Annotated in this window: 104 protein-coding genes and 6 tRNA genes (2 of these 110 running past the window's edge); 53 read left to right on the forward strand and 57 right to left on the reverse strand. The window is 68.7% G+C overall.

What is annotated here, in order from left to right; genetic code table 11:
• The 8 genes from BXA03_RS00860 to BXA03_RS00895 form a co-directional block, all read right to left on the reverse strand.
• Positions 1–1,549 carry the 5' portion of a DUF3300 domain-containing protein gene (locus BXA03_RS00860; protein WP_076503305.1) on the reverse strand. Its footprint begins 518 nt before the window's first position, so 1,549 of the gene's 2,067 nt are visible here — the first part of the coding sequence; it begins with the start codon at positions 1,547–1,549; its stop codon lies off the left edge, out of view.
• A 207-nt stretch (positions 1,550–1,756) separates the two neighbouring features.
• Positions 1,757–2,362 (reverse strand): DUF3299 domain-containing protein, encoded by a 606-nt coding sequence (locus BXA03_RS00865; RefSeq protein ID WP_076503306.1) that lies wholly within the window; start codon positions 2,360–2,362, stop codon positions 1,757–1,759.
• A gap of 4 nt (positions 2,363–2,366) precedes the next feature.
• Positions 2,367–3,626, reverse strand: coding sequence for an ABC transporter permease (locus BXA03_RS00870; RefSeq protein WP_076503307.1), 1,260 nt, complete (start codon positions 3,624–3,626; stop codon positions 2,367–2,369).
• The gene (locus BXA03_RS27095) at positions 3,623–4,321 is read right to left on the reverse strand and encodes an ABC transporter ATP-binding protein (protein ID WP_234983553.1); all 699 of its coding nucleotides are present in this window, start codon (positions 4,319–4,321) and stop codon (positions 3,623–3,625) included. The genes BXA03_RS00870 and BXA03_RS27095 overlap by 4 nt, the downstream gene beginning before the upstream one ends.
• The gene (locus BXA03_RS27100; protein WP_234983554.1) at positions 4,318–4,929 is read right to left on the reverse strand and encodes a DUF2796 domain-containing protein; all 612 of its coding nucleotides are present in this window, start codon (positions 4,927–4,929) and stop codon (positions 4,318–4,320) included. The genes BXA03_RS27095 and BXA03_RS27100 overlap by 4 nt, the downstream gene beginning before the upstream one ends.
• 5 nt (positions 4,930–4,934) lie before the next feature.
• The gene (locus BXA03_RS00885) at positions 4,935–5,843 is read right to left on the reverse strand and encodes a sulfurtransferase (protein ID WP_076503308.1); all 909 of its coding nucleotides are present in this window, start codon (positions 5,841–5,843) and stop codon (positions 4,935–4,937) included.
• A gap of 70 nt (positions 5,844–5,913) precedes the next feature.
• On the reverse strand, positions 5,914–6,837 hold the full coding sequence (locus BXA03_RS00890) for a DMT family transporter (RefSeq protein WP_076503309.1): 924 nt from the start codon (positions 6,835–6,837) through the stop codon (positions 5,914–5,916).
• 50 nt (positions 6,838–6,887) lie between these two features.
• The gene (locus BXA03_RS00895) at positions 6,888–8,051 is read right to left on the reverse strand and encodes an aromatic ring-hydroxylating oxygenase subunit alpha (RefSeq protein WP_076503310.1); all 1,164 of its coding nucleotides are present in this window, start codon (positions 8,049–8,051) and stop codon (positions 6,888–6,890) included.
• Between the two features lie 268 nt (positions 8,052–8,319).
• Here BXA03_RS00895 and xseB point away from each other — a divergent pair, with 268 nt between their 5' ends.
• The 4 genes from xseB to BXA03_RS00915 all read left to right on the forward strand — a co-directional run bounded on the left by xseB (position 8,320) and on the right by BXA03_RS00915 (position 12,615).
• A complete protein-coding gene (gene xseB / locus BXA03_RS00900; RefSeq protein WP_076503311.1) occupies positions 8,320–8,574 on the forward strand; it encodes an exodeoxyribonuclease VII small subunit in 255 nt (84 codons plus the stop codon).
• Positions 8,559–9,509 (forward strand): polyprenyl synthetase family protein, encoded by a 951-nt coding sequence (locus BXA03_RS00905; RefSeq protein WP_234983555.1) that lies wholly within the window; start codon positions 8,559–8,561, stop codon positions 9,507–9,509. The genes xseB and BXA03_RS00905 overlap by 16 nt, the downstream gene beginning before the upstream one ends.
• 20 nt (positions 9,510–9,529) lie before the next feature.
• Positions 9,530–11,383, forward strand: a complete 1,854-nt coding sequence (dxs, locus tag BXA03_RS00910) for a 1-deoxy-D-xylulose-5-phosphate synthase (RefSeq protein WP_076503312.1) — start codon at positions 9,530–9,532, stop codon at positions 11,381–11,383.
• Positions 11,384–11,532: 149 nt separating this feature from the next.
• Complete coding sequence (locus BXA03_RS00915; protein ID WP_017762306.1) at positions 11,533–12,615, forward strand: TRAP transporter substrate-binding protein; 1,083 nt, start codon at positions 11,533–11,535, stop codon at positions 12,613–12,615.
• Between the two features lie 203 nt (positions 12,616–12,818).
• Here the strand turns inward: BXA03_RS00915 and BXA03_RS00920 are convergent, their stop codons facing one another.
• The 6 genes from BXA03_RS00920 to BXA03_RS00945 form a co-directional block, all read right to left on the reverse strand.
• A complete protein-coding gene (locus BXA03_RS00920) occupies positions 12,819–14,681 on the reverse strand; it encodes a TRAP transporter large permease (protein WP_076503313.1) in 1,863 nt (620 codons plus the stop codon).
• An 18-nt stretch (positions 14,682–14,699) separates the two neighbouring features.
• Positions 14,700–15,329: a TRAP transporter small permease subunit gene (locus BXA03_RS00925; RefSeq protein ID WP_076503314.1), complete on the reverse strand. Its 630-nt coding sequence runs from the start codon at positions 15,327–15,329 to the stop codon at positions 14,700–14,702.
• Between the two features lie 241 nt (positions 15,330–15,570).
• Positions 15,571–18,264, reverse strand: coding sequence for a hybrid sensor histidine kinase/response regulator (locus BXA03_RS00930; protein ID WP_076503315.1), 2,694 nt, complete (start codon positions 18,262–18,264; stop codon positions 15,571–15,573).
• A 177-nt stretch (positions 18,265–18,441) separates the two neighbouring features.
• The gene (locus tag BXA03_RS00935) at positions 18,442–18,975 is read right to left on the reverse strand and encodes a hypothetical protein (protein ID WP_076503316.1); all 534 of its coding nucleotides are present in this window, start codon (positions 18,973–18,975) and stop codon (positions 18,442–18,444) included.
• A 144-nt stretch (positions 18,976–19,119) separates the two neighbouring features.
• Positions 19,120–20,460, reverse strand: a complete 1,341-nt coding sequence (locus BXA03_RS00940) for a sulfatase family protein (protein WP_076503317.1) — start codon at positions 20,458–20,460, stop codon at positions 19,120–19,122.
• The gene (locus BXA03_RS00945) at positions 20,457–21,428 is read right to left on the reverse strand and encodes a Bug family tripartite tricarboxylate transporter substrate binding protein (RefSeq protein WP_076503318.1); all 972 of its coding nucleotides are present in this window, start codon (positions 21,426–21,428) and stop codon (positions 20,457–20,459) included. Before BXA03_RS00945 ends, BXA03_RS00940 begins: the two co-directional genes overlap by 4 nt.
• 92 nt (positions 21,429–21,520) lie before the next feature.
• Between BXA03_RS00945 and BXA03_RS00950 the strand changes: the two genes are divergently transcribed.
• Positions 21,521–22,030 carry a MarR family winged helix-turn-helix transcriptional regulator gene (locus BXA03_RS00950; RefSeq protein ID WP_076503319.1) on the forward strand — a complete coding sequence of 170 codons (510 nt, stop codon included), beginning with the start codon at positions 21,521–21,523 and terminating at the stop codon, positions 22,028–22,030.
• A gap of 64 nt (positions 22,031–22,094) precedes the next feature.
• On the opposite strand, the gene BXA03_RS00955 is transcribed toward BXA03_RS00950, so the two are convergent.
• Genes BXA03_RS00955 through BXA03_RS00965 form a run of 3 tightly spaced genes read right to left on the reverse strand, consistent with a single transcriptional unit; the run spans position 22,095 to position 26,572 of the window.
• A complete protein-coding gene (locus BXA03_RS00955) occupies positions 22,095–23,207 on the reverse strand; it encodes a mechanosensitive ion channel family protein (protein WP_076503320.1) in 1,113 nt (370 codons plus the stop codon).
• A gap of 57 nt (positions 23,208–23,264) precedes the next feature.
• A complete protein-coding gene (locus tag BXA03_RS00960) occupies positions 23,265–25,529 on the reverse strand; it encodes an FUSC family protein (protein WP_083715795.1) in 2,265 nt (754 codons plus the stop codon).
• Positions 25,526–26,572 carry an inositol monophosphatase family protein gene (locus tag BXA03_RS00965; RefSeq protein ID WP_076503321.1) on the reverse strand — a complete coding sequence of 349 codons (1,047 nt, stop codon included), beginning with the start codon at positions 26,570–26,572 and terminating at the stop codon, positions 25,526–25,528. The genes BXA03_RS00960 and BXA03_RS00965 overlap by 4 nt, the downstream gene beginning before the upstream one ends.
• Before the next feature lie 340 nt (positions 26,573–26,912).
• Here BXA03_RS00965 and BXA03_RS00970 point away from each other — a divergent pair, with 340 nt between their 5' ends.
• The 3 genes from BXA03_RS00970 to BXA03_RS00980 are packed head-to-tail and all read left to right on the forward strand — an operon-like array spanning position 26,913 to position 29,136.
• Positions 26,913–27,233: a DUF3649 domain-containing protein gene (locus BXA03_RS00970; RefSeq protein WP_076503322.1), complete on the forward strand. Its 321-nt coding sequence runs from the start codon at positions 26,913–26,915 to the stop codon at positions 27,231–27,233.
• A complete protein-coding gene (locus tag BXA03_RS00975) occupies positions 27,230–28,858 on the forward strand; it encodes a PepSY-associated TM helix domain-containing protein (RefSeq protein WP_076503323.1) in 1,629 nt (542 codons plus the stop codon). The genes BXA03_RS00970 and BXA03_RS00975 overlap by 4 nt, the downstream gene beginning before the upstream one ends.
• Positions 28,858–29,136, forward strand: coding sequence for a DUF3325 family protein (locus BXA03_RS00980; protein ID WP_076503324.1), 279 nt, complete (start codon positions 28,858–28,860; stop codon positions 29,134–29,136). Before BXA03_RS00975 ends, BXA03_RS00980 begins: the two co-directional genes overlap by 1 nt.
• A 12-nt stretch (positions 29,137–29,148) precedes the next feature.
• On the opposite strand, the gene BXA03_RS00985 is transcribed toward BXA03_RS00980, so the two are convergent.
• The gene (locus tag BXA03_RS00985; protein WP_076503325.1) at positions 29,149–29,436 is read right to left on the reverse strand and encodes a 2Fe-2S iron-sulfur cluster-binding protein; all 288 of its coding nucleotides are present in this window, start codon (positions 29,434–29,436) and stop codon (positions 29,149–29,151) included.
• A gap of 89 nt (positions 29,437–29,525) precedes the next feature.
• On the opposite strand from BXA03_RS00985, the gene BXA03_RS00990 reads away from it, so the two are divergent.
• Complete coding sequence (locus BXA03_RS00990; protein ID WP_017759938.1) at positions 29,526–30,053, forward strand: GNAT family N-acetyltransferase; 528 nt, start codon at positions 29,526–29,528, stop codon at positions 30,051–30,053.
• A gap of 89 nt (positions 30,054–30,142) precedes the next feature.
• Entirely contained in the window at positions 30,143–31,048 is a 906-nt protein-coding gene (locus BXA03_RS00995; protein ID WP_076503326.1) for a DUF808 domain-containing protein, read from the forward strand.
• Positions 31,049–31,082: 34 nt separating this feature from the next.
• Here BXA03_RS00995 and BXA03_RS01000 read toward each other — a convergent pair whose 3' ends face one another.
• Both BXA03_RS01000 and BXA03_RS26960 read right to left on the reverse strand, forming a co-directional pair.
• Positions 31,083–31,283 carry a hypothetical protein gene (locus BXA03_RS01000; protein ID WP_076503327.1) on the reverse strand — a complete coding sequence of 67 codons (201 nt, stop codon included), beginning with the start codon at positions 31,281–31,283 and terminating at the stop codon, positions 31,083–31,085.
• Between the two features lie 87 nt (positions 31,284–31,370).
• Entirely contained in the window at positions 31,371–31,529 is a 159-nt protein-coding gene (locus BXA03_RS26960; RefSeq protein WP_200803314.1) for a hypothetical protein, read from the reverse strand.
• 150 nt (positions 31,530–31,679) lie between these two features.
• Here BXA03_RS26960 and BXA03_RS01005 point away from each other — a divergent pair, with 150 nt between their 5' ends.
• The 4 genes from BXA03_RS01005 to BXA03_RS01020 all read left to right on the forward strand — a co-directional run bounded on the left by BXA03_RS01005 (position 31,680) and on the right by BXA03_RS01020 (position 36,727).
• The gene (locus BXA03_RS01005; protein WP_076503328.1) at positions 31,680–32,105 is read left to right on the forward strand and encodes a hypothetical protein; all 426 of its coding nucleotides are present in this window, start codon (positions 31,680–31,682) and stop codon (positions 32,103–32,105) included.
• Entirely contained in the window at positions 32,102–32,776 is a 675-nt protein-coding gene (locus tag BXA03_RS01010) for an alpha/beta hydrolase (protein WP_076503329.1), read from the forward strand. Before BXA03_RS01005 ends, BXA03_RS01010 begins: the two co-directional genes overlap by 4 nt.
• Positions 32,777–32,894: 118 nt before the next feature.
• Complete coding sequence (gene gshA, locus BXA03_RS01015; RefSeq protein WP_076503330.1) at positions 32,895–34,460, forward strand: glutamate--cysteine ligase; 1,566 nt, start codon at positions 32,895–32,897, stop codon at positions 34,458–34,460.
• Between the two features lie 143 nt (positions 34,461–34,603).
• Positions 34,604–36,727 (forward strand): esterase-like activity of phytase family protein, encoded by a 2,124-nt coding sequence (locus tag BXA03_RS01020; RefSeq protein ID WP_076503331.1) that lies wholly within the window; start codon positions 34,604–34,606, stop codon positions 36,725–36,727.
• 48 nt (positions 36,728–36,775) lie between these two features.
• Here the strand turns inward: BXA03_RS01020 and BXA03_RS01025 are convergent, their stop codons facing one another.
• The 3 genes from BXA03_RS01025 to BXA03_RS01035 are packed head-to-tail and all read right to left on the reverse strand — an operon-like array spanning position 36,776 to position 39,105.
• Positions 36,776–37,756: a Bug family tripartite tricarboxylate transporter substrate binding protein gene (locus BXA03_RS01025; protein ID WP_076503332.1), complete on the reverse strand. Its 981-nt coding sequence runs from the start codon at positions 37,754–37,756 to the stop codon at positions 36,776–36,778.
• Between the two features lie 32 nt (positions 37,757–37,788).
• A complete protein-coding gene (locus BXA03_RS01030; protein ID WP_200803315.1) occupies positions 37,789–38,772 on the reverse strand; it encodes an alpha/beta hydrolase in 984 nt (327 codons plus the stop codon).
• Positions 38,773–38,784: 12 nt separating this feature from the next.
• On the reverse strand, positions 38,785–39,105 hold the full coding sequence (locus BXA03_RS01035; protein WP_076503333.1) for a hypothetical protein: 321 nt from the start codon (positions 39,103–39,105) through the stop codon (positions 38,785–38,787).
• 89 nt (positions 39,106–39,194) lie between these two features.
• Here BXA03_RS01035 and BXA03_RS01040 point away from each other — a divergent pair, with 89 nt between their 5' ends.
• Complete coding sequence (locus tag BXA03_RS01040; protein WP_076503659.1) at positions 39,195–40,121, forward strand: LysR family transcriptional regulator; 927 nt, start codon at positions 39,195–39,197, stop codon at positions 40,119–40,121.
• Between the two features lie 69 nt (positions 40,122–40,190).
• Here the strand turns inward: BXA03_RS01040 and hemH are convergent, their stop codons facing one another.
• The gene (hemH, locus tag BXA03_RS01045; protein WP_076503334.1) at positions 40,191–41,201 is read right to left on the reverse strand and encodes a ferrochelatase; all 1,011 of its coding nucleotides are present in this window, start codon (positions 41,199–41,201) and stop codon (positions 40,191–40,193) included.
• Positions 41,202–41,216: 15 nt separating this feature from the next.
• Here hemH and BXA03_RS01050 point away from each other — a divergent pair, with 15 nt between their 5' ends.
• Both BXA03_RS01050 and BXA03_RS01055 read left to right on the forward strand, forming a co-directional pair.
• On the forward strand, positions 41,217–41,948 hold the full coding sequence (locus BXA03_RS01050; protein WP_076503335.1) for an HAD-IA family hydrolase: 732 nt from the start codon (positions 41,217–41,219) through the stop codon (positions 41,946–41,948).
• A gap of 140 nt (positions 41,949–42,088) precedes the next feature.
• A complete protein-coding gene (locus tag BXA03_RS01055; protein ID WP_076503336.1) occupies positions 42,089–42,556 on the forward strand; it encodes an SH3 domain-containing protein in 468 nt (155 codons plus the stop codon).
• On the opposite strand, the gene hpnE is transcribed toward BXA03_RS01055, so the two are convergent.
• The 3 genes from hpnE to hpnC all read right to left on the reverse strand — a co-directional run bounded on the left by hpnE (position 42,550) and on the right by hpnC (position 45,740).
• On the reverse strand, positions 42,550–43,800 hold the full coding sequence (gene hpnE / locus BXA03_RS01060) for a hydroxysqualene dehydroxylase HpnE (RefSeq protein ID WP_076503337.1): 1,251 nt from the start codon (positions 43,798–43,800) through the stop codon (positions 42,550–42,552). The two genes, BXA03_RS01055 and hpnE, sit on opposite strands and share 7 nt — an antisense overlap.
• Before the next feature lie 70 nt (positions 43,801–43,870).
• The gene (hpnD, locus tag BXA03_RS01065) at positions 43,871–44,713 is read right to left on the reverse strand and encodes a presqualene diphosphate synthase HpnD (RefSeq protein WP_076503338.1); all 843 of its coding nucleotides are present in this window, start codon (positions 44,711–44,713) and stop codon (positions 43,871–43,873) included.
• 133 nt (positions 44,714–44,846) lie between these two features.
• Positions 44,847–45,740 (reverse strand): squalene synthase HpnC, encoded by an 894-nt coding sequence (gene hpnC / locus BXA03_RS01070; RefSeq protein ID WP_076503339.1) that lies wholly within the window; start codon positions 45,738–45,740, stop codon positions 44,847–44,849.
• 185 nt (positions 45,741–45,925) lie between these two features.
• On the opposite strand from hpnC, the gene BXA03_RS01075 reads away from it, so the two are divergent.
• From BXA03_RS01075 to BXA03_RS01125, 11 genes are all read left to right on the forward strand, one after another.
• On the forward strand, positions 45,926–47,782 hold the full coding sequence (locus tag BXA03_RS01075) for a potassium transporter Kup (protein ID WP_076503340.1): 1,857 nt from the start codon (positions 45,926–45,928) through the stop codon (positions 47,780–47,782).
• Between the two features lie 202 nt (positions 47,783–47,984).
• A complete protein-coding gene (locus tag BXA03_RS01080) occupies positions 47,985–49,154 on the forward strand; it encodes an efflux RND transporter periplasmic adaptor subunit (RefSeq protein ID WP_083715798.1) in 1,170 nt (389 codons plus the stop codon).
• Positions 49,154–52,333: an efflux RND transporter permease subunit gene (locus BXA03_RS01085; RefSeq protein ID WP_076503342.1), complete on the forward strand. Its 3,180-nt coding sequence runs from the start codon at positions 49,154–49,156 to the stop codon at positions 52,331–52,333. Before BXA03_RS01080 ends, BXA03_RS01085 begins: the two co-directional genes overlap by 1 nt.
• 208 nt (positions 52,334–52,541) lie before the next feature.
• Positions 52,542–52,628 (forward strand) — tRNA-Leu (locus BXA03_RS01090).
• A 26-nt stretch (positions 52,629–52,654) separates the two neighbouring features.
• A complete protein-coding gene (gene tig, locus BXA03_RS01095; RefSeq protein WP_076503343.1) occupies positions 52,655–53,968 on the forward strand; it encodes a trigger factor in 1,314 nt (437 codons plus the stop codon).
• Positions 53,969–54,118: 150 nt separating this feature from the next.
• The gene (gene clpP, locus BXA03_RS01100; protein WP_076503344.1) at positions 54,119–54,727 is read left to right on the forward strand and encodes an ATP-dependent Clp endopeptidase proteolytic subunit ClpP; all 609 of its coding nucleotides are present in this window, start codon (positions 54,119–54,121) and stop codon (positions 54,725–54,727) included.
• 119 nt (positions 54,728–54,846) lie between these two features.
• Complete coding sequence (clpX, locus tag BXA03_RS01105; protein WP_076503345.1) at positions 54,847–56,115, forward strand: ATP-dependent Clp protease ATP-binding subunit ClpX; 1,269 nt, start codon at positions 54,847–54,849, stop codon at positions 56,113–56,115.
• A gap of 11 nt (positions 56,116–56,126) precedes the next feature.
• The gene (gene lon, locus BXA03_RS01110; protein WP_076503346.1) at positions 56,127–58,562 is read left to right on the forward strand and encodes an endopeptidase La; all 2,436 of its coding nucleotides are present in this window, start codon (positions 56,127–56,129) and stop codon (positions 58,560–58,562) included.
• Positions 58,563–58,625: 63 nt separating this feature from the next.
• A tRNA-Gly gene (locus BXA03_RS01115) sits at positions 58,626–58,701 on the forward strand.
• A gap of 49 nt (positions 58,702–58,750) precedes the next feature.
• Positions 58,751–58,826 (forward strand) — tRNA-Gly (locus tag BXA03_RS01120).
• Positions 58,827–58,869: 43 nt separating this feature from the next.
• Positions 58,870–58,945 (forward strand) — tRNA-Gly (locus tag BXA03_RS01125).
• A gap of 141 nt (positions 58,946–59,086) precedes the next feature.
• Here BXA03_RS01125 and BXA03_RS01130 read toward each other — a convergent pair.
• On the reverse strand, positions 59,087–61,642 hold the full coding sequence (locus BXA03_RS01130; RefSeq protein ID WP_083715835.1) for an FtsX-like permease family protein: 2,556 nt from the start codon (positions 61,640–61,642) through the stop codon (positions 59,087–59,089).
• 72 nt (positions 61,643–61,714) lie between these two features.
• Between BXA03_RS01130 and BXA03_RS01135 the strand changes: the two genes are divergently transcribed.
• The gene (locus tag BXA03_RS01135; RefSeq protein WP_076503661.1) at positions 61,715–62,494 is read left to right on the forward strand and encodes a GNAT family N-acetyltransferase; all 780 of its coding nucleotides are present in this window, start codon (positions 61,715–61,717) and stop codon (positions 62,492–62,494) included.
• Positions 62,495–62,521: 27 nt separating this feature from the next.
• On the opposite strand, the gene BXA03_RS01140 is transcribed toward BXA03_RS01135, so the two are convergent.
• The 4 genes from BXA03_RS01140 to mutL form a co-directional block, all read right to left on the reverse strand.
• Entirely contained in the window at positions 62,522–63,250 is a 729-nt protein-coding gene (locus tag BXA03_RS01140; RefSeq protein ID WP_083715800.1) for an ABC transporter ATP-binding protein, read from the reverse strand.
• Positions 63,247–64,233, reverse strand: coding sequence for a tRNA (adenosine(37)-N6)-dimethylallyltransferase MiaA (miaA, locus tag BXA03_RS01145; RefSeq protein ID WP_076503663.1), 987 nt, complete (start codon positions 64,231–64,233; stop codon positions 63,247–63,249). The genes BXA03_RS01140 and miaA overlap by 4 nt, the downstream gene beginning before the upstream one ends.
• Before the next feature lie 163 nt (positions 64,234–64,396).
• Positions 64,397–65,353: an alpha/beta hydrolase gene (locus BXA03_RS01150; RefSeq protein ID WP_083715801.1), complete on the reverse strand. Its 957-nt coding sequence runs from the start codon at positions 65,351–65,353 to the stop codon at positions 64,397–64,399.
• A gap of 221 nt (positions 65,354–65,574) precedes the next feature.
• Positions 65,575–67,518: a DNA mismatch repair endonuclease MutL gene (mutL, locus tag BXA03_RS01155; protein ID WP_076503347.1), complete on the reverse strand. Its 1,944-nt coding sequence runs from the start codon at positions 67,516–67,518 to the stop codon at positions 65,575–65,577.
• Positions 67,519–67,568: 50 nt separating this feature from the next.
• On the opposite strand from mutL, the gene BXA03_RS01160 reads away from it, so the two are divergent.
• Positions 67,569–68,231, forward strand: a complete 663-nt coding sequence (locus BXA03_RS01160) for a DedA family protein (protein WP_076503348.1) — start codon at positions 67,569–67,571, stop codon at positions 68,229–68,231.
• A 71-nt stretch (positions 68,232–68,302) separates the two neighbouring features.
• Here the strand turns inward: BXA03_RS01160 and BXA03_RS01165 are convergent, their stop codons facing one another.
• The 3 genes from BXA03_RS01165 to tsaE all read right to left on the reverse strand — a co-directional run bounded on the left by BXA03_RS01165 (position 68,303) and on the right by tsaE (position 70,795).
• Positions 68,303–68,569, reverse strand: a complete 267-nt coding sequence (locus BXA03_RS01165; protein WP_083715802.1) for a glycine zipper domain-containing protein — start codon at positions 68,567–68,569, stop codon at positions 68,303–68,305.
• A gap of 142 nt (positions 68,570–68,711) precedes the next feature.
• Positions 68,712–70,130, reverse strand: a complete 1,419-nt coding sequence (locus BXA03_RS01170) for an N-acetylmuramoyl-L-alanine amidase (protein ID WP_234983573.1) — start codon at positions 70,128–70,130, stop codon at positions 68,712–68,714.
• Positions 70,131–70,267: 137 nt separating this feature from the next.
• Positions 70,268–70,795 (reverse strand): tRNA (adenosine(37)-N6)-threonylcarbamoyltransferase complex ATPase subunit type 1 TsaE, encoded by a 528-nt coding sequence (gene tsaE, locus BXA03_RS01175; RefSeq protein WP_369822380.1) that lies wholly within the window; start codon positions 70,793–70,795, stop codon positions 70,268–70,270.
• A 12-nt stretch (positions 70,796–70,807) separates the two neighbouring features.
• On the opposite strand from tsaE, the gene queG reads away from it, so the two are divergent.
• Positions 70,808–71,860 carry a tRNA epoxyqueuosine(34) reductase QueG gene (gene queG, locus BXA03_RS01180; protein ID WP_076503667.1) on the forward strand — a complete coding sequence of 351 codons (1,053 nt, stop codon included), beginning with the start codon at positions 70,808–70,810 and terminating at the stop codon, positions 71,858–71,860.
• Positions 71,861–71,869: 9 nt separating this feature from the next.
• Here the strand turns inward: queG and BXA03_RS01185 are convergent, their stop codons facing one another.
• Positions 71,870–72,775 (reverse strand): AEC family transporter, encoded by a 906-nt coding sequence (locus BXA03_RS01185; protein ID WP_076503349.1) that lies wholly within the window; start codon positions 72,773–72,775, stop codon positions 71,870–71,872.
• A 125-nt stretch (positions 72,776–72,900) separates the two neighbouring features.
• Here BXA03_RS01185 and BXA03_RS01190 point away from each other — a divergent pair, with 125 nt between their 5' ends.
• From BXA03_RS01190 to BXA03_RS01200, 3 genes are all read left to right on the forward strand, one after another.
• The gene (locus tag BXA03_RS01190) at positions 72,901–73,878 is read left to right on the forward strand and encodes a tripartite tricarboxylate transporter substrate binding protein BugE (protein WP_076503350.1); all 978 of its coding nucleotides are present in this window, start codon (positions 72,901–72,903) and stop codon (positions 73,876–73,878) included.
• A 79-nt stretch (positions 73,879–73,957) separates the two neighbouring features.
• On the forward strand, positions 73,958–74,881 hold the full coding sequence (xerD, locus tag BXA03_RS01195; protein WP_076503351.1) for a site-specific tyrosine recombinase XerD: 924 nt from the start codon (positions 73,958–73,960) through the stop codon (positions 74,879–74,881).
• Between the two features lie 59 nt (positions 74,882–74,940).
• The gene (locus BXA03_RS01200) at positions 74,941–75,945 is read left to right on the forward strand and encodes a Bug family tripartite tricarboxylate transporter substrate binding protein (protein ID WP_076503352.1); all 1,005 of its coding nucleotides are present in this window, start codon (positions 74,941–74,943) and stop codon (positions 75,943–75,945) included.
• Between the two features lie 65 nt (positions 75,946–76,010).
• On the opposite strand, the gene BXA03_RS01205 is transcribed toward BXA03_RS01200, so the two are convergent.
• Positions 76,011–76,832, reverse strand: coding sequence for a ferritin-like domain-containing protein (locus BXA03_RS01205; RefSeq protein WP_076503353.1), 822 nt, complete (start codon positions 76,830–76,832; stop codon positions 76,011–76,013).
• Between the two features lie 68 nt (positions 76,833–76,900).
• On the opposite strand from BXA03_RS01205, the gene BXA03_RS01210 reads away from it, so the two are divergent.
• From BXA03_RS01210 to BXA03_RS01225, 4 genes are all read left to right on the forward strand, one after another.
• Positions 76,901–77,425: a gamma carbonic anhydrase family protein gene (locus tag BXA03_RS01210; protein ID WP_076503354.1), complete on the forward strand. Its 525-nt coding sequence runs from the start codon at positions 76,901–76,903 to the stop codon at positions 77,423–77,425.
• A 48-nt stretch (positions 77,426–77,473) separates the two neighbouring features.
• On the forward strand, positions 77,474–78,460 hold the full coding sequence (locus tag BXA03_RS01215; protein WP_076503355.1) for an Hsp33 family molecular chaperone HslO: 987 nt from the start codon (positions 77,474–77,476) through the stop codon (positions 78,458–78,460).
• Between the two features lie 254 nt (positions 78,461–78,714).
• Positions 78,715–79,005: a hypothetical protein gene (locus tag BXA03_RS01220; RefSeq protein WP_143476180.1), complete on the forward strand. Its 291-nt coding sequence runs from the start codon at positions 78,715–78,717 to the stop codon at positions 79,003–79,005.
• A 17-nt stretch (positions 79,006–79,022) separates the two neighbouring features.
• Entirely contained in the window at positions 79,023–80,654 is a 1,632-nt protein-coding gene (locus BXA03_RS01225; protein ID WP_159444690.1) for a phospholipase D family protein, read from the forward strand.
• Between the two features lie 15 nt (positions 80,655–80,669).
• On the opposite strand, the gene BXA03_RS01230 is transcribed toward BXA03_RS01225, so the two are convergent.
• The 9 genes from BXA03_RS01230 to BXA03_RS01270 all read right to left on the reverse strand — a co-directional run bounded on the left by BXA03_RS01230 (position 80,670) and on the right by BXA03_RS01270 (position 87,740).
• Positions 80,670–81,659 (reverse strand): hypothetical protein, encoded by a 990-nt coding sequence (locus tag BXA03_RS01230; RefSeq protein WP_234983556.1) that lies wholly within the window; start codon positions 81,657–81,659, stop codon positions 80,670–80,672.
• A 7-nt stretch (positions 81,660–81,666) separates the two neighbouring features.
• Positions 81,667–82,311 carry a hypothetical protein gene (locus tag BXA03_RS01235; RefSeq protein ID WP_076503358.1) on the reverse strand — a complete coding sequence of 215 codons (645 nt, stop codon included), beginning with the start codon at positions 82,309–82,311 and terminating at the stop codon, positions 81,667–81,669.
• 47 nt (positions 82,312–82,358) lie between these two features.
• Positions 82,359–82,637 (reverse strand): septum formation initiator family protein, encoded by a 279-nt coding sequence (locus BXA03_RS01240; protein ID WP_076503359.1) that lies wholly within the window; start codon positions 82,635–82,637, stop codon positions 82,359–82,361.
• Between the two features lie 65 nt (positions 82,638–82,702).
• Positions 82,703–83,989, reverse strand: a complete 1,287-nt coding sequence (gene eno / locus BXA03_RS01245) for a phosphopyruvate hydratase (RefSeq protein ID WP_076503360.1) — start codon at positions 83,987–83,989, stop codon at positions 82,703–82,705.
• A 53-nt stretch (positions 83,990–84,042) separates the two neighbouring features.
• On the reverse strand, positions 84,043–84,333 hold the full coding sequence (locus BXA03_RS01250) for a DUF1330 domain-containing protein (protein ID WP_076503361.1): 291 nt from the start codon (positions 84,331–84,333) through the stop codon (positions 84,043–84,045).
• Positions 84,334–84,347: 14 nt separating this feature from the next.
• Positions 84,348–84,776, reverse strand: coding sequence for a type VII toxin-antitoxin system HepT family RNase toxin (locus tag BXA03_RS01255; RefSeq protein WP_076503362.1), 429 nt, complete (start codon positions 84,774–84,776; stop codon positions 84,348–84,350).
• The gene (locus BXA03_RS01260) at positions 84,773–85,192 is read right to left on the reverse strand and encodes a type VII toxin-antitoxin system MntA family adenylyltransferase antitoxin (protein ID WP_076503363.1); all 420 of its coding nucleotides are present in this window, start codon (positions 85,190–85,192) and stop codon (positions 84,773–84,775) included. The genes BXA03_RS01255 and BXA03_RS01260 overlap by 4 nt, the downstream gene beginning before the upstream one ends.
• Positions 85,189–86,046, reverse strand: coding sequence for a 3-deoxy-8-phosphooctulonate synthase (gene kdsA, locus BXA03_RS01265; RefSeq protein ID WP_076503364.1), 858 nt, complete (start codon positions 86,044–86,046; stop codon positions 85,189–85,191). Before kdsA ends, BXA03_RS01260 begins: the two co-directional genes overlap by 4 nt.
• 23 nt (positions 86,047–86,069) lie before the next feature.
• Positions 86,070–87,740: a CTP synthase gene (locus tag BXA03_RS01270; protein ID WP_076503365.1), complete on the reverse strand. Its 1,671-nt coding sequence runs from the start codon at positions 87,738–87,740 to the stop codon at positions 86,070–86,072.
• A 133-nt stretch (positions 87,741–87,873) separates the two neighbouring features.
• Between BXA03_RS01270 and coaBC the strand changes: the two genes are divergently transcribed.
• From coaBC to BXA03_RS01290, 4 genes are all read left to right on the forward strand, one after another.
• On the forward strand, positions 87,874–89,100 hold the full coding sequence (gene coaBC / locus BXA03_RS01275; RefSeq protein WP_076503366.1) for a bifunctional phosphopantothenoylcysteine decarboxylase/phosphopantothenate--cysteine ligase CoaBC: 1,227 nt from the start codon (positions 87,874–87,876) through the stop codon (positions 89,098–89,100).
• 19 nt (positions 89,101–89,119) lie between these two features.
• Complete coding sequence (locus tag BXA03_RS01280; protein WP_076503367.1) at positions 89,120–89,572, forward strand: hypothetical protein; 453 nt, start codon at positions 89,120–89,122, stop codon at positions 89,570–89,572.
• Positions 89,569–90,018, forward strand: coding sequence for a dUTP diphosphatase (gene dut, locus BXA03_RS01285; protein WP_076503368.1), 450 nt, complete (start codon positions 89,569–89,571; stop codon positions 90,016–90,018). Before BXA03_RS01280 ends, dut begins: the two co-directional genes overlap by 4 nt.
• Before the next feature lie 166 nt (positions 90,019–90,184).
• The gene (locus BXA03_RS01290; protein WP_143476200.1) at positions 90,185–90,700 is read left to right on the forward strand and encodes a glycine zipper 2TM domain-containing protein; all 516 of its coding nucleotides are present in this window, start codon (positions 90,185–90,187) and stop codon (positions 90,698–90,700) included.
• 87 nt (positions 90,701–90,787) lie between these two features.
• Here the strand turns inward: BXA03_RS01290 and BXA03_RS01295 are convergent, their stop codons facing one another.
• On the reverse strand, positions 90,788–91,312 hold the full coding sequence (locus BXA03_RS01295) for an FKBP-type peptidyl-prolyl cis-trans isomerase (protein WP_076503370.1): 525 nt from the start codon (positions 91,310–91,312) through the stop codon (positions 90,788–90,790).
• Positions 91,313–91,329: 17 nt separating this feature from the next.
• Here BXA03_RS01295 and BXA03_RS01300 point away from each other — a divergent pair, with 17 nt between their 5' ends.
• The 3 genes from BXA03_RS01300 to BXA03_RS01310 all read left to right on the forward strand — a co-directional run bounded on the left by BXA03_RS01300 (position 91,330) and on the right by BXA03_RS01310 (position 94,639).
• Positions 91,330–92,457 carry a cupin domain-containing protein gene (locus tag BXA03_RS01300; RefSeq protein WP_076503371.1) on the forward strand — a complete coding sequence of 376 codons (1,128 nt, stop codon included), beginning with the start codon at positions 91,330–91,332 and terminating at the stop codon, positions 92,455–92,457.
• Complete coding sequence (locus BXA03_RS01305; RefSeq protein ID WP_076503372.1) at positions 92,447–92,941, forward strand: hypothetical protein; 495 nt, start codon at positions 92,447–92,449, stop codon at positions 92,939–92,941. The genes BXA03_RS01300 and BXA03_RS01305 overlap by 11 nt, the downstream gene beginning before the upstream one ends.
• A gap of 264 nt (positions 92,942–93,205) precedes the next feature.
• Positions 93,206–94,639: a putative bifunctional diguanylate cyclase/phosphodiesterase gene (locus BXA03_RS01310; RefSeq protein WP_159444691.1), complete on the forward strand. Its 1,434-nt coding sequence runs from the start codon at positions 93,206–93,208 to the stop codon at positions 94,637–94,639.
• A gap of 73 nt (positions 94,640–94,712) precedes the next feature.
• Here BXA03_RS01310 and BXA03_RS01315 read toward each other — a convergent pair whose 3' ends face one another.
• From BXA03_RS01315 to BXA03_RS01335, 6 genes are all read right to left on the reverse strand, one after another.
• The gene (locus tag BXA03_RS01315) at positions 94,713–95,492 is read right to left on the reverse strand and encodes an MBL fold metallo-hydrolase (RefSeq protein WP_234983557.1); all 780 of its coding nucleotides are present in this window, start codon (positions 95,490–95,492) and stop codon (positions 94,713–94,715) included.
• 2 nt (positions 95,493–95,494) lie between these two features.
• Positions 95,495–96,583, reverse strand: a complete 1,089-nt coding sequence (bamC, locus tag BXA03_RS01320) for an outer membrane protein assembly factor BamC (RefSeq protein WP_076503374.1) — start codon at positions 96,581–96,583, stop codon at positions 95,495–95,497.
• A gap of 115 nt (positions 96,584–96,698) precedes the next feature.
• The gene (gene dapA / locus BXA03_RS01325) at positions 96,699–97,625 is read right to left on the reverse strand and encodes a 4-hydroxy-tetrahydrodipicolinate synthase (protein WP_369822386.1); all 927 of its coding nucleotides are present in this window, start codon (positions 97,623–97,625) and stop codon (positions 96,699–96,701) included.
• 1 nt (position 97,626) lies between these two features.
• Positions 97,627–98,190 carry a class I SAM-dependent methyltransferase gene (locus BXA03_RS01330; RefSeq protein ID WP_076503376.1) on the reverse strand — a complete coding sequence of 188 codons (564 nt, stop codon included), beginning with the start codon at positions 98,188–98,190 and terminating at the stop codon, positions 97,627–97,629.
• Positions 98,187–98,336, reverse strand: a complete 150-nt coding sequence (locus BXA03_RS26965; protein WP_200803316.1) for a hypothetical protein — start codon at positions 98,334–98,336, stop codon at positions 98,187–98,189. Before BXA03_RS26965 ends, BXA03_RS01330 begins: the two co-directional genes overlap by 4 nt.
• Entirely contained in the window at positions 98,333–99,547 is a 1,215-nt protein-coding gene (locus BXA03_RS01335; protein WP_076503377.1) for an MFS transporter, read from the reverse strand. Before BXA03_RS01335 ends, BXA03_RS26965 begins: the two co-directional genes overlap by 4 nt.
• 161 nt (positions 99,548–99,708) lie before the next feature.
• Here BXA03_RS01335 and BXA03_RS01340 point away from each other — a divergent pair, with 161 nt between their 5' ends.
• From BXA03_RS01340 to parC, 4 genes are all read left to right on the forward strand, one after another.
• The gene (locus BXA03_RS01340) at positions 99,709–100,272 is read left to right on the forward strand and encodes a Uma2 family endonuclease (RefSeq protein ID WP_159444692.1); all 564 of its coding nucleotides are present in this window, start codon (positions 99,709–99,711) and stop codon (positions 100,270–100,272) included.
• Between the two features lie 67 nt (positions 100,273–100,339).
• Positions 100,340–102,316, forward strand: a complete 1,977-nt coding sequence (locus BXA03_RS01345) for a DNA topoisomerase IV subunit B (protein ID WP_076503379.1) — start codon at positions 100,340–100,342, stop codon at positions 102,314–102,316.
• A gap of 89 nt (positions 102,317–102,405) precedes the next feature.
• Positions 102,406–103,362, forward strand: coding sequence for a lytic transglycosylase domain-containing protein (locus BXA03_RS01355; protein ID WP_083715808.1), 957 nt, complete (start codon positions 102,406–102,408; stop codon positions 103,360–103,362).
• Between the two features lie 158 nt (positions 103,363–103,520).
• The gene (gene parC, locus BXA03_RS01360; RefSeq protein ID WP_076503380.1) at positions 103,521–105,902 is read left to right on the forward strand and encodes a DNA topoisomerase IV subunit A; all 2,382 of its coding nucleotides are present in this window, start codon (positions 103,521–103,523) and stop codon (positions 105,900–105,902) included.
• 81 nt (positions 105,903–105,983) lie between these two features.
• Here parC and BXA03_RS01365 read toward each other — a convergent pair whose 3' ends face one another.
• Genes BXA03_RS01365 through BXA03_RS01380 form a run of 4 tightly spaced genes read right to left on the reverse strand, consistent with a single transcriptional unit; the run spans position 105,984 to position 109,235 of the window.
• Positions 105,984–106,754 (reverse strand): glycosyltransferase family 2 protein, encoded by a 771-nt coding sequence (locus BXA03_RS01365; RefSeq protein ID WP_076503381.1) that lies wholly within the window; start codon positions 106,752–106,754, stop codon positions 105,984–105,986.
• Positions 106,751–107,389: an SAM-dependent methyltransferase gene (locus tag BXA03_RS01370; protein WP_076503382.1), complete on the reverse strand. Its 639-nt coding sequence runs from the start codon at positions 107,387–107,389 to the stop codon at positions 106,751–106,753. Before BXA03_RS01370 ends, BXA03_RS01365 begins: the two co-directional genes overlap by 4 nt.
• A 5-nt stretch (positions 107,390–107,394) precedes the next feature.
• On the reverse strand, positions 107,395–108,180 hold the full coding sequence (locus BXA03_RS01375) for a PIG-L deacetylase family protein (RefSeq protein WP_234983559.1): 786 nt from the start codon (positions 108,178–108,180) through the stop codon (positions 107,395–107,397).
• Positions 108,180–109,235 carry an acyl-CoA dehydrogenase family protein gene (locus BXA03_RS01380; protein WP_076503383.1) on the reverse strand — a complete coding sequence of 352 codons (1,056 nt, stop codon included), beginning with the start codon at positions 109,233–109,235 and terminating at the stop codon, positions 108,180–108,182. The genes BXA03_RS01375 and BXA03_RS01380 overlap by 1 nt, the downstream gene beginning before the upstream one ends.
• A gap of 199 nt (positions 109,236–109,434) precedes the next feature.
• Between BXA03_RS01380 and BXA03_RS01385 the strand changes: the two genes are divergently transcribed.
• The 4 genes from BXA03_RS01385 to BXA03_RS01400 form a co-directional block, all read left to right on the forward strand.
• A complete protein-coding gene (locus BXA03_RS01385) occupies positions 109,435–110,328 on the forward strand; it encodes an NAD(P)-dependent oxidoreductase (protein WP_076503384.1) in 894 nt (297 codons plus the stop codon).
• A 106-nt stretch (positions 110,329–110,434) separates the two neighbouring features.
• Positions 110,435–110,508 (forward strand) — tRNA-Cys (locus BXA03_RS01390).
• 43 nt (positions 110,509–110,551) lie between these two features.
• A tRNA-Leu gene (locus BXA03_RS01395) sits at positions 110,552–110,642 on the forward strand.
• A gap of 26 nt (positions 110,643–110,668) precedes the next feature.
• Positions 110,669–110,968: the 5' portion of a DUF6806 family protein gene (locus tag BXA03_RS01400; protein ID WP_076503385.1), read on the forward strand. 342 nt of this gene lie beyond the right edge of the window; 300 of the gene's 642 nt are visible here — the first part of the coding sequence; its start codon is at positions 110,669–110,671; its stop codon lies off the right edge, out of view.

The raw sequence follows: 110,968 nt of genomic DNA on the forward strand, positions 1-110,968 counted from the left end.
GCCGCTGCTGTTCCTCCGCGGCCTGCTGCTGGCGCCGCGCCTGGTCCTGCTGCTGCCGCTGCTGCATGTCCTGCTGGCGGCGCGCCATTTCGGCCTGCTGACGCTGGGCCTGCTGCTGCTGGCGCTGCTGGTCCTGCTGGGCTTGCTGCATCTGCCGCATGCGTTCCTGCTGTTCGCGGCCCTGCGCCTGGGCGGCCAATTGGGCTTGCTGCTGCGATTGCATCTCGCGCTGATGGTCGGCCAACTGGCGTTGCTGCTGCTGCGCCTGCTGGCGCTGCATGTCGGCCATGCGGCGCTGCTCATCGGCCTGGCGCTGGGCCATGTCGCGCATCTGCTGGTCGCGCTGCATCTGCTGCTGCATCTGCTGCAGCTGCATCTGGCGCTGCTGATCCTGAGATTGACGTGCCGCCTGTTCCGCCAGCTCGCGCTGCTGTCGTTGCTGTTCCTGCTGGACGGCCACGAGGCGCGGGTCCGGGCCACCCCAGGCGCGTGGGCCGGGCCCGAAGCCTGGGCCTGGCTGCGGCATGTAGATGTTGTTGTTGTAGACCACGGCCGGGCGCTGCCAACTGGGCGGCGGACGGTCACGGTCCCAGCCGCCGGGCGGCGGGGCAGGGGGCCGGCCGCCCCAGCGCAGGTCCCAGTTGCGCCAGCCCCAGTCGTGACGCTGCAGCGCCGAACTCACGATGACGCCCGCGCCAAATGCCAGCGCACCGACGACCACCGGTTGGACCGGTACCGGTTCGGCCACCTGCAGCGGGGGCGTGTAGCTGTAGCCGGCGTAGTAGGGCACGGGTGCGCCGTAGACGACCTGCGGGTCGTACCTCGGCACGTAGACCACGTCCGGCTGGGCCGGCTCGATGGTAATGTAAGTCGGTGGCGGCTCGACCACGACCGGCGTGGACTGAACGACGACCCCGGGCTGCGCCGCGACAGGCTGCGCGGGTGGCGCGCTGCCCTGCACCACTTTCAGCTGCGCGCTACTCTTGAGTTCGCCGGCACTGCGCGCGCGCTGGCGCATGACCTGGATGGCATTCATCACATCCGTGGGGTCGTTGTAGTAGGCCTGACCCAGGGCCGTCATCCAGCCGACGTTGCCGGCCAGCTGATCGAGCACGCGCCGGAAGGCGGTCAGGCCCTTCACGCTGGGATCCCACGGCTGTTGGTTGGCGGCGTCGGCCAGCGGGCCGGCGCGCAACTGCTGGTTCTGCGCCAGCCATTGATGTGCCGCGGTCACTTGGTCCGGAAAAGTGGAGGCCGCCAGGACCTGTGCCACCAGCTTGTCGGGATACAGCGCGATCGGCGCCACCAGCCGGTAGAGCTCGTTGGCGGCGGGCGGCGTGTAGGCAGCTGGCACGGGGGCAGGCGCAGGCATCGCAGGCGCGGCCTGGGGCGCGGGCGCCGCAGCGGAAGGATCGGAAACCGCCGGCGGCGCTGCCTGATTGCAGGCGCCCAGGGCGAGCGCCAGCGTCAGGGCCACCCACAAGGGGCGAGGGGCGGCTGCAAGGCGCGGCGATTGCAGCGCATCGGCAGTGGAAGGCAGAGCGGGCATGGTCGGGAGTCCCCATCGGTCGAAGGTGCAAGAAGCACCTTCGTTCCTGGTCAACGGCATGGCACCGACTGCGGTGCACCCGGAAGGCCCCGCCTGTGTGACCAGTGGTGTCGATGAGTGTCTTGCGCAGACACCGCCACGCTGCCAGTGCCGCCCGCGTGTGCCTGTAGGCCGGTACGGTCCGATCCCTGCGGGAAGCTGACCGGTCTACTTGCCGTTCTCGGTGTACTTGGTGACGGCTTCGGCCGTCATGCTGTAGCCGCTCGCGCCCATCATCGAATCGTTGCGTTCGGTGCGCAGTGGGCCGCTGACCCACACGGCGTCCATGGCGCGGAACTTGACCGGCGTACGTGGCCGCACGTGCAGGATCTGGTTGGCCGGCGGCGGCGGCGTATGGATGCAGGCCCCGAAGTAGGGCACCAGCAGGAACTCGCTCACCAGGCCCTTGCTCTCCTCCAGCGGCACCACGAAGCCCGGCAGCCGCACCTGCGTGCCGTTGAGCGCCGCATTGGTCGGCGCGTTGTTGAGCACGTCCTGCATCTTCGTCAGCAGCTCGGCGGCACGCGGGTCGTTGTCCTCCAGCTTGCCGAGGTCGATGTCCTTGAAGTCCTTGGACGGATCCCAGCCGGGCGGCACCAGTTCCATCCAGGTGATCTGCTTGGGGCCGGCCGCAGGCTTGGCCGGGGCGCTGCTCTTGCCGCCCAGCGGGTTGGTGGCCGTGGTGGCCTCGGGTGCGGGGCCGGCGGCCTGGGCAGCGGCCATCACGAAGGCGGCCGCGAGGCCGGCGAGCAGTGAGCGCGAAGAAGCGGTCATGTGATCAGATCCTTGGAGAGAGCCCGTCGGCCAGCGACAGGCGATAGGCCCGCCAGCCCGGCAGCAGACTGGCCAACCAGCCGGCGGCCAGCAGGGCGCCGAGCAAGGTCCATTCGTTCAGTGTAGGAGCCGAGATCGTCAGGGCGAGGCCGTAGGTCGATTGCAGCCACGGTCCCAGCAGGGCCAGCGCAACGGCGGCGGATAGGGCGCCAAGCAGCACGCCCAACGCCGTGACCAGCGCCCCTTCGAGCGCCAGCAGCGCCAGCACATGGCGTGCGCCCGCACCGACGGCGCGCAGCACGGCCAGCTCGCGTCGGCGCTCGTTCAGGCCGGCCAGTACCACCGACACCAAGCCAGCCAGGCTGACGATGCCCACCAGGCCCGACAGCACCAGCAGTGCCTTCTCGCCGACGCCGACCACCTGCCAGAGTTCGTCCAGCGCCACCCCGGGCAGTATGGCCATCAGCGGCTCCTCGGTATAGCCGGCCACCCAGCGCTGCACGGCGAACACGGCGGCACGGCTCTTGAGGCCCACCAGCGCGGCCGTCACGTTCTTGGGGCTGAGGTCGAACTTGCGCACCTGCTCGGCCGGAATCTTGATGCCCGGCATGGGCACGCCGGCCACCCAGTCGAGGTGGATGGCCTGCATCGCCTCCAGGCCGATGTGCACCGTCCGGTCCACCGGCGTGCCCGTGCGCGCCAGGATGCCCACCACGGTGAAGGGCTTGTCGGCATGTTCGGGCGAGAGCTCGCCGCTGCCGTGCGACAGCGTGATCTTCTGACCCAGGCGATAGCCCAGCTGCTCGGCCACGTCGGCGCCCAGCACCGCGTCGAAGAGCTGCTCAAAGGGCTTGCCCTCGCGCATGACCAGCGGCTGGCGGTCGCCGTAATGGAAGCGGCTGAAGTACTCGGGCGTGGTGGCCAGCACCGGAAAGCCGTGGTGCGAATCGCCCAGCGAGATCGGCACCACCCAGGCCACGCCGCGGTGGGCCTGCAGGTCCTGCACGCTCTTCCAGCCCATGTTGTTGGTGGCGGCCCCGATGCGGAACACAGAATACAGCAGCAGCTGCGTGCTGCCGGTGCGGGCGCCGACGATCAGATCGGTGCCCGAGACGGCCGACGAGAAGTTGTCGCGCAGCTCGGTGCGGATGCGCTCCACGCCCAGCAGCAGCAGCGTCGACAGCGCGATGGAGAACACCGTGAGCGCCAGCGTGAAACGCCGGTTCCAGGCGCTGCGGGCGGCGATGGCGAGCAGCGTGTTCATACGGCGCTGGCGGCCGCAGCGGCCTTGTTGAGCGAGGGCAGGTGCAACTGGCGCGCAAAGCGCTGCGCGATGCGCGGGTCGTGGCTCACCAGCACCAGCGCGCTGCCCGCTTCCTGGCAGGCGGCCATCAGCGTGTCGAGGAAGGCCTCGCGGCGCTCCTCGTCCAGCGCGGAGGTCGGTTCGTCGGCGATCACCAGCTCGGGCCGGCCGACCAGCGCCCGCGCCGCGGCCACGCGCTGCTGCTGACCCACCGACAGCTGCATGGCGCTGCGGTTCCAGAGCGTGGCGTCCAGGCCCATGCGTGCCAGCAGGGCCTCGGCCTGCGCGCGCGACCCCTCGGCCCGGCGGCGCGGCGAGAAGCGCAGCGGCAGCAGCACGTTGTCCATCACGCTCAGATAAGGCAGCAGGTTGAACTGCTGGAAGATGTAGCCCACGTGGTCGACGCGCCGGCGGTCGCGGGCGCTGCCGCCCAGGCGCGACCAGTCCTGGCCCAGCAATCGCACCTCGCCGGCATCGGCCAGCAGCACGCCGGCCAGCAGCGACAGCAACGTGCTCTTGCCGCAGCCGCTCGGGCCGTACAGGAAGACGGGTTCGTCGGCCGCCACGGCGAGGCGGTCGATGTCGATGCAGGGCGCGGCCGCGCCAGGCCAGCCGAAGCGCAGGCCCCGGGCTTCGAGGACGGGGGCGGTGCTCACTTGTCCCAGGTTAGCCGCGTGGCGGGGCGGCGCAGCACCCGCTTGAACTGGCCCTGCGGCGCGACGATCTCGGACTCGATCTGCCGCAGATTCTTGAACGCATCGAAGAGCTGCACGTCGATGTAGCGGGCGCGCGAGGCATCGACGCAGTTGAAGGCAAAGCTGGCGTCCAGGTCGGCATGGTCGACGTCCTCCGCCGGCTTCGCAGCGGGTCTGGCATCGCCTGCCTTGGCGCCGGCTGCGGGCTTGGCCTCGGCCGGCTTGTCGCCGCTGAGCACCGGCGAATCGAGCTGCACCGGGCCCAGCTTGCAGCCGGCCGCCGGATCGATCACGAAGAGCTGGTCGGCGGCGCGAAGACGTTGGGTCATGCGGGCGACCGCCTCGCGTTCGGCTTCCGTGCGCGGCGCGCGCTCGAAGCCCAGCAGGCTGTCCAGCGGGGCCTCCATCTCGATGGTGACAGCGGTGCCTTCGATGGCGACATCCAATTCGAGCTTGCCATGCACATGCGCATGCTGGGCGCGTGGGGCGGGCTTCTGCTGCGCCAGGGCCGGCGCAGCGGCGGTCGCAAGGCTCAGTGCGAGAAGGACAGGGAGGCGTCGAAGGGTCATGCAGGTCAGGGGTTGAGGCCTTGCCGGGTGGGCAAGCCGGGGGTGTTGCTCCATTCGCTCCAGCTGCCGGCGTACAGGGCGGGCTCGGGCAGGCCGGCGATGCGGGCGGCCAGCACATTGGGCACGGCACTGACGCCGCTGCCGCAGTGATGGATCGCGCCGGTGCCGGCACGCTCGCCCAGCAGCGCCTCGAACTCGGCGCGCAACTGTTCGGCAGGCTTGAAGCGGCCGTCCGGTCCGATGTTGTCCACGAAGGGCCGGTTCAGCGCGCCGGGGATGTGACCCGCGATGGGGTCCAGCGGTTCCACCTCGCCGCGGTAACGTGGGGCGGCGCGGGCGTCGACGATGGGTGCGGCGCCGCTGTCCATGGCGGCGCGGACGGCGGCGGTGTCGACCAGCTTCGCGCGCGGCTCGCCCAGCACGAAGTTGCTCTGGAAGTGCGCCGGCTCCTCGCCGCTGCCGACCGGCAGGCCGGCGGCCTGCCAGCCCTGAAGGCCGCCGTCGAGCACCGCGGTCGCGGCATGGCCAGCCCACTGCAGCATCCACCACAGACGGCCGCAGTAGTTGGCGCCGTTGCGGTCGTAGACCACAGCCTGCATGTCGTTGGCGAAGCCGATGCTGCCGAGCCAGGCCGCAAAGCGTTCGCGGCTGGGCAGGGGGTGCCGGCCGCCGGAGGCCGGCCGGTCTGCCTCGTGCGCGACCATCACGCGACCGTCAGGGCCGGGCGCACCGTGGCGGGCGCTGAGGTGCTGGTCCAGGTCGGCGTGCAGCGCGCCGGGGATGTGGGTCTGCAGCCAGGCTTCGCGGCCGGCATGCGGCTTCATCAGGTCGAAGCTGCAGTCGAAGATCATGAGGCGCGCATGGCTGTCCTGCAGCGCGCGCAGCTGGTCGATGGAAATGAGGGTGTCGTACATCGGCAAGGCTCCGAAGGCGAAGCTGCCATTGTGGGCCCGGAGCCTGCCGGCCGCCTGAGCGTCGGCGCGTTCAGTGTTCCTCGGCGGGTGCCTTGGGCACCGCGCGCTGGCGCAGCACGGTGGCCGCGACGCCGCTGCCGATGATCAGCGCGATGCCGCCCCAGCCTGCCGCGTCGATGCGGTCGCCGAAGAGCAGCACGCTGTAGATGGCCGCAAACACGATGCCGGAGTACTGCAGGTTGGCCACCACCAGCGTGGCCGCCTGCGTCTTCGCACTGGCATAGGCGCGGGTGAGGCACAGTTGCCCCAGGGCGGCGAGCACGCCCACCGGCAGCAGCCAGATGGCATGCGACCACGACCAGGCCGACCAGCCGGTGAACAGCGTCCACAGCAGCCCGGCCACGGTGGAGCCGACGGCGAAGTAGAAGACCGTGCGCGTCTCCGGCTCACCGATGCGCGACAGCGCGATCACCTGCATGTAGGCAAAGGCGGCGGACATGCCCGACAGCAGCCCGATCAGACCTGCAAATGCGTCGGAGCCATGCACCGAAGGCTTGAGCAGCAGCACCACCCCCGCAAAGCCGGCCAGCACGGTGAGCCCGAGCGGCCCCTGCATGGGCGGCAGCGGCACGCGTCCGCCACGCCCAGGCACCGGTGCCCAGGCCAGCAACGCGCCGCCCACCAGGAAGGCCGCAACCCAGATGCTGCTCATGTAGTTGAGCGTCATGGCTGTGGCCAGCGGCAGATTGGCGATCGCGTACCACCAGGCGCCCAGCGAGGCCGTGCCGATCACGCTGCGCCAGGCATGCATGCCCGGGTAGCGCGTGGCCAGCGACACCTTCTGCCGATGCGCCAGCACGGCGATGAACACCATGCCGATCACCCCGCGCCAGAACACCAGTTCGCCGCTGGTGAACCAGGCCGAGGCGATCTTCACGCACACCCCCATGGTCGCGAAGAACAGGGCCGAAGCGACCATCCACAGGCTTTGCATGCGCGGCTCGGATCTCCTGCTCTAGGTCGATGAGGCGGGCCCGGCGGCGCTCAGCCGCGGGCGCTGTCCAGGCAGGCGCGGGCTGCGGCGCTGGCCGTCATCTGCGTGCGGTACCACTCGTGGAAGTGCTGCATGCCGTCTTCCATGGGGCTCTGGTAGGGACCGACCTCGTTGTCGCCGCGCTGGTAGAGGGCGCGGCGACCGGCGTCCATGCGCTCGCCGATCTCGTCGTCCTCGATGCAGGTCTCCATGTAGGCGGCCTGCTGCGCCTCGACGAACTCGCGCTCGAAGTGGGCGATCTCCTCGGGGTAGTAGAACTCGACCATGTTCATGGTCTTGTGCGGCCCCATGGGATGCAGCGTCGACACCGTCAGCACGTGCGGGTACCACTCGACCATGATGTGCGGGTAGTAGGTCAGCCAGATGGCGCCGAACTCGGGCGGACGGCCGCTGCGGTAGCGCAGCAGCTCGTCGTGCCAGCGCTCGTACACCGGGCTGCCGGCCCGGCCGAGACGGTTGGCCACGCCCACGGTCTGCACCGAGTACTGCGGCTTGAACTCCCAGCGCAGGTCGTCGCAGGTCACGAAGTTGCCCAGGCCTGGGTGGAAGGGGCCGACGTGATAGTCCTCCAGATAGACCTCGATGAAGGTCTTCCAGTTGTAGTTGCACTCGTGCATCTCGACGCGGTCGAGAACATAGCCGTCGAAGTCCAGGTGGGCGCGGGGGCCCATGCCGGCGAGGTCGGCCTCGATGTCGCGGCCGTTGTCCTCGAACAGCAGGCCGTTCCATTCGCGCAGGCCATAGGTGTGCAGGTTGAGGCACGGATCCTGCGCGAAATGCGGTGCACCCAGCAGCGTGCCGGTGGGCGAGGGGCCGGCGGCGTTGTAGGTCCAGCGGTGCAGCGGGCAGACGATGTGACCGCCGCTCTGGCGCGGCAGTTCGCCCTGACCGCGCAGGATCACGGCCTGGCGGTGGCGGCAGACATTGGAGATCAGCTCGACGCCGCGCGGCGTGTGCACCAGTGCGCGGCCTTCGCCTTCCTGCGGCAACGCGCGGTAGCTGCCGGCCTCGGGCACCCACAGCTTGTGGCCCACGTAACGCGGGCCCTGCTTGAAGAGTGTTTCCATTTCGCTCGCATGGAGCGCCTCGTCGAAATAGCTGGAGACCGGTAGTTGGCTCGAAGCCTGCTGCAGTCGAAGACTTAAATCAGACATGGGTGACCTGACCAAGCTCCCCACAGGGAGGTAACGCGAAGTGGAAACCCCTGTTTTCTCTGGCCCGGAAGGGGTGGCCTCCTGGAGGATTGGGCAGAAAAAATGAAGCCGGCTGGCGCCGGCGCAGGGAATGAGCCGGAATTGTACCCCGGTTTTATCCGCCGCCGTCCCGCGTGCAGGCGGGGAACGCGGTCCCGCCGCCGGCCGACAGCCGGCTGCGGACACGCCCTCCTAGAATCGCGCGTTTCACCCTCCGACAACCTTCCGAATGCCCAAGGCCGCCCCCGCAGCCGCGCCTGCCCCCGACACCGCCGACCTGCCCGCCAGCTACGAGGCAGGTCTGCAGGAACTGGAGCGACTGGTGGCTGCGCTCGAATCGGGCCAGCTTCCCCTCGACCAGCTGCTCGCAGGCTACCAACGCGGGTCCCGCCTGCTGGCCTTCTGCCGTGAACGCCTGCAGGCCGTCGAGGAGCAGATCAAGGTGCTGGACGCCGGCAATCTCAAGCCATGGACGGGCGCCTGATGGCCGCGCCCACCTGGACGTCCGACGAACTCGCGGCCTGGATGCGGCCGCAGCTGGCGCGCGTGGAATCCGCGCTCGAGCAATGGGTCGGCACAGGCGCGCCTGCGTCCCTCGCCGAGGCCATGCGCTACGCGGTGCTCGATGGCGGCAAGCGCTTGCGGCCGCTACTGGTGTTGGCCGCCGCGCGGGCGGCCGGCTCCGACAGCGCGCCTGCCTGGCTGCATGACGCGGCCCTTAGGGCCGCCTGCGGTGTCGAGCTGATCCATGCCTATTCGCTGGTGCACGACGACATGCCGTGCATGGACAACGACGTGCTGCGCCGGGGCAAGCCCACCGTGCACGTGCGCTTCGGGGAAGCTGGCGCGCTGCTGGCGGGAGACGCGCTGCAGGCCCAGGCTTTCGAACTGATCGCGCCGCTGGATGGCGCCGCCGTGGCGGTGCCTGCCCAGGTCCAGGCGCGGCTGGTCGCATTGCTGGCACGCGGCGCCGGTGCCTGCGGCATGGCCGGCGGCCAGGCCATCGACCTGGCCAGTGTCGGCCAGCGCCTGGACGAGGCGCAGCTGCGCGAGATGCACCGCCTCAAGACGGGCGCGCTGCTGCAGGCCAGTGTCGAGATGGGCGCCGCCTGCGCCGGTGAACTGCCTTCGGCTGCCGCCCACGGCCTGCGCGACTTCGGCGCCGCCATCGGCCTGGCCTTCCAGGTGGTGGACGACGTGCTCGACGTCACCGCCGATTCCGCCACCCTGGGCAAGACGGCCGGCAAGGATGCCGCCGCCGACAAGCCCACCTATGTCGCCCTGCTGGGCCTGGACGGCGCCCGCGCCGAAGCCGACCGCCTGCTGGCCCAGGCGCTGGCCGCACTCGATGCCAGCGGCCTGGCCGACACCGCCGCCCTGGCCGCCCTGGCCCGCATGGTCGTCGCGCGCGACCGGTAGCCTTTTTCGAACATCGCCCCATGGCACCTCTTCTTCCCACGATCCACGATCCCGCCGACCTGCGCCGGCTGCCGCGCGAGCAGTTGCGCCAGCTGGCCGACGAGGTGCGTGCCTGCGTGCTCGACAACGTCTCGCGTACCGGCGGCCACCTCAGCTCCAACCTGGGCACGGTGGAGCTCACGGTGGCGCTGCACTACGTCTTCGACACACCCGAGGACCGCATCGTGTGGGACGTGGGTCACCAGACCTATCCCCACAAGATCCTCACGGGCCGGCGCGAGCGCATGCCCACGCTGCGCCAGCAGGGCGGGATCTCCGGCTTCCCGCAGCGTGCCGAGAGCGCCTACGACACCTTCGGCACCGCCCATTCGTCGACCAGCATCTCCGCCGCGCTGGGCATGGCCCTGGCCGCGCGTCAGAAGGGCGAGACGCGGCACGCCATCGCCGTGATCGGCGACGGCGCGATGACCGCCGGCATGGCCTTCGAGGCGCTGAACAACGCGGGCGTGTACGACGACGCGCGTTTGTTGGTGATCCTGAACGACAACGACATGTCGATCAGCCCGCCGGTGGGTGCCCTCAACCGTTATCTTGCGCAGCTGATGAGCGGCCAGTTCTATTCCGCCGCGAAGGAAGTGGGCAAGAGCGTGCTCAAGGCGGCGCCGCCGTTGTTCCAACTGGCCAAGCGGCTGGAGGAGCAGGCCAAGGGCATGGTCGTGCCGGCGACGCTGTTCGAGAAGTTCGGCTTCAACTACATCGGGCCGATCGACGGGCACGATCTCGACTCGCTGATCCCCACGCTGGAGAACCTCAAGCAGCTCAAGGGCCCGCAGTTCCTGCACGTGGTCACGCGCAAGGGCCAGGGCTACAAGCTGGCCGAGGCCGACCCCGTCGCGTATCACGGCCCCGGCAAGTTCGACCCGTCCATCGGTCTGGTCAAGCCGGCCGCTGCACCGAAGAAGACCTTTACCCAGGTCTTCGGCCAGTGGTTGTGCGACATGGCGGCCAAGGACGGCCGACTGGTGGGCATCACGCCTGCCATGCGCGAGGGCTCGGGCCTGGTGGAGTTCGAGCAGAAGTTTCCCGATCGTTACTACGACGTGGGCATCGCCGAGCAGCATGCCGTGACCTTCGCGGCCGGCCTGGCCTGTGAGGGGCTCAAGCCCGTGGTCGCGATCTATTCGACGTTCCTGCAGCGGGCCTATGACCAGCTGATCCACGATGTGGCGATCCAGAACCTTCCGGTGGTCTTTGCGCTGGACCGCGCAGGCCTGGTGGGCGCCGACGGCGCCACCCATGCGGGAGCCTATGACATCCCCTTCCTGCGCTGCGTGCCCAACATGGCCGTGGCCTGTCCGGCCGACGAGGCCGAATGCCGGCAGTTGCTGTCCACGGCCTTCGCTCAGAATCATCCGGTGGCGGTGCGCTACCCGCGTGGCGCAGGCGTGGGCACGGTGCCTGCGCTGTCGCTCGATGCGCTTCCCTATGGCAAGGGCGAAGTGCGACGCGAGGGCCGTCGCATCGCCATCCTGGCCTTCGGCACGCTGCTGTATCCGGCGCTGGAGGCTGGGCAAGCGCTCGACGCCACGGTCGTCAACATGCGCTGGGCCAAGCCGCTGGACGAGTCGCTTCTGAGCGAGGTGGCCGAGCGCCACGACGCGCTGGTGACGCTGGAGGAGGGCGCCGTCATGGGCGGCGCGGGCAGTGCCGTGCTCGAGGCGCTGCAGGCTGCCGGCATCCAGCGCCCCGTGCTGCAACTGGGTCTGCCGGACCGCTTCATCGAGCATGGCGACCCGGCCCGCCTGCTGGCCGGGCTGGGGCTGGATGCCGCGGGCATCCGCAGTGCCATCGAGGCGCGCTTCGGCACGGCCTGACCCGCGCGCTGCGCGGGCGCGTTCAGGGCACCGCAAGGGGAAACCCCACAGGGCCGCCGGGTGCATCTTTTTAGAATCGGCCCTCTTCAGAGTCGACAACGCGGCCACGGGCCGCGTTCGTATTTCAGCTGTTCAACGGAGTCAAGCTCATGGATCGTCGTTCCATCATCAAAAATGCCGGCCTCGCTGGTGTCCTGGCCGCCGGTGTGGCGCCAGCGGTGCACGCGCAGGCCGCAGTGCGCTGGCGCCTCGCATCGAGCTTCCCTCGCTCGCTCGACACCATCTTCGGCAGCGCCGAAATGCTGTCCAAGACGATCAAGGCCATGTCGGGTGGCAAGTTCGAGATCACCGTGCACCCCGCCGGTGAACTGATGCCGGCCTTCGGCGTCGTCGATGCGCTGCAAGGCGACACCATCGAGATGGCCCAGTCCGCCGCCTATTACTTCACCGGCAAGGACCCGGTCTTTGCCTTCAGCTGCGCCGTGCCCTTCGGCCTGACCGCGCGCCAGAACACCGCCTGGAAGGACTACGGCGGTGGCCGCAAGCTGCTCGACGACTTCTTCGCCAAGTACAACTTCCGCACCGCCAGCGCCGGCAACACCGGCACGCAGATGGGCGGCTGGTACCGCAAGGAAATCAAGACCGTCGAGGACCTCAAGGGCCTGAAGATGCGCATGGGCGGCGGCGTGTTCGGCGAGGCGATGCAGAAGCTCGGCGTGGTGCCGCAGAACATGCCGGCCGGCGACGTCTACCAGGCCCTCGAGAAGGGCACGCTGGACGCGGCCGAATTCGTCGGCCCCTACGACGACGCCAAGCTGGGCTTCAACAAGGTCGCGCCCTACTACTACTACCCCGGCTGGTGGGAAGGCGGCGCCGACCTGGAGTTCTTCATCAACGTGAAGAAGTTCAATGCGCTGTCCGACGAGAACAAAGCGATCCTGAATGCCGCGATGGCCGTGGCCGCCACCGACATGACCGCCAAGTACGACGCCTACAACCCCATCGCGCTGAAGAAGCTGGTGGCCGAGAAGACCCAGCTGAAGGCCTTCCCCAAGGCCGTGATGGACGCGGGCTTCAAGTCGTCGATGGAAGTCTTCGCCGACCACGAAGCCAAGTCGCCCGAGTTCAAGGCCATCCACCAGAGCATGCGCGCCTTCCAGCGCGACCAGATCCTGTGGAACCGCTTCTCGGAGTACCCGTTCAACCAATACATGAACGGCGTCAAGATCTGACGAAGGTGCGGGCGCCGGGCCTGCCGGATGGCGGGCTCGACGACTCGATGCACACACACACAACAAAAAAGCCGCGCAGTGCGCGGCTTTTTTGCGTCTGTCGTCATGGCCCTCGGTGATGACCATGAGGCCCGCGCCGACGTCGCTCGAGGCACGACATCCGGCGCAGCAGCCCACACGGGAAGCGGGCAGGCTGCTTGCGGCTAGTTGGAAGGCTGCGCCCGCTTGAGCGCCTCTTCCATCGCCTTGACCGGGTCGTCCGGGGTGGACGCCGGGGCGTCCGCGTCGGGTGCGGCGGGTGCCGCCTCCGGGGAAGTCGGTGCCGCGGGGCCCGAGTCACCGCCCGGCGCGGGCGTGCCGCCGTAGGGCTCTTCGCCGCTGCCGTAGCCGGCATCCGGCGAGGCCCCGCCGCCTTCGGGCTGCAGGCTCTCGCGCATCTGGTCGCCGATGCTCTTCAGGTCGTAGCTCTGCACCTTGTCCAGGCTGCCCGTCACCAGATTGGGGAACGTGATCAGCGTGGCGACCATCACCAGCTGGATCAGCACGAAGGGAATGGCGCCCTTGTAGATCTGCATGGTCGTGACGGGCTGCATCACCGTGCGGGTCACGCGGTCCACGTACGGCTTGTCCGGCGCCACCGAGCGCAGGAAGAACAGCGCGAAGCCGAAGGGCGGATGCATGAAAGAGGTCTGCATGTTCATCGCCAGCAGCACGCCGAACCAGATCAGGTCGATGCCCAGCTTGTCGGCCACAGGCGCCAGCAGCGGCACCACGATGAACGACAGCTCGAAGTAGTCGAGGAAGAAGGCCAGGAAGAAGATCAGCAGGTTCACCGCGACCAGGAAGCCCACCTGGCCGCCAGGCAGGCTGGCCAGCAGGTGCTCGACCCAGATCGGTCCGTCCGCCGCCTGGAAGACCAGGCTGAAGATGGTGGCGCCGATCAGGATGAACATGACGAAGCTGCCGAGCTTGGTGGTGGCGGCCAGCGCCTGCTTGAGCAGTGTCATGTCGAGCCGCCCGCGCGCCCAGCCCATGATGAGCGCACCGATGGCGCCCATCGCCCCGCCTTCGGTCGGCGTGGCGATGCCCAGGAAGATCGTGCCGAGCACCAGGAAGATCAGCAGCAGCGGCGGGATGAGCACGAAGGTCACGCGCTCGGCCAGCCGGGACAGCAGTCCCAGCCGCAGGTACTTGTTGAGCAGGGCGATCACCAGCGCGACGAAGGTGCCGCCGCACATCGCCACGACCACCTTTTCGTCCGTGGCGACCGAGGTGACCGTCTGGCCGCTCCACCAGCTGTGCACATCGGTCAGGTGGCGCGCGACCAGCACCGACACGACAAAGGAGATGACCATGAGCACCAGCAGCGAGCGATAGCCGCCGCTGCCGTCGGGCTCGCGGTAGATGCGGGCCTCGGCGGGCAGCGCCGGCACGCTGGCGGGCCGGAAGATGGCGAGGAAGGCCACGTACAGCACATAGCAGCCCACCAGCATGAAGGCCGGCACGAAGGCGCCCTTGTACATGTCGCCCACGCTCTTGCCGAGCTGGTCGGCCATGATGATCAGCACCAGCGAGGGCGGGATGATCTGGGCCAGCGTGCCCGATGCCGCGATCACCCCGCTGCTGAAGCGGCGGTCATAGCCGTAGCGCAGCATGATGGGCAGCGAGATCAGGCCCATGGAGATGACCGAGGCGGCCACGACGCCGGTCGTGGCGGCCAGCAGCGCGCCGACGAAGACCACGGCCAGCGCCAGGCCCCCGCGCATGGGGCCGAACACCTGCCCGACGGTATCGAGCAGGTCCTCCGCCATGCCGCTGCGCTCCAGGATGAGCCCCATCAGCGTGAAGAAGGGCACCGCGAGCAGAGTGTCGTTGGCCATGATGCCGATGAGGCGCTGTGGCAGCCAGGCCATCACCGAGGACTGGAACACGCCCAGCTCGACGCCGATGAGGCCGAAGGTCAGCCCGCAGGCCCCCAGGCTGAAGGCCACCGGGAATCCCAGCAGCAGGAAGCAGATGAGCCCCGCGAACATGATCGGGGCGAAGTTGGCGGTGATGAACTCCACGTGCGTACTCCCGTCCGTTCAGCGTGCCTGCGGCGCCGTAGCGGCCGCGTTGGCGTTTCGGGCGTCGGCTTCGGCGCGCTGGCGCAGCACCTCGGCCAGTTCTTCCTCGGCGGTCTTCTCGCCGGGTTTGACCGTCGGGTCGGGGCCGTCGCCGGTGAGGAAGGCGATGCGCTTGATCAGCTCCGACCAGCCCTGCAGCAGCAGCAGCGTGAAGCCGATCGGCAGCGCCAGCCACACGGGCCAGCGGATCAGACCGCCGGGGTTGCCCGACATCTCGCCCGACGCGAACTTCTGAATGGTCATGGGCACGGTGAAGTACAGCACCACCAGGCACACCGGCGTGAGGAAGAGCGCGAAGCCGACGATATCGATCCAGATCTGCGCCTTCTTGGGCAGGCGGCTGTTGAGCACGTCGATGCGCACATGCTCTCGGTTGAGCAGTGTGAAGCCTGCGGCCACCAGGAAGGACCAGGCGAACAGGTACCACTGCACTTCAAGGAAGGCATTTGAGCTGGTGTTGAAGATGTAGCGCACCAGCGCGTTGAGCGCACTGATGGCGGTCGACGCCATGATCAGCCATATCACCACCTTGCCCACCTGCGCATTGAGCCAGTCGATGGCGCGCGAGATCCTCAGCAAGCCTTGCATGTCTACTCCATTTTTGAATTGGGCTCCTCCCATACGAATACACCCGGCACGCTGGCGTTGTGCGCCGCGGTCCGGGTGCGGGAAGCGCGGCGGATTCTAAAGTGCCATGCCGCACCAGCCATGAGGCGAACCCGCAGGCCGCATGGGCCCCGGCCATCACTGAGGCGGTCGCCAGAGCCCGTTCCTCTCGGGCACTTGGAAGGGTGGACTCTGCGCCCGCCTTGCGCTTGAGGAAACGGCCTCAGCCCTCGGCCGAGCCGCGCCCCACCATCGCGCGGATGCGCTGCACCAGCTCGTCGACGGCGAAGGGTTTGGCGATCATGTCCATGCCGGGGGCGAGGAACTCCGAGCGGACCGCGGCCCGGGCGGCATAGCCGGTCATGAACAGAACCCGCAGGCCGGGCCGGTGCTGCCGGGCAATTTCCGCCAGCTGGCGGCCGTTGAGCCCGGGCAGACCCACGTCGCTCACCAGGAGGTCGATACGGCCGTGCGATTGCAGGATGGGCAGGGCCGACGGGCCGTCGGCAGCCTCCAGCGTCCGGTAGCCCAGATCGATCAGCACCTCGCGCACCAGCAGGCGAACGCCCGGGTCGTCCTCCACCAGCAGCACCACCTCGCCCTCGGTGGCCAGCATGCCACCCGCGTCCTGGCCGACCGGGGCCGCCTCGGCAGGAGGCTCCGTGGCGCAGGGCAGGTACAGGTCGACGCGGGTGCCCTGGCCCGGCACGCTGTCGATGCGCACCTGCCCGCCCGACTGCTGGGCGAAGCCATAGACCATCGACAGGCCCAGACCAGTGCCCTGGCCGATGGGCTTGGTCGTGAAGAAGGGATCGAAGGCCTTGGCCAGCACGTCGCCGGGCATGCCGCTGCCGGTGTCGGCCACGGTGATGCGGACATAGCGGCCGAGGGGAAGCGGTTCGACCTCGCCGTCGCCCAGCGCCAGATGGGCCGTGGCGATGCGCAACTGCCCGCCGGATGGCATGGCGTCCCGTGCGTTGATCGCCAAGTTGAGGATGGCGCTCTCCAGCTGGCTCTCGTCGCCGACTGCCAGGCAGGTCTGCGTGTCCAGCCCCACGTCGAGGCGCACATGCTCTCCCAACGTCCGATGCAGCATCTCTTCCATCGAACGGACCAGACGGTTGACGTCCAGGGGCTTCGGATCGAGCGACTGGCGCCGCGAGAAGGCCAGCAGCCGCTGCACGAGCGACGCCGCGCGCTGGGCCGACTGCGTGGCGCTGTCCATGAAGCGCTCCAGTCCCTCGCTCTGGCCTTTCGCGACGCGTCGGCGCATGACCTCGATGGCGCCGGTGATGCCCTGGAGCATGTTGTTGAAGTCGTGCGCGATGCCGCCTGTGAGCTGGCCGATGGCCTCCATCTTCTGGCTGTGGCGAAGGCGCGCTTCCGATTCGCGAAGGGCGGTCACATCGCGTCCCACGGCATGCAGATAGGGCGCATCGGGCACGGCGGTCCACGACAGGGTGCGGGTGCTGCCGTCGCGGTGGCGCATGCGGCCTTCGAAGCGCAGGGTGGGAATGCCCCGTGCCAGGCGCTCGATTTCGTGCTGCGCGGCCGCCAGGTCATCGGGATGGGTGAAGTCCAGCAGATGGCCGCCCAGCAGTTCCTCCTCCGACCATCCCAGGACGGCAGACCACGCCGGATTGACGTGCAGGATCAGGCCGGAAAGGTCGGCGATCACCATCACGTCGGTGCTGAGCTGCCACAGCCGGTCGCGATCGCGCGTGCGCTCCTCCACCCGTTGCACCAGGGTGGAGTTCATCGCCTCCAGCTGGGCCTGCGCGGCCTTCTGGTCCTGGATGTCGGTGGTGGTCCCGATCCATCGCATGCTGCCGTCGCCGCCCTGCACCGGCTGGGCGCGCACCAGTTGCCAGCGCCAACTGCCATCGTAGCGCCGCAGTCGCAATTCGGTGCTGTACGGGACCAGCGTCGTGGCGGCCTGTGTCCAGGCCGCGCGCATCGAAGGGCGGTCATCGGGGTGCAGCGTCGTCAGCCAGCGATGGCCAAGCAGCTCGTCCGGCGGCGCCCCGGTGTAGTCGAGGACCTGCTGATTGACCCAGTCCAGCGCACCGTCGGAGCCCGCCGTCCACACCTGGTTGGGCACGGCCTGCGCCAGGGCGCGGAAACGCTCCTCGCTCTCGCGCAGGGTGGCCTGGGCCAGGTGGCGCACGGTCACGTCCTGCACCACGCCGCGCATGAGAAGGGGGGCGCCCGTGGCGTCGCGGACGATCTCGGCACGGCGCCAGATCCAGCGCAGCCGGCCGTCGTGCGCCCGGCGGATTCGGTATTCCACATCGAGCAGTGCACTGCCGTCGCTTCGGTTGCGGGCGTCGGACATGTGGTCCGATTCGCCCTGCACCTTCAGCGCCTCCACCACCGCCGAGGGCACGGGCGCAGCATGCGCGGGCAGCCCGAAGGCGCGGTAGAAGCCGGGCGAGGCGGTGATGGTGTCGGCGGGGATGTCGAGCACGAACACGCCCACGCCGCCTGCGGCCTGCGCCAGCCGCCATTGCTCTTCCATCTCGCGCAGGTGGGCCTCGCTGGCGGCCAGACGGCGTGTGGCATTCACCCGGGCCGTGGTCTCCTTGACGATGCACAGGACGCCGCAGACGCGGCCATCGTGCTCGCGGACGGGCGAGTAGGAGATGTCGAAGAACACCTCCTCCATCTGCCCATGCCGGTTGATGCGGAAGGGGCGGTCCTGCGCGGCCACCGTTTCGCCGAAGTGCAGCACGCGGTCCAGCAGTGGCTGCAGGTCGTCCCACAGCTCGCTCCAGTGCTCGCGCGCGGGCCGGCCGAAGGCGGCGGGATGCTTGTTGCCGATGGTGGGCGCGTAGGTGTCGTTGTAGAACGCGATGTAGTCCGGGCCCCAGAACAGCACGATCTCCGCCTGCGAGGGCAGCATCATGTCGATGAGCATCCGCAACGTCGGCGGCCACTGGTCCGGCGGCCCCAGCGGGCAGCGCGCAGGAGTCAGCGAGCGCGCCAGTGCGGCGCACTCGCCAAGGACGAAAGGCCAGTGGGTGGGGACGGGAGCGGCGCGCATAGGTCGCTGGAATGCGGCCGGATTATGTTGGGGCGCCGACGCACCCCGGTGTCAGCGGAACCCGCTTTGTGGAACCTCGCCGGCCTCCAGCTGGCGCATGCGCTCGATCCAGGTGTTGAGGCTGAAGTGGGCACCGCTGGCCGCATCGCGGGCGATGCGGATGCGGCCCAGCGACAGCGTGCGCAGGTCCTCGCGTTCGGTGCCGCGCGCGACGATGGCCTGACGGTACAGGTCCAGCCGCTCGACCGTGACCACCCGGTCGGTGGCCTGGCCGTAGATGTCGGTGTACTGCAAGCGCAGGACGGGATGCGGGTTGTCGTAGAGCGCTGCGTTGGCCACGGGCCGCGCCGCATGGCGGGGCGCCGCGGGCATGCCCCCCGTGTCGCCGCTGCCGCTGCCCTTGCTGCCACTGTGCAGGGGCATGGAGAGCGTCGCCGAACGCGAGCGGGCCGCATCGATGCGCTGATGGCGCTGGCGCCGGCTGCGCGACCCATTCCACAGGCGCCAGCCCAGAGCCAGCACGCCGCTGGCTGCTGCGACCAGCACGATCCAGTATTCCCAGCGGCCGAAGTCGAGCGAATTCAAGGCCGTCCTCCTAATCCTGTAGATACCGGCACCGCTGCCGCCAACTTGCACGGTCCGCTGCCTGCGCAGCGCCGTTGGTCGGCCGGGTCGGGTTCAGCCCGGGATTCTAGGAAGACGGGACGGTTCCGGCGAGGGCGGCGTCCATCAACGTTGCGGCATGTCCTTGTACGAATAGCCCAGGCTCACCGTGGCGTCCTCCGGAATGGGCGGCATGGTGGCGTTCCAGTCCTCCCACTGCTGGCGCATGGCGGCCAGGCGGGCGGGCTCGCGCGGCGCCAGGTTGGCCCGCTCGCGCTCGTCGGACGGGATGTCGAAGAGGTAGTCGTGGCCATCCACCCGCAGGTACTTCCAGCGGCCATCGCGCAGGGCGCGCTGTCCGCGGTGGTTCATGCGCCAGTGCAGCGGCCGCGTGAAGGTGGCGGCCGGATCGCGCAGCACGGGCATGAGCGAGACACCGTCCAGCGGGTATTCGGGGTCTGCGGCGACGCCGGCGGCGTCGAGCATGGTGGCCGACCAGTCCATGGTCATGCACAGCTGCTCGCTGCGGCCGCCGGGGGCGATGGCGGCCGGCCAATGGGCGATCCATGGAACGCGGATGCCGCCTTCTGTCAGATCCATCTTGCCGCCGACCAGCGGCCAGTTGTCCGAGAAGCGCTCGCCGCCGTTGTCGCTGGTGAAAACGACCAGCGTGTTGTCCAGCTGGCCGGTGCGGCGCAGGGCGTCCATGATCCAGCCGATGCCCTCGTCCATGTGATGGATCATGCGACGATAGACGTGGATGTTGCCGCCGGCCAGGTCGAACAGGTTGTCCTTGACGGCGGGGGCGCGGCCGGCGTCCTCGCGCGTCTCCCACGGCCAGTGCGGCGCGGTGTAGTGCAGGCTCAGGAAGAAGGGCGCGTCGCCTTCGGCCATGCGCTCGACGTAATCGACGGCGCGGTGGGAGAACAGGTCGGTGAGGTAACCCTCGTCGTGCTTCTCTTCCTCGCCGAAGAACAGGTCGTGCGTGCCGCGGCTGTCGCAGTGGGTGAAGTAGTCCACCCCGCCCGACAGCGGCCCGAAGAACTCCTCGTAGCCCGAGCGCAGCGGGCCGAAGGCGGGCGGATATCCCAGGTGCCACTTGCCGATCAGGGCCGTGCGGTAGCCGGCATCCTTGAGCAGCGAGGGCAGCGTGGGATGCGAGGGCGGCATGCCCAGCGTGCTGCTGCCGCGGCTCTTGCTGTTGATCGGCTCCTCGGCCGCGCCGCGCAGCCGGTACTGGTAGCGGCCGGTGATCATGCCGAAGCGGGTGGGCGAGCACACGGGCGAGTTGGCGTAGCCCTGGGTCAGCAACAGGCCGTCCGCAGCCAGCTGGTCGAGCACGGGCGAGACCTTGCCGAAGGGCGCGTCGCGCCCGCCGTAGCAGCCGAGGTCGGCGTAGCCCAGGTCGTCGGCGACGATGAAGATGATGTTGGGGCGGCTGGCCCCGGCGGTGGTGGCGGCGTTCATGGCTGGTAACCCGAGGTCTTGACGACGGGTGCCCACTGTGCGCGGAAGGCCTTGACCATTGCCTCGGTCTCGGCGCGGGTGCTGACCACCGGCTGCATCTTGGCGTCGGTGAACTTGCGCTGGGTGTCGGGTTCCTGCATCACGTCGTGGATCTCTCGCGCAAGGCGGTCGGCCTTGTCGCGCGGCATCGAGGCCGGGGCGAAGAAGGCGTTCCAGCCCAGGGCCGTGATGTCCAGGCCGGCTTCCTTGAAGGTGGGCACGTCGGGCGCGAAGGCCGAGCGCTTGGCGCTCGAGACCGCCAGGATTCGCACCTTGCCGGCCTCGTACTGGGGCAGCAGCGCGTCGAAGGTGTCGACGGCGATGGGGATCTGGCCGCCGATCAGGTCGGTCATCACCGTGGAAGAGCCGCGGTAGCCCACCACCTCGGTCTTGACCTGGGCCTTCTGGCCCAGCATGAGCGCGAAGAAGTGCGGCAGGCTGCCGGTAGCCGGCACGCCCACGTTGGCCTTCTCGGGGTTGGCCTTCATCCAGGCCAGCAGGTGCGACAGCTGTTTGACCGGCACCGCGCTGCCCACCACCAGGCCGAACTCGTAGTTGTTGACGTTGGACAGCGGCTGGAAGTCGCGTTCCGGGTCATACCCGTTGTCCTTGAAGACCAGCGGCGCCACCACCATGACGGCCGGATTGGCCACCATGATCACGTTCTGGCCGGCGGGCGTATTCCTGACCTGCTGGGCCGCCAGGCGGCCACCCGCGCCGGCCTTGTTGTCCACCACGACGGGCACGCCCAGCTTGGCGGTGAGGCGGTCGGCCACGATGCGGGCGACGCGGTCGGTGGCGCCGCCGGGGGCATAGCCGACGACGATGCGCAAGGGGCCGTCGAGCGCGGGCTGCGCGCCGGCTGCACCGGTGAGGGCGGCGAGCGCCAGGGCGGCGGCGAGGCGGTGGAATGTTCTGCGTGGGCTCATGGGTGACTACCGGGTTCCTCGAAATGGAGCTCGCGCGACTGTAGGGCCGCCACAATCGATGGATCAGATCCATCATCCTTCGGATTTACCCCATGACACGCCGTCCCGACGCGGCCTCCGCGCGTCCCGCCTCCCTCGATCCGCTGCTGCTCTACCGCATGTCGCGCGTGATCGCGGTGGCCGGCAGCATGGTGCTGCGGCTGTGCGAGGGGCGCTTCGGCATCACCCGGCGCGAATGGCGGCTGATCGCCACGCTGGCAGGCAAGGGGCCCCTGGGCTCGTCCGAGCTGGCTGAGCAGACGCAGCTGGATCGGGTGCGCACCTCGCGCGCGCTCGGTTCGCTGGTGGACAAGGGGCTGGTGCTGCGGCAACAGGCCAGCGGCGACCGGCGCCACGTGGCCGTCGCGCTCAGCGAGCGGGGGCAGGGGATCTACGACGCGCTCTATCCGCTGGTGACCGAGCTCAACGAGCAGTTGCTGAAGGCACTGGGCGAGTCTCAGGGGCCCTTCCTCGATGGCTTGGACCGCCTGGAGGCCCGGGCACTCGAACTCGCCTCGCAGGCCGAGCTGCCCAAGGCCCCGCGCGGGCGCCGAAGCGGCTGAGCGCCTCTGCGTAGCGACGCATCGCGGCAGGGCCTTTCGCGTATCTCGGCAGCGACGCGGCGCGTCAGAGCGCGCCCGGTTGCGCCAGCGCGCTGGTGCCCATGTCCTCGCCTGTGCGTTCGCGCCGGGCACCCCCCGGCTCGCCTTCGATGCGCATCCGCGGCAGGAACTGCGGGTACTCGCGCTGCATGAAGTCGATGACGCCCTCGCGTACGCGGCAGCGCAGGTCCCAGGCCAGGCCCGAGCTGGCGGCCGTGCAAAGGATGCGCAGCTGCATGGTGCGCTCGGTGGCATCGGTCACCACCAGGTTGAAGAAGCGGCCGTCCCACTCGGGCGCGGCCTTGACCACGCGCTCCACCTCGGCGCGCAGCGGCGCCAGCGGCATGCCGTAGTCCACGAACAGGAACACCGAGCCCAGCAACTGCGAGCTGTTGCGCGTCCAGTTCTGGAACGGCTTTTCCATGAAGTAGTTCAGCGGAATGATCAGCCGCCGGTCGTCCCAGATGCGCAGCACCACGTACGTGCCGGTGATCTCTTCCACGCGGCCCCATTCGCCCTCGACGATCAGCACGTCGTCGATGCGGATGGGCTGCGTCAGCGCGATCTGGATGCCCGCGATCAGGTTGCTGAACACCGGCTTGGCGGCCAGACCGCCGACGATGCCGATCACGCCAGCCGATGCCAGCAGGCTGGCGCCGACCTGGCGCGCGCCCGGAAAGGTCATCAACGCCATGGCCGCGCCGATGATCACGGCCACCACCATCGCCGTGCGGGAGAGCACGCGCGCCTGCGTCAGGATCCGCCGCGCCGCCATGTTGTCGGCCACGTCGACCGGGTGGCGGGCAATGATGCCGTCGGCCAGGCCGCCGATGAGCCGGACCACTAGCCATGTCACGGCCACGATCAGCATCAGTCCGTTCAGATGCCGGATGTTGCCGATGAACTCCAGTTCATCGGGGGCGGCCTGCCAGACTGTCTGCAGCGCCACCAGGGGCAGCACTGCCGTCGCGGGCGCCCTGGCCGCCTGCACCATCGTGTGGACCACAGGGAGTGGCCGCGTGACTCGCATGAGCACGGCGCGGCCCACGCGGTAGATGATGAGGGCGATGACCACGGCCACGAAGGCAGCGATCAGGGTCTGGGTCCAGGGCAGGGCGAGGACGGCTTGCAAATTCATTCGGCATCTCCATGCGGCAGCGCAGGCGGTGGGCCGGCGGCAAGCCGGCGACCGCAGTCAGGCGCTGCGGGGTTGCTGAGAAGGGCCTGCCGGCAGCATGGCGGGGTCGCGCAGGATCTGCGCCACATCCGCCTTGATCTGCATGGCAATGCCCGCGGCGAGGTCGAGCCGGCGCAACAGCCAGGGGCTGATGTCCTGGTCGAACGGGTCCGGCAGAGGCACCGGCCCGGAGGACAGCGAGGCCGCGGGGGTGGCATCCGGCGCGTCCGCCGGCTCCGCCCGCTCGGGCGCTCCGGCGGGACGAGGCCCGATCGCCTCGTCGATGCGCCGTGCGGCGCGCTCCAGTGGGCCTTGCACCTGCGAGGGTGTGAGCCGGTCGTGCCGCAGCACGAGCATCGACTTCACCGACGACAGCTGGGCCAGCAGCTGATAGCTGTGAGCCTGCAGGCGCTCCAGCGGTTCCAGCGGTGGCTGCACGGCACGCGGCTCCGAAAGTGAACGCTGCGTCGCCTGCACCAGCGCCGACAGGGCATCGAATGCCTCCCGCCGGGCCAGTCGCCACTCCAGCTCCGGTGCCGTCTCCAGGGCATGCAGTTGGCCGAGCGACAGGGACAGCCGCGCATGTCTTGCCTGCGCCGCCACCGTCCGCCGCACCAAGGCCGGAATCTGCGTGCGTTCCCAGGATGGCAGCACATAACAGAAGGCCCACGCCAGCGCGGCGCCGATCAACGTGTCGGCGATACGCTCCCCAAGCGCAAACGTGGGCGCAGCGCCCGCATAGAGCTGGTGTGCCTGGACCAGCCCCAGCACCGTGGCAGCGACGGCCGTCAGGGTGTACTTGCGCACCGCGAAGCCATGGGCGAAGGCCTGGGCCGCCGTCATGGCCAGCAGCAGCTCGAGCGGCCCGGGATGGGTGGCCAGCAGCGCCACGGCGAAGAGGCTGCCCACCAGCGTGCCGGCCACCCGCTGGTTGCGTCGCTCCAGCGTCTGCGCAAGGCTGCCGCGCAGCACCACCACGATCGTCAGCAGGATCCAGTAGTCGTGCGAGCCCCAGGGCATCAGCACCGCGATGACATAGCCCGTGGCCAAAGCCAGCGCGGCGCGGATGGCGTGGCGTAGCGGCGGCGCGTCCCAGCGCCAGAGCGCGAGGAAGGGGCGGATCGACCATTCGGTGGGACTGACGAAGACCTGCCAATGGGCGCGGACGATGGCCAGGTCCGGCGCCTCATCGCCCCGCGCAAGGCGGGCCAGGCGCACGGTCTCGTCATTGAGATGAGCCAGGCGGTTGGCCAGACCGCGGGCCAGCTGGCCGGGGGAGGGGCCACCGAAGGCCGTGGTCTCGTCGGCGTTGGCCGGGATCGCGGCCAGCGCCTGCCGGCGGTCGGCGATGCCGGCGGGTCGACGCAGCTGGAGCAAAGCGTCGGCCAGGGCTTCCACGTCCGCGGCCATGGCTTCCAGCGCCTGGCGCATGGCCGCCAGCTGCGCGCCGTGGCGCGGATGGCCGCGCAGCGTCTCGAGGTCGAGCTCGCTGGCCAGCAGATGGTCGCGCATCTCGAGCACCGTGAGCAGCATGCCGGCCAGGCGCTGCCGGTAGGGCGTGCGCGGCGACTCGAACACCAGGTCGCGCGTGGACTGCAGCTGGTCGGCCAGCGCCGCCTGCGCGCGGAGCATGGCGCCGAGTGCCGGCGCGTCGACCTCGCGCACGTCGCTCGATTCATCCCGCGCGCGGAACTGCCGCGCCTGGGCCCGCATCAGCCCTGCCATCGACAGCAACAGGTCGGCCATGTACTGCGTGCGGTAGCGGGCGTTGAGCACCAGGTTCATCAGCGTGGCGTAGACCACGTACAGCGCCGAGCCCAGCGCCATGTGTCCCGTTCGCGCCAGTGCTTCGCCCAGGCCCGAAGGTGGACGCGTCGCCATAGAGAACACCATGGCCAGCATCAGCGCGATGGCGATCGGAATGCCCCGCTTGCCCCAGGCCATGGCCAGGAAGGCGAGGAAGGAGGCCGGCGCCAGCAGCAGGCCCAGCCGGCCCGGCATGGTGTGCAGCATCTGCACCGCGAAGAAGAGCGGCAGGCTGAGCAGCGCCGCGGGCAGCAATTGGCGCAGCTTGCCGCGCCGTGGCGCCGCGCGGTCGGGCGGGCTGGCGACGATGACGCCAGTGGCGGCGGATGCCGCCGCGGCGGCATCGAGCCAGAGATGCACGCCGCCTGAGATCAGCAGCAGGCCAAGGGCCACCGACAGCCCGTTGGTGACGTCGTGGCTGAGGGCGGTGCGCAGACTGCTGCGCACCTGGGGACGGCCTGCAGTGCTCAGGCTCACGCGCCCGGTTTGCCTTCGCTGGTCTCGGGGGCGCGCTTGACGCGCGTCAGCTTGCGGGGGGCGGCCGGGGCCGGTGCGGGCGCCTCTGCACCGCCGTCGGAGTCGGCTTCTTCGCTGCCCAGGCCGACGGTGGAGCGGGCGTAGATGTCGCCCGAGTCGTCGCCACCGCCGGCGGAACGGCGGCTGGGATCGACCGAGCGGATGCGCTCCGTGGCGGCCAGCTTGTCGTCGACGCCGGCGAACTTGGAGTACTTGCTCAAGATCGGCACCAGCTGGCCGTAGATGCGCGGCGTGCCGGCCAGCAGTTCGCGCTGGTCCAGGAACTCGCCTTCGCCGGTGAAGTTGCTGATCAGGCCGCCCGCCTCGGTCACCAACAGAGAACCGGCAGCGGCGTCCCACACATTGAGGCCTGTTTCGAAGAAGGCCTCGGTGTAGCCGGCGGCCACATAGGCCAGGTCCAGCGCGGCGGCGCCCGGACGGCGCAGGCCGGCGGCGCGGGGCATCAGGTCGGCCATGATGGCCAGGTACTGCTTGAAGTTGTCGCCCGTGCGGAAGGGGAAGCCGGTGGAGATCAGGCTCTCGGGCAGGCGGGTGCGCTTGGAGACGCGGATGCGCCGCTCGTTGAGGAAGGCGCCGCGCCCGCGCGAAGCGGTGAACAGATCGTTGCGGGTCGGGTCATAGACCACGGCCTGCTCGATCTTGCCGCGCACCGACAGCGCGATGGACACGCAGTACACGGGGAAGCCGTGGATGAAGTTGGTGGTGCCGTCCAGCGGATCGATGATCCAGACGTATTCGGAATCGCGGGCGCCATGCTCGCTGCCCGATTCCTCGGCCAGGATGCCGTGGCCGGGATAGGCCGTCAGCAGCGTCTCGATGATGGCGGCCTCGGCGGCGTGGTCCACCTCGGTCACGAAGTCGTTCACCTGCTTCTGCGAGACGCGCACCGCTTCGACGTCGAGTGCGGCGCGGTTGATGATGGCGCCAGCGGCGCGGGCGGCCTTGATGGCCACGTTGAGCATGGGATGCAGGTTGGACGACATGAGTTGTGCGAGGAACGGGTGCGGGCCCGGCCCGCCAGAGACGCGTCCGGCGATGCGGACGGAAAAGAAGCGAAGCATTTTAGCGGGCCGTGCGCACGACCCTCTACAATGAGAACAATTCTCAAGAAGTCTGCCAAAGAGGTCATCGACCGTCAGCCAGACCGGTCGCACCGCTGGACGCGGTGTGCGTTCCGGATCCAGCCAGCGATGCAGGAGGGCCGCGTGTAGCGGCGCACTTGCCAATCTTGCCTGGAGCCCCGGCCATGTTCGCCAATCGCCAAGCCATTTCAGCGGCCCTGCCGCCTCGTGCCCCCTGCGGTCCTCGGACCGGTCTGTGCGCATGAGCGGCGCCGTCCTCTTCGCCCAGCAGTGGCTGTCGCGCGCCTCGCAGGCCGGGCCTGTGGTGTCGCGCATCGTGGCGGCCGTGGGCGGCGGCTACGCCTTGGGCGCCCTCACCAGCGTGGCCGCACTTGCGCTGCCGGTCACGCGCGCGCAGGGCGTGCTGGGGGGCGCGCTGGCCAGCTTTGCCGTGTTCGCGGCGGCGGTCATCTGGGCCTTCGCTGCGCGCAGCGCCACGCGGGCCTGGATGGGACTGCTGATCGCCGCGCTGCCCTTGCTGGTGGCCAGTGCCACGGTATGGCGCGCAGGAGCGGCCGGATGAAGGGTCGTGCCTCCACCCCACGCGGCCTTCGCCAGCGCATGTCCGACCTGCACATCTGGGCCGGCCTGCTGGTCGGCTGGCTGCTCTATGCCATGTTCCTCACCGGGACGGTGAGCTACTTCAAGGAAGAGATCTCGCAGTGGATGCGGCCGGAGGTCCCCCACCGGGTCGACCAGCCCGACGCCGCCGCCGTGGCCGAGCGCGTGATGGCGGGCCTGCAGGCGCGCGCCGCCGACAGTCCGCAATGGAGCTTTGCGCTGCCCGACGACCGCAATCCGCTCGTCGACGCGTTCTGGCGCAAGCCCGGGGTTCAAGGCCGGCGCGCCTTCGAGAGCGCCACCTTCGACCCCCACACCGGCCGGGTGGTCGCGGCGCGCGACACGCGCGGCGGCGAGTTCTTCTATCGCTTCCACTTCCAGTTCCATTACATGCCGGTTCTGTGGGGGCGCTGGCTGGCCGGCATCTGCGCCATGTTCATGCTGGTGGCCATCGTCAGCGGCGTGATCACGCACAAGAAGATCTTCACGGACTTCTTCACCTTCCGATGGGGCAAGGGGCAGCGCTCCTGGCTCGACGCGCACAACGTGCTGTCGGTGCTGGGGCTGCCCTTCCATCTCATGATCACGTACACGGGCCTGGTGACGCTGATGCTGCTCTACATGCCCTTCGGCGAGCAGGCGGCCTTCAAGACGCCGGCCGAGCGCCGGTTGCTGACGGCCCAGACCAGCGCCTTCGTGCAGCCGCAGGCGGCCAGCGGTCAGGCGGCGGCGCTGGCGCCCATCGGCGGCTTGGTGCGGCAGGCGCAGGCGCGGTGGGGGGTCGACGGGCTGGGTCGCGTGACCATCGCCAACCCGGGCGATGCCTTGGCGCGCGTGGTGGTCACGCGCGGCGACGAAGGCCGCGTGTCGACCAGCCCGCAGTACATGCTTTTCGAGGGACGAAGCGGCCGCCTGCTGGAGGTGCGCGACAGCGTGGGCCCGGCCGCCGAGACGCGCGGTGTGATGTACGCGCTGCACCTGGGCCGCTTCAGCGACAGCGTGACCCGCTGGCTCTACTTCCTCGTCAGCCTGGCGGGCACGGCCATGGTGGGCACGGGCCTGGTGATGTGGACCGTCAAGCGCCGGGCCAGGCTGCCCGACCCGGCGCGTCCCCATTTCGGATTCTGGCTGGTCGAGCGGCTGAACATCGCGGCCATTGCCGGCCTGTCCATCGCCATGGCGGGCATGCTGTGGGCCAACCGCCTGCTGCCTCTGGGCATGCCGCAGCGTGCCGAATGGGAGGTGCATGCCTTCTTCATCGTCTGGGCAACGACCTTGCTGTGGGCGCTGCTGCGGCCGGCACGGCGCGCCTGGATCGAACTGCTGTGGACCGCCGCTGCCATGCTCGCGCTGCTGCCGGTGCTGAGCTGGATCACGACCGGTCGCCACCTGCTGGCGAGCCTGGAGGCGGGTGACAGCGTGTTCGTCGGGATGGAGTTGACGCTTTGGGCCCTGGCCGTCCTGCATGCGGTGCTGGCGCTGCGCACGATGCGGCATCAGGCGCGGTTGCCGCGGCCCCGCCAGGCAGCCCGGGCTGCTGCTGCGCCGTCGCGCGCGGATGGGCTGGCGGCGGAAGGGGGCCGGTGATGCACGGACTCGTCACCGCGTTGATGGGTGCCGGCTTGGCGCTGCTGGCCGCGGCCACGGCGCGGCAACAGGAGGAAGTGTTCGGCCGATCGCTCGCAGCCCCTGTCACGGCATTGCTGCGCCTCGGAGGCAGCGCGGCGCTGCTGCTCGGTGCGGCCATGGCCGTCCAGACCTGGGGCTGGGCCGTCGGATTGGTGGCGGCATGCGGGCACCTGAGCGTCGCCGCCGGTGCCGTGGTGCTGGCGTTGGTGGCCTGGAACCGCCGCGGTGCCCGCTGAGGTCGCGGCCGTTCAGTCGAAGGAGGCCGCCAGCGGTGCGTCGATCACCGCGTTGCTGCGCGCCTCGGCCACGCAGGGCAGGATCCAGCCCTCGGCCCGTTCCTCCCGGGTGACGCCAGGCCACTCGAGGGTGTGCGTCACTTCGCCTTCACGGACCTGGCACAGGCAGGTGCGGCAAGTGCCGTTGCGGCAGGAACTGGGCAGCACCACGCCGGCGTCCTCGGCTGCGCGCAGCAGGCTTTGGCCGGCTTCTGCGGTGAAGCGCAGCCCCGAGGGTTGGAGGACGATGCTGTAGGACATGGCAGCAAGTGAAGCGGGGCCGCAGTGTAGGAGCCGCCATGCTTGGCCCGGGCGGCGACAATGGCGGCCCGATTTTTTAGAAGTTCTGAATGTCTCCGTACGAAGTCTGCCCCGCTGAAACCCGTGACGCCCGCGCCATCGCCGAGATTCACGCCGCCGCCGCCCGGGCCGTCTATCAAGGCCTGGTGCCCGACGACCAGCTCGACGCGCTGGTCGCACCCGGCACCCGCGAAGCCAAATGGCGCCAGGCCATCGAGTTCGCCGAGCCGCAGGTGCTGGTGGCCGTGCAGGGCGACCAGGTGGTCGGCTTCGTCGGCTTCGATCGCTCGCGCGATCCCAAGACGCCGCCCACCACCGGCGAGATCTGGGCCCTGTACGTGCATCCCGACCACTGGGGCAAGGGCGTAGCCCTGCAGTTGTGGGATGCCGCCACCGAAGGCCTGGAGGACGAGGGCTGCACCACCGTCACCGCCTGGGTGCCGCTGCGCAACGAGCGCGCCCTCAACTTCTTCGAGCACCAGGTCGGCTTCAAGCGCGACATGAAGACCGCCAAGACGACGGCGCTCAACAGCACCGTGCGCATCGAGGAAGTGCGGCTGAAGCGCACGCTGGGTTGACCTCTGCGCTGACGCCGGCCCGGCTTCGCGGCCCTTAGCCTCTCGCGCGTAGCGATCTTGCGCTGTGCCCCCGACCGAGAACTCCCCGCATGGCCTCCAGTCTCCTCCTGCTGCTCGACGACATCGCCACCGTGCTCGACGACGTGTCGGTGCTCACCAAGGTGGCGGCCAAGAAGACCGCCGGCGTGCTGGGCGACGACCTGGCGCTCAACGCCCAGCAGGTGACGGGCGTGAACGCCAACCGCGAGCTGCCGGTGGTCTGGGGCGTGGCCAAGGGATCATTGTTCAACAAGGCCATCCTGGTGCCGGCGGCGCTCGCGATCGCGTCGTGGCTGCCCTGGCTGATCACGCCTTTGCTGATGGTGGGCGGCGCCTTCCTGTGCTTCGAAGGGGTCGAGAAGCTGGCCCACAAGTTCCTGCACAAGGGCGAGGATGCCGAGGCGCGGCGGGCGCAAGTGCAGGCCATGGTCGAAGGCGGCGCCGATCCAGCCCAGATGGAGAAGGACAAGATCAAGGGCGCGATCCGCACCGACTTCATCCTCTCGGCCGAGATCATCGTGATCACGCTGGGCGCGGTGGAAGGGCAGCCCTTCCTGACGCAGCTGACGGTACTGGCCCTCATCGCCGTGGTCATGACGGTGGGTGTCTATGGCCTGGTGGCCGGCATCGTCAAGCTGGACGACCTGGGCCTGTGGCTCAGCCGCCGCTCCGGTGCGCTGTCGCGTGTCGTCGGGCGCGGCCTGGTGGGCATGGCCCCGTGGCTGATGAAGGCGCTGTCGGTGCTGGGTACCGCCGCCATGTTTCTCGTGGGTGGCGGCATCCTGGTGCATGGGGTGCCCGCCGTCGCGCATGCGGTGGGGGGCTGGGCTCACCAGATCGGTGGCGTCGGTGGCACCCTGCTGGGCCTGGTGGCCAACGCGGCCGTCGGCATCGTGGCCGGCATCGTCGTCCTGGCGGTGGTCGAGGCCGTCAAGCGGCTCAAGCGCCCGTCGTGAGCCCTCGGGGTGCTGGCGGATGGATGCGGGACGCTCAGCGGCGTCGGCGCCACAGCGCCACGCCCATCAGTGCGACGCCCAGGATCAGCGCGAACCAGCCGACGGTCTGCGCGCCGCCGACCATCTCGCGCCAACCGGGTGACTTCAGCCAAATGGGTGCCAGCAGCACCACCACGCCGACGACGGCGCACATGGCGCCGCGCATCAGCATCTGGTCATCGTTCTTCTTGGCCATGGAATGGCGTCTCCGTAGTACGGGCGGGCGCCGTGCGGACGAAAAAAAGCGCGGACTCGCCGCGCCTTCGCCTGCCTGGCAGGCCGATCAGCCCTGGTGGGCGCGCTTGCCCGGGTTCTTCTTGCTGCGGGTGGCGGTGCCGCGCTCGAGGCTGCGCTTCTGTCCGCCGCCGCTGCGCATGACGAGGGCGCCCGGCAGGGGCTTGGTGGCCTTGCGGTCGGCTTCGGTGACGATCTTGTTGCCCATGGTGTGTACTCCTTGCTGGACGATTTGAGAAAAATGCGAAACCCCGTATTGTGGCGCCTCGCGCCGACCTTCTCCGGTGACAGCCCTGCACGGCTGGCCGGATTGCGCTCCAATCGCCCGGCGGCGCCCCTCGCGCTCAGCCCTCCAAGCATGAACTTCCTCCGCTTCCGGCGCACTGCGCCAGCTGTCGCCTGGGCCAGCCTTTGCCTGCTGGCCTGCATCGCCCTCGGCTGGGCACCGCCTGCCCGCGCGCAGGCCGATCCGCGCGACTTTCCGGCTGCCGCGCTGCGGCTGCTGCAGGCCGAGCAGGCCGCGATCGACCGCGCAGTGGTGGAGCGCGACCGCGATCAGTTCGAGGTGTCGATGGGCCGGACGCTGGCCTTCACCGAGGCCTGGGACTTCAAGAGCCACGCCAATCCGGCCCTGGCGCCCTACGCTGCCTGCACCGACGCGATCGCCGATCTGCACGTCGTGGGCCTGTGCCGCATGCTGCCAGCGGCCGAGGGCTGCCAGCCATCGCCGGCGCCTCGCCTGGCCGAGAACATCAACCGCTGCCGACAACAGGCCACCCCATGACCACCACTGCCTCCCGCCCGCCCGTCGAAATCGAGACCGGCCCCGATCCCCGCGCCACCGTGATGCTGATGCACGGGCTGGGGGCCGACGGCAACGACTTCGTGCCCATCGTCCGCGAGATGCAAGGCGCGCTGGCGGGCGTCGGCCCTGTGCGTTTCGTCTTTCCGAATGCGCCGGTGCGGCCGGTGACCATCAACGGCGGCTATGTCATGCCGGCGTGGTACGACATCCTGGGCCCGGGCAGGCCCGAGGACGAGGCGGGGCTGCGCCAGTCCATGGCGGCCATCGAGGAGCTGCTCGCCCGTGAGCGCGAGCGTGGCATTCCCAGCGAGCGCACGGTGATCGCCGGCTTCTCGCAGGGCTGCGCGATGGCGCTGCTCACCGGCCTGCGCCATGCCTCGCCACTGGCCGGCATCGTGGGTCTGTCGGGCTATCTGCCGCTGGCGGATCGCACCGCCACCGAGCGTCACGCGGCCAACCACGCCACGCCGATCTTCCTGGCCCATGGCACGCGGGACAACGTCGTGGTGCTGCCGCGCGCCGAGCTTGCGCGCGACACGCTGCAGGGCCTGGGCCATGCGGTGGAGTGGCATGCCTATCCCATGGAGCACACCGTGTGCATGGAAGAGATCGCCGACATCGCTGCCTTCCTGCAGCGCGTTCTGGCCTGAGTCGAGCCTGCTGCCGCACGAGGACGAGGGGCCCTGAAAAGGGTGAGAGGACCCTCGGCGGCAGGACTGCGCGGCCGGTGTTACCGTCCGCCCGAACCCCAGATTTGAGACGATGCACATGAACAGACTTCAACAACGTCTGGGCGGCCTGGCGCCGACCCGGATCCAGGGCATCCGTCGCGGCATCGAGAAGGAAAGCCTGCGCGCGCAGCCCGATGGCAAGCTCGCCCTCACGCCGCATCCCGCCGCGCTGGGCAGCGCGCTCACGCATCCCCACATCACCACCGACTTCAGCGAATCCCAGCTGGAACTGATCACCGGCGTGCATGCCGACGTCGACGCCTGCGTTGCCGAACTGACCGAGGTGCACCAGTTCACCTACCGTGCGCTTCGCGAGGCCGGCGGCGACGAGACGATGTGGGTGTCCAGCATGCCCTGTGGCCTGCCGTCGGACGAGACCATTCCCCTGGGGCGCTACGGCACCTCCAACGTCGGGCGCGCCAAGAGCGTCTATCGAATGGGCCTGGGCCATCGCTATGGCCGGCGCATGCAGACCATCTCCGGCATCCACTACAACTGGTCCATGCCCGAGGTGTCCAGCGAGGACTACTTCGCGCTGATCCGCAACTTCCGTCGACAGGCCTTCCTGCTGCTGGTGCTGTTCGGCGCCTCGCCGGCCGTGTGCGCGAGCTTCGTCGAAGGGCGTCCGCATGCGCTCGACCCGATCGGCGAATACACCATGCACAAGCCCCATGCGACCTCGCTGCGCATGGGCCGCCTGGGCTACCAGAGCGAGGCGCAGGCTTCGCTGTTCGTCAGCTACAACGGCCTGGACGGCTACGGTGCCTCGCTGGCCGATGCGCTGACGCGCCCCTATGCGCCCTATGAGGCCATCGGCGTGCGCAATCTGGGTGGCGAATACAACCAGCTCGCCACCACGCTGCTGCAGATCGAGAACGAGTTCTACGGCTCGATCCGGCCCAAGCGCGTCATCTTCCCCGGCGAACGTCCGCTGCATGCGCTGCGCGAGCGCGGCGTCGAGTACGTCGAGGTGCGGCTGATGGACCTCGACCCGTTCGAGCCGGTGGGCATCAGCGCGCAGACCATGCGCTTCCTGGACGTCTTCCTGCTGCAGTGCCTGTTGCGGGAGAGCCCGCCAGACAGCCGCGAAGAGATCGTCGAGATGAAGCACAACCAGCACCTGGTGGCCGAGTCCGGACGCGAGCCTGGCCTGACGCTGCGCCGTGGTGGGCAGGAAGTGCTGCTGACCGACTGGGGCCGCGAGATCCTGGCCGAATGCCGGCCCATCGCCGAGGCCATGGATGCAGCCCTCGGCGGCGGCGATGCGCATGCGCGCGCGGTCGAGGCGGCTGTCCAGTCGCTGGCTCTGCCCGACACCCTGCCGTCGGCCCGCGTGCTGCAGGCCATGGCGGCCTCGCATGCGGATTCCTTCACCGGCTTCGTGATCGAGCGCTCGCGCCAGGCGCAGAGGGCGTTGCTGGACATGCCCTGGACCCCCGAGCAGCAGGCACGCTACGAGGCCATGAGCGCCGACTCCGTCCAGGTGCAGCAACAGATCGAAGCCAGCGACACGATGCCCTTCGAGGAGTACCGCCAGCAGTACACCTCGCCGGGCCGACTCGGCCTGCGGCCCGTCAAGGGCGACGTCCTGCTCGCCATCTGAATCCGGTCCCGCGCCGTAGCCCGCGGCGTTGCGTGGCTGGCGTCATGAATCCGTCACAGCCCTGAGCGCCAATCGGGGCCGCCTGACGCACGGTGCGCAGGCGACAACGACGGATGAAGATGCGCAAGAGAACACGACATGCGATGAGGGGCTGGGCGGCCGTGGCGGGGACGAGCCTGCTGCTGGCAGCCTGCGGTGGCGGCGGCAGCAACAGCAACTGGGTGCCCTTCGCTGGCACCTCGTCGGGCAGCGGCAGCGGCACATCCCCGGGCAATGGCACCGGCGCCAGCACGGCTCCGGCGACAGGCACCACCACCGGCGTCTTCCTCGACGCAGCGGTCGAGGGCCTCGACTACCAGGCTGGCAGCGCGACCATCGCACAGACCGATGCGCAGGGCCGCTTCCAGTGCAAGCCAGGCGATGTGGTGCGCTTCCGCGCCGGTGCGCTCGACCTGGGCAGTGCGTCCTGCGGCACCATCGTCACGCCGCTGACCCTCGCCGGCCAGGCCAACAGCGCCGCAGGCCTCCAGGCCGATGCCGTGGTCAACCGCCTGCTGGCATTGCAGTCGCTCGATGACGACGGCGATCCGTCCAACGGCATCCGCCTGACGTCCGAGCTCAAGGCCCGCCTCCGGGCTGGCGCGCTCGACTTCTCGGCTGCACCTGCTGCCTTCAACACCGCGCTGCAAGCGCTGCTGGTCGCGCTCCCGGCACCGTGGTCTGCGCGCACCGTGGACGACAGTCGCCGCCTGCTGGCGCGCGAGCATTTCGAGAACACGCTGGCTTCGGCGGCGGGCACGCCCATCGCGACCAGCGCCAGCCAGACCAATGCCCTCGGCACGCTTGGCATCAGCGTGACCCGCTACCAGCTGCAGGCAGACGCCAAGTACTACGTGCCCTACGAAGGCGCGCAGGCCGCCGTGAAGGCCGACTTCCCGATGGGCTTTCTGCCGGCCTATGGCTCGGGCCTGGCCTTCAAGGGCAAGACCGACGACGGCACGCTGGAGTTCTACGCCGTGACGGACCGCGGTCCCAACGGCGATGGTCCCACGGTGCCGGTGCCTGGCGACACGGGCGGCGCGACCAGCGTGAGCAAGGTGTTCCCTGCGCCGTCGTTCACGCCCAGCTTCGGCCTCGTGCGTGTCGGCAAGAACGGTGCCGTGCTGGCATCGAGCACGGCCCTGCGTGTGGATGCACAGACCAAGGTCACGGGCCTGCCGCCCAAGGCGGGCAGCGTGGGCTCCACCGGCGAGATCCCGCTCACCGATACCTACGTCTTCGATGCCGCCAAATCGGGCTTCGATGCCAACGGCCTCGACCCCGAATCGATGGTCTACGACAAGGCCCGCAACGTGCTGTGGACCAGCGACGAGTACGGCCCCTTCGTGGCCCGCGTCAACATCGCCACCGGCGTGATCGAGAAGAAGTACGCGCCGGGCAACGGACTGCCGGCCATCTTCGCCAAACGCCGTCTGAACCGCGGCATGGAAGGTCTGACGCTGGACGCGGCCACGGGCCGCCTGCACGGCTTCCTGCAGAGCCCGATCGATCCGAAGGACGGCAGCGGCAAGTCGCTCAAGGCCAAGCCGCCGGGCGGCAGCAGCACCGACGTGCGCCATATCGCGAAGTTCGCGCGCTGGGTGGAATTCGATCCGGCGACGGAGACCTCGAAGTCCTACGCCTATCCCATCGACGGCTTGGCCTACGACAAGGACCGCACCGGCAACGCCAAGCTGGGCGACGTGGTGAGCCTGGGCAACGGCCGCTTCATCGTCATCGAGCAGGGCGCGCGCAAGAGCGACGGCAAGGTCATGAACAAGCTGATGCTGGTCGAGCTGCCGGCTGCTGCCACCGACATCGCGGCGATGGATGAGAACCTGGAGATCAGCAGCATCACGCAGGCCGCCTCGAACGGCGTCAACTACGCCAACGTGGTCACGATGAAAAAGACCGAGCTGCTGGACTTGAACGCGCTGGGCTGGCTGGCGGAGAAGGCCGAAGGCCTGGCCCTGGTGGACGACAACACGCTGGCCCTGGTCAACGACGACGACTTCGGCCTGTCCACGGTGCTGCTGGACGCCAACGGCAACAAGGTCGATGGCAGCGTCGAGGACTGCACCTTCGATGCCAGCGGCAACATCGTCAGCGGCTGCCCGGCCGGTGTGGTCAAGGCCCGCATCACGCGCGGCAGCGACCTGGAGCGCCCCACGCGTGTCTGGCTCATCAAGCTGGACCGCGCACTGTCGGGGCTGCGGCTGCCCGGTTGAGCGAGGCCCGCCGTCGGCGGCGTGGCCATGTGCCGGACGGCCGGCGTCTCACTCCGGCTCGATGCCGGCGCTGCGGATCAACTGCGTCCAGCGCGCCAGTTCGCTGCGGCCGAAGTCCGCCAGCTCCTGTGGCGTGCTGGAGACGGGCTGGAGGCCGAGGGCGGCAAAGCGCTCGCGCAGGGCGGGGTTGTCGACGGCACGGCGTAGTTCCCGGGCGAGCCGGTCGATGACCGGAGCGGGCGTGCCGGCCGGCGCATACATCGCGTACCAGGCCAGCAGTTCGAAGCCCTTGAGCGTCTGGGCGATGGTCGGCACCTCGGGCAGCACGGTGACGCGTTCCAGGCTGCTCACGCCCAGGGCGCGCACTTTTCCGGCGCGCACCTGCGGCGTGCCGGTGGCCATGTCGGTGAACATCAGATCCACCTGGCCAGCCACCACGTCGTTGAGCGCCTGCGGAATGGTCTTGTACGGCACGTGCAGCATGTCGATGCCGGCCATGCTGGTGAGCATGGCGCCTGGCACCAAGGTGCCCGCGCTGCCCGACGCATAGGTCAGCTTGCCCGGCCGGGACTTGGCCAGGGCGATGAGCTCCGGCACCGTGCGCACCGGCAGCGCGGGATTCACCACCAGCAGGGCCGGCGTATTGGCGATGCGGCCGATGGGCGCGAAATCTTTGACGGGGTCGTAGCCCAGCCGCTTCATGAGCGAGGGATTGGCCGCCTGCGTCGTGTTGGTGGTGACGAACAGCGTGTAGCCATCGGCGGGCGCGCGGGCCACGGCCTCGGCGCCGATGGAGCCATTGGCCCCCACGCGGTTGTCGATGATCACTGCCTGGCCCAGCGCGCGACTCAGCGGATCTCCGACGAGCCTGGCGACGATGTCGTTGCCGGATCCGGCGCCGAACGGAACGATCACGCGGATCGGTTTGGTGGGCCAGGCGGCCATGCCTTCCGCATGGGCGGCCCATGGCAGGAAGGCGGGCAGCGCGGCGGCCGAGCAGGCGGCGCGCAGGAAGGAGCGGCGGGTCATGGTCTGGTTGTCTCCATCGGGAAAAGGCGGGATCAGGCCGCGGTGCAGGCTTCGAGCCAGTCCAGCAGGCGTCGGCCCACGGCGTCGGAATTGCGATCCATCATGGGAAAGTGCGAGTTGCCATGCAGCCCTTCGGCCGGCAGATCGCAGCGGTCGACGCGCACCTGCGCCGACTGGAGCGCGCGGCAGTAGGCATCCACGTTCTCGCGGTAGCGCAGCCAGATCGGGTGCAACGCCAGGAAGTCGCCCCACATGCACAGATGGGGCGGCAGGGATACAGGGGGATCGGGCAGGGCGTCGGGGCGGGGCGCGCCCGAGGGCTCGATCGCCGCGACGGCGGCCACCTGGCCGGGCCAGCGCCGTGCGGCCTCCAGCGCAAAGCCGCCACCCTGGCTGTGCCCCACGACGATGCAACGTCCCATCCGGGTGAGCAGGGCGCCGTAGGCCGCCAGGGTGGCTTCTTCATGGCCCGCCCAGCGCGGCACCCACTGGGCGGCGAACCGATCGAAGGCCTCCACCGGAAACTGCTGGCCGTCGTGTGCCCGCCGGCCCTGTGCATGCGTCCGGTAGCCCTCGGCCGGGCCGATGCGGAACATGTCCCAGCCCTCGTCCAGGGTGCGGTGCAGCGGTGCCTGCGTGTAGATCTCGGGCCAGCGCGACCAGCCCGCGCGACCACGCTCGACTGCGTCGCAGACATAGACGTCGAAGCGGGCCCGCAGCAGGAGGTCGAGCCATCCGGGCCGCCCGTCCGGCGTGCTTTCCCAGTTGGCGCCGGTCATGCCGCCGCCGTGCCACAGCACCACCGGCAGCGGATGCCGCGGCTCAGCCTGGAGATAGGCCTGGACGTACATCTGTCCGCTGATGTAGTCGCCGTTCGGATCGACGGCGCGCATCGGGCCGTTCTGGGCGAAGCGCAGATGCTCGACGGGCAGGCCGCTCAGGCTGCGGATGCCGCCGCCGACGAAGAAGCTGGTGATCTGCCGAAGCTGCAGAGGCGCGGGTGAGGCGTGGGACATCTGTGGGCCGTTTCAGTGGCGGGCGTGCAGCGTGGCCTGGTCGATGGCAAAGCAGCGGATGCGTGGCACGGTGCCCAGGTGGCGCCGCACCGCTTGCTCGGCCCCGTCCATGAAGGCCGCGAGTGCCTGCCCATCGCGGTAGGGCTGGTCACGGTAGTGCGCTTCGAGCAGCACCGCCGCGCCGCGCGGCGAGACCGCCTGCATGAGCACGATCTGGATGGCGGAAGGCTGGGCGCGCAGGGGGCCGGTACACAGCAGCTCCAGCTCCTGGGCGAGGGCCTCGGCCGTGTCGACGGTCACGGCTTGGGCGGTGAAGAGTTTGATGACGGGCATCGCAGGCGCAATCGGGTCGGACGGGATGGGGCCGGATTGTGGAAAGTGCCATCCATTCGGTAAATTGCTTTCTTTTGCGCGATTCATGCATGCCATCGATCAATTACCGCACCGACGATCTGCGCGCCCTGGTGGCGCTGCATGCCTGCGGCAGCTTCGTGCGGGCCGCGGGCCAGCTCCACATCACGCAGCCCGCCTTCAGCCGGCGCATCGCGCAACTGGAATTGGCGGTCGATGGGCCGCTGGTCGAGCGCACGACGCGCAAGGTGGCCCTGACGACGCTGGGCCTGGATCTGGTGCGACAGGCCGGGCCGATGCTGGCGCAACTGGACGAGGCCGTCTCGGAGGCGCGCGGCAGTGCGCGCGGCGAGTCCGGCCGGCTGGCCGTGGCCTGCATCACGACGGTGGTCTATGCCGTGATGCCGCCGGTGCTCAAGGCCTTCCAGCAGGAATACCCGAGGCTGAGGCTGCATCTGCGGGACGACACCGGTCAGCGCGTGGCGCAGGCCGTGATGGCACGCGAGGCCGAGTTCGGCATCGGCGTGCTCAGCGGGCTCGGGCCGGCGCTCGTCACCGAGCATTGCGTGGACGATCCCTACGTCATCGCCTTCGCGCCGGGGCACCCGCTGGAGCGGCTGGCGCGTGTGCCCTGGCGCGTGCTCAGTACCTTCCGGGTCGTCGCGCTGCGTTCCACCAGCGCCAATCGCCAGCAGATGGATGCGGCGCTGGCGGCGGCGGGCATCGCCGTGCCTTGGTTCGACGAGGTCGAACACCTGTCCTCGATGCTGGGCCTGCTGCGCGGTGGCGTGGGCATCGGCGTGCTGCCCCGGCTGGCGCTGCAGTCGGCGGGCGGCAGCGAATTGCTCACGCGGCCGTTGGAGGCGCCGACCGTGGTGCGGCCCGTCGGGCTGTTGCGTCGCCAGGACGCCGTGCTCACCGAGCCGGCGCAGCGGCTGTGGCAGCTGCTGCGCAGCCACCTCGCGGGCGTTCAGGCGCAGTCCGCAGCCGCGTGCTGAGGTGGCACGGCCTGCCTTGCTGCATCCGCCCGGCCGCGACGACTGACCTGACCGGGTTTGCGCCGGGCGTCAGCCGCGCGTCTTCCAGCCCTGCAGATGCCGCTCGGCCAGTTGCGTCAGAGCGGCCATCCAGTCCGGGTCCTCGTTCAGGCAGGGGATGTAGTGGAAGGCCTCGCCGCCCGATTCGAGGAAGGCCTCGCGGGCCTCCATGGCGATCTCTTCCAGCGTCTCCAGGCAGTCGGCCGGAAAGCCCGGGCACATCACGTCCACGCTCTTGAGGCCCTGCTTGGCCAGCTCGCGCAAGGTGGGCTCGGTGTAGGGCTGCAGCCATTCGGCGGCACCGAAGCGCGACTGGAAGGTGGCGCGCCAGGCGTCGGGCGCAAGCCCCAGCCGTGCGGCGAGCAACTGGGCCGTGCGCAGGCATTGCTGCTCGTACGGATCGCCCAGCTTGATGTTGCGCGCTGGGATGCCGTGGAAGCTCATCACCAGCATGGCGCCGCGGCCGTTGGCCTGCCAGTGGCGCTCCACGCTGCGGGCCAGGGTGTCGATGTAGGCCGCATCGTCGTGGTAGTCGGCCACGAAGCGAAGTTCGGGCACGCGACGCGCCTGGCCGCACCAGGCATTGACGGCGTCGACCATGCTGGCCGTGGTGGTGCCCGAGTACTGGGGGTAGGCCTGCAGCACCAGCACACGGTGGATGCCTGCATCGGCCAGCTGTTGAAGCCGGGTGGCGACCGAGGGCTCTCCATAGCGCATCGCGTGCAGCACCTGGACCCGGCCATGCCCTGCCTGCGCGAGACCCTCACCGAGCAGCCGGGCCTGCGCCTCGGTATGCACGGCCAGCGGCGATCCCTGCGGCGTCCAGACGCTGGCGTACTTGGCCGCGGACTTGGCCGGCCTCACGCGCAGGATGATGCCGTGCAGGATCGGCAGCCAGGCGGCGCGGGGGATCTCGACCACGCGCGGATCGCCCAGGAACTGGGCCAGATAGGGCCGGACGGCAGCGGCGGTGGGGGCGGCCGGCGAGCCCAGGTTGCACCAGAGGACGGCCGCGCCAGCGGAAGGGGACGAAGAAGGCATGCGGTATTCTGGTGCATGCCCGAGACAATCACGGCCGGCCTGGACTTGCAGCGCATCGCAGCCATCACCCTGGACCTGGACGACACCCTGTGGCCCGTGTGGCCGACCATCGAGCGCGCCGAAGGCGTTCTGCACCAATGGCTGCAGCAGCATGCGCCACGCACGGCCGAGTTGGTGGCTTCGCCCGCCGAACTGCGGGCCCTGCGCATCGCCACCGAGAAGGAACGTTCCGACCTCGCGCACGACCTGGCCGCGCTGCGGCGCGAATCGATCCGCATGGGCCTGCGCCGTGCTGGCGAAGACCCGGCCCTGGCCGAGCCCGCCTTCGAGGTGTTCTATGCCGAGCGCCAGCGCGTGGTGCTGTACGAGGACGCGGCTCCGGCGCTGGACTGGCTGGCCGCACGCTATCCGCTGGTGGCGGTCTCCAATGGCAATGCCGATCTGGCCCTGACCGGGGTGGACCGCTGGTTCCGTGGCGGCTTCAGCGCCTATCGATTCGGCATCGCCAAGCCGCACGCAGCCATCTTCCATGCGGCGGCCGCGTCGGTGGACGTGGCGCCCGAGCAGGTGCTGCATGTGGGCGATGACGCGGCGCTCGATGTGACCGGGGCTTTGAATGCGGGCATGCAGGCCGCCTGGCTGGTGCGCGACGAGCGGCCCTGGACGGAAGGCGCCCGGCCTCAGCTGATCGTGCCGGACCTTCGCGCCCTGTGCCTGGCGCTGGGCGCCTCGTCCGACCTGCGCTGAGGCGCGATCGGCGCCTGCGGGCATTCCCGCAGATTTTTCGGGGAACCTTTGCGCCGCGGGGGCGCACCCACTGGCGGCCGCGCCGGAACGCGGCCGTTTTCTTTTTTCTTTCCGCTTTTTTCGACAAAGGACCGATTCCGATGATGTTCACCCGCTCCCTGCGCCGCTCGACCCCCTCCCTCCTGCTGATGCTGCTGCTGATGCTGGCCACCGTGTCGACGGCCTGGGCCCGGGAGATGGTCAGCGCTGCGCGCGACGGGACCATGCTGCGTGCCGGCCCCGGCACGAAGAACGAGGCGCGCTGGAGCGTCGACCGCGGCTACCCGCTCGAGGTGCTGCGCCGCCAGGGCAGCTGGTTGCAGGTGCGCGACTTCGAGGGCGATCGCAGCTGGGTGGCACGCTCGGTCACCAATCGCCAGCGGCATGTGGTGTCCACCGCCGGCCGGCTCAACATCCGTGCGAGCGCCAACCTGAAGGCACGCATTCTGGCCGTGGCCGAGTACGGCGAGGTGCTGCGCGTGATGGGCAGCCGCGGCGACTGGCTCAAGGTGCGCAGCAGCCACGGCCGCGTGGGCTGGGTGTCGAAGAAGCTGACCTGGGGCTACTGAAGCGCCGCCGCTGCTGCAGCCAGCCCGCTGCGCACCGCGCCTTCGAGCGTGGCGGGGTAGGGGCCTTCGACGTGGTCGCCGCAGGCCAGCAGACCCGGCGCCACGACCATCGCGGGCCGGACCAGGCCCGGCCGGCAGGCGAAGGTGGCGCGCTTCTCGACCACCGTGAGCACGGGTTCGAGCCCCTGCCAACCGAGTTGCGTGGCGGCTTGCGCCAGGACCTGGGCGGTGAGCGCCTCCCGCCCGGCCCTGCACGCGCTGCAGACGAAGGCGGCCAGGCCCGGCTGGCCGCGCAGGCGCTGCAGGTCGAAGACGAACTGGGCCGGCTGATCGGCGTCGGCATGCAGGGCACGCAGCGGCGGCCCCTCCGCGAGCCCTGGCGCATGGCGCACGTAAACCGTGCCGATGGGCACATGGTCCATCGCCCGTGCGGTGGCCGCCCAATCGGGCGCAAGGTGCGCGGCCAGCCGGGCGCCTTCCCATGCGGAGGTCGCCAGCACGACGCGGTCGAAGCCATCGCCGTCGATCTGCCATTCCTCGCCATCCCAAAGGAGCGCTTCGACGCGGCGCCCCAGGCGGAGCGCCGCACCGTGCGCTTCCAGCCAGGTGGCCGCAGCGTCGGGCAGCAGTGCGCCCAAATCCACGCGGGGCAGCAGCAGGTCGGCGCCGCCCGGTTCGCCGAACAGGGCGTCGCGCAGCACGCGCAGGAAGACGGAACCACTGGCCTCATGCACGGGGGTGTTGAGTGCGGACACGCACAGCGGCTCGACCAGCAGCTGCTGCACGGCCGGCGCAAGTTCCTGGCACAGGTCGGCCACGGTGGCGGCGGGATCGCAGGCGAAGCCGGCCCGACGCCAGCGCCCGGCGGTGCGCAGCAGCGACAGCTTGTCGCGCCAGGTCCATCCGCGCGTGGTCGCGATGGCAACGGCCAGGTCCAGTGGCGGCGGCAGACCCGCGGGCACACGCAGCCCGCGCCCGTCGGCATGACGCAGGTCAAGGGGCTGGCGCTGAAGCACGGCCTCGGGCGCGATGCCCAGCTCGCGCATCAGGCCCAGCGTGGCGGTGTAGGCGCCGATCAGGATGTGCTGGCCGTTGTCCAGCGGCAGGCCGTCGGCCTCGACGCGGCGCGCGCGGCCGCCGAGCTGGCGGGCACTTTCGAAGAGCGTGACGTGGGCGCCGTCCCGCGTGGCGGCCACGGCGCAGGCCAGGCCGGCCCAGCCGGTTCCGACGATGGCGAGCTTCATGCGGACCTGCGACGCGGCGCAGGCATCCCGGCGTCCAGCGACACGCGGCACCGCGAGGGCAGGGTGGCCTTCACAGCCGGCCCAGCGCCTGCACCTTCCACGCCAGCCACAGCTTGCGCAGCGGCGTCAGGCTGATGCGCTGGTCCAGCACCTTGAAGTCTTCCGACTCGATCTCGCTCAGCAGCGTGCGGTAGATGCTGGCCATCATCAGCCCGGGCTTCTGGCTGCGGCGGTCGGCGGCCGGCAGCAGCGCCAGTGCTTCGTCGTAGGCGGCATGCGCGCGCTGCGCCTGGAAGCGCATCAGCGCCACGAAGCGCTCCGAGTGCACGCGGCCCAGCACCTCGTGCGCCTTGACGTCGAACTGCTGCAGCTCGTTGACCGGCAGGTAGATGCGGCCGCGCCGCGCGTCCTCGCCGACGTCGCGGATGATGTTGGTCAGCTGCAGCGCCAGGCCCAGCTTGTGGGCGTAGGCGGTGGTGGCGGGGTCGGTCTGGCCGAAGATGCGCGCCGCCACCTCGCCGACCACGCCGGCCACCAGATGGCAATAGCGCGCCAGGCCAGGGAAGTCGAGATAGCGCGTCTGCTGGAGGTCCATCTCGCAGCCTTCGATCACCTGCTGCAGCTGCACCGCCTCGATGCCGAAGGCGGCGGCATGCGGCATCAGGGCCTTCATCGCGGGATGGCGTGGCTCGCCGGCGAAGGCCTGGGCCACTTCGGTGTGCCACCAGGCCAGTTTGGTGGCGGCCACGCCAGGGTCGCTCACCTCGTCGACCACATCGTCCACCTCGCGGCAGAAGGCATAGAAGGCGGTGATGGCCGCGCGGCGCTCCGGCGGCAGGAAAAGGAAGGCGTAATAGAAGCTGCTGCCCGAGGCGGCGGCCTTGTCCTGGACGTATTGCTCGGGGGTGCTCATTGGGCGCAGGCGGCTCGGGGGGCGCGGGTCATGGGCCGGCGATTGTCGGGGATCGGGATGACGGTGCCGCGTGACCGTGCGGCGCGGCGGGTCGGCCGGCTCGACGCGATGGGTGCGCTGCGCCTGCCGGGACTCAGGCCCGCATTCGAAGCGCGCGCCACAGCAGTCGCGGCGCATCCGCCTTGCCGACCGTGGGCCGCTGGCGGAAGCTGTCGAAGTCCTGGGCCTCGATCTTGTCGAGGATGGCCAGTCCGCCCTGCACCACCAGGCGCAGCTCCCAGCCGATGCGCCCAGGCAGGTGGTGGACCAGCGGCGCGCCCTCGAGCATCAACGCGCGCGCCCAGTGCACCTCGTCGGCGACCAGCGCCAGGGCCGCGGGCGGCGGTGCGGCACTGTCCAGCGGCGCGAAGCGGGCGAAGTCGGCGCGCTGCAGCCCATGCGCGGCGCAGTCCGTGAGCGGCAGGTACAGGCGCCCGCGCGGCAGGTCCACGCTCAGGTCCTGCCAGAAGTTGATGAGCTGCAGGGCGCTGCAGATGGCGTCGCTCTGCTGCAGCGCCCGGGCGTCGTTCACCCCGTAGAGATGCAGCAGCAGCCGGCCCACGGGGTCCGCAGAGCGGCGGCAGTAGTCCAGCAACTCGGCGCGATCGGCATAGGCGCGGCGGTCGCGGGTGTAGGCGATGTCCTGGACAAAGGCGTCCAGCAGGTCGGCCAGCAGGTGGCGCGGCAGGGCGAAGCGGCGCACTTCATGGGCAAGCGGCCCGAAGACCTGTGGCCAGCGTGCCGAGGCTGCGGTGCCCGCGAAGACGGCGTCCAGGTCGGCGCCATAGGCGGCCAGTTCCGCCAGCCGCTGATCGGTCGTGGCGTTGCCCTCGTCCGCAATGTCGTCGGCCGTGCGGGCGAAGTGGTAGATGGCGGCAATCGGCGGCCGCAGCCGGGGCGGGCACAGCCACGAGGCGACGGGGAAGTTCTCGTAATGGGCGGGCGCCGCGGCCTGGGCGGGCACCGGCGAGGCGGGGGCAGGGGGCATCCGGCCATTGTCCGCGGCACCTGTGGCTTTCCTGACCGCGCGCCGACTTGGCACGCGGAGGCGGGTGGAGCTCGGCGCTATGCTGCGTCCCAGCCCGACTTCCCTCACGCCCCATGGCTTCCGCTCCCGCCGTTCCCGTGCCCCAGGGCGCTTCCGTCTCTGCCCATCCTGCCGGCCCGGCGCTCATGGTGGCGGCGCTGGGTGTGGTGTTCGGCGACATCGGCACCTCGCCGCTGTATGCGTTCAAGGAGACCCTCAACCCCGAGCACGGCGTGCCCTTCACGGCGGCGTCGGTGCTGGGCCTGCTGTCGCTCATCTTCTGGGGGCTGATGGTGGTGGTGACGCTCAAGTACGTGGTCTTCGTACTGCGTGCCGACCACGACGGCGAAGGCGGCATCCTGGCACTGCAGGCCCTGGCCCGCCACGCAGCCGGCTCGCCCGACCGGCGCGGCCGCACGCATCCCGCCCTGGTGACCGCCACCATCGGCCTGGGTTTGCTGGGCGCAGCCATGTTCTACGGCGACAGCCTGATCACGCCCGCCATTTCGGTGCTGTCCGCGGTCGAAGGCCTGGAAGTGCAGGCCCCCGCATTGCAGCGCTGGGTGATCCCGCTCACGCTGGTGATCCTGGTGGCGCTGTTCATGGTGCAGCGGCGTGGCACCGGTGCGGTGGGCAAGGTGTTCGGGCCGGTGATGTTGCTGTGGTTCGGAGCCCTCGGCGTGAGCGGGGTGCTGCAGGTGATCGAGGAGCCGGCGGTGCTCGAAGCGCTGGATCCGCGCCATGCCGTGCGATTCCTGGCTCAGCACCGGGCCCAGTCGCTGGGGGTGCTGGGGGCGGTGTTTCTGGCTTTCACGGGCGGCGAGGCGCTGTATGCGGACATGGGCCATTTCGGCGCGCGGCCGATCCGGCTGGCGTGGTTGCTGATCGCGCTGCCGGCCCTGGTGCTCAACTACTTCGGCCAGGGCGCGCTGGTGCTGGCCGATCCGCAGGCGGTGGACAACCCCTTCTTCCGGCTCTTTCCGTCGTGGGCACTGCTGCCGATGGTGGGCCTGGCGGCCATGGCGACGGTGATCGCCTCGCAGGCCGTCATTTCCGGCGCCTTCTCGCTCACGGCGCAGGCCATGCGCCTCGGCTACCTCCCGCGCATGCGCGTGGTGCAGACCTCTGGCGAATCCATCGGCCAGGTCTACGTGCCGGTGATCAACTGGCTGCTGATGGTGGGCGTGCTGCTGCTGGTGCTGGGTTTCCGCAGTTCCAGCGCGCTGTCGGCCGCCTATGGCATCGCGGTGTCGATCACCATGGTCACGACGACGCTGCTGGCGGGGCTGGTGGCCTGGCGGCTTTGGCACTGGAACCGTGTGGCGGTGCTGCTGGGCGTGATCGTCTTCGTCGGCGTGGACCTGGCCTTCGTCGTCGCCAACACGCTCAAGGTGGCCGAAGGCGGTTGGCTGACGCTGGCCGTGGCGGTGGTGGCCATGGTGCTGTTCAGCACCTGGGCCAAGGGTGTGCGCCTGACCCGGGCCGAACTGGTGGCCGAGCTGATTCCGCTGCCCGACTTCGTTGCCTCGCTGGCGCTGGAGATGCCCTTCCGCGCGCGCGGCACGGCCGTGTTCCTCACCGCCGATGCCATGTCGGTACCGCATGCCCTGCTGCACAACCTGCACCACAACCAGGTGCTGCACGAGCAGGTGTTCGTGATGCAGATGCTGGCCTGCGAGACGCCGCGCGCTGCGGCCCGTGAGCGCATCGAAGCACAGGAACTCGGCCACGGTATCTGGGCGGTGAAGGTGCGCTATGGCTTCATGGAGCCGCCGAACGTGCCGGAGTTCGTGCGCATGCTGGCCTACCAGAAGGGGCTGGCGGTGGAATCGATGTCCACCTCGTATTTCATCTCCCGTGCCTCGCTCGGGCGCCGGCGGCTGCCTGCCCTCAACAGCATGCGGCAGGCCCTGTTCAGCTGGTTGCAGCGCAATGCAGGCCGCGCGTCCGACTATTTCCATCTGCCCGAGAACCGGCTGGTGGAGATGGGGCAGCGGCTCTAGGCGGTACGCCTCCCTCGTCTTTTCTGCTTCCCTTCCTGGACCCGGCGGCCGACGCCCGGGCGCCGGCTTGCCGCGCAGCGCGTTCAGCCAATTGACAGGCGGAACACCCTTCCCCGAAGATTGCTGACTCGTCGGTCATTAATTGTGGCCGGTGCCTCAACCACCTCTTGTTCCGCCGTCCGTCCCGGACGGGTGCCAGGCCATGCCTCATATGTCCTCCATTCGCGCTTCGCGGGCCCTCGCACCTGGATGGGTCGCGCTCGGCGCCCTTGCCGTCCTGCTGGCTGGCTGCTCGCGTCAGCCTGCGCAGGAAGAGCCGGTGCGGGCCGTCAAGCTGATGACGGTGGCGGTCACGCCTTTTTCCAGCGAGCCGGAATTCGCCGGCGAGGTCCGGGCCCAGGTCGAATCGCGCCTGGGCTTTCGCGTAGGGGGCAAGCTGCTGCGCCGCCAGGCCGATCTGGGCCAGCGCGTGAAGGCGGGCCAGGTGCTTGCCGAGTTGGACCCGCGCGACCTGCGCCTTTCGGTGGAGGCGGCGCAGGCCCAGACCACGGCCGCCCGCACCCAGCGGGACCTGGCGGAAGCCGACCTGGCCCGGTATCGCGAACTGCGTGCCAAGAATTTCATCAGCGCCGCCGAGATGGAGCGGCGCGAAGCCAGCTTCAAGTCGGCTCAGGCCCAGTTCGACCAGGCGCGCGCGCAGCTCAGCGCCCAGGGCAACCAGGCGGGCTATGCCGTGCTGACCGCCGATGCGCCCGGCATCGTCACCGCGATCGATGCGGAGCCGGGCCAGGTCGTGGCGGCTGGCGCCCCGGTCGTGCGCGTGGCGCTGGACGGCCCTCGCGACGTGGTGTTCGCCGTGCCGGAAGACCGCGCGGCGCAGGTGCGCGTGGGCTCGGCGGTGTCGGTGCGGGGCTGGTCGCCCGGCGTCGAGCCGCTCGAAGGCCGGGTGCGCGAGGTGGCCGCGAGCGCCGACCCCGTCACCCGCACCTACACCGTCAAGGTGGCGGTGGATGCCGCCCAGGCCCCGGCGCTCGGGGCCACCGTCTATGCCAAGCCGCGCGCCCTTTCGCTGGCCGGCTCGCCGGTCATCAAGCTCCCGACCAGCGCGTTGCGCCAGGAGGGCCAGGGCTCGGCGGTGTGGTTGCTCGACACGGCCAGCATGACGGTGAAGTCCCAGCCCGTGGAGATCGCCACGGCCGATGGCAACGAGGCGGTGATCGCCCGCGGCCTGGCGCCCGGCATGCAGGTGGTCACCGCGGGTGTGCATGTGCTGGCGCCAGGCCAGAAAGTGACGGTCTACCGCGACCGCTATGCGGCGCAGGAAGGCGGCGCCACCGCCACCGCGCCCAAGTCGGTCAGCGGAGCCCGCTGATGTCGGCCGCGCCGTCCGTGAAGCCCGCAGGCTTCAATCTTTCCGCCTGGGCGCTCGACCACGCGCCGCTCACGCGCTACCTGATGGTGGTGCTGATGGTGCTGGGCTTCGCGGCCTACTTCCAGCTGGGGCAGGACGAGGATCCGCCCTTCACCTTCCGCGCGATGGTCGTGCGCACCTATTGGCCGGGCGCCACCGCGCAGCAGGTGGCCGAGCAGGTCACCGACAAGATCGAGCGCACGCTGCAGGAAGTGCCCTATGCCGACAAGATCCGCAGCTACTCCAAGCCCGGCGAGTCGCAGGTCGTCTTCGAGCTGAAGGACGCCGCGCGGCCTTCGGAGGTGCCGCAGGTCTGGTACACGGTGCGCAAGAAGATCGGCGACATGCGCTACACGCTGCCCGGCAACATCCAGGGGCCGTTCTTCAACGACGACTTCGGCGATGTGTACGGCGTGATCTACGCGCTGCGGGGACAGGGCTTCAGCCCGGCCGAACTCAAGACCGTGGCCGACGACCTGCGCCTGCGCCTGCTGCGGGTCAAGGACGTGGCCAAGGTCGAGCAGTTCGGCGTCCAGGACGAGAAGGTCTTCGTCGAGGTCTCGCAGAAGCGGCTGGCCCAGATGGGTCTGGACCTGAATGCGGTGCTGCAGCAGCTCGGCGCCCAGAACGCGGTGGAGAGCGCCGGCACCATCCGCTCGCCGCAGGACGTGCTGCAGGTGCGGGTCGGCGGCCAGTTCACCGACCTCGACCAGCTGCGCGCCATGCCCATCCGCGGCAGCTCGGGCAACCAGTTGCGCCTTGGCGACATCGCGCGCGTGGAGCGCGGCTATGTCGATCCGCCCAGCGTCAAGGTGCACTACCAGGGCGATCCGGTGATCGGGCTGGGCATCTCGATGATGAAGGGCGGCGACATCATCGCGCTGGGCAAGGCGCTGCAGGAGACGGTCACCCAGGTCAACACCCAGTTGCCCGCCGGCATGCGGCTCGACCAGGTGCAGGATCAGCCAGCCACGGTGGCCACCTCGGTCAACGAGTTCGTCAAGGTGTTGATCGAGGCGGTGGTCATCGTGCTGGGCGTGAGCTTCATCGCGCTCGGTCTGCACAAGGGTGGGCGCTTCGGCTGGCACATCGACTGGCGGCCCGGGCTGGTCGTGGGCATCACCATTCCGCTGGTGCTGTCGGTCACCTTCCTGGCGATGAACTACTTCGGCATCGGGCTGCACAAGATCTCGCTGGGCTCGCTGATCATCGCCCTGGGCCTGCTGGTGGACGACGCCATCATCGCGGTGGAAATGATGGTGCGGAAGATGGAGGAGGGCTACGACAAGCGCCGCGCCGCCACCTTCGCCTACGACGTCACGGCGATGCCCATGCTCACCGGCACGCTGATCACCGCGGCGGGCTTCCTGCCCATCGGCATCGCCAAGTCGACGACGGGCGAATACACCTTCGCGATCTTCGCGGTGACGGTGATCGCGCTGCTGCTGTCGTGGATCGTGTCGGTGTACTTCGTGCCCTATCTGGGCACGCTGCTGCTCAAGGTCAAGCCGCACGATCCAGACGCACCTCCGCACGAGCTGTTCGACACGCCGTTCTACAACCGCTTCCGCAGCGCCGTCGACTGGTGCGTGACCCACCGCTGGATCACCATCGGCGCCACGCTGGCCGTGCTGGCGCTGGGCATCCTGGGCATGACGCGGGTGCAACAGCAGTTCTTTCCGGACTCGAACCGGCCCGAGATCATGGTCGACGCCTGGTTTCCCGAAGGCACCACCTTCGAGGCCAACGAGGCGGTCGCGAAGCGTCTGGAGCGGCGCCTGATGGCGCAGGAGGGCGTGCAGAGCGTGGCCACCTGGATCGGCTCAGGCGCGCCCCGCTTCTATCTGCCACTGGACCAGACCTTCCCGCAGAGCAACGTCTCGCAGTTCATCGTGCTGACCCGCGACCTCAAGGCCCGCGACGCCGTGCGGCGCCAGTTGCCGACGCTGCTGGCGCAGGAGTTTCCGGAGGTGCGTGGGCGCGTCAAGCTGCTGGCCAGCGGGCCGCCCGTGCCTTATCCGGTGCAGTTCCGGGTGGTGGGCGACGACCCTGCCACGCTGCGGCGGCTGGCCGACGAGGTCAAGGCCGAAGTCCGCACCAATGCGTCGATGGTGGGCGTCAACGACAACTGGAACGAGTCGATCAAGTCCATCCGCATGGACGTCGACCAGGCCAAGGCGCGCGCGCTGGGCGTGACCAGCCAGTCCATTGCCCAGGCCTCGCGCGGCATCTACACCGGCAACCCCATCGGCCAGTACCGCGAGCAGGACAAGCTGATCGACATCGTGCTGCGCCAGGCCCGCGAAGAGCGCGATGCGATCTCGGACCTGACGGATGCGTATGTGACGACGGCCGCTGGCCGCTCGATCCCGCTGCTGCAGATCGCCCAGCCGCATTTCGCGTGGGAGCCGGGCGTGATCTGGCGCTGGAACCGCGCCTATGCCGTCACGGTGCAGGGCGACGTGGTGGACGGCATGCAGGGCGCCACGGTGTCCCAGCAGCTGATGCCCAAGTTGCGCGCGCTGGAGGCGAAGTGGAAGGAGCGTGGCGAGCCGCCCGTGCGCATCGAGGCGGCCGGCGCCGTGGAGGAGAGCAGCAAGGGCTCCGCCTCGATCATGGCCGGCATTCCGATCATGCTGTTCGCCGTCTTCACGCTGCTGATGCTGCAGCTGCACAGTTTCAGCCGGGCGCTGCTGGTCTTCCTGACCGGACCCATGGGCATCGCGGGTGTGGCCGCGGCGCTGCTGCTGCTGAACCGGCCTTTCGGCTTCGTCGCCATGCTGGGCGTGATCGCATTGATGGGGATGATCCAGCGCAATTCGGTGATCCTGATCGACCAGATCGAGCTGGACCGCGCGGCTGGTGTGCCGGCGCGGCGCGCCATCGTCGAATCGGCGGTCCGGCGGCTACGGCCCATCGTGCTGACGGCGGCCGCCGCGGTGCTGGCCATGATCCCACTGTCGCGCAGCGTGTTCTGGGGGCCGATGGCGGTGGCCATCATGGGCGGGCTGATCGTGGCCACGGCGCTGACGCTGCTGGCGCTGCCAGCCATGTACGCGGCCTGGTTCCGCGTCGGCAACGACGACGGCGCGGCGCCGTCGGACTCCCACAGTCCGGCCGTTCCAGCGGCTGCGCGGTAGGGACTTGCGTGAAGCCGGAAGCCTGGTCGAACCCGATTAGAATGCGCGATTGACCAATTTCAGGCAGGCGGCGCGTGGCAGGTGATCCTCCCGTGCGCTGGGGGCACCCGGGCGGTGCCCCAGGCCTCTAGTTTGTTGTCAGGGCGGCCCTGCCTTGCGGTGCGGCCGCCCTGTTCATCATCCACCATCGGCTGAAAAGCCCGGAGCTGCGCGGGTGGCGAAATTGGTAGACGCACCAGGTTTAGGTCCTGACGCCAGCAATGGTGTGGGGGTTCGAGTCCCCCCCCGCGCACCAGCATCCATGTTTAGGAAGAGTCTCACATGACCGTGAACGTTGAAACCCTCGAGAAGCTCGAGCGCAAGATCACCCTGACGCTGCCCGTGGAGACGATCCAGGCCGAAGTCGATTCCCGCCTGAAGCGGCTGGCCCGCACCGTCAAGATGGACGGCTTCCGTCCGGGCAAGGTGCCGATGAGCGTCGTGGCCCAGCGCTATGGCTACTCGGTGCAGTACGAGGTCATGAACGACAAGGTCGGCCAGGCCTTCTCGCAGGCGGCCAACGAAGCCAATCTGCGCGTTGCCGGCCAGCCCACCATCACCGAGAAGGAAGGCGCCCCTGAAGGCCAGGTGGCTTTCGACGCCGTCTTCGAGGTGTACCCGGAAGTCAAGATCGGCGACCTGGCTGAAGCCGAGGTCGAGCGCGTCTCGACCGAAGTGACCGACGAGGCCATCGACCGCACCGTCGACATCCTGCGCAAGCAGCGCCGCACCTTCGGCCTGCGCTCGCAGGACAGCGCCGCTGCCGACGGCGACCGCGTCACTGTCGACTTCGAAGGCAAGATCGACGGCGAGCCCTTCCAGGGCGGCAAGGCCGAGGACTTCCAGTTCATCGTCGGCGAAGGCCAGATGCTCAAGGAATTCGAGGACGCCGTGCGCGGCATGAAGGTCGGCGACAGCCGCACCTTCCCGCTGGCCTTCCCCGCGGACTACCACGGCAAGGACGTGGCCGGCAAGCAGGCCGACTTCATGGTCACCGTCAAGAAGATCGAGGCCGCCAACCTGCCCGAGATCGACGAGGCCTTCACCAAGTCGCTGGGCATCGGCGAAGGCACGGTCGAGGCGCTGCGTGACGACATCCGCAAGAACCTCGAGCGCGAAGTCAAGTTCCGCCTGCTGGCGCGCAACAAGACGGCCGTGATGGACGCGCTGCTGGCCAAGTCCGAGCTGGACCTGCCCAAGTCGGTGGTCCAGTCCGAGATCGACCGCATGGTCGAAGGTGCCCGCGCCGAGCTCAAGCAGCGCGGCATCAAGGACGCCGACAAGGCCCCGATCCCTGCCGACGTGTTCCGTCCGCAGGCCGAGCGCCGCGTGCGCCTGGGCCTGGTGGTGGCCGAACTGGTGCGCGCCAACAGCCTCGAAGCCAAACCCGACCAGATCAAGGCCCACATCGAAGAGCTGGCCTCCAGCTACGAGAAGCCGGCCGACGTCGTGCGCTGGTACTACGGCGACAACCGCCGCCTGGCCGAGGTCGAGGCCGTGGTCATCGAGAACAACGTGACCGAATTCGTCCTGGGCAAGGCCAAGGTCAGCGACAAGGCCGTCGGCTTCGACGAACTGATGCAGCAGCAAGGTTGATTGCCTTCTGATCGTTCCTTCGTGGGGCTTGTGCCGTGCGGCACAGGCCCCATTTGCTTTCCAGCACCGGCTTCGCGGGCGGCAATGTCCGTCGCCTGAAACCCGGCATGCGGCGCAGTACAGTTGCGCCATCTTTTGCGGAGAAACCCAATGAGTGCACAGGAAACCCAAGCCCTCGGCCTGATCCCGATGGTCATCGAGCAGTCGGGCCGTGGCGAGCGGTCCTTCGACATCTACTCGCGCCTGCTCAAGGAGCGCGTCGTGTTCCTGGTGGGCGAGGTCAACGACCAGACCGCCAATCTGGTGGTTGCGCAGTTGCTGTTCCTGGAGAGCGAGAACCCCGACAAGGACATCTCGCTGTACATCAACTCGCCGGGTGGCAGCGTGACGGCCGGCATGTCGATCTACGACACCATGCAGTTCATCAAGCCCGACGTGTCGACCATGTGCCTGGGCTTCGCGGCCAGCATGGGCGCCTTCCTGCTGGCAGCCGGCGCTGCCGGCAAGCGTTACTCGCTGCCCAACTCCAAGGTCATGATCCACCAGGTGCTGGGCGGTGCCCGCGGCCAGGCCACGGACATCGAGATCCAGGCACGCGACATCCTGCGTACCAAGGACCAGATGAACCGCATCCTTGCCGAGCGCACGGGTCAGCCGCTGGAGAAGATCAAGAACGACACCGAGCGCGACTACTACATGACCGCCGACGAAGCCAAGGATTACGGCATCGTCGACCAGGTCATCTCGCAGCGCAGCTGATGCGGGCGGGCCGGCGGCAACGCCGGTGTCCGTCCCAGGAAAAACGGCGTTTTTCCCTGCGGAAAACGCCGTTTTTCCTTTCGCTATCATTGGTTCATTACTGTTTTGGGCATCCGTTCATGGCCGAGAAAAAAGGCTCTTCCAGCGAGAAAACGCTTTATTGCTCCTTCTGCGGCAAGAGCCAGCATGAGGTCAAGAAGCTGATCGCCGGCCCTTCCGTTTTCATCTGCGACGAGTGCATCGACCTGTGCAATGAAATCATCCGCGACGAGTTGCCCGCGGGCGGCGATGCGCGTGAGCAGGGCCGCGGCGATCTGCCGACGCCTGCCGAGATCAAGGGCAACCTCGACAGCTATGTGATCGGCCAGGAGGCCGCCAAGCGCATGCTCGCGGTGGCGGTCTACAACCATTACAAGCGCCTGAAGCACAAGGAGCGGGCCAAGGGCGAGGACGTCGAGCTGTCCAAGAGCAACATCCTGCTCATCGGCCCCACGGGTTCGGGCAAGACCCTGCTGGCCCAGACGCTGGCCCGACAGCTGGACGTGCCCTTCGTCATGGCCGATGCCACCACGCTGACCGAAGCGGGCTATGTGGGCGAGGACGTCGAGAACATCATCCAGAAGCTGCTTCAGAGCTGCAACTACGACGTCGAGCGCGCCCAGCGCGGCATCGTCTACATCGACGAAATCGACAAGATCTCGCGCAAGTCCGACAACCCGAGCATTACCCGCGATGTGTCGGGCGAGGGTGTGCAGCAGGCGCTGCTCAAGCTGATCGAAGGCACCATGGCCAGCGTGCCGCCGCAGGGCGGGCGCAAGCATCCGAACCAGGACTTCCTGCAGATCGACACGACCAACATCCTGTTCATCTGCGGTGGTGCTTTCGCTGGCCTGGAGAAGGTGATCGAGGCGCGGACTGAGGCTTCGGGTATCGGCTTCGGCGCGCTGGTGCGCAGCAAGCAGCAGCGCAGCCTGACCGAGGTGTTCGGCGAGGTCGAGCCCGAAGACCTGATCAAGTTCGGCATCATTCCCGAGTTGGTCGGCCGCCTGCCGGTGGTGGCTTCGCTGGCGGAGCTGAGCGAGGACGCTTTGGTGCAGATCCTGACCGAGCCGCGCAACGCCGTGGTCAAGCAGTTCGCCAAGCTCCTGCAGATGGAAGGCGTGGAACTCGAAGTGCGTCCGGCCGGCCTGCGCGCCGTGGCCCGCAAGGCGCTGGCCCGCAAGACCGGCGCTCGCGGCCTGCGTTCCATCCTTGAAGGGGCCCTGATCGACACCATGTTCGATCTTCCCACGGCGTCCAACGTGGAAAAGGTGGTGGTCGACGAGTCGACCATCGAAGAAAACAAGGCGCCGCTTCTCGTGTATCGCGAGGCGGCGAAGAAGGCCTGAAGAGGAACACCATGTCCGGTCACATTCCCCTGCCGTCGGATCCCATCGATCTGCCGCTGCTGCCGCTGCGCGATGTGGTGGTCTTCCCCCACATGGTCATCCCGTTGTTCGTGGGCCGGCCCAAGAGCATCAAGGCGCTGGAACTCGCCATGGAGGCCGAGCGCCGCATCATGCTGGTCGCGCAGAAGGCTGCCGCCAAGGATGAGCCCTCGGTCGACGACATGTTCGAAGTGGGTTGCGTCTCGACCATCCTCCAGATGCTGAAGCTGCCTGATGGGACGGTGAAGGTGCTCGTCGAGGGCCAGCAACGCGCACGCGTAGCCCGGATCGAAGACAGCCAGACGCATTTCTCGGCCAACGTGGTTCCCCTCGAAGCGGCTGGTGCTGCAGGTACCGAGGTCGAGGCGCTGCGCCGAGCGGTGATGCAGCAGTTCGACCAGTACGTCAAGCTGAACAAGAAGATCCCGCCCGAGATCCTTACTTCGATCGCCAGCATCGACGACGCCGGCCGACTCGCGGACACCATCGCCGCGCATCTGCCGCTCAAGCTGGACAACAAGCAGGCCGTGCTCGACCTGTCGAACGTGCAGCAGCGTCTTGAAAGCCTGTTCTCGCAGCTGGAGCGCGAGGTCGACATCCTCAACGTCGACAAGAAGATCCGCAGCCGCGTGAAGCGGCAGATGGAAAAGAACCAGCGCGACTTCTATCTGAACGAGCAGGTCAAGGCCATCCAGAAGGAATTGGGCGAGGGCGAAGACGGTGCGGACATCGAGGAGATCGAGAAGAAGATCATCGCCGCCAAGATGCCCAAGGATGCCCGCAAGAAGGTGGACGCCGAGCTCAAGAAGCTCAAGCTGATGTCGCCCATGTCGGCGGAAGCGACGGTGGTGCGCAATTACATCGATGTCTTGGTCGGCCTGCCCTGGAGCAAGAAGACCAAGATCAAGCACGATCTCTCGAACGCTGAGACGGTGCTGAACGAGGACCACTATGGCCTCGAAAAGGTCAAGGACCGGATCCTCGAATATCTTGCGGTCCAGCAGCGCGTGGAAAAGGTCAAGGCCCCCATCCTGTGTCTCGTCGGCCCACCGGGCGTCGGCAAGACCTCCTTGGGGCAGTCCATCGCCAAGGCGACGGGCCGCAAGTACGTGCGTATGGCGCTGGGTGGCATGCGCGACGAGGCCGAAATCCGCGGCCACCGCCGTACCTACATTGGCGCGCTGCCAGGCAAGGTGCTGCAGAGCCTGAACAAGGTGGGCACGCGCAACCCGTTGTTCCTGCTGGACGAGATCGACAAGCTGGGCACCGATTTCCGTGGCGACCCGTCGTCGGCCCTGCTGGAAGTGCTCGATCCCGAGCAGAACCACACCTTCGGCGACCACTACGTCGAGGTCGATTTCGACCTATCGGACGTGATGTTCGTCGCGACGTCGAATTCGATGAACATTCCGCCGGCGCTGCTGGACCGGATGGAAGTCATCCGCCTCTCGGGCTATACCGAGGACGAGAAGACCAGCATCGCCCTGAAGTACCTGCTGCCTAAGCAGATGGGCAACAACGGTGTCAAGGACGATGAGCTGCTGGTGACCGAGGACGCGGTGCGCGACATCGTGCGCTACTACACCCGCGAGGCCGGCGTGCGCTCGCTGGAGCGAGAGCTTTCCAAGATCTGCCGCAAGGTGGTCAAGGGCCTGCTGCTCAAGAAGCTGACGCCGAAGGTGACGGTGGACAGCGAGAACCTCCACGAATTCCTGGGCGTGCGCAAGTACAGCTTCGGTCGTGCCGAGCAGCAGAACCAGGTGGGCCAGGTGGTCGGGCTGGCGTGGACGGAGGTGGGCGGCGACCTGCTGACCATCGAAGTGGCGACGGTGCCGGGCAAGGGCGTCATCACCCGTACTGGTTCGCTGGGCGACGTGATGAAGGAGTCGGTCGAGGCCGCGCGCACGGTGGTGCGCAGCCGCGCTCGTCGCCTGGGCATCAAGGATGAGCTCTTCGAGAAGAAGGACATCCACATCCACGTGCCCGACGGCGCGACCCCCAAGGATGGCCCGAGCGCTGGCATTGCGATGACGACGGCGCTTGTTTCGGCATTGACGGGTATCCCGGTGCGCAGCGACGTGGCCATGACTGGCGAGATCACCTTGCGTGGCGAGGTCACGGCCATCGGCGGTCTGAAGGAAAAGCTGTTGGCGGCTCTGCGTGGAGGCATCAAGACAGTGCTGATCCCCGAGGAGAACGCCAAGGATCTGCAGGACATTCCCGAAAACGTGAAGAACGGCCTCGAGATCGTGCCGGTCAAGTGGATCGACAAGGTGCTCGAAGTGGCGCTCGAAAAGCAACCCAAGCCGCTGTCGGAGGAAGAGGTGGCTGCTTCCGCTGCGGCCATGGCCGAGCTGTCCAAGCAGCGCGCTGGCGAGCCGCGCACCGAAGGTTCGATCAAGCATTGAAGAATTTCGGCTCGGTGCTTGCGCCGAGCTGAAATTGAGCCCTATAATCTAAGGCTCGGTTCTGCGGGAATAGCTCAGTTGGTAGAGCGCAACCTTGCCAAGGTTGAGGTCGACGGTTCGAGACCGTTTTCCCGCTCCAGTTTTTTAAGGAAGAAGCCGCAAGGCTCCTTCCAGCGTCCGATCAAGACGCGGGAATAGCTCAGTTGGTAGAGCGCAACCTTGCCAAGGTTGAGGTCGACGGTTCGAGACCGTTTTCCCGCTCCAGTTTTGGAGAGAGCCGAAAGGCGTTTTCCAGCTCGATTAAGACGCGGGAATAGCTCAGTTGGTAGAGCGCAACCTTGCCAAGGTTGAGGTCGACGGTTCGAGACCGTTTTCCCGCTCCAGTCTTTGGTCCAAGACCGCCTTGTCTGCCCCGCACGGGAGTTCAGCAAGGCGGTTTTGTTTTGGGCGACGATTTCTTCATTGGTGTTTGCGTGTTGCGCATGTGCCGCTCGAGCACTGCCGCGCTTCACTGCAGAGCTTGTCTACCAGTCCTCTTTGACGGCCAGCACCATGTCGCGCGAGGCCGCCGCGCGCGCCGCCAGCCACGCCGTGATGGTTCCGGCTGCGATGACCGCCGCGCACAACGCTGCCAGGCGACCGGGCGGCAGCAGCATGTCCATGGTCCAGTGGAAGCTCTGCGGATTGACCACCTTCACCAGCACCGCGGCCACGGCCAGCCCAAGTCCCAGGCCAGCGAGCGCGCCGATGCTGGTCCATGCGGCGCCTTCGCCGGCCACCAGGCGCCGCACCTGGCTCGGCGTGAATCCGAGGTGAGCAAGCAGGCCAAACTCCTTGCGGCGTGCCAGCACCTGCGCGCTGAAGCTGGCGGCGATGCCGAACAGGCCGATGGCGATGGCCACCGCCTGCAGCCAGTAGGTGACGGCGAAGCTGCGGTCGAAGATTCGCAGGGACACTGCCCGCAACTGCGCCGTCGATGCGACCTCCAGCGCGTCGCTGGCACCCAGACGCTCTCGCGCCAGCTGGTCCAGCGCTTCGCGGATGCGTGACTCGTCAGCACTTGGGCGCAGCCAGAGCGATAACTCGCTGGCTGCGCCGTCGCCGGTCAGTGCTTGGTAGTCGTCCCGCCCGATCACGACGGAACCGAACTGTCGTGCGTAGTCGCGCCATACGCCGGCCACGAAAAATCGACCAGAAGGCAGACCGAAGGCGGCATCCAGTGCCGGCAGCGCGCCGCCCAACTGGGCACCGTACAGCGACAGCATCGGCTCGCTGACGAAGATGGGGATGCGCCCAGGCGGCGTGGGCCGGGACGGCCCCGTCAACGGCAAGCTGTCGCCGGGAGCGTTCGTGTCGATGGGGCGCGCCAGCAGCGTCACCGACGGTGCCGTCGGGTCCAATTGCACCAGCCGCAGGCGCTGCGGCGCGACGCGCTCCACACCGGAGATGGCACGTGCGGATGCCACGAAGCGCTCGTCGAACGGCGCCAGTTCGCCTGCTGAGCCCGCGCCGGCTGCACGCACGTACAGATCGGCGGGCAGAACCACATCAAGCCAGCGCGTGACGGACTCCCGGAAGCTCGCGACCATCACCGTCAGGGCCACCGAGAGCGCCAGGCTAGCCACCACGCCGCTCAACGCAATGGCGGCGCTGCCGCGCATGCGCCGGGCCCGCTCGACCGCCATCAGGGGAAGCAGCTGACTGGCGAACCGAGGCGCCAGCCACCCGTACAACGCCTGGATCAACCAGGGCAGTGCCGCGATGCCGCCCACGAGCAGCAGTGCGACCGACAGATAGGCCGCCAATGGCACGCCGAAGAGCGGGGGGACCAGTGCCAGCGTGCCACCCAAGACCACCAGTGCCGCGGCAGGCCAAAGCCGTCCTTCGCGGCCCGAGGTGTCACCCAGGCCCTTCAGCGTCTGGGCCTCCGGCAGACGCTGGGCCGCGCGTGCTGGCCACCATCCGCCCGCCAAGGCGGCCAGCATGCCCAGGAGGCCGTAGGCCATCGTGGCCGGGAGGTCGATCCGAAGCGGTGGTGCCACGTCGCGGAAGTAGCCGCCTCCCAGATCACCCCCCAAAAGCCGCAGGGCTGCCCAGGCCAGCGCCATCCCCAGCGCCAGGCCCGCCGCGCTGCCTGCGACGCCCAGCGCCAGCGACTCGATGAGCACCAGCCTCAAGCGCTGTCGTGCGGTCAGCCCCAGCACGCCGAGCAGCGCGAACTGCTGCGCGCGCTTGGCCACGGAAAGTGCCAGCACCGAAAAGACCAGGAAGGCGCCCGTGAACAGCGCCACCAGTGCCAGCACGGTCAGGTTCACGCGGTAGGCCCGGGACAGATTGCCGATGCGTTGCGCGTCGTCCGCGGGTTCTGCCAGGCGCAGCGCCGGTGTCCAGGCGGGCAGGGCGCGGATGGCGCGCGCAACCGCTGCGCGATCCGCCCCGGGCGCCAGGCGAAGGTCAATGCGAGCCAGGCGGCCTTGCCGGTGAAGCAGTGCCTGGGCGGCGCCGATGTCCATCACGGCCAGTGCGTTGCCGACGGCGGCGACCGTGCCCGCCACCCGCAGCGACTCTGTGCTGCCCTCGGGCATGCGCAGATCGATCTCGCCAGACTGGGCGCCGAGAGACTGCCGCGCCGCGGCGTTCAGGAAGGCGCGTCCCGGCAGCAGCATGCTGAGCCGCTCGTCCGCACGATCCGGAAAAGGCACGGGCATCAAGGCCGGTGCGATTGCGGGCAGCACCAGCGCGTCCACGCCGATCAGCCGCAGACCTATCATGCGTCCGTCGCTCGCACGAGCGAGCAATTGCGCTTCCAGCACGGGACTGAGCAGTTCCACCTGGCCCACGGTCGCCAACTGGCCGAACACGGCTTCGTCCAAGTCGCCCTGAACGGCCCGTATTTCCAGGTCGGGCTGGCCATTGACGGTGCGCGTCGCACGCTGGAACTCGTCCAGCGCGGAGTTGTTAATCAGGTGTACCGAGTACGCCAGCGCCACGCCCAGCGTCACGGCCAGCACGGCGGCCAGATGGCGCCAGGGATGGTGACGGGCCTCCTGCCATGAGAAGGTGGTGAGCAGCACGCGCATCCTGCGATTGTGGGGCGGCGCCATGCTGTCAAAGGCCGCGAAGGGCTCCACAATGGGGTCATGGTTGCTGGCGTGAACGTTGAATCGATCGAGAGGGCCACTCTGGCCGCAGTGCCACCCGATGCGGTGGAGGAGTTGCCGGGCTGGCTGCTGGCGCTGGACCGTGGCACGGTCGGCCGGGCGCGCAGTGCCGTGCCGCTCCATCACGGCGCCCAGGACCCGTCGGTCCTGCCTCGGATCGAGGAGGCCTACCAGGCCTACGGCCTGCCGGTCGTACTGCGGCTGCCCATCGAAACCCCCGGCTTCGAGACACTGACCGAGGCTCTGCGGGACCGCGGTTATGTGCCCTCGCGTCCGACACAGGTGATGCATGCCGATCCGGCCACGGTGGCCAGCAACGGACAACCAGAGGCGGTGCACCTGTCGACCACACCCGGCGATGACTGGGCCCGCGTCTACCTGGGCGAGGGTTTCGATCCGGTCGACGGGCAGAGCCGCGTGCGGCTGCTGCGGCGCGCCAAGGACACCGTGTACGTCAGCCTGCGCCTGGCGCAGGATCTGCCGGGCGGCGCCGCGGGCGACGTGGCGGCCGTGGGCAGCGGCTGCTTCGCCGAGGGCTGGATGGGCGTGCATGGGATGCGGACGCGTCCGCGATTCCGAGGCCACGGCTTCGCCCGCCAGCTGATGGCCGCGATGGGCGCGGAAGCCATCAAGCGTGGCGTGACGCAGACCTTCCTGCAGGTGGAGGCGGAGAACTATCTCGCCCGCTCGCTCTATGCGCGGGTTGGCTTTTCGCCCGCCTGGATCTACGTCTACTGGCAGCGTCCAGGCGCGGACGCGCTGCTCAAATAGGCATTCGGCGCCGTCCGCGACGCATGCTCACCGGAAGCCGTCCTGCGTCAGGTGCAGGCGCCGGTCGGCCAGCCCTGCCGCCGCTTCGGAGTGGGTGACGAGCACGAGGGTCGCGCCCTGTGCCCGGGACTCCGCCAGCAGCAGCTCCATCACCTTCGCGGCCGTTCCCGGGTCCAGGTTGCCCGTGGGCTCGTCGGCGAGCAGCAGGCCCGGGCGGTGCACCAGCGCCCGGGCGATGGCCACCCGCTGAAGCTGGCCCCCCGACAGCTGCTGGGGCAGGCGCTGGCCCAGGCCTTCCAGGCCGACGGCCTCGAGCATGTGCGCGACGCGCGCTTTCATGTGGGCGTGTTGCCCAAGCAGCATCAGCGGCAGTCCGACGTTCTGGGCCACATCCAGGTGGGGCAGCACGTGGAATGCCTGGAACACGAAGCCCACATTCGCCCGCCGCCACAGCGCGCGTTGTTCCGCGTCCATGGTGCCCAGGTCGTGCGCCCCCAGGAGCACACGGCCTTCGTCCCAGTCGTCGAGCCCGGCCATGCAGTTCAGCAAGGTCGACTTGCCCACGCCCGATTCGCCAACGATGGCGACGAACTCACCGGGCGCAACCGTGAGGTTCAGATGGCGGAAGACCGGTCGGGCGGCCGCACCCTGACCGTAGAACTTGCCGAGGTCCTCTATGCGCAGGGATACAGGCTTCTGCGTCGGGTCGGGAGGGCTGGTTTGGGGTGGGGCAGGCGGGTGGCGTGTGCGATTCATGGATGGCGTGCCCTCAGGGCCTGGCGCACGCGGGTCACCACCCGGGCGGGCGCATCCGTCGTGTCGCAGGCGATCACCTCGCGCCGCGGCAGGCTTCTCAGCCATGTGATCTGCCGCTTGGCCAGTTGCCGGGTTGCCGCGACACCCTGCTCCCGCAGCGCAGCCAGCTCTGCCTTCGTCGGGGAGCGGCCTTGCGTGGTGTCCAGCATCTCCCAGGCCTGCCGGTAGCCCACGCAGCGGATGGAGGGGAGGGTCGGGCCCAGGTCGCCGCGTGCGCGCAGCTGCTGCACTTCGTCGAGGAAACCCGCGTTCAGCATGGCATCGAAGCGTTGCGCGATGCGCGCATGAAGCCACGCGCGGTCTTCGGTTTCGAGCGAGATGAGCAGGGCTTCTCCGCTGGCCATCGGGTCTGGCGGCGCGTCGGCGCCATCGCGCCTATGGAAGCTCGACAGCGGCTGGCCGCTGCTCATCCAGACCTCCAGCGCCCGCTGGATGCGCTGGCTGTCCGCAGGCGCCAGACGGGCGGCGGTGGTGGGGTCGACCTCGGCCAACCGCGCGTGCATGGCGGGCCAGCCGTGTACCGCGGCCTCGGCGTCGATCTGCCGGCGCAGCTCAGCGTCGGCAGCCGGCATGGTGTCCAGGCCATCGAACAGGGCCTTGAAATAGAGCATCGTCCCACCCACCAGCAGCGGCATCGCGCCGCGTTCGCGGATCTGTGCGATGAGCCGCTCGGCATCCGCCACGAAGGCGGCGGCGCTGTAGCGCTGGGCCGGATCGAGGATGTCGATCAGGTGGTGCGGGACCATCCCACGTTCGGCCCGCGTGGGTTTGGCCGTACCGATGTCCATGTCGCGGTAGACGAGAGCCGAGTCCACGCTGACGATTTCCACAGGCACCGGCAGCGCCGCCGCGACGGCCAGTGCGGCGGCGGTCTTGCCGCTCGCGGTCGGGCCGGCCAGGGCGATGTAGCGCAATGCCGTCACGCGGCGGCCTCGGCCGGGTCGGCTGGATGACGCGGCGCACGCGCGATCTGGTGGACCCGGTGGAACGAAACAAAAAAGCAGGAAGCCGAAGAAGGCGCAGGCATCCCGCAGAGGGTAGCAAATCGTCCGCGCCCTGCTGGCAGAGGCAGCGGTGCGCAGCCGTTCAGGTGCCCAGCGGCTGGGGCGGCTTGACCGCCTGGGGCACTGCCACGCCGCCGGTCGGACGGCTCAGGCCGTGCGGCTCCCCGGTGGCGAGCGCAGGCGCGCCGGGCGTGCGCTCCTTCATCTGGAACAGCTGCGCCAGTGCCGCGCGGTACTGGGCCTCGCCCACCGAATTGGTACTGTGGTGCGAGCCGCCTTCGACCAGAACGAACATCTTCTGCCCAGTGGCGGCCTCATACAACTTGCGGCCGAGGGTGGGATTGATCAATGTGTCGTTGGAGCCGTGGACGACCAGCAGGGGGGACCCGATCGATTTGACCTTGGCCAGCGACTCGAAGCGCTGGGTGATGAAGGGCTTGAAGGGCAGCCAGCCCCACTTGAAACTGCTCACCACGTCGGAGATCGACGTGAAGGTGCCCTCGACGATGGTGCCGGATTCGTCGCGCACATCGGAAGCGAGGTCGATGCCGATGGCCCCGCCGAGCGAGTGGCCGAAGATGTAGCGGCGCTGCTTGGGGTACTTGGCGGCCAGCCAGTTCCAGGCCGCTCGGGCGTCTTCGCGCGCGGATTCCTCGGACGGCAGCGTCTTGGTGCTTTTGCCGAAGCCGCGGTAGTCGATGGCCAGCACCGAGAAGCCCAGCTCGTGCATCCGGCGGATGCGCGGCGCAGAGCCCGCCACGTTGTAACGCGCCCCGTGCAGGTACAGCATCACCGGCGTATCGCGCGAGATCGGCGCCTCGCCCAGCCACAGGCCGTGCAGCTTGACGTCCTCGCCGTCGGGCGCGCGGTAGTCGATCCACACGTCGTCCATGCCGGCCGTCATCTCGGCGGTGTTACCCCAGCTGAGATCGCTGGGTTGGAAGATCCATTCGCGCTGCTGCGCGTCGAGCGTGGAACAGCCCGCACCGACCAGCACGGTGAAAGAGAGGACCGACGCGATGAGGGACCAACGTTTCATTGGGCAAACAGAGACCGGATCAGGGTCGAAGTTCACAGGGATTTGCAACGGCGGCCCCTGCGTACCCGCTGGCTGACAGCCTGTTACAGGCATTTCAGACGCTTGCCCACATGCAACGCCTATGCCTACCTTTCGGACGACCGTGTAAACCCCGACGCCACACCCTTGCGAGACTCGGCCTACATCTGACCGGCGTCGGGTCCAGTCCAACGCGACGAGCCTCAGCGACCTCGCATGAAAAGCCCGTCCAGATCGCGCACGCTCAGCTGGCGCCATGTGGGGCGACCGTGGTTGCACTGGTCGGACCGCTCGGTGGCCTCCATCTGCCGCAACAGGCCATTCATCTCGTCCAGCGTAAGCCGCCGGTTGGCGCGCACGGCGCCGTGGCAGGCCATGGTCGCCAGGAGCTCGTGCTGGGCGCGCTGGATGACCGTGGTGGCCTCGTGCTGAGCCAGCTCGGCCAGGACACTGCGCGCAAGGGCGACCGGGTCGCCGTCCGCAAGCGAAGCAGGCACAGCGCGCACCGCAAGGGTGCGGGGAGAGAAAGGAGAGACCTCCAGGCCGAGCGTCCCGAGTACGTCGGCGCAAGCCTCCACCGTGGCCACTTCCTCGGGGGTCGCGGCAAAGGTGGCAGGGATCAGCAGCGGCTGGCTCGCGATGGCATGGCCGTCGAGTTGGGCCTTGAGGCGCTCGTAGACGATCCGCTCGTGCGCCGCGTGCATGTCGACGATAACCAGGCCCTGGGTGTTTTCGGCCAGGATGTAGATGCCTTGCAGCTGGGCCAGCGCACGACCCAGGGGCCAGCTGGCCGGGCTGGCGGCTGCAATGGCCGCCGAAGGTGAGATGGGCGGGGAGGTCGGCGTGGAAGTGGCCCGCTCGGCGCCTGCGGTCCAGGGGGGTTGAAGCGCCGAACGCCCGCCCCCCGCCATCGGCACCGCCGGTGCTTCGCTCTGCCCGTCGCCCTCGGGACCGGACGGCACCGACGGCGGGGCGATGGGCCACATGGCGGCCCAGTCGCCCGCGCCGCGTTCGCCCGCAAAATGGATGCCGGCTTGACGCCATGCCGGCGCTGGGCCGGCTGCGTCATAGCCGCGCAGCAGAGGAGCGGGGCGGCCCGTCCCTGCCTCGTCCGCACTCGCCGCACCGGCCGCGCGCGGCGCCGCCAGGGCGTTCTCGATGGCGTGCCGTACGGCGCTGTGGACCTCACGACCGTCCCGGAAGCGCACCTCGATCTTGGTCGGGTGGACGTTCACGTCGACCCGCGCCGGATCGATCTGCAGGTGCAGCACGAACACCGGTTGGCGCTGGCCGTGCAGCACGTCCTCGTAGGCGGCGCGCGCTGCATGCAGCAGCACCTTGTCGCGCACGAAGCGGCCATTCACGTAGAAGAACTGCTGGTCGCCGCGGCTGCGAGCCGCGTCCGGCACGCCGGCGTGGCCGTGCACATGCAGGGCGCCTTCGCCGTGGTCGACCGGCACGCTCTGGCCGATGAACTCCTCGCTGAAGACATCCGAGAGGCGCTGGGCCGGCGTGTCGGCCACCCGCCACTGCTCGACCAGGCGGCCTTCGTGCCAGATGGAGAAGCCCACGTCGGGTCGCGCGAGCGCGTGGCGGCGCACGGCCTCGATGCAGTGCGCGAGCTCCGTGGCGTCGGTCTTGAGGAACTTGCGCCGCGCCGGCGTGGCGAAGAAAAGCTCCCGCACTTCCACCGTCGTGCCACGGCTGCGCGCCGCCGGACGCAGCTCGCCGGTACGCGCGTCCAGCTGCCATGCACTGTCCCCCTCGCCATGGCGCGAAAGCAGGCTCAGCTCGGCGATAGAGGCGATCGAGGCCAGTGCCTCGCCTCGAAAGCCCATGGTGCCGACCGATTCGAGCTCCGACAGGCTCGCGATCTTGCTGGTGGCGTGGCGTCGCAAGGCCAACGGCAGCTCGTCGCGAGGAATGCCGTCACCGTCGTCCTCCACTGCGATCAAACGGACGCCGCCTGCGGACAGGCGGACCGTGATCTGGCGCGCCCCCGCGTCGAGCGCGTTGTCGACGAGCTCACGCACGACGGAGGCAGGGCGCTCCACCACCTCGCCTGCGGCAATCTGGCTGATCAGCTCGTCCGGCAGGTCACGGATCGGCCGGCGTCCGGCGGGGGAGGGGGAAAGGAGGGCGCTCACATCGGGGATTTTAAGAATCCGCCATCGGCCGCCCCGGATAATGCCGCGCCATGGACTTCGCCGCCTTCCTGATTGACTTCATTCTTCACGTCGACAAGCACCTGGAGGCCTTCGTGGCCGCCTACGGCACCTGGGTCTACGCCCTGCTGTTCATCATCGTCTTCGTGGAGACCGGCGTGGTGGTCATGCCCTTCCTGCCGGGCGACTCGTTGCTGTTCATCGTCGGTGCACTGTGTGGTGCAGGCCTCATGAACATGGGCATCGCGGTGCCGGTCCTGCTTGCGGCCGCGATTCTGGGCGATCAGTGCAACTTCGCCATCGGGCGCCACGTCGGACCTCGAGTCTTCCATTGGGAGAACTCGCGCTTGTTCAATCGCAAGGCCTTCGATCAGGCGCATGCCTTCTATGAACGCTATGGCGGCATCACGATCGTGCTGGCGCGCTTCATGCCTTTCATCCGCACCTTTGCGCCTTTCGTGGCGGGCGTGGCCGCGATGAGCCGGGGCAAGTTCACCGCCTTCAACATCGGTGGCGCCGTGTTGTGGGTGGTGGGAATTTGCACCGCCGGTTACTTCTTCGGCAATCTGCCCTTGGTCCGCCAGCACCTGGACAAGATCATCTGGGCACTGATCCTGGTGCCCGGCCTGATCGCCATCTTCGGTGCCTGGCGCGGCTCCAGGGCCTCGGGTTCGGCAACTGCGACTGCGCGCTAATCTGTTGCTGCGGATCACCAACGACAAGGGCCGCGAATGCGGCCCTTGTCGTTGGGTAGAGCGTCCCTCGCTCAATAACGGCGGCGGCCGTCGGGGTAGTACTGGTTGTTGTAGTTCTGCTGATCGCGCTGACGGCCGACTTCGTTGCCCACCAGACCGCCGATGGCAGCACCGCCGACGGTTGCGGCCGTGTTACCGCCGATGGCATTGCCGACGACGGCACCGCCGAGTGCGCCGACGCCTGCGCCCAACTGCTGGTTGGGGCCGGCGGCACAGCCGGCCATGAGTGCGGCTGCGCCGATCGCGGCTGCCGAGATCCAAGTGCGAGTCTTCAACATGGTGTCCACCTTTCTGGGTTGTGATGGACAGATGTTGCGTGAGCGCCGCGTCCCGCTGCTGTAGGAGCGGTCCGCCGAGCGCTGTGCGCCGAGGCAAGGCTGCACTGCGAGCCTGCGCGCGCGCCGGCTGAAAGGCGCCGTATTACAGCGTCCGGCTGCGCGCGAGCGGCGGGTTCTGGCTGAAATAGCGCTGGATGCCCTTCATCAGCGCATCGGCCAGGTCATCCTGATAGGCCACGTTGCGCAGCTTGGCTTCTTCTTCCGGATTGCTGATGAAGGCGGTTTCGACCAGCACGCTGGGAATATCCGGCGCCTTGAGCACCGCGAAGCCGGCCTGCTCCACGTCGCCTTTGTGTAGCCTCGCGCCGATGCGCCGGAATTCGCCCAGCATGGCGCCGCCCAGGCGAAGACTGTCCTTGATTTGCGCCGTCGTGCTCATGTCGAACAGGGCGCGCTGCACCTGCATCTCGTGTTCGCCGACGCTGATGCCGCCCACTTGGTCGGACTGGTTCTCCTTGTTGGCCATCCAACGGGCAGCGCTGCTGGAGGCGCCGTTCTGGCTCAGTGCGAAGACGCTGGCACCGCGTGCGGCTGGCGTGGTGAAGGCATCCGCATGGATGCTGATGAACAGGTCGGCCTGCACGCGGCGGGCCTTCTGCACCCGCACGTTCAGCGGCACGAAGAAGTCATCGTCCCGCGTCATGAAGGCGCGCATCGGATTGCCGCCGAGGGTGCTGCCGTTGATCCGGTCACGCAGGCGGCGCGCCACCTGCAGAACGATGTCCTTTTCGCGGGTGCCGTTGGGACCGATCGCGCCGGGATCCTCACCGCCGTGGCCCGGATCGAGCGCCACGATGATGATGCGGTCGGTGCGGGTGGCCGTGGCCATGTTGGGCTCCGGCCGCTGGACACGCGTGCGTGCAGGCGCGGGGCGGGGGGCCTCGGCGATCACCGGCGGAGGTGGCGCGGGTACCGGAGGGCCGGATGGATTCGGGGGAATCGCCTTCTGAGCGATCAGGTCGCCGAGGGGATCGGTGGCAGGCACCGGCCGAGCGGGAACAGGCGGGGGAGCCTGGACCACCGGGGGCGCGACCGCGACGGCCGGCGGTGCCGGCGGCAGGGGGGCGGCGGGTGACGCCCCGGTGCGGGTGTCGCGCAGCCGCTCGGCAATCAACGATTCCAGCGGGTCGCGCGTCTCCTGCGGATACAGGTCCAGCACCAGCCGGTGCTTGTACGCGGCCACCGGCGCCAGCGAGAACACCTGCGGTCTCACCGTCTGCTTGAGGTCGAACACGATGCGCACCATGGACGGCGTGTTCTGGCCCACGCGCAGCCCCGCGATGAAAGGATCGTCTGCCTTGACCTTGCCGACCAGATCACGCAGGGCGGGGTTCAGGGTGATCCCCTCGATGTCCACCGCCAGGCGCGGAGGATCGCCCACGACGAGTTGCTGCGACTGCAGCCGCGCATCGGACTCGATGGTGATGCGCGTGTAGTCGGCCGCCGGCCACACGCGCACGGCCACGATGGAGGCGCCGTACGCGATCTCGGCCGCGCCCATCAGCAGCACCAGGCTACCGGCCTGCTGCAGCCAGCGCCGGCGCTCGGGTTGTACGGGAAGCAGCGCGTGGGTCACGAGTGCCGCCTCGGCGGTGCCGGCGGCGGCTGCAGGATGATCGGGTGGCGTGCGGCGACTGCTCATGGTGCAACAGCCGCCAGCAGGGCCTGGCCGTTGAGAGAGAAGGCGCGCAACTGCACGCGGCGCACGTCATCGGCGTCTGGGGTCATGGCTTCGATGTGGATGGCGAGGTCCTCGGTGGGCAGATAGCCGGCCGCCTGGGCGGGCCATTCGGCCAGCTTGAGTCCCTCGCCGGCAAAAAGGTCCCGGAACCCGGCGTCTTCCCATTCGCGGGGATTGCTGAAGCGATAGAAGTCGAAGTGGTAGACCGCACGTCCGTCGCGGGTGGTGTGGGGCTCCACCACGGCGTAGGTCGGGCTCTTGATGCGGCCCTGGACGCCCAGTGCGCGCAGCAGGTGGCGCACGAAGGTGGTCTTGCCGGCGCCCAGGTCGCCGTGCAGCGTGATGAAGGCGTGGCTCAGCTCGGGCCGGGTCTGCATGGCCTGCGCCAGTGCCTGGGCGAAGCGGGCGGTGTCGTCCTCACCCTGCCAGAGCAGCGGGCGGGAGGCGATTTCTACAATCGGACGGTGACTGCGGTCGATGCTCAACTCGTGGCTCGGATTCGTGCGTGGGCCGGGGAACTCGGATTCTCCCAAATCGGCATCGCGGGCATCGACCTGTCCGACGCAGAGCCCGGCCTGGCGGAATGGCTGGCCCAGGGCTTCCATGGCGAGATGGGGTATATGGCGGCGCACGGCATGCGTCGGGCCCGGCCGGCCGAGCTGGTGCCGGGCACCCTGAGCGTGATCACCGCCCGCATGGACTACCTGCCGCGCGAGACGCCGGACGACTGGCAGGCCGTCGAATGGTCGCGGCTGGAGCGGCCCGGTGAGGCCATCGTGTCGCTCTATGCCCGGGGGCGGGACTACCACAAGGTGCTGCGGGCCCGGCTGCAGAAGCTGGCCGACCGGCTGGCCGCCGAGATCGGGCCTTTCGGCCACCGCGTGTTCACCGATTCCGCGCCCGTGCTGGAGGCCGAGCTGGCCGGTCGCAGCGGCCAGGGCTGGCGCGGCAAGCACACGCTGGTGCTCAGCCGCGAGGCGGGCTCCATGTTCTTCCTGGGCGAGATCTATGTCGACCTTGCTCTGCCGCCGACCGAGCCGGTGGCGGCGCACTGCGGCCGCTGCACGGCGTGCATCGATGCCTGCCCGACCGGCGCCATCCTCGGGCCGCACCGGCTGGACGCGCGGCGTTGCATCTCCTATCTGACCATCGAGCATGCCGGCGCCATCCCGGAGGCGTTGCGTCCCGCAATTGGCAACCGCATCTACGGCTGCGACGACTGCCAGCTGGCCTGCCCCTGGAACAAGTTTGCCCAGCGCAGTGCGCTGCCCGACTTCGATCCGCGCGAGGGCCTGACGGGCGTCACGCTGGCGCAGCTTTTCGCATGGACCGAGGACGAGTTCCTGCGCCGCACCGAAGGCAGCCCCATCCGCCGCATCGGCCACGAGCGCTGGTTGCGCAACATCGCCGTCGCGCTGGGCAATGCATTGCGCCAGGGCGATGCGTCGGCTGCAGTGGCGCTGACGGCGCGGCGCGACACCGCCACGTCCCTGCTGCGCGAGCACATCGACTGGGCGCTGGCGCAGGCGCCCACCGTCGCGCCCACCTGAGGCGATCGCTCAGCGCGGCAGACTGAGCGCGAAGGGCAGGCTGACGATGCCCAGCAGGGTCGAGAGCGTCACCAGCGCTGCAACGTACGCGCCGTTGTAGCCCATGCGCGCTGCCAGCACGTAGGCGCTCGATGCCGTGGGCACGGCCGAGAAGGCCATCAGCACCGCTGCCTGTGCCCCGTGCAGCCCCAGCAGCCGGCACAGGCACCAGGCCACCAGCGGCAGCACCAGGTGCCGGATCGACAGCACCGCGACGCCCAGCGCCTTGCCCCGGTTGAGCGCGCCGAACTGCATGCCGGCGCCCGCCGCCAGCAGGCCCAGCGCCAAGGAGGCGGCGCCCAACCGGCCGAGCGTCGGCTGCATCCAGTGAGGCACCTGCAGGCCGAGCAGGTTGATCACCAGCCCGCTGGCCGTCGCGATGATGAGTGGATTGCGCACGAGCTGGCGCAGGAAGCCGCTGTTGGCATGCCGCGCCATGGGCCACACCGCCGCCACGTTCATCAGCGGCACGCACACGCCGATCAGCACAGCGATCACCAGCAGGCCTTCGGCACCGGCCAGGCGCTCGGCCACGGCCAGGCAGATGAAGGAGTTGAAGCGGAAGGCCACCTGGGCGCTGGCCGCGTGCTCGCGTCGGTCGATGTGCCGCCCCAGCCAGGGCAGAGACGGCAGCGCATAGGCAAGCGCTATGCCGGCCAGTCCCACACCCAGCCCGGCGGCCAGCAGGTGCGTGGCGGAGCCGAAGTCGATGGGGCTCTTGACGATGGAATGGAAGAGCAGGACCGGGAAGAGAAAGTAGTACACCAGGCTCTCGACCTGGTCCCAGACCCGGCGATCCAAGGCGGTGTAGCGGCACAGCAGCCAACCGCAGGCGATGAGGGAGAAGTCCGGAAACAGCAGCTGCGCGTAATTCACCCGGGGAGCATAAACCGCGCACTTATAGGTATTCCCTCAAGCTCGTGCGCCAAGGCTGCCGCTAGGATGCGCCGCATGCTGGAAGCGAATCCGCCCATTCAAGAAACGAACCTGGAGTCAATCTGATGCATCGCCGCCACTGGAACGCCATCGCCGCCGCTGCCCTGCTGGGTGCGCTGGCCGCCCCTGCTGCCTGGGCGCAGGGCTACCCCGACAAGTCGATCGAACTGCAGGTGCCCTTCGCACCTGGCGGCACCACCGACATCGTGGGCCGCGTCATCGCCGATCCGCTGGGCAAGATCTTGGGCCAGCCGGTGGTGGTCACCAACAAGGCCGGCGGCGGCGGCGTGGTCGGCGCGTCCGAGACGGCCCGCGCCGCACCCGATGGCTACAAGCTGGGCGTGGCCACGGTGTCGAGTACGGCCGCCAATCCGGCGATCAACCCGAAGACGCCGTACGACCCGATCAACGACTTCACGCCCATCATCAACATCGCCGCCACGCCCAATGTGATCGCGGTGCACCCGAGCTTTCCGGCCAAGGACTACGCCAGCTTCGTCGCTGAGCTCAAGAAGAACCCGGGCAAGTATTCATACAGCTCGTCGGGCACCGGTGGCATCGGCCACCTGCTGATGGAGCTCTACAAGAGCATGACCGGCACCTTCGTCACGCACATCCCGTACCGCGGCGCCGGCCCGGCCCTGAACGACACCGTCGGCGGCCAGGTGCCGATGATCTTCGACAACCTGCCCTCGGCGCTGCCCTTCATCAAGGCCGGCAAGCTGGTGCCCATCGTGGTGGCTGCGCCCCAGCGCCTGAAGGACCTGCCCAACGTGCCCACCTTCAAGGAAGTGGGCCTGGAGCCGGTGAACCGCATGGCGTACTACGGCATCCTCGGGCCCAAGGCGCTGCCGAAGGAGGTGGTGGACAAGATCAACGCAGGCACGCGCAAGGCGCTGGAAGACCCCGCCGTGCGCAAGCGCATCGAGGACACCGGCTCGATCATCGTGGCCAATACGCCCGAACAGTTCGCCGCGCAGATCAAGGCCGAGTTCGCGGTCTACAAGGACGTGGTGAAGAAGCAGAATCTCAAGCTCGACTGAGCGTCCCGTCCCAGCCGTGTCCGCCCAGCGGGCGCGGTGTTTGCTGGAGCCGCCCTCGGGCGGCTTTCTGTTTTTCCGCATGTCCATGACCCCTCCGGCCTCCACCGCCGCCATGCCATCGCCTGCTGACATCGACGACTTCATCGACGCGCTGTGGCTGGAGGAGGGCCTGTCGCGCAACACGCTGGCCGCCTACCGGCGCGACCTCTCGCTGCTGGCGCAATGGCTGGCGCCCCGCGGCGTGGCCCTGCCGGCGGCGCGCGAGAGCGATCTGCAGGCCTACATGGGCGAGCGCCTCGCGCAGCGCGGCAAGGCCACCTCGGCCAATCGCCGGCTGACGGTATTCAAGCGCTACTTCCGCTGGGCGCTGCGCGAGCACCGCATCGTGGCTGACCCCACGCTGCGCCTGCTGCCCGCGCGCCAGCCCGCGCGCGTGCCCAAGACGCTCAGCGAGGCGCAGGTGGAGGCGCTGCTGGGGGCACCCGACGTCGCCACCCCGCTGGGCCTGCGGGACCGCGCGATGATCGAGCTGATGTACGCCAGCGGCCTGCGCGTCAGCGAACTGGTGGGCCTGCGCCTGGTCGACCTCGGCCTGCAGGAAGGCGTGCTGCGGGTGATGGGCAAAGGCAGCAAGGAGCGCCTCGTGCCCTTCGGGCAGGAGGCCGAGCGCTGGATCGGCCGCTACCTGGCCGAAGCCCGTTCGGCCATCCTGGGCGGCCAGCAGAGCGGCGACCTGTTCGTCACCGCGCGCGGCGCCGGCATGACGCGGGCCATGTTCTGGGTGATCGTCAAGAAGCACGCCGAGGCGGGAGGCGTGCGTGTGCCGCTGTCGCCGCACACGCTACGCCATGCCTTTGCTACTCACTTGCTGAACCATGGCGCCGATCTGCGCGCGGTGCAGTTGCTGCTCGGGCATGCCGATATCTCCACCACCACCATCTACACCCACGTGGCGCGCGAGCGCTTGCGCCAGCTGCATGCGCGGCACCATCCGCGGGGCTGAGGCGCGGCGGCCGACCGCGTGCGGCGGCCGAAGCCGAGGGCCGCTGGCATGATCCGGCCATGATCTTTACGACCGATTCCTTCCTGCGGCGCCGCCTTTGCCGCGGCGCTGTTCTCGCGGCCTTTGGCGTGGCCTTCGCGGCCACGGGTCTACCGGCCCTGGCCCAGGACCTGCCCAAGACCGTGCGCCTGGTCGTGGCCTACCCGCCCGGCGGCGTGGCCGACGTGGTGGCCCGCACCCTGGCCGAGCGGCTGGCGGCGCAGACCGGCAGCACCTTCGTCGTCGACAACAAGGCGGGCGCCAGCGGCACCATCGCCATGGAGGCCATCGCCAAGGCCGCACCGGACGGCGCCACGCTCGGCTTCTCGGCCATCAGCCCGCTGGTGCTGAGCCCACATCTGGGCAAGCTGCCCTACGACCCGCTGCGCGACCTGCTGCCGGTGGCCAGCGTGATGTATTCGCCGGTGGTGCTGTTGGCCACCTCGGCCGAGGGCGGCGCGGACATGCGCGCGGTGCTGGCGAAGGCGAAGGCGCAGCCCGGTGCGGTGCGGTGGGCGACCTCGGGGCCGGCCTCGTTGGGACACATCATGCTGGAACAACTGCGCGCCACGGCCAAGGTCGACATCACCCATGTGCCCTACAAGGGGGGCGGCCAGCAGATGACGGATGCGCTGTCCGGCCAGTTCGAGGTGCTGTCCACCAATGCGGGCCCGGCGGTGGCCATCCAGGTCAAGGCCGGCAAGCTGCGGCCCCTGGCTGTGGGCGCCCCCGCGCGGCTGGAGAGCCTGCCCAACGTGCCGACCCTGGCCGAGCTGGGCTTCAAGGACGCCAACCTCTCTTCGCAGTTCGGCGTCTTCGCCCCGGCCGGGTTGCCGCAGCCTTTGCAGGCCCGTTTCAACGCGGAGATCAACACCGCGCTGCAATCGCCCCAGATGCGTTCGCGCCTGACCACCACCGACAACGTGCCGACCGGCGGAAGCCCCGCGGCCTTCGCCAAGGAGATCGCGGCCGAATACGAGAACAACGGCCGGATCATCCGCGCCGCGGGCATCAAGGCCGATTGAGCAGGGCGCAACGGGCGGGTTGGTGCTGTCCGCGCTGCGCACGTCTCGGTCCGCGCTGCACCCGTCTATTTCGCGTCCGCCGCCAGCCCTTCCAGTTCGTCTGGCGTGAAGCCGGCCCGTGACCTGGCGTCCATGTTGAAGGGTGGCTTGAGCCGGGGCGCCTGATGCTCGCGGTACAGGCGCCGGTAGTGCGGCAGAGGTTCCAGCCCCTCCCGCTCGCACAGCCAGCGATACCAGTGGTTGCCCACCGCCACATGGCCGATCTCGTCGCGCAGGATGATGTCCAGGATGGCGATGGCCGCGCGCGCGTCGGGCGTGCCCACACGGGCGAGCTTGGCCTGGATGAGCGGCGTGGCGTCCAGTCCGCGGGCTTCCAGAGTGCGCGGCACCAGGGCCATGCGGGCGACGACGTCGTCGGCCGTCTTCTCGCACATGGTCCACAGGCCGTCGTGGCCGGGAAAGTCGCCGTAGTGCCAGCCCATGGACTGCAGGTGACCGTGGATCAGCGTGAAGTGCAACGCCTCCTCGTCCGCCACCCGCAGCCAGTCGCGGTAGTAGTCGGCCGGCATGCTGTCGAAGCGCCACAGCGCGTCGAGCGCGAGGTTGATGGCGTTGAACTCGATGTGGCAGATGGCATGCACCAGCGCGGCCCGGCCTTCCTCGGTGAAGGGTGAGCGCGTGGGCACATCCTTGGCCCCGACGCGAACGGGCCGCGCCGGCCGGCCTGGCACGCCAGCGCCGTCGCCGGGAATCCTCACCGCTTCCGCCCAGCAGGCCTCGTCGGGAGGCGCCTGCGCGCAATCGGCGGCCAGCGTGCGCGTGGCCGCCACCTTCTGGGCGGGGTCGGGAAGGACAAGCGCCTGCAGCGCGCGCAGCCGGGGGTGCATCCCTACAATTCTATTTTTCGCCTGCGGCCTGCCCGCACACGCACCCACGACACCAGGAGACGACAAGCATGGCCCTCTACGAACTCGATGGCACCGCCCCCCAACTCGCCGAAGGTGCGTGGGTGGCCGACAGCGCTGAAGTGATGGGCAATGTGAGCCTGGCCGAGAACGCCAGCGTCTGGTTCGGCGCCGTGGTGCGGGGCGACACGGAGCACATCGCCATCGGCCGCAACAGCAACGTGCAGGACTTGTCGGTGCTGCACGCCGATATCGGCTGCCCCCTGACCATCGGCGAGAACGTGACCGTCGGCCATCAGGTCATGCTGCACGGTTGCACCATCGGCGACGGCTCGCTGATCGGAATCCAGGCGGTGGTCTTGAACAACGCCCGCATCGGCCGCAACTCCATCGTTGGTGCCGGCAGCGTGGTGACCGAGGGCAAGGAGTTCCCGGACAACTCGCTGATCATCGGCTCGCCGGCCAAGGTGGTGCGCACCCTGGACGATGCCGCCGCCGCCAAGCTGCGCCAGAGCGCGCAGCACTATGTGGACAACGCCCATCGCTTCGCGAAGGGCCTCAAAAAGATCGGCTGATCCCTCCCGGTGCGTGGCGCCGGGCACGTCGGCCGAGGAAAGCAACCCTTGAGCGAACTACACACCTTCCTCTTCGACGGCCTGCCGGTGCGCGGCATGATCGTGCGCCTGGACAGCGCCTGGCAGGAGATCCTGTCGCGCCGCGCCGCCAATACCCAGACCGGCCCCTACGCGCCGCCCGTGGCTGAACTGCTGGGCGAGATGACCGCCGCCGCCACGCTGATGCAGGCCAACATCAAGTTCAAGGGTTCCCTGATCCTCCAGATCTTCGGCGACGGTCCGGTCAAGGTGGCCGTGGCCGAAGCACAGCCCGACCTGAGCCTGCGCGCAACGGCCAGCGTGGTGGGCGAGGTTCCGCCCGGCGTCGGGCTGGCCGACCTGGTGAACGTGGGCAACAAGGGGCGCTGCGCCATCACCCTCGACCCCAAGGAACGCCTGCCCGGGCAGCAGCCCTACCAGGGCGTGGTGCCTTTGTTCGGCGATCGTGGCGAGCGCCTGGGCAAACTGTCCGACGTGCTGCAGCACTACATGCTGCAGAGCGAGCAGTTGGACACCACGCTGGTCCTGGCCGCCGACCAGCGGGTCGCGGCTGGCCTGCTGATCCAGCGCCTGCCGATGGCGGGCGAGGGCAATCTGTCCGGCAGCGATGCGGCCCGTGACGAGGATGAGATCGGCCGCAACGAAGACTACAACCGCATCGCCACGCTCGCGAGCAGTCTGACGCGCAACGAATTGCTGTCGCTCGACATCGAGACCATCCTTCGGCGTCTGTTCTGGGAGGAGCGGCTGCTGCGCTTTGCGCCGCGCGACGGGATGCTGGGCCCGCGCTTCGCGTGTACCTGCAGCCGTGACCGCGTGGCCAGCATGATCCGTAGCCTGGGTCGCGACGAAGCGGAGGACATCCTGGCCGAGCAGGGCCGCATCGAGGTCGGATGCGATTTTTGCGGTCAGCAGTACCGATTCGATTCGGTCGACACGGCGCAGATCTTCGCCGGCCGGGACGGTCAGGTGCCCGGCAGTTCGGTCGTTCAGTAAGCGTGCTGCCTGCGTGCCCGTCATCGCCGGGTGCGCGCCTGAGTGTGATTCACGCCACAACGTTCTTGATGGAATGCCCCGGATTGGCGATCTTGTGTCACAAGACTTGACGCTTTTGTAAGGCAGTTCGACGATGGAGCGTCGGCCTTCGATGGCCGGCGTCAATCAACTTTGTCGAGGACGAAATGAACACCAAGAACCTCTTTGCGGCAACTGCAGCCCTGGCCGTCGCGCTTCTGGCCACCACCCCTGCCATGGCCGACGATCCGACCAAGGAACCGCCGACGCCTGCAGCGAAGAAGACGACCAAGGCTGAGCGCGCTGCCGCTCGCCAGAAGCGCAAGACCGAGATGACCGCTGCTGAGAAGAGCGGCACGGCACCCACCGGTGGCGAGGCCACCCCTCCGGAGAAGATGACCAAGGCCGTCGGCGGCACCAAGGAGTCGCGCAAGGCCGAACGTGCCAAGAAGCGCCAGGAAATGGCTGCCGCCAACAAGGCCGGCGCCATCCAGGCTCCCACGGAAGCTGGCGAACCGAAGAAGTGATCGGCCGGCGCTGAGTGTTGCAAACGCGTGCCGCCCCCGCGGTACGCGGTGGCTTCGCCGCCGCGATGCACGGCCCGGGGTTCCAGTGGCTGGTCCGATGCCTGTGGCTCGGGCTGGCGCTGGGGCTGACGGCCTGTGCGAGCCTGCCGCCTCCTGCCGCCGCGACGTCGTCCATCGCGGCGAAGGACATTACCGCGACGCCCCTTGCGCGCGTTGCGACGGACAGCCTGCCTGCCGAGGCACGGGCTCGCGGGCAGTCCGGCTTTCTGCTCATGCCCGAGGGGCCCACTGCCCTCAACGCGCGCATCGCACTCATCCGGGCGGCGCGCAAGACGCTCGATGCCCAGTACTACATCCTGCAGGATGACGCGACTGGCCTGCTTTTTCTGAGCGAACTGCTCGACGCCTCGCGGCGAGGCGTGCGCGTGCGACTGCTGGTCGACGACCTCTATACCCCGGGCAAAGACGCACTGTTCGCCGCGCTGGCCTCCCAACCGAATTTCGAGTTGCGCCTGTTCAATCCTCTGGCGGTGCGCAGCGGACCGCTGGCCTGGCGGCTCGCCCTGTCGTTGGGCGATCTGAGGCGTGTCAATCGCCGCATGCACAACAAGCTGCTGGTGGCGGACAACAGCTTCGCCATCACGGGCGGCCGCAATATCGCCGACGAGTACTTCATGCGCAGCGACCAGGCCAACTTCGTGGACATGGACCTGCTGGCTGCCGGCCCTGTGGTGCCGTCGCTCTCGGACAGCTTCGACGATTTCTGGAACAGCCGTCAGGTGCGCTCCATCGGCAGCCTGGTGGACCTGCCGCCGAACGATGAGCGGACCCGCCGCCTGCTGGCCGAACGCTGTGAAGAGCGCCGCGACCTGCTGCCTGAGGCCGCCACCGACGTGCTCGGCCATCCGCCGGTGAGCGAGCAACTGGCGAATGGCCGATTGCAACTGACCGTGGGTGACGGGCGCGCAGTGTCGGACGTGCCGGAGAAGATCACCTACGACGACCCCGAGGCGAGCTTCGCCGACAGCGTGAGTCAGCGCACCATCGCCATGCTCTACGGCGCGCGGCGCGAGGTGCTCATGGTGTCGCCCTATTTCGTGCCGGGCGAGGCAGGGCTGGCGCTGCTGCAGCAGCAGGCGGCGCGCGGCGTGCAGGTGCTGGTGTTCACCAATTCGCTCGACGCCACGGACGAGACGCTCGTGTACTCGGGCTATGCCCGCTACCGGTTGGCCATGCTCAAGGCTGGCGTGAAAGTCTTCGAACTGGGCTCGCGTCTGGTCCCGAAGGAGCGTCGATTGGGCGAGTTCAAGAGTTCGACCGCGCGCCTGCATGCCAAGGTCATGCTGGTGGACCGCGAACGCGTGTTCATCGGCTCGATGAACCTGGACGGCCGCTCGGCGCGCCTCAACACCGAGGTCGGCGTCATCATCGAAAGTCCAGCGCTCCTGGCGCAATTCACCGCACTGATGCCGGTGCGCGAACTGGGGGCCTACGAGCTGCGCCTGCGCAAGGACGACGACGGCTTGCAGTGGATCGAACACCATCCTGACGGCACGCAATCCGTGCTCGATGAGGAGCCGGGCGTCAACGTCATCGACCGCGTACGCGACTGGCTGCTGCTGAAACTGCTGCCCGAAGACCTGTTGTGAATCGGTGCTGGGCCTTCAGCGTTCGAAGGCGCGATAGCGGATGTCGGGCGCGCTGGTGTTGTGCCGCGAAGGTTCGCTGCGGCCGAAGCGCACATCGCTCACGCCGACCGCGCGCTGGAAGTCCGGCAGCGCCTGCACCTCTGGCGTGGCCTTGGTTGCACCGCCCAGCCAGCGGACCTCGCTCATGTCGGCGTTGTCCGTCGCGACGTACATCGATCGCAGCACCGAGAAGGGCTGCAGACCGCGCACGGGTCGGGAAAAGCGTACCTCCAGCGCCGTTCTCTCCCGGCTGACCTCGGCGAGGCGGATGCGCGCGGCGCCGCCGCCAGCGAAGCTCAGTTCAAAACGGACGTCGGGCTGCGTGTGGATGCGGATATCGCGGATGTTGACCACGGGTCGGCCTTCCTGCCGTACAGGGCCCAGCAGCATCGACGACCCATACACGCCGTCATTGAAGCGGGCCAATGGCAGCGGCTTGATGCGCCAATAGCCGTCGGCGGGGTACATCACCAGCGCCTCCTTCATTTGGCCGTCGATTCGCCGGAAGACCTGGATCATGTGGAAGCCGCGGTCGCGTCGGCCGTCGACCTCGACCGGCACCTGTTGGGGCCGCCAGAACACGGGCAGCGTCATGCCCACGATGCGCCAATCGGCATCCTCGTGCAGCGTGACCGTGCGCGGCTCGAAGCGGTGCTTGGGATCCGTCGGATGATCGCCTCCATCGAAGTTGCAGCCCGAGAAGTCGGGGGCGGTCGTGTCCTGTGCGATGCGCTCGATGTAGGCGGGTTGCAGGGCTTCCACGACGAAGCGCCTGACCCCACCGCGCAACAGCAACGACACGTTGTCTTCCTCGGCGCAGCGGGTGACTTTGGTCTGGTTCTCGACGGTCACCGTGGCCGGCGCGGCATGGGCCGCGGCTGTCGCCCCGAGCCAGAGCAGGCAGGACGCGGCACAGGCTGCAAGCGCGCGATGAAGGCGCGAGGAAACGGATGTCGAAAGGTGCATGGGTTTGTCAGCCGGTGGCGGGCGTCTGCCGCGCAGCGAGCAGGTCGGTGAACAGGCGATGCTCGCAGTCAGGGTCGGAGCAACGCTCGCAGTTCCATGCCGCAACGCCGAGCCGGCGCGGTGGCGTCGAGGTCTCGTCCGGTGCATCCAGTCCCGACCGCAGCGCCGACCATGCCCGCGCCAAGCGCTGCACGTCGTCATGCCCGTGGATGATGGTGCAGGACAGGCCCGCGGTGATGAAGGCTGCGCGCAGTTGGTAATCGACGGCCCGTGACGCGCGGCTGTCAGCGTTCGAGGGCGCCAGAAGCAGGGTGAAGGCATGGCCGCGCTCGGCGCTGACCAGGGCTGCAGGCCAGTCGTCGGCGGGTACGGCCCCTTCGGCCAGCAGCCCCACAGGGCTCTGGGATGCCACCACGAGCGCTCGCTGCCGCGCGATGTCGATCCGAAGCCGCCAGTGATGGGCCAGCGCCGTCAGGTCTGCACGAGCGGGATGCGATGCGAGCGTGGAGGCCGCCGCTCCAGCAGCCAGCGACATCGCCGGCACGCCGCACTGGTTGATCCGCCGGGCCAACACGTCGGCCAGGGCTTGCCGCTGTGCGGCCGACGCGCCCCAGATGGCAATCACGCTGCCGAGGCCGAGGCGCGGTGTCATGGAGGCCGGCTGGCGCGTGAACGCAGAGCGGGGAAGGGCGCCGGCGCCTAACGAGCGATCTGCACCAGGATCTCGTTGGGCTTGACCATGCCCAGCTCCTGCCGCGCCCGCTCCTCGGCCATCTCGATGCCTTCCTTGAGGTCATTCACCTCGGACTCGAGCCGTTCGTTGGTGTGCTGGGCGCGAAGGTTGGCGGCTTTCTGGTCTTCCAGGTTCTTTCGCAGCTTGGCGACGTCCGGAAGGCTGCCGCGGCCTGTCCACAGCTGGAGCTGCAACAGGCCAAGCACACACAGAAGGACCGCCGGGACGACGAGACGCGCGCGCATCGTTCCTCAGCCGCCCCGTGCAGATGCCGTCGCCGGCGAGGCGCCAGCACTGGAAGACCGGCGCATCAACGCAGGTTGTAGAAGGCCGCGCGGCCGGGATAGCTGGCCACATCGCCGAGGTCTTCCTCGATGCGCAGCAGCTGGTTGTACTTGGCCATGCGGTCCGAGCGCGACAGCGAGCCGGTCTTGATCTGGCCGGCGTTGGTGCCCACTGCGATATCGGCGATCGTGCTGTCCTCGGTCTCGCCCGAACGGTGCGAGATCACGGCCGTGTAGCCGGCGCGCTTGGCCATCTCGATGGCGGCGAAGGTCTCGGTCAGCGTGCCGATCTGGTTGATCTTGATCAGGATCGAATTGGCGATGTTCTGGTCGATGCCTTGCTTCAGGATCTTGGTGTTGGTCACGAACAGGTCGTCGCCCACCAGCTGCACCTTCTTGCCCAGGCGCTCGGTCAGCAGCTTCCAGCCGGCCCAGTCGCCCTCGTGCATGCCGTCCTCGATCGAGATGATCGGGTACTTGTCGCACCAGGTGGCCAGCATGTCGGCCCAGCTCGCGGCCTCCAGTTGCAGGCCGCCTTCGCCTTCGAGCACGTACTTGCCGTCCTTGTAGAACTCGCTGGCGGCGCAGTCCAGGCCCAGCGCGATCTGCTCGCCGGCGGTGTAGCCGGCCTTGTCGATGGCTTCCAGGATCAGCTGGATCGCCGCTTCATGGTTCTCGACGCTGGGGGCGAAGCCGCCTTCGTCACCCACGGCCGTGGGCATGCCGCGGCTGTCGATGATCTTCTTGAGGGCATGGAACACCTCGGCACCGTAGCGCAGCGCTTCGCGGAAGCTGGGCGCGCCCACCGGGATGATCATGAACTCCTGCAGGTCCAGGCTGTTGTTGGCATGCGCGCCGCCGTTGATGACATTCATCATCGGCACCGGCAGGCTCATGCCGCCCATGCCACCGAAGTAGCGGTACAGGGGCAGGCCGGACTCTTCGGCGGCGGCGCGGGCCACGGCCATCGACACGGCCAGCATGGCGTTGGCGCCCAGGCGGCTCTTGTTCTCGGTGCCGTCGAGGTCGATCAGGGTCTTGTCCAGGAAGGCCTGCTCCGACGCGTCCAGGCCCAGCACGGCTTCGCTGATCTCGGTGTTGACGTGCTCCACGGCCTTGAGCACGCCCTTGCCCAGGTAGCGGCCCTTGTCGCCGTCGCGCAGCTCGATGGCTTCGCGGCTGCCAGTGCTGGCGCCCGAGGGCACGGCCGCACGGCCCATGGTGCCGCTTTCCAGCAGCACGTCGCATTCCACGGTGGGATTGCCGCGGCTGTCGAGGATCTCGCGGCCGACGATGTCAACGATGGCACTCATTCAGGGTTCTCCGGTTTTTTAAAATCGGTTCAGGAAGACGGGGTGCGAAGGCTTCAGACGCCTTCGACGGCGATCATGTTCATGATCGCGGCGCCGGCACGCGCTTCGCGTGCCTTCTTGTATTCGGGCGTCTCGTAGAAGGCCTTGGCTTTCTCGAAAGTCGCGAACTTGAGCAGCACCACGCGCTTGGGCTGCCAGGTGCCTTCGAGCGGCTCGACCTGCCCGCCACGCACGCAGACCTCGGCACCATGCGCCTGCATGGCGGCGGAGGACCACTTCTTGTATTCCTCGTACTGCGTCGGGTTGGTGACTTCGACGTGGGCGATGACGTAGCCGCTGGGCATGTTGCAGGGGTCTTTCAGTTCGAATCGGGGAATTGGCGTGACAGCAGCAGGCCGGCGAAGCGCAGCAGCCCGTCCAGCTCGTGCCGGATGACAGCGACCACGATGGCCACATCCAGGCTCTGGTACTCGTGGACCGCGATGTTACGAAAGCCGACCATGCGACCGAGCACGGCCGCCAGGTCGGCGTCGATAACGCCCTCTTGCTGCAGTGTTGCAAACACCTCGCGCGCACTGCCCGGCAACGCCCAGCCCTGGGCCGCGATCACCATGTTGCCCATGTCGATCGCCAGTTCGCAGGCACGTTGCACGTTGAGGATGGCAGCGTCCTGACGAGAGAAGTCGGTCATGAAGTCTGCCGCTGCAGCCAGCTCTTCGCGGGCGCGGCGCACACAGCGCTCGAGACGGGCGCTCTTCTGCGCCAGTGCGTCGGCCAGAGCTGTCATGGACGCACTTCTCCGGCGCGAACGAGTCGATGGGCCAGTTGTTTCACCATCGGCTGCCTCCATGCCTGCATGTGCTGGTACTCGCTGAGCACGAATGCGCAATAGCCCGTCAGCGCCACCGGGTCCAGGCTGAAGAGGAGGCGGCCGGTCGCCAGAACCTGGTGCTGCATCACGGTGGACAGGCGTCGGAAGTCCAGCAGATCCACGTCTGCGCCAAACTGCGCTGCGATTTGTTCAGCGGCTTCCCACCGCATCTCGGGGGACAAGGGGGCCGCCAGATCCACTGCGATGTCCAGATCGCTGTCGGGGCCGAAGCGCCCAGAAGCTGCGCTGCCGAAAAGCCAGGCAGCCCGCGCATGCGGCAGCGCAGCGCGCAGCGCGTCGACGATCCGGTCCTGGCTGGGCGGCAGGCTCATGCGCAGAAGCTGTCTTCCAGGAAGCCGTTTTTCTTGGTGATGCGGTCGAGTTCGACCAGCGTCTCGAGCAGCGCCTTCATGTGCTTGAGCGGCACGGCGTTGGGGCCGTCGGACAGCGCGTTCCTGGGGTCGGGGTGCGTCTCCATGAAGAGGCCTGCCACGCCCACGGCCACCGCCGCGCGCGAGAGCACGGGCACGAACTCGCGCTGGCCGCCCGAGCTGGTGCCCTGGCCGCCCGGCAGCTGCACCGAATGCGTGGCGTCGAACACCACCGGTGCGCCGGTCTCGCGCATGATCGCCAGGCCGCGCATGTCGCTGACCAGGTTGTTGTAGCCGAAGCTCGCGCCGCGCTCGCAGGCGAGGAAGTTGTCTTCAGGCAGGCCCTTCTCGCGGGCGGCCGCGCGCGCCTTGTCGATCACGTTCTTCATGTCGTGCGGCGCGAGGAACTGGCCCTTCTTGATGTTCACCGGCTTGCCCGACTGGGCGGCGGCGCGGATGAAATCGGTCTGGCGGCACAGGAAGGCGGGCGTCTGCAGCACATCGACCACCTGGGCGGCCTCGGCGATGTCCTCTTCGGAATGCACGTCGGTCAGCACCGGCACGCCCAGTTCCTGCTTGAGCTTGGCCAGGATGGCCAGGCCCTTCTCGCGACCTGGGCCGCGAAAGCTGGTGCCCGAGGAGCGGTTGGCCTTGTCGAAGCTGCTCTTGAAGATGAAGGGAATGCCCAGCGCGCTGGTGATTTCCTTCAGCTGGCCGGCCGTGTCCATCTGCAGTTGCTCGGACTCGACTACGCAGGGCCCTGCGATCAGGAAGAAGGGCTGCTGGAGCCCGACGTCGAAGCCACACAGTTTCATGCTTGCTCCTTGGCGCCGGCCGCTCAGGCCACGACCTTCAGCGCGCTCTTGTCCGAGCCCTGGTGCGACAGCGCCGCACGCACGAAGGCATTGAACAGCGGATGGCCATCCCACGGCGTGGACTTGAACTCGGGGTGGAACTGCACGCCCATGTACCAGGGGTGCACGTCCTGCGGCAGCTCGACGATCTCGGTCAGTTGCTCGCGCTGCGTCAGCGCCGAGATCACCAGGCCGGACTGGCGCAGCTGGTCGAGGTAATTGACGTTGGCCTCGTAGCGGTGGCGGTGGCGCTCGGTCACCACGTCGCCATAGATGCTGTGGGCCAGCGTGCCGGGCATGACGTCGGAGCTCTGCGCGCCCAGGCGCATGGTGCCGCCCAGGTCGGACTTGGCTGTGCGCGTCTTGATGGTGCCGTCGGCGTCCTTCCATTCGGTGATCAGCGCGATCACCGGGACGCTGGCATTGGGGTCGAACTCGGTGCTGTTGGCGCCCTTGAGGCCCGCCACATTGCGCGCGTATTCGATGGTGGCGACCTGCATGCCCAGGCAGATGCCCAGGTAGGGAACCTTGTTCTCTCGGGCGAAGCGGGCCGCGCAGATCTTGCCTTCCACGCCGCGCTGGCCGAAGCCGCCCGGCACCAGGATGGCGTCGTACTTGTCCAGGCGCGCCACGTTGTCGGGCTGGATGGTCTCGGAATCGAGGTACTCGATCTTCACGCGGGCATGGTTCTTCATGCCCGCATGGCGCAGCGCTTCGTTGAGCGACTTGTAGCTGTCCGACAGGTCGACGTACTTGCCGACCATGGCGATGGTCACTTCCTTCTGCGGATGCTCGACCTCGTAGACCAGGTCGTCCCAGCGCTGCAGCTTGGCCGGCGGCGTGTTCAGGCGCAGCTTGTCGCAGATCAGACCGTCCAGTCCCTGCTCGTGCAGCATGCGCGGCACCTTGTAGATGGTGTCCACGTCCCACATGCTGATCACGCCCCACTCGGGCACGTTGGAGAACAGCGAGATCTTGGCGCGCTCCTCGTCGGGAATCGGCCGGTCGGCGCGGCACAGCAGGGCGTCGGCCTGGATGCCGATCTCGCGCAGCTTCTGCGCCGTGTGCTGGGTGGGCTTGGTCTTGAGCTCGCCGGCCGCCGCGATCCAGGGCAGGTAGCTCAGGTGGACGAAGGCGCTGTTGTTGGGGCCGGCCTTCAGGCTCATCTGGCGTACGGCCTCGAGGAAGGGCAGGGATTCGATGTCGCCCACCGTGCCGCCGATCTCGACGATGGCGATCTGCACCTCGTGCGGCGTACCGATGCCGGCACCGCGCTTGATGTATTCCTGGATCTCGTTGGTGACGTGCGGGATCACCTGCACCGTCTTGCCCAGGTAGTCGCCGCGGCGCTCCTTCTCCAGCACCGACTTGTAGATCTGGCCGGTGGTGAAGTTGTTGGACTTGCGCATGCGCGTCGTGATGAAGCGCTCGTAATGGCCCAGGTCCAGGTCGGTCTCGGCGCCGTCGTCGGTCACGAAGACTTCGCCATGCTGGAAGGGGGACATCGTGCCCGGATCCACGTTGATGTAGGGATCGAGCTTGATGAGGGTGACCGTGAGGCCGCGGGATTCGAGGAGTGCGGCGAGGGAGGCGGAGGCGATCCCCTTGCCGAGGGACGACACCACACCGCCGGTGACGAAGACGAATTTGGTCATTGCCGGGCGCGGGCACCATGGCCCGCGGATGGGAAATTGCGATTGTACCGGCCGGGCGATGTCCTCTTTTCAGTTCGGCCACTCCGCGTGACGCACGCCTCGGCCTGCCCGGCGCTCCCTCTACACTGCCGCCATGCATCAAGACCTGGCGGGCAAGCACATCCTCCTGGGCCTCACCGGCGGTGTGGCCTGCTACAAGTCGGCCGAGCTGTGCCGGCTGTTCGTCAAGGCCGGCGCGACGGTGCAGGTGGTGATGACCGAAGCCGCCACGCAGTTCATCACGCCGGTGACCATGCAGGCGCTCTCCGGCCAGCCCGTGTACCTGTCGCAATGGGACGCGCGCCAGGCCAACAACATGCCCCACATCAACCTGGGCCGCGAGGCGGATGCCATCGTGCTGGCGCCGGCCAGCGCCGACTTCATCGCGCGGCTGGTGCAGGGGCGCTCCGACGAGCTGCTGAGCCTGCTGTGCCTGGCCCGTCCGCTGCAGCGCGTGCCGCTGCTCGTGGCGCCCGCCATGAACCGTGAGATGTGGGCCCATCCGGCCACCCAGCGCAACCTGCGCCAGTTGGCCGACGATGGCGCCCAGGTGTTGGGTGTGGGGCAGGGCTGGCAGGCCTGCGGCGAGACCGGCGACGGCCGCATGCTGGAGCCGGCTGAACTGCTCGAGGAGGTCGTGGCCCACTTCCAGCCCAAGGTGCTGCAGGGCGAGCATGTGGTGGTCACCGCCGGTCCCACCTTCGAGGCCATGGACCCGATCCGCGGCATCACCAACCATTCCTCCGGCAAGATGGGCTTCGCCATCGCCCGTGCGGCGCGCGAGGCCGGCGCCCGCGTCACGCTGGTGGCCGGTCCGGTGCACCTGCCCACGCCGCGCGGCGTGCAGCGCGTGGACGTGGCTTCGGCCCAGCAGATGCTGCAGGCCGTGCAGGCGGCCGTGGCCGATGCCTCGGTGTTCGTGGCCACCGCGGCGGTGGCCGACTGGCGTCCGTCCGATCCGCAGATGCACAAGATCAAGAAGGATGGCAGCGGCCAGACCCCAGTTCTGCGCTTCGTTGAGAACCCCGACATCCTCCACACCGTCGCGCAGGGCGAACGGGCCCGCGGGCGGCAACTGTTCTGCGTGGGCTTCGCAGCCGAGAGCGAGAACCTGCTCGAACATGCCAAGGCCAAGCGGCAGCGCAAGGGCATCCCGCTGCTGGTGGGCAACATCGGGCCGCTCACATTCGGCCAGGACGACAACAGCCTGCTCCTGGTCGATGAGCATGGCGCGCGTGAGCTGCCCCGAGCGTCCAAGCTGGAACTCGCCCGCGAACTTGCTTCCGAGATTGCGGCGCGGCTCCGGCCGTGGCGCAATTGACGCTTTCGAACATCGGCAAATGAACGAGACCGACTGGAACACGCCCCGTAACGGCGACTTCGTGCGCTATGTCGAGCAACTGGCGGCCGAGTCGCTGCAGCGCGTGAATGCGCGCCCGCAAGGCCCTGGTGCCGCGCGCGGGGTGGAGCCGACGGGGCCCGCGTCTATACCTGTGGCTCGGGATGAGATGCCGACCCACCATGCGGCGCCCAGAGATGCGGCGGCCTATGTCGTCGCCGCCCTCATCGGGCTGCTCGTGTTGTGGGCCGTCGGCGTGCCGATCGCCGTGCTCGCTCTGCTGTCGGCACTGGCGGCCGGGCTGTTCAAGCGTTTCGCCTCGCGGAGCAGATGGACCCCCCATGCCCGCGATCGGCTGGCCGGCCTGCTGCGAAGCTTGCAGGACAACGCCCCAAGTTCCCCCGCCGGCGGCAGGTCCGCACGGCCCAACCCCCGAAGACAGTCCCCCCCATGAAGATCGACGTGCGCGTGCTCGACGCGCGAATGGCCCAGCAACTGCCCGCCTATGCCACCCCCGGAAGCGCCGGTCTCGACCTGCGCGCCTGCCTGGCCGAGCCTCTCACCCTGGCCCCCGGCGCCTGCGAACTTATCGGCACGGGGCTGGCCATCCACCTGGCCGACCCGGCCTACGCTGCCCTGATCCTGCCCCGCTCCGGCCTCGGCCACAAGCATGGCATCGTGCTGGGCAACCTGGTCGGCCTGATCGACAGCGACTACCAGGGCGAACTCAAGGTCAGCGCCTGGAACCGCAGCCAGACCGCGTTCGTGATCGAGCCGCTGGAGCGCCTGGCGCAGTTGGTCATCGTGCCTGTGGTGCAGGCCCGGTTCCGCGTTGTTGACAGCTTCGATGCGCATACGGAGCGCGGTGCCGGTGGTTACGGCTCGACCGGAAAGCTGTAAGCATCTCCCATAACTTGTTTCGGCTGTGAGCAAGGGTGCGTCGCAGAACCTTTGCACAGCCGGGGCCTCCAATACCCCAGGCGGGCGGTTTCGCGCGAAGCCGCATGGTGCGGCGGCGCAGTCGACCAGCCGAGGGCAGGCCCGCCTGTCGAGGACCCAGACCATGATTCACAACAAGATTCGCTCCCTGGCCGTGCCGGCCGTCGCCCTGGCTGCCGCCGCGTTGCTGGCGGGCTGCGTGACCCCGGTGCCGGTCTACCAAACCCGCTATCCCTACCAACCTGCGGCTGCGCCGGTGTATCAGCCGGCACCGGCTTACAACCAGGCGGTCTACGTCGAGACCGGGATCGTTGCCAACATCGAGGTGATGCGCAGCGAGACGCCGCCGGTCGCCCCCTCGGGCGGCGGCGCAGTGGTCGGCGGCCTGCTGGGCGGCGTGCTGGGCAACCAGGTCGGCCATGGCACCGGCAGGGCGGCTGCGACCATGCTGGGCGTGGTCGGCGGCGCGCTGGCAGGTAACGCCGTGGAATCACGCAACGGCGCCGGCCGCGTCTATGAAAGCTACCGCGTCTCCGTGCAGATGAGCAATGGTGGCTATCGCAGCTTCGACGTGCCGAGTCCCGGTGACTTGCGCATCGGCGACCGCGTCAGGATCGACGGCGGTCAGATCTCACGTTACTGACCTTCTAGCGAAAAAAGGCCGGCTCCGAGGAGCCGGCCTTTCTCTTACTGTTTCGGGAGAAGTCGCAGGGTTGCCGCGACCGCGCACTCAGTGCAGCGAGTCGCTCCCGGGTGCCATCGGCTCGAACCGGAAGAAGCCAGTGCCAGCCGTGCCGCGCCCAATTTCCTCTTCGGTCGCTTCGCGGACGGCGTTGACGGTCAGATCGAGCCGCAGCGCGATGCCGGCCAGAGGATGGTTGCCGTCGAGCACCAAGTGGTCTGGATAGATCTCGGCCACGGTATAGAGCACATTCTTCGGCATGTCCGGGTTGACGCCCGCGGGCAGGGCGGTGCCGTCGAAGGTCATGCCCTCATCGACCTCCTTCGGGAACAGCGCGCGCGGCTCCAGGAAGAGCAGGTGTTCGTCGAAGTCGCCGAACGCCTGCTCGGGCTCCAGGTGGAGTTGCACACGGGCGCCGGGTCCGTGACCTTGGAGGGCCGTCTCGATTGCATCGAAGAGGTCTTCGCCGCCCACCAGGAATTCGACGGGCTCGGTGAGCACGTCCAGGGTTTCGCCAAGGGTGTCCTTGAGGGTCCAGGTCAGGGCGACTACGCATTGGGGGGTGATTTCCATATGAGAATTCTCCCACCATGCCTCTCACACAACGATTGCCCCTGCTCGGAGGACTGAGCGCCGACACCTTCATGCGCCGCCACTGGCAGAAGAAACCCCTGCTGGTGCGCCAGGCTGTGCCGATGACTGCGCCTCCGGTGTCGCGCGCCCGCCTGTTCGATCTGGCCGGGGAGGAAGGCGTGGAATCCCGCCTCGTCACCCATGATGCCCGCCAGGGCTGGCGCCTGCGCCATGGCCCCTTCGTCCGGCGCAGCCTGCCGCCGCTGGGCCGTCCTGAATGGACGCTGCTTGTGCAGGGCGTGGACCTGCACGACGAAGCCGTGCATGCGCTGCTTCGCCCCTTCCGCTTCCTGCCCGAAGCCCGCCTCGACGACGTGATGATCAGCTACGCGAGCGATGGCGGCGGCGTCGGTCCGCATTTCGACAGCTACGACGTCTTCCTTCTGCAGGTCGCCGGCCGGCGCCGCTGGTCCTGGGGTCGCCAGAAAGATCTGGCGCTGCGCCCTGGGCTGCCGCTGAAGATCCTCGAGGATTTCGAGCCCGAGGAAACGCAGGTCCTCGAGCCCGGCGACATGCTCTATCTGCCGCCTCGCTACGCCCATGACGGGGTGGCGGTGGGAGGCGACTGCATGACCTGCTCCATCGGCCTGCGCGCGCCGGCCCAGACCGAGCTGGCCGCCGACCTGCTGGCCCGGTTGGGCGACATCGTCTCTGACAACGATATGCCCGGTCGACGCTATGCCGACCCAGGACAGCCGGCATCGGAGTCGCCGGCAGCCATTCCCGAGGCCCTCCAGGCCTTTGCCCGCGACGCCGTGCAGAAGGCACTCGCCCAATCCACGCGCATCGATTGCGCCCTGGGCGAGGCCCTGACCGAGCCCAAGTCCCACGTCTGGTTCGATCCCGGTGAATGGCCCGCGCATGTCGAAAGCGTCCAGCTCGACCGCCGCACCCGCATGCTCTACGACGCGCGCCATGTCTTCATCAACGGCGAGAGCCTGCTGGCCGGCGGCCGCGATGCCGTGCTGATGCGCCGGCTGGCCGACTGCCGCGAACTGGGTGCGCGCGAACTCGCCAAGGCCAGTGCCGAGGCGCTCGCCCTGCTGGGCGATTGGTGTGAAGCCGGGTGGGTGCATGCCCGATGACACCCCCCTGACCCCGGGGCCCTTCGATGGGCCCTCAGCTTTTGCCGAGCGATTGCGAGAGACGATACGCGTGGCGGGAGGGCGCGCCTGGCCCACGCTCTGGCTTTGCGATGCCGGGTTCACGGACTGGCCAATTGGCGAGGCCGGGGTCATCGATGCACTGCAGGCATGGGCAGGCAGCGCACGCCGGCTGCGTCTGGTCATGCAGGATGATCGATTGCTGCGGGCGCGGCATCCGCGCTTCGTCGCCTGGCGCCAGCGCTGGGATCACATCATCGACTGCCGCCTGTGCGCAGCAAGCGATGCCGCCGATCTGCCCAGCGCCCTGTGGACCCCCGGCTGGACCGTCGAGCGCCACGACCCGGCGCGCAGCCGCGGAAGCAGCAGCGATTCCCCGGCGGCAGTGGCTTCCCTGCGCCAGCGACTGGATGACGTCTTCGCGCGGGGCAGGCCGGGCTTCCCGGCGTCGATCCTGGGGCTTTGAGCACGGGTGGGGCCGCAGCGGTGCATTGCGGCGACGCTGGGCGCACGCAAGAAGTGCTGGTCCTCCAACCCGGATTGACAAAACAGTCAACATTAAGTGCGACACAAGTTGTAGATTGTTGTTAAATGTTTCTCTGGTGCAGCCGAGTCGACCAAAAGTACCGATCATCTCCGCGCCATCCCGCCGCTCCCCAGTCCTTCAACCCCTCCGATGAAAGTCGCCGCCTTCGATGAGGTTTCGCTCGGTCTGATTGGTGTGAGCCTCATGGCTGCACTGGTCGCCCTGCTCCTGATGATGCGCGAGCGCTGGAAATCCGCACGCATTTCGCATCAGCTGCAGGTGGTCTCAAGCGAAAAGCGCGCTCTGGAACGCGGAGACGCGCTGACGGGGCTGCTCAACCGCAAGGGCCTGGACATGGCGCTGGACGTCATGGCGTCCGCGGGTCCGCACGGTGTCGTGGTGGTCCTGCTGGACCATTACCGCCGCCTGCGGCAGGCGTTTGGGCAGGAATTCAGCGACTTCGTCATCAAGCTCGCGGCCCAGCGTCTGGGAAGCTGCTTGCCACCCGGCGCGACTGCGGCGCACCTGGAAGGCGGCGAATTCGCGCTGGCCATTCCTGGTGGCAAAAGCGACCTGCTTGAGGTGGCGGAACTGGCCTTCCAGCAACTCGCGCTGCCGGTGCAGTCGGCGAAGGGCCAGTTGATCCTGGCGGCCTCGATGGGCGTGGCCACGGCGGGCCTGCCCGAAGACCGTGGACGCCTGATCGAGTTCGCCTCCCTCGCGGCCGAACGGGCGGGGACGGGGCTCAACGGCGAGGGAAAGATCTGCGTCTACGACCCGGCATTCGCCGAAGAGGCGCGGGCGCAGGCCTTCTTCCTGAACGACCTCCGCGAGGCCATCGAGAACAAGCAGTTGCGCCTGCTGTTCCAGCCCAAGGTCGACGCCCAGTCGCTGCAGATCACTGCCGCCGAGGCGCTGTTGCGCTGGCAGCATCCCGTCCGCGGCAACGTCGCGCCGGGCGTGTTCGTGCCCATGGCCGAGGCGGCCGGTCTGATGGGCGTCCTCGGCCGCTGGGTGATCGAGGAGTCCTGCCGCGTGGCCGCCAATTGGCGGGCGATGGGCCTGCGCATGCGGGTGGCCGTCAATATTTCAGCGCTGCAGATGCAGGAGGAGGACCTCGTCGACCACATCGCGCAGTGCCTTGGCCGCTACGGCTTGCAGCCGAACCGCTTCACCTGCGAGATCACCGAATCCGTGGCCATGCAGCACACAGCGACGGCGACGGCCACCTTCGAGCGCATGCGCTCGCTTGGGCTGCACGTCTCCATCGACGATTTCGGCACGGGCTATTCCAGCCTCGCGGCGCTGCGCCGACTGCCGGCGTCGGAGCTGAAGGTGGACCGCGCCTTCATCGCCGACCTCGAACACAGCGAGGATGCGCGCTCGATCGCCGCCTCGATCGTCAGCCTCGGCAAGGCACTCAACCTCAAGGTGGTGGCCGAGGGCGTCGAGACGCAGGGCCAGTGCGAACTGTTGATGATGATGGGCTGTGACGAGCTTCAGGGATTCCTGTTTTCCAAGCCCATCTCGGCCGACGAGATGACGGGCATGATCAAAGGCACAAGCCAGGACGATGGGCCCGAGTCCTTGCCCTTCAGCGAATCGCTGTTCATGAACACCACGCTGTCCAACCTCTGAAGCAGTACCCGACGGCGGGAGTGGTGAGGCAGTTGCGCCGACGCAGGTGGGGCGACGGGGGTCGCGCCGGCGCTCAGGCGTCGAGCCAGGGCGAGCCTTCGGACGCGTCGGCGGCCAGCATTTCGTGCGCGGCAGCGCCCAGCGCTTGCGCCATCGCCTCGCGCACGATCTCCGGGCGGTTGTTCTGTTCCGACAGATGGGCGGCCACCACATGGCGCAGGCCGGCGTGGTTCACCGCACGGGCGATCTCCGCTGCGGCTGCATTGGACAGATGACCGTAGTTGCCCCCGACGCGTCGCTTCAGGAAGGGCGGATAGCGGGACTGCGACAGCAGCTCCACGTCGTGGTTGAACTCCAGCAGCAGGGCGTCCACGCCAGCCAGACGTGCCATCACGTGCGCGCTGGCATGTCCAAGGTCCGTGAGAACGGCCAGGGTGCGCGCGCCGTCGGTGCACCGGAGCTGTAGCGGCTCGCGGGCATCATGGGGCACGGTGAAGGGCTGGACCTGCAACTCACCCACCTCAATGGGCTCGCCGTCGCGCGCGAGGCGCAGGCGACCCGCATAGTCGGGTGCGGCCGTGGCAAGCCAGGTGCCTTCGCTCATCCAGACATCGATGCCGTTGCGCTGCGACAGGGCATGAGCACAGCCGATGTGGTCGCCGTGCTCATGGGTGACGAAGACGGCGTCGAGGTCAGATGCCTGCAGCCCCTCGCGCGCCAGCCGCCGATCGAGCTGGCGCAGGTTGAAGCCGCAGTCGATCAGCAGGCGAGAGGTGCGCAGCGCACCGCGGACCTCCACCAGCGTCCCATTGCCGGCGCTGCCGCTGCCGAGGCTGCGAAACCGCAGCGCCACGCTTACTTCAGGTCGTCGGCCAGCACGCGCACGATGCGCTGGGCGTTATCCGACTTCTCGGGTGCGCCGGCCTCGTTCAGCACCGTCACCGTGCTCCTGTCGCCTTGCGACTGCACGCGGATGCGGTATTTCATGGGCGCTTCGGTCTTGCTGTCGCGGCTGAAGAGCTTGCCGAACAGGCCCGCTTCCTTGCGGTCCGGGTTGGGCGTCACGTAGCGCACGTAGTAGACGCCGGCCGAGCGGTCGCGGTCTTCCACGGTGAAGCCCGTGCGGTCGAGCGACAGGCCGACACGGCGCCACGCGCGGTCAAAGCCGTCGGCCACCTGCAGCACGGGCTGTCCATTGACGTTGCCGATGGTCGCGGCACGGGCCTGGGGTGCGGCGGCCACCGAGGCGGCAGCGGCGCGCGATTGCTCCTGGGTCACGCCCAGCTTGACCATCATGCGGCGCAGGAATTCGGTCTCGAGTTCCGGGTCCGCGGCGCGCGGCTGCCAGACGGTCTGGTCCTGCCGCTGATTGGTGTAGACCTCCTGCATGCCGCGATGGCTCACATAGATCTCGGTGCCCTTGGACGTGCGCTCCATGCGGGTGCGGAAGCGGTCGAGCTCGCCCGTCGAGTAGACCGAGTCGATCACCTTGCCCAGTACGGCACGAATTGGGTCCTGCGGCAGCTTGGCGCGGTTCTCGGCCCAATCGGTTTCCATGATGCCGAGGTTGCGCTGCTCGGTGGTCAACAGGAAGCCGTTTTCCATCCAGAAGTCGCGCACCGTGTCCCACAACTGTTCGGGCGGGCGGTCGACGACGATCCAACGCTCGTTGCCGGCGCGCTCCATGCGCACGTCACCGATCTTGTCGACTGCGGTGGGGATGCCGGGCGCATTGGCACGGCCGGCTTCATAGGCGTTGGCGGACACGACGCCGCCTGGAATGGCATAGCGGTTGTCCCGCGACAGCTGGGTGAGGTCGGGCGGGACCTCCAGCGTGGGGGCCTTGCCGGCGCTCTTGTAGTCGATCTTGTCGGACTCCAGAACGGAGCACGCGGCCAGACTGGTGGCCAGAGCCAGCACGGCGAATCGCAAAGGGGTGTTCAAGTCGTCTTCCTTCGGCGAAGAGAGGGGAATCGGGCGGCGCGTCGGCGCGACGGCCGCCGCATGGGACAGATGGAGTGTCCGGGCGGCAAAAGGTTGCCGAATGTGGACGTTCGTGTCAGCCAGACACCAGGCCGCATTGGCGCAGGGCATCCTCGACAGCACCGTGCTGGGCGCTGGACAGCGGCGTCAGCGGCAGGCGCATCCCGGCACCGATGCGGCCCATGCGCTGCAGCGCCCACTTGACCGGGATGGGGTTGGGCTCGACGAAGAGCGCCCGGTGCAGCGGCATCAGCGAAAGCTGGATCTCCATCGCGCGACGCGCATCGCCGGCGATCGCGGCCACGCACAACTCGTGCATCTGACGGGGCGCGACGTTGGCGGTGACGCTGACATTGCCATGCCCACCGCAGAGCATCAGTGCCACCGCAGTCGGGTCGTCGCCGGAATAGATGGAGAAACCCTTGGGCGCCTCGCGGATCAGCCACTGGGCGCGCTCGATGTTGCCGGTGGCTTCCTTGATGCCGACGATGCCGGGCACCTGGGCCAAGCGCAGCACCGTGTCGTGGGCCATATCGGCCACGGTACGGCCAGGCACGTTGTACAGCACCATCGGCAGGTCGCCGACGGACTCGGCGATGGCACGGAAGTGCTGGTACTGGCCTTCCTGCGTGGGCTTGTTGTAGTAGGGCACCACCTGCAGCTGCGAATCGGCGCCCACGCCCTTGGCGTAGCGGGCCAGTTCGATGGCTTCGCGTGTGGAATTGGCTCCGCAGCCTGCCATCACCGGCACGCGGCCGGCGGCCTGCTCGACGGTGACGCGGATGATCTCGCAGTGCTCTTCGACGTCCACCGTGGGCGACTCGCCCGTGGTGCCGACCACGCCCAGGCAGTCGGTGCCCTCGGCGATGTGCCAGTCGATGAGCTTGCGAAGCGCGTCGTAGTCGACGCTACCGTCTTCATGCATCGGCGTGACGAGCGCGACGATGCTGCCAGTCAGTTGCTCCAAGGGACTCTCTTTGTCGGTGAACGCGGAACCGCGGATTCTAGCCAGCGACCTGGGAGGCACTGAGTCGATGCCGCGCAAGGGTTTCTTCGGGCCGGGGTCGGACGGCGGCGATTCGCTGCACGAAGCGCGCGGGCGCATCGAGAAAGCCGTCCTCATATGCCACCACGCGCAGCCCGGCGCTGGCGGTGATCAGCTCACCCGGCTGGAGCAGGAAGTCCGGCCGCGACGGCCGCCCGACCGTTTCGTTGCCGGCGGCGAAGGTCTCGTACAGCAGGACGCCTCCTGGTGCCACGGCCGCGACGATGCGCGGCAGCAGGGGGCGCCAGAGGTAGTTGGTGACCACCACCGCATCGAAGCGACGGCCTTCGAAGGGCCAGGCGCCGTCCTCGATGTCCGCCTGCACGATCTCGGCGCCGGCCAGAGCCAGCGGGGCCAGTGCGGCGATTGCGGTGGGGTCGCGGTCCACGCCCGTCAGCATGTGACGTCGGCCGTGGAGCCAGTACAGGTGACGCCCCGCGCCGCATGCCACATCGAGCACATGGCCGCCATAGGGAATGAGATGGGCCCAGCGCTGGATCCAGGGCGAGGGTCCGCCCATCATCCGAAGCAGGTCCAGATCTGGTTCTCCAGCATCACCAGAAAGTCCGGCTGCGCGTAGAGCAGGAACACGCCCGCCAGAACCGCGGCGGCAAGGCCCCAGGCTGCCAACCGACGTCCGAGCGCCGAGGATTCGCGGACGGCCTTCATGCCGGCTGCGGGCTGCGCCGCGCGATGGCGCGCTCGTTGACCGGCAGATTCACCAGCGCCGCAAAGATGCCCAACGCGATGGCGATGTACCAGACGATGTCGTAGCTGCCCGTTCGGTCGTAGAGGTAGCCGCCCAGCCAGACGCCGAGGAAGGAGCCCACCTGATGGCTGAGGAACACGAAGCCGCCCAGCATCGACAGGTGGGCCACGCCAAAGATCTGCGCAATGATGGCGTTGGTGGCCGGCACGGTGGACAGCCACAGCGCGCCGATCACGGCCGAGAACACATACACCGACACCGGTGTCAGCGGTACCAGCAGGAAGACGGCGATCGCCACGGCCCGGCCCAGGTAGATGAAGGCCAGGATCTTGCGCTTGGCGAAGCGCTGGCCGAGCACGCCGGCGGTATAGGTGCCGAAGACATTGAACAGGCCGATCAGGGCCAGGGCGTAGCTCGCCACCTGTGGCGCCAGGCCATGGTCCTTCAGGTAGCTGGGCATGTGCACGCCGATGAACACCACCTGGAAGCCACAGACGAAATAGCCGGCCATCAGCAGCACGAAGCTGGGGTACTTGAAGGCCTCGGCCACGGCCTGGGCGATGGTCTGCTCGCGCCGGCCTGCGCCGGTGGTGTGGGCCGGCTCACGCAGCAGGAAGGCGAGCGGCACGATGACGAGGGCCAGCACCGCCAATGCGAGCAACGCGTTCTTCCAGCCCAGTTGAAGGATCAGCTGGCCCTCGACCGGCACCATGAAGAACTGGCCGAAGGAGCCGGCCGCCGCCGTCACGCCCATGGCCCAGGAGCGCTTTTCGGCCGGCAGCTGGCGGCCGATCACGCCATAGATCACGGCGTAGGTGGTGCCTGCCTGTGCCGTGCCGATCAGCACGCCGGCCGTCAGCGCGAAGACCAGCGGCGTCGGCGACAGGGCCATGCCCGCCAACCCGGCGGCGTAGCAGGCCGCGCCGATCAGCAGCACGCGGAAAGCGCCCAGCTTGTCGGCCAGCATGCCCGCGAACACACCCGCCACACCCCAGGCCAGGTTCTGGATGGCGATGGCCAGCGAGAAGGTCTGGCGTGTCCAGCCCTGGTCCTGCGTGATGGGCTGCAGCCAGAGGCCGAAGCCGTGGCGTATGCCCATGGACAGGGTCACGACCAGCGCGCCGCAGATCAGCACCTGGCGCATCGAGAGGTTGTTGGTGGAGGAGGACATGGAAGCGGATGTCTCGTGCTGGATGTTGTGGCGGTGGTGTTCCGCGGACGGGCGCCGCGGATTGTCCCCGGTTCGCCGGTTCCTCGCAGCGCAGTGGCTAGCATCGGGGGCAAGAAGAGATCAGGGAGAACGACATGGCACAGCCGGCACCAGCGCCGCGCATGGACGAGGCCGCCTATCTGGCGTGGGAAGAGACACAGCCTTGCCGCCACGAGTTTGTGCAGGGGCGCGTGTACGCCGTACGCGAGCCCGATGCGCTGGACGGCCCGCAGGCGTGCGAAGTGCGCTCCCGGGTGGTGGCCACCCTCGGAGGCGCCCTGCGGGCCCACCTGCGCGGTTTGCCCTGCAGAGTGCATGAGGGGCACGTGCGGCTCAGCCTGCCTCGCACGGCTGCCCACCTCTACCCGGATCTGGTGGTGGACGGCCCGGTCCCATCGCGCTTGCCGGGATCCCGAAGCGCCGGTCCTCAGCCCTTGATGGTCGCCGAGGTGCTTTCGCCATCGACGGGCAGCGTCTACCCAGGCGTCCGGTTCGCCCATTACCGAACCCTCGATTCGCTGAGGGACTATGTCCTGCTCGATCCGTGCCAGCGCCGTGCAGACGTGTGCCGCAGGGACGTCGACGGTCTATGGACGGTCCATACCTTCGAGTCGGGAGACCAGTTGGAACTGGCAAGCCTGGAGTGGCGCATGCCCGTTGCGCAGGTGTTTGCGGGCTTGCCGTGAACCCAGGACCCCCGTGGGCTGGATGGATATCCAGTCCACTGGCGGTGCGTGACTACAATCCGCCGCCATGGCAACCCCCAGCAAGACGCCTTCCGGCTACTCGGAAGGTTCCATTCGCGTCCTCAAGGGCCTGGAGCCCGTCAAGCAGCGGCCGGGCATGTACACCCGTACCGACAACCCGCTGCACATCATCCAGGAAGTGATCGACAACGCCGCCGACGAGGCGTTGGCAGGCTTCGGCAAGAAGATCAAGCTCACGCTGCACACCGACGGCTCGGTGAGCGTCGAGGACGATGGCCGAGGCATTCCCTTCGGCCTGCATCCCGAGGAAAAGGCCCCGGTCATCGAACTGGTCTACACCCGGCTGCACGCCGGCGGCAAGTTCGACAAGGGCCAGGGCGGCGCGTACAGCTTCTCGGGCGGCCTGCACGGCGTGGGCGTGTCGGTGACCAATGCGCTGTCGACGCGGCTCGAGGTCGTCTCGCACCGCGAGGGCCAGGTGGCCCGTCTCGTCTTCGCCGCCGGTGACGTGGTGGAGCCGCTGCAACTGCGCGCGCAAGGCAGCGGCGATCGCAAGCAAGGCACCACAGTCCGCGCCTGGCCCGACGCCAAGTACTTCGAATCGGCCGCCTTCCCCATGGGCGAGCTCACGCACCTGCTGCGCAGCAAGGCCGTGCTGATGCCCGGCGTGACGGTGAGCCTGACGGTCGAGAAGAGCGGTGAGACGCAGCAGTGGCTGTACAAGGGCGGTCTGCGCGACTACCTCATGCAGACACTCACCGCCGACCCGGTGATCCCGCTCTTCGAGGGCGCCGGCCATGCCGACAAGAACACCGAGACCTTCGCCGAAGGCGAGGGCGCCGAATGGTGCGTGGCCTTCACCGAAGACGGCCAGCCGGTGCGCGAGAGCTACGTCAACCTGATCCCCACCAGCGCCGGCGGGACGCACGAAAGTGGCCTGCGCGACGGTCTCTTCAATGCTGTCAAGAGCTTCATCGAGCTGCATTCGCTGCTGCCCAAGGGTGTCAAGCTGCTGCCCGAGGACGTCTTCGCCCGCGCCAGCTATGTACTGTCGGCCAAGGTGCTCGACCCGCAGTTCCAGGGCCAGATCAAGGAGCGGCTCAATTCGCGCGATGCGGTGCGCCTCGTCTCCAGCTTCGTGCGGCCGGCGCTGGAGCTCTGGCTCAACCAGCACGTCGATTACGGCAGGAAGCTGGCCGAACTCGCCATCAAGGCCGCGCAGACGCGCCAGCGCGCCGGCCAGAAGGTCGAGAAGCGCAAGGGCTCCGGCGTTGCCGTGCTGCCGGGCAAGCTCACCGACTGCGAAAGCCGCGACATCGGCCACAACGAACTCTTCCTGGTCGAGGGCGACTCCGCCGGCGGCAGCGCCAAGATGGGCCGCGACAAGGAATGCCAGGCCATCCTGCCCCTGCGTGGCAAGGTGCTCAACACCTGGGAAGTGGAACGCGACCGCCTGTTCGCCAACAACGAGATCCACGACATCTCGGTGGCCATCGGCGTCGATCCGCATGGCCCCAATGACACGCCCGACCTGTCGGGCCTGCGCTACGGCAAGGTCTGCATCCTGTCGGATGCGGACGTGGATGGCTCCCACATCCAGGTGCTGCTGCTCACGCTCTTCTTCCGCCACTTTCCCAAGCTGATCGAGGCGGGCCACGTGTACGTGGCGCGGCCGCCGCTGTTCCGCGTCGATGCACCGGCCCGCGGCAAGAAGCCGGCCGCCAAGTTCTATGCGCTGGACGAGGCCGAGCTCACCGCCATCCTCGACAAGCTGCGCAAGGACGGCGTGGCCGAGGGCAAGTGGAGCATCAGCCGCTTCAAGGGTCTGGGCGAGATGAGCGCCGAGCAGCTGTGGGAAACCACGCTGAACCCCGACACCCGCCGCCTGCTGCAGGTGCGCCTGGGCCGGCTGGACTTCACCCGCACGCAAGGCGAGATCACCAAGCTCATGGGCAAGGGCGAGGCCGCCGCCCGCCGCGAGCTGATGGAACTTCGCGCGGACGACGTCGAGATCGACGTATGAACGCGCACGCTGTCGCCGCAGGGTGGTCAAGGCTCGTCTCGCTGCCGCGCAGGGGCCGGGCCAGCGGCCGTGGGCGCTCCATCGCGTTGATGGCGCTTTTCGTGACCGCCTCCGCGCAGGCGGCCCTCTACGGCTACACCGACGAGCGCGGCGTCGCGCACTTCTCGGCCGAGAAGCTCGACGCGCGCTACCAGCTGGTGCTGCGCGACGACACGGCCGGCAGATTCGGGGCCGAGGATGCGGTGCCGGCCGAGGCGGCGCAGGCGCTGCAGCAGTTGCTGGCCAGCCGCACCGGCGCTGCAGCGGCTCGCTCGGTCTACGGCTACCTCGATGAGCAGGGCCAGCCGCACTTCGCCGACAGCCGCCAGGACGAGCGCTACGAGCTGATCGTGCGCGACGGCGAGGTCATCAACAGCCGCTGGAACCCCATCGACCGGCGCAAGCCGCTGCCGCCTGTCGTGGCCAGCGGCGAGCCCCCGCGCAAGGGCCTGCTGGCGCTGGTCGAGAAGCCGCCGCTCTCGCCCGCTGCCAAGACCGCGCTGCGCGACGCCGCCCGCAAGCATGGCCTGGACGAATCGCTGCTGCATGCGCTGATGGCCGCCGAATCCGGCTTCGACATCGACGCCGTCTCGCCCAAGGGGGCGGTCGGCCTGATGCAACTCATGCCAGCCACGGCCGAGCGCTACGGCGTGCGCGCCGATGCCAAGCAGACCGTGGCCCACAAGCTGACCGACCCGCGCATCAACATCGCCGCCGGCAGCCGCTACTTCAGCGACCTGCTCAAGATGTTCGACGGCAGCATGGAACTGGCCTTGGCCGCCTACAACGCGGGCGAAGGGGCGGTTCAACGCGCCGGCCGCCGCATTCCCGACTACCGTGAGACGCAGAACTACGTGAAGACCGTGATGCAGCTCTATGCGCACCTCAAGCCCGCGGCCGTCTCGCGCCTGCTCACGGCCAGCACGAGCCGCGGTGCCAAGCCCGCCTCGCGCGTGCGCATGGAGATCGCGCCGCCTTCGGCCGAGCGCGACTCTGGCGCCGAATAGACCCCGAGCGTCACACCCGCAGCGACACCGGCCAGCGCCGCACGCGCTGGACCACCTCCAGTGGATCGGCGCCGCGCTTCGCACCCTTGCACTGACCCCTTGAAGACCGACGGCCGCCCGATGCTGCCGCCCGCCAGAACCCGACTTTCCGCACGACGATGGACGAAGACACCCAAGCCCCCCAGGCCCTGGCCGAGCCCGAGGACCCGAACAGCCTGACCCTGGCCGACTACGCCCAGACCGCCTACCTCGAATACGCGCTGAGCGTGGTCAAGGGCCGCGCGCTGCCCGACGTGTGCGACGGCCAGAAGCCGGTGCAGCGCCGCATCCTGTACTCGATGTCGCGCATGGGCCTGGGCTTTGGTGGTGCCAACGGCACCGTCGGCGCCAAGCCGGTGAAGAGTGCGCGCGTGGTCGGCGACGTGCTCGGCCGCTTCCATCCGCACGGCGACCAGGCGGCCTATGACGCGCTGGTGCGCATGGCGCAGGACTTCGCCCAGCGCTATCCGCTGATCGACGGGCAGGGCAACTTCGGCAGCCGCGACGGCGACGGCGCTGCGGCCATGCGCTACACCGAGGCCCGGCTGGCGCGCATCACCTCGCTGCTGCTCGACGAGATCGATGAGGGCACGGTGGACTTCGTGCCCAACTATGACGGCTCCACCGACGAGCCGCGCCAGCTGCCCGCCCGCCTGCCTTTCGTGCTGCTCAATGGCGCCAGCGGCATCGCCGTGGGCCTGGCCACCGAGATCCCCAGCCACAACCTGCGCGAGGTGGCCGACGCCTGTGTCGCCATGATCAAGGCCGGCGGACAACTGAGCGACGAGGAGCTGTTCGCCCTGGTGCCCGGCCCCGACTACCCGGGCGGCGCGCAGATCATCAGCAGCGCGGCCGACATCGCCGATGCTTACCGCACCGGCCGCGGCTCGCTCAAGGTGCGCGCCCGCTGGAAGATCGAGGAACTGGCCCGAGGTCAGTGGCAGGTGGTGGTCACCGAGCTGCCGCCGGGCGTGAGCAACCAGAAGGTGCTCGAAGAGATCGAGGAGCTGACCAACCCCAAGGTCAAGGCCGGCAAGAAGGCGCTCACCACCGAGCAGCAGCAGGTCAAGGCCGCGCTGCTGGCGGTGCTCGACGCCGTGCGCGACGAGTCCAGCAAGGACGCGCCGGTGCGCCTGGTGTTCGAGCCCAAGACCTCGCGCATTCCGCAGGAGGAGTTCATCGCCACGCTGCTGGCGCAGACCTCGCTGGAGACCTCGGCGTCCATCAACCTCACGCAGGTGGGCCTGGACGGCAAGCCGACGCAGAAGTCGCTGCGGCAGATGCTGGAAGAGTGGATCGCCTTCCGCGCCCGCACGGTCGAGCGGCGCTCGCGCTTCCGGCTCGACAAGGTGCTGGACCGCATCCACATCCTCGAAGGCCGGCAGCTGGTGCTGCTCAACATCGACGAGGTGATCGCCATCATCCGCGCGGCGGAAGACCCGAAGGCCGCGCTCATCGCCCGCTTCAATCTCAGCGACCGGCAGGCCGAGGACATCCTCGAGATCCGCCTGCGCCAGCTGGCCCGGCTGGAAGCCATCAAGATCGAGCAGGAGCTGGCCAAGCTGCGCGACGAGCAGAAGAAGCTCGAAGAGATCCTGGGCAGCCCGGCCGCGCTGCGCCGCCTGCTGGTCAAGGAGATCGAGCATGACGCCAAGACCTTCGAGGACCCGCGCCGCACGCTGATCCAGGCCGACAAGCGCGCCGTGGCCGAGGTCAAGGTGCTGGACGAGCCGGTGACGGTGATCGTGTCGCAGAAGGGCTGGGTGCGCACGCAGAAGGGCTGGAACCCCAATAAATCGGAAGGACGGGCCGACTACGCCTTCAAGGCCGGCGACAGCCTCTACGGCGCCTTCGAATGCCGCACGGTCGACACGCTGCTGGTCTTCGGCACCGCCAAGGGCGGCTCCGTGCGCGTCTATACCGTGCCGGTGGCCAGCCTGCCCGGCGGGCGCGGCGACGGGCAGCCCGTCACCACAATGATCGAGCTGGAGGCCGGCACGCAGGTGGCGCATTTCTTCGCCGGGCCGCCGGCTGCGCAGCTGCTGCTGTCGAGCACGGGTGGCTTCGGCTTCATGGCTGCCATCGAGCACATGATGTCGCGCCACCGCAGCGGCAAGGCCTTCATGGACGTGGCCGAGGGCGACCAGCTCTGTCGCCCCAGCGTGGTGGGCGGCGCGGCCGGCACCGAGCCGCTGCCTGCTGCCACGCACGTGTGCTGCGTGGCGAGCGACCGCCAGATCCTGACCTTCGACATCGCCGAGCTCAAGCTGCTGCCCAAGGGCGGCCGTGGCCTCACGCTGATGGATCTCGCGCCCAAGGCCCGGCTGGCGGGTGCGGCGGCCTACACCCGCAGCATTCGCATCGAGGGCGATTTCCGCGGCAAGCGGCGCGACGAGCAGCTGGACATCCGCACGCTCAACAACGCGGGCGGCACGCGCGGGCGCAAGGGCAAGCCGGGTTCGTTCACCTTCACGCCCGACTGGGTCCAGAGGGTGCTGTGATGGGTGGCATCGACTTCAGCACCCTGGGCCTCGTGCTGGGCGCCGCCACCGGCGTGCTCAGCTTCTGGCTGGGCCGAAAGCTCAGCGCGCGGCGGCGGCAGCGCAAGTGGGAGAAGGAAGAAGCAGCGCGCCGAGCGACGGAGACGCGGCAGCAGCGCCGGGCCCGGGAACGTCGGGACGGGAGTCGCTGAGGCTGCGGGCCATCGCGAGCAGGGTGTCGCCGAAGCCTCCGCGCGCACGCGCCTGCGGCCGGGCACTGGTCCACACGCGGGGCGTCGCGCTCCAGGCGATGCGGGCGCCGCTGCGCTCCAGTGCGTTCACCAGCGCCACGTCCTCGCTGCAGCGCAAGGGCGCAAAGCCGCCGGCCCGGCGGTAGGCCCTGGCGCTTACGCCCATGTTGGCACCGTGGATGTGCCGATGGCCGTCGGCATCGCAGTAGTGGTCGTCGAAATGCGCCTGCAATGGGCCGGCCAGGCTGCCATGGGCCGACCAGTCGTCCACCGCCACGCTGCCGCACACGGCATCGGCCTGCAGGGCGAGCTGCGCGGCGAGCCAGTGGGCGTCGACGCGCGTGTCGGCGTCGGTGAAGGCCAGCCAACGCGCACCCGCCGCCAGCAGCCACTCGGCGCCCGCGGCACGGGCCGCACCGACGTTCTGCGCCGCAATGGGCAGGGTCCAGGCGCCAGCTTCGCGCGCCAGGCGAGCGGTGCCATCCGCGCAGGCGTCCAGCACCACCACGACGCGCACGGCCTCGCCTTGCAACTCCACATCGGCCGCCGCCGCCTTCACAGCCGAGAGCGTGGCGGCGATGTGCGCCTCCTCGTCGTGCGCGGGGATGACCACGCCGATCAACGCACGCCCTCCTGCTGCGCGACGGACCGATGGTCGCGCTGCCACACATGCAGCAGGAAATCGTCTTCTTCATGGCGCACGACCTGGTACAGCCCCAGCCCTTCGAGCACCCGGTGCACTTCGGCGGTGGACGTGCAACGGCCTTCGAAGTCGGGCCGCCAGTCGCAGGCGACGAGCACGCCGTCTGCGGCCAGTGTGGCGGCGCAGCAGTGCGCCACGCGGGCGACATCGATGCGCGAAAGGAAGTAACCCACCTCGCTGAGGACGATCAGGTCGAAGCGCTCGGCCTGCGGCCATTCCTGTGGAATGACGCGCTGGGCCACCTGGACGTGGTCGTGGTGCGCCAGGCGGGCGCGTGCGGTCTCCACGGCGCGTGGGTGGAAGTCGCTGCACATCAGCATGTCGCAGCGCGCCGCCAGGGCGTCGCTCAGTTCCGCCGCGCCGCAGCCGGGTTCGAAGGCCCGGCGAAAGCGCGGGCGGGGCAGGGCGGCCAGCAACACATCGCGCTTGCGACGCTCGTACCACCGGGTTCGCAGGCCGTAGGGGTCGTCGTCCTGGGCGTAGATGCCGTCGAAGTAGCGCTCGCCGCCGCCCTCGCGGTCAGGAGATGGGGCTGCAGCAAGGGAGGCCATCATGTCTTTCACTCGGGCAGGAAAAACGTTTCGAACGGGCGGGCGGCGCGCGCCACGGTGGTGGCGCGCAACACCGGCTCCGCGCCTGTGCTCGGGTCAGGGGCCAGCTGGCTCGCGAAGGCGTCAATGGCGACCTGCTTGCGCCGTGCAATGGCCGCGGGCAGGGGCAACCGGCGTGCGCGGTGCCACGGCATCCGCGCATCACCGGGCCGGGCCCAGTGCCAGGCCCATACCGGCGCTTCGATGCAGCGCGCGCCGGCGGTGCGGGCGGCGTGAGCGGCGGCGCGGCCCGTGGCCTCGTGGTCCGGATGGCCGTCGAGCTGCCAGGTGGTGGCCACCGTGTCTCCAGGTCGCAGCAGGTCACAGAGCTGGCGTGCGAGTTCTGTCTCCATGGCCGTCAGTCCGCCATCGGGCAGACCCAGCCGCACCAGGTTCTGCGCCTGCACGCCGAGGGACTTGAAGGCGGCGAGCGTCTCCCGGGGGCGTTCCGCGGCCAGCCGCTCGGGGGGCCACAGCCGGGAGGCCGGGTGGCTGGCGCAGCCGTCCGTGACGGCCACCAGCGCCACTGGAAGGCCAATCTGCGTCGCGAGCGCCAGAAGACCGCCAGCCGCCAATATCTCGTCATCCGGGTGTGGTGCGACCACCACGACGCGGGCGCCCGCAGGCGCCAGGTCGCTCATGTGGGCCGCAGGGACGGCCGCCAGGCGATGGCAGCGTGCCCATTGCGATTCGGTGGTGCCATCGCCCGGGCCGATGTGGCGTGCCGCAGCCGGGTCGGCCATCGTTGCAGCCATCACAGCGCGCACCATCCACCGAAGGCGGTTGGCGTGTCGTCGTCGGACATCAGCGCCAGGGTGCCCAGGCCCGCTTCATCGCGTTCCGCATGGCTCTGCCGCACGAAGATGGGCAGGTCCGCCATCAGACGGGCCAGCTTGGCATCCGTGCACAGGGGCCCCGCGCCCAGGGCGCGGCCCGCGTGGCGCAAGACCTCGCCCGCCACGTGCTCCACCGCCAGACGAACGCGCAGGGCCGTGGCCTGGGCGTCGTCGGCAGGGTGCGTGTCGATCCAAGAGGCACTTTCCCGCAGCAGCGCCGCGCAGGCGCACAGCAGGGATTCGGCGGCACCCAGATGCGCCTGCTGGTGGCCATTGGGCTTGCCCTTGCGCAAGTGCCGGCGCATGCGTGTCGCCACCGCAGCCGCTGCGCCCCACCAACAGGCCGCGATCCCCGCCCCGCCATGCCAAAAGCCGGGTCGGTTCACGTAGTCGCCGGGAGCCCCCACTGCCGTGGCCATCACGCCGTCGAAGTCGACCTGCGCCGTGTCCGTCGGGCCCATGCCGACCGCGTGCCAGTTGGGGTTGCCGATGGTCACGCCGGGCGCATGCATCTCCACCGCCGCGAGGCCCGGCTGCCCATCTGCGTACCAGCCGCTCACCAGCGCATGTGTGACCTGCCGGGCGCCGGAGCACCACGCCTTGGCGCCGTGCAGCCGCAACTGCCCGTCGTCGGCAGGTTCGAAACGAAGGCGCGCATTTGGCGGTTCCGCGCACCAGGTGCCCCAAAGGCTGCCCTCGGGCCGGGCGGGGCCGTGGAGCTCTTCAAGGATGGCCAGGGCGTCGGTGTGGCCCTCGTACAGCTTCGCCAGACTGAGGTCGTGGCCGGCCACCGCCGCGAGCCACTGCCAGCGCAGCAACGTGCTGCCGTGCCCGGGCAGAGGAAGACGGTCCAACCCGGCGAGTGCGAGGTCGTCAAGCGTCAACGCTGTCGTGGCCGACTCTGCGGCCAGCCGGTCGAGCACGCGCGCGGGGGGCTGCGCGATGGACAGCGAGGAATAGGAAGCATCGCTCATCGGCCGTAACCGTACGTAAGGCGCGACGAGGGGCAGGTCGGTGCCAGCGTGCGTTTGCGGTCGGTGCGGGTGCGGCGACGGTGTAGGCGCGAAGGCGGTGCCGGCATTCGCAGCGCGCTCGCCGTGGCCCCGTGGCCGACCCCGCACAATGACGGGCTGCGGTCCTTTCCGCCACCTGCATTCCCCTGGAGACTTTTGCATGAATTCCCTTCGTCTCGGCATGATCGGCATCGGCCTGATGGGCCACGGCATTGCCAGCAACCTCGTGAAGCATGGTCACCAACTCACCGTGCTGGAACACCCGGGCAACCAGCCGCTCGACGCCCTGACGGCAGCCGGCGCCCGGACGGCGGCGACCCCGGCCGCGCTGGTGGCCGAGGCCGACTACGTCATCCTCTGTGTCACGGGCTCGCCCCAGGTCGAGGCGGTGCTGGTGGGCGACGGCGGCCTGCTCAAGAGCATCCGGCCGGGCACGGTCATCATCGATTGCTCGACCTCCATCCCCGATTCGACCCTGCGCATGGCCAACGCCGTGCAGCAGGCCGGCGGCCGCTTCCTGGACGCGCCGATGACGCGCACGCCCAAGGAGGCCGCTGAAGGCCGACTCAATCTGCTGGTGGGTGGCGACGCCGCACTGTTCGACGAATGTCGGCCGCTGCTGGCCTGCTTCGCCGAGAACATCACCCACGCCGGTGGCGTCGGCGCCGGCCACGGCATGAAGCTGCTGCACAACTACGTGTCCCTGGGCTCGGTGGCACTCATCGCCGAGGCCGCCGCCTGCGCGCGCCGTGCGGGCGTGTCGGCCGACGTCTTCGTCGAAGTGCTCGCCAAGGGCGGGGGCGGGGGCGTGGCGCTGGAGCGGCTCAAGCCCTTCATCCTGAACAACGACGCCAGCGGCCTGCGCTTTGCCATGTCCAACGCGCAGAAGGACCTGGGCTACTACACGCAGATGGCCGACGGCTTCGACGCCGCGCAACGCATCGCGGAGGCGGTCTACGGCACCTACGCTGGCGCGGTCGAGCAGGGCGGGGTGCAACGCCTGGTGCCTGAACTTGTGGCGCTGCTGGCCGAGGTCGGAGACAAGTCGCGCTGAGCACGTCGCACACACGTCGAAAACGGCTCCAAACCGCTATATACTGCGAGGCTCTTCGGAACTGCAGCTGGCGCTTGCCGCCTCCCTGTACCGAAGGTCTCCAAGCGGCGCGATAGCAAAGCGGTTATGCCCCGGATTGCAAATCCGGTCAGTCCGGTTCGACTCCGGATCGCGCCTCCACCCCACACCCTCGTCGACGCTCCTGCTATCGTCGGTCCACGTCGCCCGGATGGTGAAATTGGTAGACACAGCGGACTTAAAATCCGTCGCCGTTGAAAGACGGCATACCGGTTCGACCCCGGTTCCGGGCACCACCTTCACACAGAACAGGGAGCTGCTCATGCCTCGCTACAACGCTCCATTCGAAATCCATGTGCACGGCGATGTGCCGCTGCGCGCGGACGTCACCTACGCCCAGATCCAGGAAGCGCTGAAGCCGCTGTGGACCTACGCCGGCGCCAAGTCGCTGGCCGACGGTGCCACCAGCGCCTACGAAGAAGAGCCCGGCATCCGCTTCGAAGCCAAGGACCGTGTGCTCCAGCTGTGCTGGACCATCACCGGCGACGAAGACTTCCGCCAGGCCCTCGACGAGATGTGCATGGCGCTGAACGACCTGACCGAGCAGGGCGCCGCCATCGAG

The sequence above is a fragment of the Pseudacidovorax sp. RU35E genome (genome assembly GCF_900156165.1).
In the GTDB taxonomy this organism is placed as follows: Bacteria; Pseudomonadota; Gammaproteobacteria; order Burkholderiales; family Burkholderiaceae_C; genus Xenophilus.

Coding starts and splice junctions, on each gene's coding strand:
- BXA03_RS00865 (WP_076503306.1), bottom strand. CDS start 2,362: ATGACCGCTTCTTCGCGCTCACTGCTCGCCGGCCTCGCGGCCGCCTTC.
- BXA03_RS00870 (WP_076503307.1), bottom strand. CDS start 3,626: ATGAACACGCTGCTCGCCATCGCCGCCCGCAGCGCCTGGAACCGGCGT.
- BXA03_RS27100 (WP_234983554.1), bottom strand. CDS start 4,929: ATGACCCTTCGACGCCTCCCTGTCCTTCTCGCACTGAGCCTTGCGACC.
- BXA03_RS00885 (WP_076503308.1), bottom strand. CDS start 5,843: ATGTACGACACCCTCATTTCCATCGACCAGCTGCGCGCGCTGCAGGAC.
- BXA03_RS00890 (WP_076503309.1), bottom strand. CDS start 6,837: ATGCAAAGCCTGTGGATGGTCGCTTCGGCCCTGTTCTTCGCGACCATG.
- BXA03_RS00895 (WP_076503310.1), bottom strand. CDS start 8,051: ATGTCTGATTTAAGTCTTCGACTGCAGCAGGCTTCGAGCCAACTACCG.
- xseB (WP_076503311.1), top strand. CDS start 8,320: ATGCCCAAGGCCGCCCCCGCAGCCGCGCCTGCCCCCGACACCGCCGAC.
- BXA03_RS00905 (WP_234983555.1), top strand. CDS start 8,559: ATGGACGGGCGCCTGATGGCCGCGCCCACCTGGACGTCCGACGAACTC.
- dxs (WP_076503312.1), top strand. CDS start 9,530: ATGGCACCTCTTCTTCCCACGATCCACGATCCCGCCGACCTGCGCCGG.
- BXA03_RS00915 (WP_017762306.1), top strand. CDS start 11,533: ATGGATCGTCGTTCCATCATCAAAAATGCCGGCCTCGCTGGTGTCCTG.
- BXA03_RS00925 (WP_076503314.1), bottom strand. CDS start 15,329: ATGCAAGGCTTGCTGAGGATCTCGCGCGCCATCGACTGGCTCAATGCG.
- BXA03_RS00930 (WP_076503315.1), bottom strand. CDS start 18,264: ATGCTCATCGACATGATGCTGCCCTCGCAGGCGGAGATCGTGCTGTTC.
- BXA03_RS00940 (WP_076503317.1), bottom strand. CDS start 20,460: ATGAACGCCGCCACCACCGCCGGGGCCAGCCGCCCCAACATCATCTTC.
- BXA03_RS00945 (WP_076503318.1), bottom strand. CDS start 21,428: ATGAGCCCACGCAGAACATTCCACCGCCTCGCCGCCGCCCTGGCGCTC.
- BXA03_RS00950 (WP_076503319.1), top strand. CDS start 21,521: ATGACACGCCGTCCCGACGCGGCCTCCGCGCGTCCCGCCTCCCTCGAT.
- BXA03_RS00955 (WP_076503320.1), bottom strand. CDS start 23,207: ATGAATTTGCAAGCCGTCCTCGCCCTGCCCTGGACCCAGACCCTGATC.
- BXA03_RS00965 (WP_076503321.1), bottom strand. CDS start 26,572: ATGTCGTCCAACCTGCATCCCATGCTCAACGTGGCCATCAAGGCCGCC.
- BXA03_RS00970 (WP_076503322.1), top strand. CDS start 26,913: ATGAGCGGCGCCGTCCTCTTCGCCCAGCAGTGGCTGTCGCGCGCCTCG.
- BXA03_RS00975 (WP_076503323.1), top strand. CDS start 27,230: ATGAAGGGTCGTGCCTCCACCCCACGCGGCCTTCGCCAGCGCATGTCC.
- BXA03_RS00980 (WP_076503324.1), top strand. CDS start 28,858: ATGCACGGACTCGTCACCGCGTTGATGGGTGCCGGCTTGGCGCTGCTG.
- BXA03_RS00985 (WP_076503325.1), bottom strand. CDS start 29,436: ATGTCCTACAGCATCGTCCTCCAACCCTCGGGGCTGCGCTTCACCGCA.
- BXA03_RS00990 (WP_017759938.1), top strand. CDS start 29,526: ATGTCTCCGTACGAAGTCTGCCCCGCTGAAACCCGTGACGCCCGCGCC.
- BXA03_RS00995 (WP_076503326.1), top strand. CDS start 30,143: ATGGCCTCCAGTCTCCTCCTGCTGCTCGACGACATCGCCACCGTGCTC.
- BXA03_RS01000 (WP_076503327.1), bottom strand. CDS start 31,283: ATGGCCAAGAAGAACGATGACCAGATGCTGATGCGCGGCGCCATGTGC.
- BXA03_RS26960 (WP_200803314.1), bottom strand. CDS start 31,529: ATGGGCAACAAGATCGTCACCGAAGCCGACCGCAAGGCCACCAAGCCC.
- BXA03_RS01005 (WP_076503328.1), top strand. CDS start 31,680: ATGAACTTCCTCCGCTTCCGGCGCACTGCGCCAGCTGTCGCCTGGGCC.
- BXA03_RS01010 (WP_076503329.1), top strand. CDS start 32,102: ATGACCACCACTGCCTCCCGCCCGCCCGTCGAAATCGAGACCGGCCCC.
- gshA (WP_076503330.1), top strand. CDS start 32,895: ATGAACAGACTTCAACAACGTCTGGGCGGCCTGGCGCCGACCCGGATC.
- BXA03_RS01020 (WP_076503331.1), top strand. CDS start 34,604: ATGAGGGGCTGGGCGGCCGTGGCGGGGACGAGCCTGCTGCTGGCAGCC.
- BXA03_RS01025 (WP_076503332.1), bottom strand. CDS start 37,756: ATGACCCGCCGCTCCTTCCTGCGCGCCGCCTGCTCGGCCGCCGCGCTG.
- BXA03_RS01030 (WP_200803315.1), bottom strand. CDS start 38,772: ATGTCCCACGCCTCACCCGCGCCTCTGCAGCTTCGGCAGATCACCAGC.
- BXA03_RS01035 (WP_076503333.1), bottom strand. CDS start 39,105: ATGCCCGTCATCAAACTCTTCACCGCCCAAGCCGTGACCGTCGACACG.
- BXA03_RS01040 (WP_076503659.1), top strand. CDS start 39,195: ATGCCATCGATCAATTACCGCACCGACGATCTGCGCGCCCTGGTGGCG.
- hemH (WP_076503334.1), bottom strand. CDS start 41,201: ATGCCTTCTTCGTCCCCTTCCGCTGGCGCGGCCGTCCTCTGGTGCAAC.
- BXA03_RS01050 (WP_076503335.1), top strand. CDS start 41,217: ATGCCCGAGACAATCACGGCCGGCCTGGACTTGCAGCGCATCGCAGCC.
- BXA03_RS01055 (WP_076503336.1), top strand. CDS start 42,089: ATGATGTTCACCCGCTCCCTGCGCCGCTCGACCCCCTCCCTCCTGCTG.
- hpnE (WP_076503337.1), bottom strand. CDS start 43,800: ATGAAGCTCGCCATCGTCGGAACCGGCTGGGCCGGCCTGGCCTGCGCC.
- hpnD (WP_076503338.1), bottom strand. CDS start 44,713: ATGAGCACCCCCGAGCAATACGTCCAGGACAAGGCCGCCGCCTCGGGC.
- hpnC (WP_076503339.1), bottom strand. CDS start 45,740: ATGCCCCCTGCCCCCGCCTCGCCGGTGCCCGCCCAGGCCGCGGCGCCC.
- BXA03_RS01075 (WP_076503340.1), top strand. CDS start 45,926: ATGGTGGCGGCGCTGGGTGTGGTGTTCGGCGACATCGGCACCTCGCCG.
- BXA03_RS01080 (WP_083715798.1), top strand. CDS start 47,985: ATGCCTCATATGTCCTCCATTCGCGCTTCGCGGGCCCTCGCACCTGGA.
- BXA03_RS01085 (WP_076503342.1), top strand. CDS start 49,154: ATGTCGGCCGCGCCGTCCGTGAAGCCCGCAGGCTTCAATCTTTCCGCC.
- tig (WP_076503343.1), top strand. CDS start 52,655: ATGACCGTGAACGTTGAAACCCTCGAGAAGCTCGAGCGCAAGATCACC.
- clpP (WP_076503344.1), top strand. CDS start 54,119: ATGAGTGCACAGGAAACCCAAGCCCTCGGCCTGATCCCGATGGTCATC.
- clpX (WP_076503345.1), top strand. CDS start 54,847: ATGGCCGAGAAAAAAGGCTCTTCCAGCGAGAAAACGCTTTATTGCTCC.
- lon (WP_076503346.1), top strand. CDS start 56,127: ATGTCCGGTCACATTCCCCTGCCGTCGGATCCCATCGATCTGCCGCTG.
- BXA03_RS01130 (WP_083715835.1), bottom strand. CDS start 61,642: ATGCGCGTGCTGCTCACCACCTTCTCATGGCAGGAGGCCCGTCACCAT.
- BXA03_RS01140 (WP_083715800.1), bottom strand. CDS start 63,250: ATGAATCGCACACGCCACCCGCCTGCCCCACCCCAAACCAGCCCTCCC.
- BXA03_RS01150 (WP_083715801.1), bottom strand. CDS start 65,353: ATGAAACGTTGGTCCCTCATCGCGTCGGTCCTCTCTTTCACCGTGCTG.
- BXA03_RS01160 (WP_076503348.1), top strand. CDS start 67,569: ATGGACTTCGCCGCCTTCCTGATTGACTTCATTCTTCACGTCGACAAG.
- BXA03_RS01165 (WP_083715802.1), bottom strand. CDS start 68,569: ATGTTGAAGACTCGCACTTGGATCTCGGCAGCCGCGATCGGCGCAGCC.
- BXA03_RS01170 (WP_234983573.1), bottom strand. CDS start 70,130: ATGGGCGCGGCCGAGATCGCGTACGGCGCCTCCATCGTGGCCGTGCGC.
- BXA03_RS01190 (WP_076503350.1), top strand. CDS start 72,901: ATGCATCGCCGCCACTGGAACGCCATCGCCGCCGCTGCCCTGCTGGGT.
- xerD (WP_076503351.1), top strand. CDS start 73,958: ATGTCCATGACCCCTCCGGCCTCCACCGCCGCCATGCCATCGCCTGCT.
- BXA03_RS01200 (WP_076503352.1), top strand. CDS start 74,941: ATGATCTTTACGACCGATTCCTTCCTGCGGCGCCGCCTTTGCCGCGGC.
- BXA03_RS01205 (WP_076503353.1), bottom strand. CDS start 76,832: ATGCACCCCCGGCTGCGCGCGCTGCAGGCGCTTGTCCTTCCCGACCCC.
- BXA03_RS01210 (WP_076503354.1), top strand. CDS start 76,901: ATGGCCCTCTACGAACTCGATGGCACCGCCCCCCAACTCGCCGAAGGT.
- BXA03_RS01220 (WP_143476180.1), top strand. CDS start 78,715: ATGGCCGACGATCCGACCAAGGAACCGCCGACGCCTGCAGCGAAGAAG.
- BXA03_RS01230 (WP_234983556.1), bottom strand. CDS start 81,659: ATGCACCTTTCGACATCCGTTTCCTCGCGCCTTCATCGCGCGCTTGCA.
- BXA03_RS01235 (WP_076503358.1), bottom strand. CDS start 82,311: ATGACACCGCGCCTCGGCCTCGGCAGCGTGATTGCCATCTGGGGCGCG.
- BXA03_RS01240 (WP_076503359.1), bottom strand. CDS start 82,637: ATGCGCGCGCGTCTCGTCGTCCCGGCGGTCCTTCTGTGTGTGCTTGGC.
- eno (WP_076503360.1), bottom strand. CDS start 83,989: ATGAGTGCCATCGTTGACATCGTCGGCCGCGAGATCCTCGACAGCCGC.
- BXA03_RS01250 (WP_076503361.1), bottom strand. CDS start 84,333: ATGCCCAGCGGCTACGTCATCGCCCACGTCGAAGTCACCAACCCGACG.
- BXA03_RS01255 (WP_076503362.1), bottom strand. CDS start 84,776: ATGACAGCTCTGGCCGACGCACTGGCGCAGAAGAGCGCCCGTCTCGAG.
- BXA03_RS01260 (WP_076503363.1), bottom strand. CDS start 85,192: ATGAGCCTGCCGCCCAGCCAGGACCGGATCGTCGACGCGCTGCGCGCT.
- kdsA (WP_076503364.1), bottom strand. CDS start 86,046: ATGAAACTGTGTGGCTTCGACGTCGGGCTCCAGCAGCCCTTCTTCCTG.
- BXA03_RS01270 (WP_076503365.1), bottom strand. CDS start 87,740: ATGACCAAATTCGTCTTCGTCACCGGCGGTGTGGTGTCGTCCCTCGGC.
- coaBC (WP_076503366.1), top strand. CDS start 87,874: ATGCATCAAGACCTGGCGGGCAAGCACATCCTCCTGGGCCTCACCGGC.
- BXA03_RS01280 (WP_076503367.1), top strand. CDS start 89,120: ATGAACGAGACCGACTGGAACACGCCCCGTAACGGCGACTTCGTGCGC.
- dut (WP_076503368.1), top strand. CDS start 89,569: ATGAAGATCGACGTGCGCGTGCTCGACGCGCGAATGGCCCAGCAACTG.
- BXA03_RS01295 (WP_076503370.1), bottom strand. CDS start 91,312: ATGGAAATCACCCCCCAATGCGTAGTCGCCCTGACCTGGACCCTCAAG.
- BXA03_RS01300 (WP_076503371.1), top strand. CDS start 91,330: ATGCCTCTCACACAACGATTGCCCCTGCTCGGAGGACTGAGCGCCGAC.
- BXA03_RS01305 (WP_076503372.1), top strand. CDS start 92,447: ATGCCCGATGACACCCCCCTGACCCCGGGGCCCTTCGATGGGCCCTCA.
- BXA03_RS01310 (WP_159444691.1), top strand. CDS start 93,206: ATGGCTGCACTGGTCGCCCTGCTCCTGATGATGCGCGAGCGCTGGAAA.
- BXA03_RS01330 (WP_076503376.1), bottom strand. CDS start 98,190: ATGATGGGCGGACCCTCGCCCTGGATCCAGCGCTGGGCCCATCTCATT.
- BXA03_RS26965 (WP_200803316.1), bottom strand. CDS start 98,336: ATGAAGGCCGTCCGCGAATCCTCGGCGCTCGGACGTCGGTTGGCAGCC.
- BXA03_RS01335 (WP_076503377.1), bottom strand. CDS start 99,547: ATGTCCTCCTCCACCAACAACCTCTCGATGCGCCAGGTGCTGATCTGC.
- BXA03_RS01340 (WP_159444692.1), top strand. CDS start 99,709: ATGGACGAGGCCGCCTATCTGGCGTGGGAAGAGACACAGCCTTGCCGC.
- BXA03_RS01345 (WP_076503379.1), top strand. CDS start 100,340: ATGGCAACCCCCAGCAAGACGCCTTCCGGCTACTCGGAAGGTTCCATT.
- BXA03_RS01355 (WP_083715808.1), top strand. CDS start 102,406: ATGGCGCTTTTCGTGACCGCCTCCGCGCAGGCGGCCCTCTACGGCTAC.
- parC (WP_076503380.1), top strand. CDS start 103,521: ATGGACGAAGACACCCAAGCCCCCCAGGCCCTGGCCGAGCCCGAGGAC.
- BXA03_RS01370 (WP_076503382.1), bottom strand. CDS start 107,389: ATGATGGCCTCCCTTGCTGCAGCCCCATCTCCTGACCGCGAGGGCGGC.
- BXA03_RS01375 (WP_234983559.1), bottom strand. CDS start 108,180: ATGGCTGCAACGATGGCCGACCCGGCTGCGGCACGCCACATCGGCCCG.
- BXA03_RS01380 (WP_076503383.1), bottom strand. CDS start 109,235: ATGAGCGATGCTTCCTATTCCTCGCTGTCCATCGCGCAGCCCCCCGCG.
- BXA03_RS01385 (WP_076503384.1), top strand. CDS start 109,435: ATGAATTCCCTTCGTCTCGGCATGATCGGCATCGGCCTGATGGGCCAC.